Below are 90774 nucleotides of genomic sequence, written 5' to 3' on the forward strand. Positions count from 1 at the left end.
CGCCCGTTGCTGCGGTAGCTCAGTGGTAGAGCACTCCCTTGGTAAGGGCGCGCTCTTTTTATATATCATCCTGTTTTCATTAGCAATTCTGACGCAGACTCTTGCTGCTGGTGCAGCAGTGGGCCAGTAAGGCGATTTGTGACCGTCCGGTCCTTCATCGCATGCCCATAGGTATCGACCACGAGCTGCGCGCTTTCCCAGCCTCCAAGCCATGCCACCGTCACTGGATCGACGCCGGCCCTCAGAAGGCCCGTAGCGAAGCCGTGACGCAGCGCATGCGGCGTCAATTCGCGAATCTTCGCGCGCTTGATCGAGGCATTCCACGCCGACTTGATGCTGTGCCTGCTGGCGTAGCCGAACACCTTTCCCTTGCGATCCGTTTCCAGGTTCGCGAGTGCGACAATAAGAGCCGGCGGCAGGTGGACGACATGATCGTCCCCGTTCTTCGTCTGCCATAGAACGGCCTCGCGGCGTTCGAAGTCCACCGCGCTCCATTCCAGGTCGGTCATATTGCTGATGCGTGATCCGGTCAGCAGACCGAACTTGGCGAGCGCGGCGAGATTCTTTGGCGCCTCGGCAGCGAAAGCTTCGACCCATTTCCAGTCGGCTTCGTCCCGGCGCTTCTTTGGCACGGAGAAGCGATCGACCTTCGTCAGCGCGGTGCATAGATCCAAGGTCGCCGCATGGTTGATAACGGCGACCGTGGGTGTGATGAACTGCCTGTTTCGCGTCGCCGGCCCAGCTTGCGCGTAAACCTTGATCGCTGCCAGTTTGATCGCTCCAGGCGTGATGTCCTTGACCAGTGTGTTCTTCCAGTGGTTCAACACAGGCTCAAGAAAGCGATCAGATCGGCCGGCATCGAGATAGAGTGCCGCAGCTGCACCGAACGTCAGGATCGACGCCGGGCCATCAAGGTCACGTTTGAACTCCCTTGCCTCTGCCCGGTTGGCGATGCGCTCTGCCGTCTTTTTGTCAGCCGTTCGAGTGCTTTCGTGTAGCCGTCGTCCGGCAACCGTACCCCTGTACCACCAGATGCCGTTGCGATCGTAGAGTTTGAGCGGCATGGTTCCTCCAGAAGAATTTCCAGATGCTCAGGCAGAAGGATCATTGCCTTCCCGAACACGCGGCAGGCGCCAAGGTCGCGCGCCTTCTTGCGCAGCGCCCGTTCTGAGATATGCAAGCCGAGATCGGCTAGACGCGCAACTGCCATTTCCGGCGACATGGCGCGGTCCAGAATATTGTGCGCCGTTTCCACAGGGCTCATCCCGCCATCTCCCGTTGCTGACGAAGGCAGAACCGATCAAGATAGGCGGAAAGTGCACCGTCTAGGGTGAACCATTCTCCATGTGCCCGGAGGCTGGCAAACTTCCTGTGGAAGTCTCGTTCCAGAGATGCTTTGCCCTCGATCGCCATGAGCAGTTCCAGTTTGACTGGGGAGCCAGTCTGGAGTCGGGGAAGGCGATCGGCCACTTCCTTGGCAAACCCGATCTTCACGAATTCGCCAGCGCGAACGAAATAGATCCAGCCGTCCACCTCCGCGCCGTCACGATGGTGGACCATGAACTCTGTCGGCAGCCGGCTGACAGTTATCTCTCCCGTTCCTGCCGCAAGAGTAATCTTGTGGACCTTGCCCGGCCCGCGATCCTTCAGGATCTTCGTCAGCCTGGCAACATCGTCATCGGTGATCTCGCGCCGGCTCACGTCTCTCTCCCCTCTACTGTGGCGAGGGCGCGGCGGAGATCGCCCATGGTGATGGCTAGGTCAGGCCCGTATCCCCTGATGGTCTCTTTGTCGTGAAGCTCGTGCCTGTTCCTGCCAAGCACATCCAGCGCCTTTCCAAACGGCTCCAGCGCCTCCCTAAGCCGCTTCTCTGCCTCTCTGCTGCGGGAGAGTTCGGCCTTGAGTCGCTTGGCCTCAGCTTCAGATCTCTGCGCGCGCTTCTGCTGTTCTATGGCCGCGTCTCGCCAGGCTTCTTCCTCTATGCGGTTAGCGGCCATCCCCGCCTCCATCGGTCTGTGCGGAGGGGGATGCGGCGAGGGCGCCATTCCAGCCTTCCTTACATGGATAGCCCATGTAGCTGTCTCCCACGTATGGACAATGCAGGCCATGAGGGCACGGGCCGTCACGCATGGCACAGATGCGAATGGCGCCTGCCTCATGCGTCTGCGGCTCATCCCATTTGACATGCGGTTCAATGAGCGCTTCGACCTTGGCAGACTGCTCGTCGGCGAAGGCAAGATCGGCCTCAAGCTTCGCGATGCGCCTGTCTGCCTCCTCCAGCTTCCTGCGCAGATCTGAGGCTTCGGCTTCGGAGTGCTCGTAGCATTCTCGTTCGCGGCGCAAACACGCGGCGAGAAGGGTGAGCGCGGCGGCGGCTTCGTCGAGCAGTCCAGACGGTATGGTCAGAAATCGGCTCGATCGGTAGCCGGAAGCGCGATCCCGTAGCCGCTGGATCAGCACCGCGATATCCTCTGCCGGTACCGCCTGCGGGGCTGCAGCGTTGGCACGCTCGACTGTCGCTCGACGTTCGAGCTCAACGAACGCGGCGCGGCGACGCATAGGACCATCTCCCCAAGCGCCATCGGCAACCTCTTGCAGTTCTTGGTCGGCGGTAGGCTCCGCTCCTGATGGTGCTGTGACGGATGCGAGATCAGCACGGACATACTCGGCGTAGAGGCCGCCTTGCATACCGGCGACGCAATGCCCGAAGCCGCTTTCGTCAAAGTCGCCGGCCCAAATACGCTCGGGCATGTTGTCTTCATCACAGGCGATAGCGCGAGGCGTGTCCACCGCCTTTCCCGGTGCGGAACGGGCGGCGAGAAGGCCAGCTTGGTACAACGCCTCCGCGCCTTCCCGCGCGTTGCAGTTCGGCGCAGGCCATCCGCATAATGTTCCCGCTTCACAAAGGACAGCCGCTGCTCTTGCCTTTATCTCCGCCTCCAGATCGCGTGTGGGCTGTACCGGATCGCTTGAGACTTGTTCGGGGGTCATGGCTTGGTCCTCGCGTTTCGAATGATGATCTCTGCCATGGTGTTGTCGCCCTTCACGCCGTAGAGCGCCAAGGCAACCTGAAGCGGGTCTATGCCTACCGATGCCCAATAGGCGCGCTCGTCCATGGAGTGCTGCCGGCGATGCTCTGAGGGGCAAAGAGGCACAGCCCAACGATCGTCGGCCTTCTCGGCTTTGCCCCGTTCGCGTTTCCCGTAGCGAGGATCGGCATAGGAGACATGGCAGGCTTCGACGGGCCGCGTTCCAGTCACCAGGCACGGCAACTCATGCAGCCACTTCAGATAGCTCGCGTCCTTCTTTGCCGGTCGCTTCTTGTCGGTCGGTGACAGGCTGAAAGCGGTTTCGGGTCGGCGAACGGCCCATCCCATCACCCATCCCCCTTCACATATCCGCCTTCCATCCGTTCGAAGTCGGCAGCGAGCGCTAGAGCCTCGCCATCTGAGACGGGCATGATCCGCAGATTCCGTTCGGCGTATTCCTGACCGCGCTCGTGGAAGTCGATCCAGAATTGCCAGTAGCTGATATCTTGTGGCAGGCAATTGCGGCTTCGCTTTTCCGCCTCCAGGCGCTGGCGGCATTCGTCAGCCGTCATGTTTATTGCCGACCTCAACCCCTTCGCCGCCTTGATCATACGCTTGCCGGCGGCGGTCATGGTCCAGTCCTATCGGCCCGCGCGATAGCTTCGATGGCTTCGATAGCCAATCGCGCCCTCTCTCTCGCTTGATACTTGGCCGCCTCGTTGTCGCTCTTGTCCACGATGCCCGACGGTTCCCACGCCCAAATCGAAGGGAACATGGCTTTGGCCACGAACTCGACCTTCTCTGCTAGATCATCTTGTGTCATTGCCGTGCCCTATGGATCTTGATTGCCGCATCTTCGGCATCGGCGCAGATCGCCTGAATGCCTTCGCGTATTTGCTTCTCTCTTCCGCCAAGCCCGGCCATGAACACGCCGACAAGCACGCCGAGCGCTGCGCCAGCATCCTCGCTCCTCTCACCCTCAAGGAGCGAACTCATCCGCCCTGCGAGGTCGTACACACGGTTGCGGTTCACGCTGCTTTCTCCTCCTGGTGGCTATCGTCGCTGAGTGCGACATTGTGGCTGGCGCAAAAAGCCACGGCGTATTCGATGAGTGAGGATGCTCTCGAAACATTCATGCGAGACGTGCTTTCGCGAACGTTGACGAACTCGCCCTCTAGGCCGGGAACGATCTCAACTTGGCCTTTCGTCGCTACCGTGTGGCCGCTAACCAGCAGGACTTTCCACTCCTCGGCATTCCGGCGTTTGCCGGCCCACGCGAAACTCGACCGTGCAAGATCGGAGCAGATCGCGTGAAACTTCGCGTTCTGGTCAACGTTGCGCGTCATCTCGCGGATGGTGATGATGGCATTAACCGGCGCGCGGTCGATAAGCTGCTTTGCCAAGGCGCGCTGCGAGGAGCCTCGAAGAATGCAAGTCTGTGCCATGGTTATCCTTTCCGGGCGACAGAGCCGAAGCCCCGCCGCCCTTCTCTTGTTCATCCTGCTTGCAAGGTGGGAATGTGCTGGCCGTTTGAGGGCCGATCGCCGGGGAATACGTCTTCGTCTGATGCGCCATTCAGGATGGCAGCTCGGCGCTTCTGAATTTCCTCGCGGGCGACTTCCTTCCAGCTCTCGGGCCACTTGTCTGCCTCGATCTTGGCTGCCCAGTCGAAAGTGAATTTCGACAGGACCGGGATCGTCTCGCACTCGCGAAGCTCCACCTGGAACTCGTCCCAGACCTTTTCCTTTTTCAGCGAATGAGCTGTGCGCGCGGTGCCGGCGGCGTTCCAGCCGACTTGCCGCTTTGCCGCGACTTCGTGTGTGGTCGAGTCCGCGTCGTTGTCGCCCTCGGTCGGGATGCAGAACAGCATCATCGCGGCGTATTTGTAGGCTGCCGACATGGCTTTGTTGGTGGCCTTGTCGCCGCTGTCCATTGCCTCGCCAAGTGTGCGGACGGTATGCTTCGAGCCGTCCTTGGCGCTGATCAGATCGAACTCGGCTTCCACCGTGACATAGAACAGCGCGCCGCCCTTCTGTGTCTGGCGCTCCGCCACGTCGCGGGTTAGAATGCGCGGGACGATGACAAGGCTGTGCTTCGAAAGCAGCGAGTTCAGTTCGTTGTAGACATCATCGATGCCGCGGAAGTTGTAACCCTGCTGCTGGTTCTTGCGGCTCTTGGTGATGCCGGTCTGACCGATGTCGGCCATGACATCGCGGATCGCCGCGTAGACTTCTGGAACGTTAGCCATCGATCGTGATCCTCTTGCGGGGTTCGGCGTCCATGATCTCGGTCACGGTCGCCCTTGCGTTTTCGGTGCCGATGATGCGGCAAAGATCGCGGTAGCTGCTTCTGATGCTGTGCTCGATGAACCCGGCCCCATAGCCATCCTGGGGCACGTCCATGACTTCCACTTGCTGATCACGCTGCATGGCGGAACTCCTCTTCGGCTCGATCTGCTTCGACATCATCGATGATGCGTTGCGCTTCCTCGGCGTCGATGCCAGCGGTGAGCAGCGTCTCGTAATAGTGCCAGCGCCTTTCCCATTCGGTCTGGAACCGGAGCAGGCGGGCTGTTTCGAGGATGTCCATGTCAGTCCTCCTCACCAAAATTTTCGAGCAAGTCCTCGATCGCCTCTTCCTCGGTGCGGCCATAGCCATAGGGGCTGCAGTCGGCGCCGAGATCATCGAACCAGGCGCACCAGTCGAAGCACCTGACAGGGATGGGCGGAAAGATGTGCGACGTGATAACCTTGCGTTCCATCACGCAGCCTCCAGCTCGCCAGCAAACCGCTCGCGCGCATCCTGGCTGGCGTAGAGTGCCGCCTCGATCTTGCGGAACAGACGGGCCTTGAAGGAGGTGTTGTCCTTCGCCGGCCACGGCAGCAGCAGCGCCGCGTCAGTGCGCTTCATGACGGACAAGCTGTAGCCCTTGAGCGTCTGGCGCTCTCGCTTTTGTCCGTCGATGGCGATATGCTTGACGTAGAAGTCGCCGTCGCGCGGGTCGTTCAAGGCAAGCTCGGCTGTTCCCCAGAACGATCCGAAGTAAACGCCGTCTTCCTCGATCTCGATGTCTTCAAAATCATATTCTACGGAAAAGTCGTTCATCGTGTTCTCTCTGGTGAAGCCGCCGACTGTGCGACTGCGAGTGGTGTTGATGGGTGGGCTAGGACGGCAACGCTTCGAAACACTCGTCGCAAACGATGTGCAGCGTGGGCTTGAAGATGTCGCAGAAGTGGCGTGTCTCATTAGGCTTCGTCGGGGGCAGATTGCATCCGCACCGAGCGCATCGCGTAAGCTGCTGTAGGCTTCCCAAAAAGCCTGGTTCGCGGATTGCCCACTTCGCGGTGCTTTCGCCGTCAGGGCCGATCTCGTGTATCTGCTTCGCCTCGGTCACGGTGTTCTCCATCTATCGCGGTATCGGGCTTGCGGTTGGGGAGGGGATCGCTGTGCCAGTGTTTGCCGTATCTTTGGCGACGGTTCCCTGTACTGCGATAGTTCCCTGTCCATCCCAGCAAGCGGGAACAAAACCTTCGCAGTTGCAGTAGCGATCAGGGTGCTTCGTGCATGGCTTAAGCGTGCTCCCGCTCAGGAGCAGACTGGCAATTTCATGAGGTTTCCCTGCCGATTGCTCCTGAGCGGGAGCGCGAACAGGAGATGACAGGCCATCCTTGAAGCCGTCCTTGTAGCCGCGCATGTAGTCGTCTTTCTTCTGGCTCATCTCTATGTTCTCCATCTATCGCGGTATCGGGCTTGCGGTTGGGGAGGGGCTCAGGCTGCTCACAAGAGCAAAATGGGAATGTGCATTGCCGGTAATCCCAGCCATCAAAGCCGCCACCGATCCGCCAATCCGCGTAGATCGGCCTGCGATAGGGTGGCCAACCAAAGGTTCTTAGAAACCAGGGGGTTTGACGCCATGCGCCACGCTCGCGACCATCTGTGATCATGCCGCCCTCTCTCGACGCGAAAACCAATGTGTCTTCTCCAGACCGACGATGCTGTATGAGTGCTGGCTAAGCCTATTCATCAGTTGAACGGCTAGTTTCACGGCATTTTCTAGCAGCGTTGCTTCGTCGCTTGGGAAGCGTGGATAATTGATCAGACCGATGCGAACGCCCGCTTCTTCGCCGCCCGTATAGATGTAGGTGACTGGTTCGATGGTGACGCAGAGACCAACGTCGAAGCAATACTCGCGGCAGACTTGCTTGGCTTGATCAAGATCGCCTGCAATGAAGATGTCAAAGCGAATGGTGGGGCAAGATGTCATGCCGCCCTCGCAATGCAGTCTTTGCACATCGGCTGGAAAAGATCGGCTTGCCAAACATCGCGATGTTTGGTGAAGGGCGCGCCCCAGCCAAAGCCGTGCTTGGAAACTACCTCATATTCGAGATCGGCCAGCCACTTGCCCCATGCCGGGTAGAGTGCAGCGGCTTCGACGCGTTCCTCTTTGCTCTGCATGGTCCCGCACATGCATTCGCCAGAACGGCATAGGGCTTTGGCGACCGGGTTGATCGGGGTGCCGCGACTATCGAGATATTCGTCGCGGTCATCCTGCGACCAATCGTGAATGAGATTGACCCAAATGTTCCCCGGCGAAGCGGGGTCTTGCCGCCATACCTGCAAATGCTTTTGACGATTCTCGCTTTCGTCCTTGCGGGCCCCATTCAGGAGCATGACGCGAATATCGCGCTTGCCTTTCCTGATCGCTGCCGAAACCGCCTTGCGGAATGGTGTCGCCTTCAACACTCGATAGGCATAAGCATGGGCTGATAACCCTTTGCCGAAGAAGCCTTTTCTGATAACGTAGTCCTCATAGGCGGTGCCCGCGTCGGCCTCGACGTACTCGCCTAATTTGCCGTATGTATCGCGGACGAACTGGCTGGTTTCAGCGATGCCGCAGCGCGTGTTGCCATGCATCACGAAGTCGATCTTGACGCCAAGTTCGCGGGCCACTTGATCCGAAGCCGCGCTATCCTTTCCGCCCGACACCATCGACACGAAATGCGTCGGGTTGAAGCGCTCAATGGCCGCTTTCAAAATCTCGGCGCTACTCTGAATGTTCACAGTGTTCTCCATCTATCGCGGTATCGGGCTTGCGGTTGGGGAGGGGCTCAGTCGAATTCGTCGCCGAATGACTGACCTGGAATGGGGCCGCTGTCGCCAAACGTTGCTGAGGGCCGCTTGTATGGTCCAAGGTTCTTCGCAACTGAGGCGCTGCACTCCTTGAACATTGTTCCGATGGAGCCATCGGCTCTTATGACGCGACCACGGATGTTGTCCGACCATCCGCCCAAGCTCGTCACGAGGAAGCGCACAGTCACATTATTCTGGTGCCATCCGCGAATTTCGGTAAACTCTGCCACGCATTCTTTGAAGCCAGTCGCTTGCAGCTTTGCATCTCGGTAACGAGCTACGGCCGCCGAAGCTGCCTCTTGAGCCTCCCTGGACTTGGCCTGCGCCTCTTTCATCTGGCGCTCCAGTTCTCCCAAATCAGTCTCGCTCATCGTTCGTCTCCATAGAGCGCATCTGCTGCGCTTGTTGTGGGGGATGGGGTTAGCGAGCCGCGAGAGCAGCCGCGCCAGCCGCCAGGGCTTCGTCTCGCGATGGAAAGTTGCCGACATGTGTCTGGCGCCCGTTCGCGTAGTAATAGGCTCTCCATCTTCGGGTGCGCTTGTCTTGGTAGGCACACGGCCTGCTCGGCACATTCCATCGGCCGCGTCCCTTACGGGACATGTCGCGCATGTTGTCTGTGTGGGTGCCGAGGAAGAGGTGGTCCGGGTTGACGCAAATCGGCTCGTCGCACCTGTGAAGAACCGAAAGACCTTCCGGGATCGGCCCTTTGTAGGCGGCGTAAGAAACGCGAGCTGCGGTGCGTGAACCCATCTGGGCTCTGCCTTCGGAATTCGCGCTACCAAGCCAAATCCAACATCCCGTGTTCGGCTCGGGCATGCACTTTGCTTCAAGGCGCTCTTTGATTGGTTTTGCGGTAGGGGGCATCGCTTCAAGTTCCGTTTGTTGAGACCGACAGTATACGCAAAAAACGTATGACGCAAGCGAAATCTACGTAAAAAAAGTAGGACGGTGTTGATTTTTGCGTATGACCCGGCTAAAAAAGCAAAACCCCGGCGGTTAGGCCGGGGCTTGAAAAGCGGTCGGGACGTTACGTCCACTGGTTGAAGACGATGGCGACCGCAGCCGTATAAGTCACGGCTTATGCATTACCATCGGGCGCGGCATAATGCAACCCCACTCCGAAAGACCGAAGGGGTGCCGCCGTTCTCTTAGCAGAGAGGACGAAAAAGTGCGGTCAAGCTGTGGCGCTGTTCTACGACCACGGCGGAAGGTGCGACGGGCGGCTCCGGCAGTCAAGATCGTTACCGGCATAGGGGCTAACCCTGGCTCTCTGAGCGCAGGGCTTAGTCCTCCTATGTTCGGAACTCAGGGACTCTCCAACAGTCAAGCCCTCTAAGGAACTAGGAGTTAGCACCACCCATCGTGATGAAGTGAACTGACTTGACCCGCTCGTGAGGAAACTTGAGCTGCTTGGGCGGGTTATATTGCTCAAGCACCAGCTCGACAGCATTGTGCCTGACAAACCGCTTCACAAAAGCCAAGGGCGGGTCATCTTCATTGTTCGCAAGGATCTGAACAATGACAAAATCGCCTTTGACCACCCGTTTATGAGGATTCACATAGACAACCTCGCCATCAAAGTAGCGTGGTTCCATAGACTCCCCAGATACCTGAACTGCATAAGCTCCGGACACGTTATCGAGCACCGGAGGCGCAACAACCTCGTACAAAGCAACCCCATTCATGGCGAATTCGCCATCTATTCCGCCGACCGCGCTACCGTACACGGGAATTTTATTTCCGCTAGTCACATCTCGTGAGATAACCACAGCATTAGACGGCTCTAATGCTCCGAAGTTGAATTCGGGGCCGGCAAGCTCCCAGATTTCCGGCCTTGTGATTGGTGGGTTTCCTTTTCCTAGTAACACTTTCTCAACCTTGGCCACGAAATCCCTCTTTAGGTAGCCGGTTTTCAGTTTGCCTGGATCGAAATAGCGCTGAATGCTTGATGCGCTGGCGTAGCCCATCTCTCGCGCCATCTGATCGATCGACATGCCGGTTCGCTCACGCAACTTGCGCATGCGATTCGCTATTGATTCCGGCGAGTTATCCATCGGGCGCATAAGGCCATTAGTCATGTACGTTTTCCACGTTGACAGATCGTACGCAAAATGCGTATGATGCGAACATGACTGATGCAGCGAACGCCAGAAAACTCCTTTCACCAGCAGCTTATGTGATCGGCAAACTCGGCGGCTTGACCAAGGCCGCCAACAAGCTGGGTCGCCCAGTCACCACCGTTCAAGGGTGGCAAATCCGGGGACGTATTCCGCAAGACCATTGGGCACCGGCCATTGCAGTGGCCGAATCCGAAGGGGTCGAGCTGAAACTAACCGACTTCCTCAATGACCATTCTGTTCCGACAGAGGGCGAGGCCGCATGACAATGTCCACCATCCTCACAGCCTACCTTACCGCTTCCATTCTGTTTGGCGCTCTCTGGGCTGGCATCGGCTGGAACCTACAGGCCCGCATGTCCAGGGTTGAGAAGCACGAAGCATGGCGGGAAAGGGGCATCTGGGAATGAGCGAAATGATCGAGCGCGTGGCGAAGGCGATATCGCGCAGCATCCCGCTGGACGGTTCGCATTGGCATTCGCAACACGGACATGACTTCCCTCGCCAATATTCCGAGAGGGAGCAGAACATCATCCGAGGCATCGCCCGCGCCGCTATCGAGGCCATGCGCGAGCCGACTGAAATGATGTCCCGCGCCGGAATGAAATCGATCCAAGCGTGGGAGGACAATGATCCTAATGGCATTCTCATGGATTTCCGTGAGCTTTCCTGCTGGCGCGCCATGATCGACGCCGCTCTCTCCCAAGACACCCTCCATTCCAGTTCGTCGGCCGAACCCCCTAGCGTGGCCGACGCTCAGGCAGGCGGAGACCACGGCCCCTCCCACGGCGCGTCTCCGTCTGCCGCCCAATTCCCCGAATAGGTGAACACCGATGACGGCCGTTCTAATGCTCTGCTTCAGCGCGAACATGATTTGCACCGGCGTAAACGTGCAGAACGGCCGATATGGTTTAGCTGGCTTCACTGCCAGCGTGGCGGTTTTCTGCCTTGTCGGCATCATCGAGAGATTGCGGTGATCGCATGACCACCTCTCTGCTAATCCTCTCCGCCTTCGCCGCTGGCATCGCGCTCGGCCGTAAACACCGGCCACCGCTGCCCATAGCGGCTTCGCGAATTAAGTTCATCGAGCAATTCGGCAGCGCGCGCGACCATGGCGCTACTGAGTACGAGTTTTTCTGGCGGGAGCGCGAGGAATGAATTGTCATTCGCGACTGCTGCACCCCACCCCGGCGCCGACTTACGCAACACTGTCGGCGCCCCCAATTCACTGCACCACGAAGCTCGTGTTTGGCGACCCTGCTTCCGGTGGTGCATCGCTAGTCCTTTCCGCCGGTTGTTCCGGCTTAGTCACTGCTGTGTACGGACATCACAGTAGTGAAAGGGAAAAGGCATGTCCGACACCAAGCGGGTCAGTTCCGACCCAAAGCAGGGTAGAGTCGACACAATGAGCATCGCTGTTGGGGAGGCGTTCGAGTACCTGAACGCCGGAACACGAAAGCATTATCGCGGGGCAGGGGACACTGCCTCGGCAGCCCGGGACCGCGCGGCGCGGGAAGCGGGCATTTCACCGGCCCAGGCCGAACGGCTCTGGAAGCGCTGGCGAACGATGGCAAGCGTGGATGGCGATGTCTATCGCGCCCTCCGCAACCAGTATGAGCGTTTGTGTGAGCGAGTTGAGAACGCAGCCGAAGCCATGGAGCGAGAGGCGCGAGATATCGAGGCAAACAATGCGACTTTGGGTGGCCATCGGGCGGTGGCTGAGGGCGTGGCGGGCGCGTCGAAGGGCGCGGAAAGGGAAATGAGATGAACTTTGCTGCTTGTCGTCGCCGTTGGGGCGACAATGATCGCTACCTTGGCCCGTTCTGCTACGCGCGAGACGGTAGAGCTTATCGACCGCTCGCTATCGTCCTATCATCTGGCGGCGACGAATATCCCGGCGCCAGTCTTCGTTTCAGCGGTTTCGGACACACGCTAATCATAGCGCTTCCGTCGATCATTAAGCCCTGGAAGCGCTGGGTCGATACCTCTCGTTATGAATGGTCCACTTCGCCCAACGGCGGCTATTGGGACATTCAGTCACGATCGTTCGGTTTCTCCTACTCGGAAGGCTTTCTGCAGGTCTTCCACGGCCCGCAGACGCATGACAGTTGGACAGACAAGACATGGACCAAGTTTCTGCCTTGGACGCAATGGCGGCACGTTCGTAAGAGTTTCTATGGCATCAACGGCGAGCATGTCGCGACGCTGCCGGATACCGGCAAAAGCTACACCCTCGATTCGGGCAGATGGGAACGTGAGCGCGCTATCGAGAAAGCAACGCCGACCGTCTGCTTTGAGTTTGATGACTTCGATGGAGAGCGTCTGACGGCGACGACCAAGATAGAGGAAATGGAATGGAAATTCGGGACCGGCTGGTTCAAGTGGCTTAGTCTTTTTCGCAAGCCGAAAGTGCGGCGCTCACTTGATATCGAGTTCTCCGGCGAGACTGGTGAGCGCAAGGGCTCATGGAAGGGCGGCACGCTCGGAACCGGCATCGATATGACATCGGGCGAACTGCACGAAAGCGCTTTCCGCCGCTACTGCGAAAAAAACAGGATGACATTTGTCGGCTCATCGACGGAGGCCGCTTGATCGCCATCACGCTTCCATGGCCTCCCCGGTCCTTGCATCCAAACGCCAGAACCCACTGGGCTCGCAAGGCCAAGGACGCCAAGCAGGCTCGTATCACAGCTGCTTGGTGCGCCAGGGAAGCAGGAATCCGCAAAGGCGATTGCGACATTCCCCAGGCATTGAAGGTGACTGCGATCTTCTACCCGCCCAACCGGCACAAACATGATCTCGATGGGTGCCTGAGTAGCTGCAAGGCATTTCTAGACGGTATCGCGGACGCCATAGGGGTTGACGACAGCAAGTGGCAACTCGCGTTGCGCAAGGAAGAGCCCGTCAAGGGCGGATTGGTCAGGATCGAACTGGAGGCAGCATGAGCCTTGAACACCGACACGCTATTCTCGACGCGCTGCTCACCGTCCTCGATGAGGATCACGCACTTGCCGTCATGGAGCATAGGCGCATCACTATCCGCAAGCCGCTCACAGCCTATGCAGCTCGGCTCCTGGCAAAGCGCTTCGCTGAATACGGCGACGCCAATGCGGCAGCGGACATCATGATCGAACGCAACTGGCAGGGCTTCAACATCGACTGGCTGCGACGACGGCAGCAATCCGGCAAGCGCAACTATGTCGATGTGGCGAAGGACAGGTGGAATGGATCAGCGGGCATATATGGCAATGACGGCGATGCTCAATGCGTTCCCTCAAGGTTCCGGCAACCCGGATCTGACGATGGCGACCTACGAGAAATTGCTGGCGGGCCTTTCCTCGCAAGCCGTCATTGAAGCAGCGCAGCGCTTCGCTTCAGGCGAGGTGCAGGGCCAGAACATGAGTTTTGCCCCCGCTGTTCCCGAGTTCATAGCGGAGGCCAAGCGTCGGCAGGAACTCATCGACATCAAGGCTCGGCCTCGTCTTGCGGCGCCATCTGGCTATACCGGCACACCCTGGCACATCAGGCAGGAGAAGTACCGCACCAAATTCCGCGACTGCCCGATCATCAAGGAGAACGTCTCCTATGACGAATTCCGCAAGATGAGCGCGGCACGGGAGATTCCAGCGGGCTCGGCATGGGTTGCGGCAGTCGCGACGATCTACGGGCCACCAGCAGGCGAAATTGCAGAAAGGAGTTGAGTATGACGCTCGTCGCATATGCGGGCCAGGATGAGGCCGAAGCGTGGAATCGATATAACCGTCATTCGGTGAGGGCGTCTGCCTTTTCCGCCGAATTCATCGAACAGGCCAGGCAAGCCAGAACGCAAGCCGCCAAGCAGGAAATGAACGGCCGTGGCCTCATGCAATTGCGACGGCAAGGCATGCCGGAATGGGCTCGCCAGATAACCGCCGAATGCGCCGACCGTCACGATGTCTTCGTGGCCGATATCGCGGGCGATAGCCGTCGTCATAAGACTGTCCGCGCCAGAAACGAGGCCATGTATCTCGTCAAGTCGGCGAAACCGATGCTTTCCAGCCCGCAAATGGCCCGCTGGTTCAATCGGGATCATACATCGGTGCTTTATGCGCTCGCAAGCCACAGCAAGGCGAATAACCTTCCTATGCTTGTTGGCTACGATCTGGAGACAGCTAGGGAGCGCAATCGGCAAGGTCACCACAAGCGCAGAACGCGGACTCCCAAGCAATCCTAACGAGGACACTACATGGCAAAGGGCGCGACAAGGAAAAAGCCAGAGTTCGTTTCTCAGCATATCGAGATCGGCATGGCTGAGATCGAGAACCCGAACTGGTCTCGCGCCCACGATGGCGTGAGGACCAATGTCCGCTATGTCCAGCAGCCGATCAACATTCGCGAGAGCGCCATTACCACGCTTGCGGCAAAGGGTGTGATTGATGAGGCGCAGACAGCGGCAGCCGATCGCTTCCGTGCCCTGTGGGAGCGCATGGGCGGCGCCGGAGCTGGCGCTCTCGACTATAGCCGAGAGCCCGTTGACGGCGGTGGCATTGCAGAGCCAATCACGGTTCGCCAACTGGAAGCTGGTTTCGAACTCAGCGAGGCGAGAAAAGCGCTGCTCAAGGCGCATGGCGAATATGCCTATCGCCTGGTGGGCTACATCGCAGGGCAGGGCATGTCGATTCACGAACTGACGGAGACGCGCCGGCAGCGGGACACCATGACCGACAATCTGCGTTCCTACCTCGATGTGCTGGCCGTTCTCTGGAAATTTTCGACGCGATAAATTTCAGGGGCTTGACAGTCGCGCGCGTGAGATGCTAGGTTCATTGTACTGGCGGTAATGTTGCCAGAAATCCCACAAATCACGAGTTTGCCGGTCGCCCCCGTCGCGTCGAAACGCATCGGGTTGGGATAAGCGCTGATCGTTCGTGATCGCCGCCGTCAAAGCCATATAGAGGGACAAGGCGATTGTCTGAGCCATCGCCTCCCATCGGCAGAGTAGCCGAGGTTCATCATCATGTCAGGATGGAACAACGGAGAATACGAGTGAACCTGAACGCACAGGCCATAAACACTCCTTGGTCCGAGGAAATCAAGAAACAGGAGGAATCCTTTCTTGAGGACTGCGCCTGTGCCAAGGTTGTCTCGACCGCCCAAGGTGATGCGCTCCTCATCAACGGCAAGGTCCTCTTCGTGCACGGTCCCGACAACTGGGGGTATGCGAACCTCATTGCGAAAGCGCTCCGCATGGTAGCCGGCAAAGAGTCCGGCGGTGCATCAGCTTAGTCAAACCACCCTTTCGGTTCGTTTCCGACAATGGTCAAGGATCTGATCGGACGCTGATGGACAAGCCAGCCAAAGACGACAAGACTGGCCGCTTTTTAGCGGGCAATAGCGGTAATGGGGGCCGGCCGAAGGGTGCGCGCTCCAAGCTCGGCGAAGCCTTCATCGAGGATATGCTGGCTGATTGGGAGGCAAACGGCCCGGCTGCCATCACTCGCGTTCGCGCGGAGAAGCCAGACGCCTATCTGAAGGTCGTCGCCTCGATCCTGCCGAAGGATCTGAACGTCAATATCAATCAAACGGATACGATGACGGATGAGCAGCTTATCGAGCGCATCCGGTCCCTCGATGCCGCAATCCGGCCTTTCCTCGATGCTGAGGGAGCGAGCGGAACTGGCGTCGGTTCTGGACCGGCGACTGCGCACTAACAAGCTTCGCCTTTATCGCCCGTACGCAAAGCAGAAGATCTTCCACAAGGCCGGCGCAACGCACAGCGAGCGCCTGTTCATGGCGGGCAATCAGCTCGGCAAGACGGTTGCCGGCGGCGCCGAATGGGCAATGCATCTCACAGGAAGATATCCCGACTGGTGGGAGGGTGCATCATTCAACCAAGCTCCCTTGCTCTGGGCTGGTTCGGTTACAGGCGAAAGCACGCGTGATAATCCGCAGCGTATTCTGGTGGGGCCTCCAGCCAAGGAAGAAGAGTGGGGCACGGGATTTATTCCTGCTGACTGTATTCGCGATCGCACTCGTGCTGTGGGCGTTCCCAATCTCCTCGATACGGTCGTGGTTCGCTGGGGCGGTGGCGGCGACGTTCAGGCCGGTGAGAGCATTATCGCCTTCAAGGCTTATGAAAAGGGCCGCGAGAAGTGGCAGGGGCCGACTGTAGACGGCATCTGGTTCGATGAGGAGCCGCCTGAGGATATTTATTCCGAAGGACTGACGCGCACCAACAACGGCCAGCGCGGGCAGTTCGCGCAGACTACTTTCACGCCTCTCTTGGGCATGTCCACTGTCGTCAGCCGCTTCATCATGCCGGCGAAGGATGATCCCGGCCAGGATTCGCGCATCGTCACGTCAATGACGATCGATGACGCGGAGCACTATTCGCCCGAGGAGCGGGCAAGGATCATCGCCAGTTACCCGGCGCATGAACGGGAAGCGAGATCCAAGGGCATTCCGACGCTCGGGTCCGGTCTCATCTTCCCTGTGCTGGAGGAGGAGATCATCTGCAAGCCATTCGCCATTCCGGCGATCTGGCCGCAGATCAATGGGCTTGACTTCGGCTATGACCATCCCTTCGCGGCGGTCAATCTGGCTTGGGATCGAGACGCCGATATCGTCTACGTCTGCAAGAATTATCGCAGCCGGCAGACGACGCCAGTCATTCATGCGGCAGCAATCAAGCCATGGGGAGAATGGGTGCCCTGCTCCTGGCCGCATGACGGTTTTCAGCACGACAAGGGCTCAGGCGATCAATTGGCTGCCCAATACAAGGCTCAGGGCCTCAATATGCTGCCTGAGAATGCCCAGTGGGAAGAGGGCGGCATCGGTGTTGAAGCTGGTCTGGCGGCAATGCTCGATCGCATGCTGACCGGCCGTTGGAAAGTCTTCGATAGTTGCACGGAATGGCTAGAAGAGCGGCGCCTCTATCACCGCAAGGACGGCAAGATCGTCAAGGAGCGCGACGACGTGCTGTCGGCCTCTCGCTACGCCTTGATGATGCTGCGCTATGCCGAGGTTAAGCCATCGGCCTCGATGCTGAAGCGCAAAATGGATTGGGTTGTCTAGATGGCAGCACTGACAGACGAACAGCTCAGCGCGATTGTCTCGACGCAGATTCATCTTGCGAAGAACCATGATCGCAATGAGCGCGAGAAATCCCGCTCCAAGGCGCTGGATTACTATCTCGGCAGTCTGGATGCCTATGTTCCGCCAGAGGTAGGGCGCTCCAAGGTCGTTTCGCGCGATGTGGCCGACACGATCGGCTGGATGCTGCCCGGCATCATGCGCGTGTTCACCGCGTCCGATCGCATGGCCGAGGCTGAGCCCGTTGGTGAGGAGGACCAGGCATTCGCCCGCGAAGCCACGGACGGCATGAATTATGTGTTCTGGAAGGACAACAAGGGCTACGAGATCGTCTATAACGCGACGTGGGATGCACTTCTCGTCGGCAATGGCGTGGTCAAGACCTATTACGACGAATATCCGATCTACACGTCGTCGTTCCATAGTGGTCTGAGCGAAGACCAACTAGCGCTGCTTCTTGAGCCCGATGACGACGGTGAAAAGCCGGAAGTGCTAGCCCAGAGCGAAAAGATGGTTCTCACTGTGGATGAGGCCACGGGGCAGCCGATCGAGGCCAAATCGTTCGATGTCAAGATCAAGCGCAAGAAGGCCGAAGGCAAGTTCTGCATCGAGGTCATCCCTCCAGAGCAATTCCTGATTGATCAGAACGCCATTTCGACAGACGAAGCCGCCTTCACGGCCCATTGGGAGCGCAAGGCCAGGACTGAGCTTGTCGAGATGGGGTATGACAAGGATGTCATCTGGTCCATTCCGCAGTCGGCCAAGAACCAGACGCCGGAAGAGTCATCCCGCAGCCCGATGACATTCGACCAGGAAGCCACCGACAAGTCGATGGACCTGGTGGACTATTACGAATGCTTCATCAGGATCGATGTCGATGACGACGGTGAGGCAGAGCTGGTTCGGGCCTGCTTTGCCGGTTCGGACAGCGGCAAGTTGCTGGATTGGGAGGTCTGGGAGGACGAGCACCCCTTCGATGATATTCCTTGTGAGCCAGTGCCTCACCGCTGGGATGCCCGCTCGATCTCCGACGAGACGATGGACGTGCAGGATGTCAAGACGGTTCTGCTTCGTCAGGCGCTGAACAACGTTTATGCGGCCAACAATCCGCAGCGGTTCGCCAAGGGCACCATCAAGAATATGGACGAGCTTGTCTCGCCCACCTTTGGTGGCGTCGTCATCGGCGAGGCTAATGCCGAAATTGAAGACTTGGCCGTTCCTTTCGTCGCCAACCATGCCTTTGAGGCAATTGCATATCAGGATGAGGTAGTTCAGCGCCGCACGGGTGTCGGACGCGGCACCATGGCGCTCGATCCCCAGGCTTTGCAGAACCAGACGGCGGAAGCAGTGAGGGAAGGCAAGGACGCCGGTTACAGCCAGGTAGAGATGGTCGCCCGCAACATGGCCGAATGGGGCTGGCGCAAGGTCTTCCGCAAGCTGATGCGGCTGATGATCAAGCATCAGGGCGAGCGTGTGATCATGATGGCCGGCAAACCGGTCAAGATCGACCCACGCTTCTGGAATGCCGACATGGATGTAACGATCAATGTCGGTCTTGGCACGGGCTCGCGTGATCGCGACATGTCGATGCTCAATGTCATTATGAGCACGCAGGCGGCGATCGCGGCGCGTCTCAGCGCCATTCCGGGTGGCCAGATGAAGGCGCTGGAGTTCATCCCGAAGATCATGAACGCGGCCATCAAGCTCACGGAATCGTCCGGCTTGAGAAACCCAGAGCACTATTTCCCGACGATCACGGCCGACGACATGAAGGCAATGGCGCAAGCCATGCAGCAGGCGTCACAGCAGCCCGATCCGAAGGTGCAAGCCGAAATCCAGAAGCACCAGGCTCAATTGCAGATCGATGCGCAGAAGGCACAGCAGGACGCGGCTCTTCAGCAGCAAAAAGCCGTTGCCGATATCCAGCTGAAGCGCGAGCAATTGGCAGCAGAGCTGGAACTGAAGCGCGAGCAGCTGACGGCCGAGATCACGCTGAAAGAAGCGCTGGCCACGCGCGAGATGAACCTGAAGGCGGCATCTGGTTACTATAAGCAGCCTAGCGTGAGCACATCACCCGTTGAGATGGGCGGGCAGCCGGGATGACGCTGCTTCGCTCGCCCGCACGACTGCCGCAAGCGACGGTCATTTATCCGCCACATCAGGGCAAGAGGGGCGGTCTCAACTCATTCCAGTACGTGATTGATTTCACCGCTGGAACGGCCATTGGCGGAACGCAGCCATATGGCTCAAACACAAACGATGGCCGGCTCTTCCGCGATGGCACGAACTCGGTAGCCTGTTTCCTGCCGTCCGTTTCGGATGGGACCGGAACGATGGTCTCTGTCGGCAATGCTGGCCTTCGCCGGTCAACTGGCGGGGTTTGGAGTTCTCCGTCCCTAACCAACCGGCTGTTGTGGAATCGCGATCTCACCAACGCCGCATGGGTGATATCGAACACGACGGATCTTACCGCTGCAAAAGCGGCGACCGGAGCGGACGGCACCAACAACGCCGCTTCGCGCATCACCTGCAACGTCGCCAACGGCACGATCAAACAATCCATCACGCTGGCATCCAGCCAGGTGGTGTTTTCGTTCATGATCAAGCGCTCGAACGGCACGGGAACGGTCGAATTCACTGTAGACAACGGTACGACTTGGGCTTCGATCGAATCGGGCCTGAACGGCAACTATCAGTTGAAGTTCATCACGCAGGCTGCTGTGACAAATCCTGTCGTCGGCATTCGCATGGGAACGCCTGGCGATCAGATCTCTGTTGACTTCGGCGAACTGATCTCGGCTGCCAACTCGGTCAATCTTCCGAAGCGCGATCGCGTCGCCACCACGACCGCGACCGTCCTCAACACCCAGTCCAGGCCGACGGCTGACATTGCCGATGCTGCACCGAACACACTCATTACCGCCGCTCGCCAGCCTCATGCCTTCTATTGGCAAGGACGCTCGGAGCGCGGCAACGGCGCCGGCCTGATCACGGGCGCGACATCGATGTTCTGCACGGTGATTGCCAACAACGCCGTTACCTACGCTGAAGGTTCGGGCTCAGTTCAATCTGCGGATTCGGCGTTCAGGGTTGGCCTCGATCAGGTCAACAAGGTCGCAGGCTATTTCACAGCAGGCGGGGTAATCAAGCTCTGCGTCAATGGTGGAGCGGTCGTTTCGGGCACTGGTGCCACGGCTGACGCGACAATGGACCACTTTGACCTTTCGACCAACGGCGCCGGCTCACGCTCGATCTACGGCGTGACGGAAGTGTTCAAGATGGGCTCGGGCGTGACATTCACGGATGCCGAACTCATCGCAATGACGACATAAGGAGCCTGGCATGGCCATTCTCGCAGGAACGATTTCCGGCACGGGCGCCACGGGCGCTATCGCTGGGACGAAATTCTCCATCAAGATGGATTTCTCCGGCACCGCTTCGGTGGATATCGAAGAGCAGATGCCGTCCGGCAACTGGATCAAGGCTGTGACGGCAATTACGGCGGATTATGTTCAGGTCTACGATCGCCCGACGCTGACCACGCTTCGCCTTAACTGCACGGCATTCACCAATTCCGTCGAATACATCGTAGAAACGAACTGATGGCGACGGCCGAAGCGCTGGCGCAGCTTTCTCAGGCGCTCGCAGACAATGAGGCATTCCAGGGGGCGCTCAATGCGATCCGCTCCAGCGCGCTCGAAAGCCTTGTTCAGGTAGAGGCAACCAATCTCGACGCCATCCTCGCCCTTCAGGCAAGGGTCAAGGTCGTGGACGAACTTCGAGGCAACCTTGAGGGTTTCATCCGTCAGGGAAAGCCGAAAAAGAAGCCGGGCATCGTCTGATCCCCGGAAACCGGCCAGTCAACCCTTAGCGGAACTGGCAATCCAAGGAAACAACATGGAAGACGACGACACCGAGATCGGTGGCGGCGCATCGCTGTCTATTGAACAGGCAGCAAGCGCCTTTGTGAAAGCCACCTCGCAGGGAGCCGACAAGGGCCAACCCGTGCAGGACAAGCCTATCGAAGGCGAAGAGGCCGACGACGAATTGCAGGCATCCGATCAGGATGAAGGCGAGGACGACGGCGAGACCGACGACGAAAGTCAGGCTGCGGAAGAGACCGAAGACGAGCCGGACGACAAAGGCAGATTCGTTGCCGCAAATGGCAAGGTGAAGCTGCCCGATGGGTCCGTGCTAACCGTTTCCGATCTCATCCAAGGCAACTTGCGCGATCGGGATTATCGGCAGAAGACAATGGGCCTCTCCGACGAGCGGCGAGCCTTCGAGGCACAATCTTCCGCCCTACAAGCATCCATGCAGCAGGTGAATGAGCAGCGGGCTTTCATGTCCAGTCTGCTCCAGCAGATCATGCCGCCGGCTCCCGACGCGCGCCTTCTCGAAGCTGGCACCCCCGATTACGACCCGATCACGTATATCGCGGCCAAGGCCAACTACGACAATTGGATGGCCAGCCTCAACCATCTCCACCAGCAATCCGAAGCCGCCCGGCAACAGACCGAGCAGAAGATTGCCAAGGAGCGGAACGAGCGGGCCAATTCGGAGGGCGAGAAGCTTCTGGGGAAAATCCCGTCGCTTCGAGACTCGGCCAAGCTGAATGCCTTCGCCTCCGGCCTGCAATCCGCAGGACTGGCGGCCGGCTTCAGCAAGGAAGAGATCGCGGAAGCCGTTCCTTATGATCACCGCATGGCCCTGGTGCTGCACAAGGCAGCGCTCTGGGACAAGCTGCAAGCGAACAAGCCCAAGGCCGTTCAGCAGGTCGAAGGCCGCCCCCCGGTGCAGAAATCGGGCAAGCGGCTGACACCGGACGCTCAGAAGGCCAGGCGCGCCACGGATGCAATCACCCGTCTGAAGCAAACCGGCACCGTCGCCGATGCGGCGGCAGCCTATCTCGCATCCAGAAAAGGATAATTCCCATGGCTACCGTAGCCAATACCGTCCTGACCACCCAGGCGGTCGGCAACAGGGAAGAACTTGACGATTTCGTCTCGATGATCACCCCGACCGACACGCCCATCTATACCATGGCCGGCAAGTCCAAGGCCGCGTCGAAGCATCCCGAATGGGAGTATGAAAGCCTCGATACGACCGGCGACAATGCGCAGCCGGAAGGCAACGAGTACACCTTCGATGCCGTGTCGCCGCCCACTCGCGTCGGCAACTACACGCAGATCTTCACCAAGACGTTCCGGTTTTCCGGCACCCAGCAGGCGGTTGACAACGCCGGCAATGCCGAAAAGCGCGCGCACGAACTGATGAAGAAGGGCAAGGCGATCCGTAAGGACATGGAGTATTCCATCGTCGTCAATACGGCATCGACGAACTCGGACCCGCGTCGTTCCGGCGGCCTGCCGACCTGGCTGACCTCGAACGTCTCGCGCGGCGCTGGCGGCTCGTCCGGCGGCTTCTCGTCCGGCGTCACGACCGTCGAGACCACCGGCACGCTGCGTGCGTGGACCAAGGCCCTGACCGACAGTGTGTTGCAGTCGATCTATCAGAACGGCGGCGATGTCACCACGGTCGTTGTCTCGCCCTACAACAAGGGCGTGTTTGCGACCTTCATGTCGGACAGCAACGTGGCCTCCTTCCGCTATGCGGCCGGCAAGGGCACGAACACCATCATCGGCACGGCTGACATCTACGAAAGCCCGTGGGGTCCGGTGAAGGTGATGCCGAACCGCGTCATGAGCACGGCTGCCGCGACTGCCCGTCGCGTCTTTGCGCTCGATCCTGACATGGTGAAGTGGATGACCCTCCGCGCCATCCAGGAAGACACGGTTGCCAAGACCGGCGATGCCGAGAATGGCGTCCTGATCGCGGAAGGCTGCCTCAAAGTCGTCAACCAGGCTGGCATCGGCGTCGTTGCCGACGTCTTCGGCCTGACGGCTTCGACCTGATAGGAGAAACGACAATGGCACAGCCCATGAAGCCCATCTCTGTAACGGCTTCGACCGTTACGCTCGACCGGCATATTCACCGCGACACGGTGACCGTGCTCAACCGCGCGGCCGGCGTCACCGTGACGCTCCCGGCCGCCTCCGGCACTGGCGATGTCTACTACGTCATGGTCGGCACGACCGTCACGTCGAACAACGACATCGTTCAGGTGGCGAACTCCAGCGACACGATGGTCGGCGTTCTCACGACCGCTACCACGACCACGGGTGCCGGCACGCATGAAGCGGCCGGCGGCACGGATGACACGATCACCATGAACGGCACGACAACCGGCGGTATCGTCGGCTCGTACCTCGAATTGCGTGACGTGGCTACCAACGTCTGGATGGTCCTTGGCCATCTGGTCGGCTCCGGCACGCTGGCCACGCCGCTTTCGGCTGCCGTGTAACATCAACTGGGCGGCTCTCCGGGGCCGCCCTTTCCCTTCGGAGAGATACAATTGGCAGACGAAAACAATCTGGAAGCCAGGAAGGTTCTTCTTGGCCAAGCAAAAGCGCTCGGCATGGAAGTCGATGGCCGTTGGTCGGTCGATACCCTGGCCGAAAAGGTGCAAGAGGCACAGGAGTCCAAGAGGGACGCCGACATTGCGGCGATCAAGGCCGCTTCCGACACTTGGGTCTATCTGCTGCGTGATGCATTCCCGGTCGAAGACGAAAAGCATCTTGCCGGCGAGACGATCAAGGTGCCTGCCGACATGGCCGATCGCTGGTATGAAGCAGGCGTGGCGCGCCCCGGCAAGGAGCCGGCCGAATAATGGCCGACCACCGCGTCTTCTTTGATCATGACCCGGAGATCGGCCGAACTGTCTGGCTGATCTTCGATGATCAGGGCAATCTCAAGGGCGCTCATGTCGAGCAGGAGATAGACGCAATCCTCGATGCCAATGCGGAAGCCGAAAAGGCGTCGCACGGCGTCAGGTTCGGGGATTACCAGCGTGTTGCCTCCGTGCCGTTGACCTTCTTCGAGAAGACCGGGCTTGGCGATGCCATCGATGGCGGCGACAAGCGCTATCTGTCGAAAGTCCTCAACGATAGCGACAATTCGCGGTTCCGCACTTCGCGAGGGCGCGTCTGATGGCCATTACCGACTATGCCAGCCTAAAATCGACAGTTCTTGATTGGTCGGCGCGCGGTGATGTGGCGGCCATCGTGGACGATACTATCCGGTTCACGACTGACTACCTTAACTTCGGCGGTCAAGATCCTCAGGATGAACCGCTACGCTGCCGGGAAATGGAAGTGGTGACGAGTCTGACGCCCGCAAGCGGCGTCTGCACTCTCCCAACCGACTATTTGCAATATCGGCGTGTTGTCGAAGATGCATCGACCCGTCGCGAACTGACCTATATCACGCCGGACCAGGCAGAGGTGCTTTGGCCTAGCCGTTTCGGTGGATTGGGGTCGAATTTCACCATTATCGGATCGAGCCTCTACACCTTCCCGTTGGTCTCGAACGATGTCGAACTCACCTATTACCAGAAGCTAGCCAATCTCGACGGCACGACGACCACCAATTGGCTGATCACCAAGGCGCCGCAAGTCTATTTTCGCGGCTGCCTGATGTTCATCTCGGACTATGTGCGCGACAATGACGAAGCAGCCAAGCATGGCGCAGCTTTGCGGACGCTGGTGGCTGGGCTGAACGGTGCCAATGTGATGGCGAATTATGCCCGCGCCGGAATGCGCATTAGGTCTCAAACGCCATGACCCGTGTTTATGTTTCCATCAAGCGTGTCCCGCGCACGGCGAATATCGATGAGAACGTGGACGGTGAGGATTATTTGGCCCGCACCGTCTACGAGGATTTCGAACTTATCGATACTGGTGTTTTGGATTCCGACGGTAACCCGATTAAGGCCCATGAGAAGATGGACCCGGTTGGTTTTATCAGGTGGGGCAACCGGTGACGACAGTGCCGTTTTCGGCCTGGGAGCCGGACAAGGCAGAACTGAATGGACAGACCACGGGCGACATCTCAAACGTCCTGTGTTCGGTCAATTCGTATATTCCATTCCCTGACTTTGCCGCGCTGACATCGGCACTCTCTGCCAAGCCACTCGGCTATTTCCAGGCTCGCAGCCTGAGCGGACAAGTAAGCACCTTTGCCGGCACGGCGACCAAGCTGTGGAAGCTCGACAACACCACATTGACTTGGGAGGACGTTTCCAAGTCCGCCACGACCTATGCCGCCAACGATGACGCGCAGTGGTGCTTTGAGCAGTTCGGCGAATATGTCGTCGCGGTCAACATCAACGACAACCCACAGGTCTATCACCTCGGCGTCTCGACCGATTTCGACAATCTTGCAGGGTCACCTCCGAAAGCAGCGTTTGTCAAGGCGTGGGGCGATTTTCTCTGCCTGATGCAGCTCGCCACGGATGCGAGTGCGGTGCATTGGTCAGCCTTGAACGATATCACCGGCTGGACAATCGGCACGGACAATTCCGACACACAGAGTTTCCCTGAAGGCGGCGCGGTCCAGGGCTCATCGAGGGCAACAAACCCGCTGATTTTCATGGAACGGGCCATTTATCTGGGCACCTTCGTCCCCGGTTCGTCCATCATCTTCTCCTTCGTGAAGATCCACGACAAGAGGGGTGCAAAATCACCTTATTCCATCGCGTCAAGAGGCGAAAACACCTTCTTTGCCGACGAAGGTTCGTTTTTCCAGATCGCGGCGGATGGTTCGATTGCCGATATCGGCTTTGAGAAGGTGTCAAGGACGATTTTCGGGCAATTGGCGTCGTCGGATATCGGTTCGATGGTCGGGGCGATCGATCCGTTCTATTCCCGCGCCTATTGGACCATGGACATCGGCGGAACGGGCTCCTTCAACACCATCTTGACCTATGACTGGTTGCTTCAGCGCTGGTCCAAGGCCAGCCAAGTCAATTACGGCATCTTCCCGGCCGCGACGGCTGGCTACACACTCGAAGGATTGGATGCGGTTTCGTCCAGTCTCGATGCATTGCCCTATTCGCTAGATTCCAAGGTCTGGCAGGGCGGGGCGCCGGTCCTTGCGGCTTTCAACAGCAGCTTTCAAATGGGCTTTTTCAACGGCCAGCCGAAAGAGGCCGTCATCACCACACAGGAACAGGGCGACATCACGGGCGGCGTGACGCTGATCACCTCCGTTTATCCGGTGGTGGACAACGACAACTGCACGATTGCCATTGGCTCCAGGTTCAAGCGTGGCGAGGCGGTTTCCTACACTGGAGAGATCACCGGAACATCGGCAACGGGACGCTTCGACAAGCTGAACTCCGCCCGGTTCCAGCGGGTGAGGGTGACAATCCCGGCCGGTGAAGACTGGACACAGGCCCAGGGCGTGGACATCGCAGCGCAGCCAGCGGGGCGCCGTTGAGCAAATACACAGTCTACAACGCCAGCGAATGGAATCTCGACCGCTTAGGCCCGTACCTGTCCGATGTGGTCCATGAGATGAGCCGGCTCGCCGATCGCTTCCCCGGCGATGTGACCACGGCAGCACTGTTTCAGGAGTTCTTGAGCGGGAAGAAAACGCTCTGGCTCATTCTTGAAGGCGACAAGTTCGTCTCGATTGGCATGTCCACGATCAGGACCGTCGATGCGACAGGCCAGCGAATATTCACTCTCTGTGATTTAGCCGGCCGCGACGTTCAGAAATACAAGCGAGAGCTTTGCGAAGCGGTTGAAGCGTTCGCCGCTCAAAACGGATGCCATGTGACAGCAGTCGAAGGCCGGGAAGGGTGGAAACCTCTCCTGGCCGAGTTCGGATACAAGCCATACGCGGTGCTTTACAGGAAGATTGCGGCAAAGGATTGAATCTGCTATAAAATTCGGGCCTCAAAACGGTGTTTGCACCACCGCGAGGCCCTAACCAAGCCAACCTGTTACGGAGGTCGAAATGGCTATCAAATCTCTACGCCCAATTGGGGGCTCAAACAAGCAGAAGAAGGCGGCAAGAGGGGAAGCGCTCCGCTTCTATCGCGAGGTTGTGCTTTCCTACGATGGGGACGAATGTCTGATTTGGCCGTTCGCCAAAGTCAACACCGGCTACGGAGTCATTGGTGTTGGTCGCGCCGTCAAATTGGTGTCTCGCCTTCTGTGCGAGGAGGCACATGGAGCGCCTCCAACTCCGCGACACGAAGCTGCTCATTCATGTGGCCGGGGCGGTGATGCCTGTGTGACCAAGCGCCATCTTTCGTGGAAGACCCATTCTGAAAATGACGAAGACAAAATTGGACACGGGACGCGCACCAACGGCCAGCGAAATGGGCAGGCAAAATTGACAGAGGATCTCGTTCGCGAAATCCGGTCTCTCAAGGGCACTCTTTCACTAAGCAAAACGGCGGCCAAGTTTAGCCTTTCCCGCTCCCACATCAAAGATATCCATAGCCGTAAAACCTGGGCTTGGTTGGAATAAAAAGGGCCTTCGCCATGGGATCGTCAACGTCGTCGTCGCAAACTTCTAGTCCCCCTAAGTGGGCCCAACCTCTATTTGAAAAGAGCGCGACAGAAGCGCAGAACATCTACAACTCCGGCGCTGGCGGCAACACGTTCTCCGGCCCGACTGTTGCCGACCTGTCGGGCACGACCGTTTCCGGCATCAACCAACTTGCCACGGCTGGCGCGAATACGAATACCGCCGGCACGCGGCCGATGTTCGAGGGGATCGGCGCGGCTTCGGTGTCGCCGTCCTATTCGGAGCAGAACCTTCAGAACATGGCGAATGGCTCCTATCTCACCAGCGGCAACCCGTATTTCAACGATGCGTTGAAAGGGCAGCTTGATCAGACGGCGGCACAGGTCCAGAGCCAGTTTTCCGGCGCGGGCCGCTATGGCTCGGGCGCGAATACCGGCGTTCTCACCAGCCAGCTCGGCAACATCCGCTCCAATGCCCTGATGAACCAGTTCAATCAGGACACCCAGAACATGTTGGCGGCCAACAATCAGTTGGATGCCTCAAGGAATGCCGGCCTCGATCGCGCCCTGAGCGCAACCAACGCAATGTCGGGCCAGGATCAGCAACAGTTTAACAACGCCATCACTGGCGCGAACGCAACCTTGCAAGCGGGTGGTCTACTTGACACCCAGGCGCAGAAGCAACTCTCCGATCTCGTCAGCCAGTGGTATGCGCAGGACAATCAAGACTGGACACGGCTTGGCCTTCTCCAGGCTGCGGCTTCGGGTGCTGCCGGCGATTATGGCACGCAGACCGGGCATTCCTCATCCTCAAATCCGCTTGGCGCTCTCGGTGCCGTGGGCGGTCTGTTCGGAGGCAAATAAATGGGCGGTTCCACTCAATCCACCCCGCAGATTGGCCCGTCTCCCATGGGCGCAGTCACGCCCGGGACGAATGCGCCGTTCCATGGCTACATGCAGACGCCTATCGCTCCCATTTCGGCGCCTCAATATCCGGGTGCCCTGTCGCCAAGCCTTGCGGAGACGCAGGCCGCGACCGTTGCAAGGATGCTGGCGCGCACGCCCGTGATGGCAGCGCCGACAGCAGCACCGAAAAAGCCCGTCGAAGAGAGGCACGGAGGCAGCGGCAACGGGCGCGGCGGCCTCGGCGGCGCGATGGCCGGGTAAAGGAGTTTCGCGGTGGACCTTCAGTCGCTCCTTGCTGCGATCCTGAACCCGAACGGCACCCAGCAGGCCGTTCCGCCCATGGCTGCGGCTCAGGTCGGGGATCACAACAACCCGAACGCGCTTCAGGCAGCATTCGCGCGCCCGCAGTCGGCTCCCGTCCAGCAGGCTCCACAGCAGCCGCTTGCCTTCCAGGCCCCGCAAGCCCAGCCGATGCCGCAAAACGCTCCACAGGCCGCGCCTATGTCAAACGGAGGCGGTTTGGGCGGCATCCTTGGCGAAGTCTTCGCGCCCAAGACCACGGCGAGGAATCGGACGACGAGTTGGCTTCAGTCTCAGGGGCTCGATCCCGGCACGGCGACGGTCCTTGCTTCGGACAAGGGTGCATTGCGCTCCTATATCCTCCAGCGCTCGCGCGGGGGTGGCCTGACCGAGTTCGACCAGCGCGCGCAGGCAGCACAGCAGTATGGGCTTGATCCGCAGTCGGAAGAGGGGCGCAGCTTCATTCTCACTGGCAACCTTGGCGCCAAGGGCGACACCGCGACCTCCGACATGAAGGAATATGATGCTGCCGTGAAGCAGGGCTTCAAGGGCACGCTCATGGACTTCATGGTCAAGATGAAGGAGGCGGGCCGCAATCAGGTCAACATCGATACCGGAACCAAACTGCCGTCCGGGTATATGTGGAAAGACCCAGCCAATCAGGCCGAAGGCGTCGTTCCGATCCCCGGCGGTCCAGCGACACAGATCCCGAGCGAGGCAGCCGGCCGCATTGGCTTGGCTGATACTTTCCTGAACAACTTCGACACCATTAGGCAGAAGGTCGCCAATGGCGAAGTCACCGGCCTCTATGATGCGTTCCGCTCGCGCAACGACTCCGCTTATCCTGGTGCAGAGACCTACCGCCAGATTCAGACCGGCGTGGATTCCCTTCAGCGCATGCTGACTGGTGCGGGCATGCCATCAACGGAAGCCGCCGCTTATGCCTTCCGCTATCTGCCGACCTACACGGATGATGCCAGCTCGATGTCAACCAAGCTGGACCGGCTCAAGAGCGAACTGGAAAGCGTGAAGAGCCGCGTCTTGCAGGGCAGGGGCGGCAATCCGGACAATGCTCCCCAGGCAAATCAGCCAAAGGCCGCTCCAGTGGTCGGCGAAACCCGCTACGGCTACCGCTTCAAGGGCGGCGATCCCTCCGAGCCTTCGAACTGGGAAAAGGCGAAATAAATGCCGCTTCCGTGGGAAGAGTATCAATCGCAAAAGCGGGTTGCGGCAAGCCCGATCGGCCCGTTCCCTGGCATGAAGGCGCAGGGCAATATTGACCTTGCTGCGCGTCCGATTGTGCGCAATTCAGATGGCAGCATCAGCACTGTACGCTCTATGTCGTTCGGGACGGACGGAGGCGAAATCCTAGTTCCAACCGTCTCGCCAGACGGGCGCATTATGTCCGACGATGAGGCGGTGCAGCAGTACGGCAAGACGGGCCAGCAACTCGGCGTTTTCGACACGCCGGAACATGCTGACATGTACGCTCAGGCGCTCCATAAGGCTCAGGACAGGTTTTACCAAGCACAAGAGCAGCGCAAGCCCTGGGAGGATTTCAAATCGGATGGGACAGCCGATGCTGCAGCGCGCGCTCAGGCCGGCGTTGCCCGCGCGAAAGCCATCCGCAACGGCGCCTCACGGGAAACGCCGATCGATCCGAACACCGGTCAGCCTGTAGGCGTTCCCGCATTCTCGCCGCAGAATTATGGCATGGGCGGCTCGGCCGCCATGGGTGCCGCGAACTCGACCACATTCGGCTTCGGCGATGAACTGGCCTCGGTTCTCGGCTCGGCTCTCACCGGCGTTCCGCGCAAGCAAGTCTTGCAGGAAATGCGCGCCGACGATGCAAAGGCTCAGGCTGACAATCCTGGCTCATATTTGGCTGGTCAGATCGGCGGCGGTCTCGCTCAAGGTGTAGCCACAGGCGGCGCTGGCTTTGGCGCGAACGCTGCCAAGGCTGGCGGCGGGCTCGGCAAGGTTGCTCTGGGCACGGCTCTGGACAGCGGCATTTACGGCGGTCTTCTTGGCGCGGGTAACGCCAACGGCGACCTGAAAGACCGCGCCATTGGTGGCGGCACGGGTGCGCTTATTGGCGGCGCTGTAGGCTTCGGAGCGCCCTATCTAGCTGCGGGCATCACCAAGGGCGCCCAGAAACTCGTCAGCCCATTTGCCTCATCTCCCGAGCGTGAAGCAGCGGTCAACGTTTTGGCTCAGGAAGGCGTGCCCGTCACTGCGGGCCAGCGCACCGGCTCCAACGCGCTGCGCTATGCCGAGAGCGAGCTTGGCGGCAACAAGGCCGCCAACATGATGGAAAACCAGGCCGAAGCCTTCACCAATGCCGCCATGCAGAAGGCCGGCGGCTCGGGCCGCGCGACTCCCGATAATCTCGCGGCGCTCAAGGGCAATCTCGGCCAGCAGTTTGACGATCTCGCCAGCCGCAATACGATGGTAGCCGATCGGCAGCTTGCACAGGACATGGGCAAGACGCTCAATCGCTACGGCAAGCTTCTTGAGACCCAGCAGAAGCCCATCATCAACAATCTGGTTGACGACATCGTGCAGCGAGTGCGCGCCAACAACGGCACGCTTTCTGGCCCGGAATACCAGACCATCCGTTCCGATCTCTCACAAGCCGCTCAGTCCACCACCAACCAGACGCTTAAATCAGCGTTTAAGGGTCTTCGCGATTCCCTTGACGACGCCATGGAACGCTCGATCAATCCGGCTGATCTCGGGGCTTGGAAGGTGCTGCGCAAGCAGTACGGCAATTACAAGGTTGTCGAGCGTGCATCTACCGGCGGAACGGCGGATGCCGGCCTCGGTCTTATCAATCCCGCTCAGTTGCGCGTTGCTGCCTCCACGGGCAATCGCGGCGGCTTCGCAACGGGCGGCAGTGATTTCACCGATCTTGCCAAGGCAGGGCAAGCGGTTCTCACGCCGCTTCCCAACTCGGGCACGGCATCCCGCATATCAGCGCGCAGCCTTGGTGCATTTGCTCCTACAGTCATCGGCGCGGGCTATGGCGGGGCATCGGGTGGCGATCTGAAAAGCGCGGCAGCAGGCGCGGCAGCGGGCTATGCGCTTCAGAAGGGTGCGGGCGCGGCGCTGATGAACCCGCTCATCCAGCGCTACCTCGGGAACCAGGCCGCTGCTACCGGGGCCTCTCCTGCCACGCAAGCCTATATCGCGGCTCTATTGCGCTCGGCGGGTTTGCCGGCGATCGAAGGGCGTTAACCGCGCATCCATGGCGGGACTTTGTTGCCTGTGACCTCGGTCATGATGGCAACGAAGACCCCGCCCGTTAACCCACCAAGCAGAGCGGAACGCCAGTCAACGCCCACCAGGGTTAGAAAGACCAGCCAGATTAGCGCCACCATGCCGGCGCTCCCCCATAGAACGCCGCTGCCGGTCCTGTCTCGCGGCGGTTCCTTCGGGTCATGCTCAATTTGCATCCCAAACACATAATGCATCTTTCGAGGCAATGCCATGGCCTACGTCGGAACCCCGAATTATCTGGGGAATGATCTCGAAACCCTTGCCTCCATCCTCCAAGGCGAGGCAGGGGGCGAGGGCCTTCTCGGCATGCAGGCGGTGGCCGATGTCATCCGCAATCGCGCCAACCAGAATTTCTCGGGCTACGGCTCGTCCCCCGTTGCTCAGGCGCTTGCCCGCAACCAGTTTCAGGGCCAGTCAACGAAGATCGGCCCGGATGCCCGTAATGTCGCCTCGCAGCTCATAAGCGGGCAACTCCCCGATGTCGCGGGAAATGCGCTCTACTATGCTAATCCGGGTGCATCCACTGCTTCATGGGCCCGGAATCTCAATTCCAGCAACGCCATGAAGATCGGCAACCACTATTTCACCGACAATGCTAAGGGCGTGCCGTTCGCGGCTCCGAGCCCGTATGCGGCGCTTCCTGACGGCCCGAAGGGGCAGGAAAGCTATCCAGCGCCCGGTCTTGCTCCCGCCACTCAATCACCCGGTGGGCTCCTCGCCAATCATGACACGTCGGTTCCCGCCGATGTCGCGGCCTACGCATCGTCCGGTGACACGAAATCGCCGCTTCAAGGCTTCTTCTCGGCACTTGCGCAGACGCCAGACGCCCCTCCCGTTCGCTTCAAGCCAATGGGCGATGCCCGCCAGACCGGCAACAGCCTGCTGAAGCAGCTTCAGGCCACGCCGATCTCCGACATTCTTTTGAAACAGCGGCTTCTCGGATAATAGGAGGCTACCATCTCAAGTATCTATGACTGGAGCACGACCGCCGCCAATAATGCCACGGCGGACGGCAGCATCAATTGGGCTGAGGGCCAAGCCCCGTCCACGGTGAACAATTCCGGGCGCCAGATGATGGGCCGGAATGCCGAACTCGTCAAAGACATCGGCGGCTCGCTGACAGCCGGCGGCACCGCAGATGCCCTCACGGTAACGGCCAACTCCGCGTTCTCAGCCTATGCCAACGGCATTATCCTGGCCTTCACGGCGGCTTCGGACAATACGACGGCGGCTACGCTCAATGTGAACAGCATCGGCGCCAAAGCCATCCGCAAGATGACGACAAGCGGCGATTCCGCTCTTACCGGAGCGGAGATCCAAGCTGGCGGCATCTATATCGTCCAGTACTCCACGGCTGCCAATGCGGCAGCCGGCGGCTGGATATTGGTCAACCCGACAGGTATTCCGGCTGCCACCACGACATCATCGGGCGGTGTCGAGCTGGCAACGGATGCGGAGGCAATCGCTCGGTCTGACACGTCGCGCGCCATCACCCCCTCCAATCTTGCTGCCGCGATCGGGCCGGCATCTTCCACGGACAATGCTATCGCGCGCTTTGACAGCACGTCGGGCAAGCTTCAGGATTCTGGCGTCACGATTGATGACAGCAACAATATTTCTGGCGTCGGCTCTTTCTCTACCAGCGGAAACATCACCACAAGCGGGTCCGTAACGGCCGTCAATTATATTTCTACCAACAACAATTTCGCCAATTCCAGCGCCGGGACCATGACCCTGCGGCCCGGTGGCGTTGCCGTTACCACAGGTCAGGTCACCATTGCATCTAGTGGCGCGGTCACCATCAACGGCACGCTGACGGTGACGGGATGACGCTCCCTTCCTCTGGTGGGCTCACGGTCGCTCAAATCCTCGCCGAGATCGGCGATAGCTATCCAGTGACGATCCCGAATGCGAATTGGCGCACGCTAGCAGGAAAGCCGTCTGGCTCGTTGGTCATCCCCACCGATTTCTATGGGAAAACCTGGAGGAGCGTTTCGCTGGTCCATACCAGCAGCTCAGCTAGCGAGGTTGCCAACTATGGGGCGGAAGTAACCGGCGGCGGCCGGTGGATTGCTGTAATCGCACTCGGCGGCAACGATGCGAGCGCTTACAACCTCTCAGCAACAATCAGCGGCGTAGCCGGGACCGTGATCAAGCGCCATTCCTCTGGTACTGGTGGGGGGCCAGCGACGGGAACGGCAATCATTGTCGGGCAGCCGTCTGGAACATCGGGAACCGTGACCGTCACCGGCACGACGACGATGCGTTTTTACGTTCTGAGGGTGACGGGATATGACCTCAGCTCTGCTGTCTTCACGGGCGATTCCAACGGTGCCGGGGTGCCGCCATGGAGCGCAAATGTGCCCGCGAATGGACTGACGCTTTCGGTGTGCCAGAGCGGCCCGTCCGGGCCATCCCCGATAAGCTGGACCAACCTGACGGAACAGATTGCCGACGCCTCTCTGGTCGCAAGCCATGTCTCCAGCGTTGCTTGGGATATCAATATGGCAGCGAATGCCGCACTGTCGGTTGATGTCACGGCTTCGGACACGAACGGCGCAACGTCGGCCGTGATTGCTACATTCAACCCGCTTTAATCCGGGTGGTCTGCCGGCCATCCTACGCAATGCCCGTTCTCATGCCGCAATACTGCCTCAGGCGTAGTTCCCATGTAAGGCTTGTCAATTGTGACGACCAGGCATGAATGGCTGGATGTTAGAATCGCACAGCCGCGCTGGTTTGGATACGAAGAAGCCGGGACGTTATAGAGGCTGAACAGAACTCGACAGGCTTCGTAAACCTTATCCTGCGGCAACTTCCTGACTAACAACTCACCTTTGTAAGGGTGATCAAAACGGGCCGGCGGATTCCACTCGGCATCGTTCTTTCCAGCTTGTGCTACATTAGCCAAAGCTAAACAAATCATTGTAGGAAGAAGAAAAGCCCTCGCTCGCATAATAAAAATATGCGGCCTGTCTTCGGAACGCGCAAGATTCCCTGGTAGAAATATTTGTGGTTAATTGATGGTTCAAACACCCATCCCGATAGAGAGTATTAGCGACCAGACAAAGGTTCGCGTGAAACTCCTCGCTTCCGGGCAGGAGGTCCATGCGCCCCTTAGCGCGCTTGGGTCGCTCTACCAGCCTCTCGATGCCGATCTGACCTCATGGGCGGCCATCTCTCGCGCGGCCGGCTTCGACACATTCGCGACGACGCCATCGAGCGCAAATCTGCGAGCGTTGCTGACTGATGAAACTGGGACTGGTGCGGCTGTTTTTGCCACATCCCCAGTTTTGGTCACGCCCAATCTGGGGACGCCCTCAGCGCTTACCCTGACTAATGCGACGGGTTCGCCTGCGTCTATCGGGCTGGCTAACGGAACAGGTTTGCCAGTCTCAACCGGCATCTCTGGCTTCGCCACGGGCATGGCGACGTTCCTAGCGGGCGGTACCAGTGCACAGCTCGCCGCTGCCGTAACCGACGAAACGGGCTCCGGTGCCCTCGTCTTTGCAACGTCGCCGACCCTCGTTACCCCGAACATTGGCGCTGCAACTGGCACTTCGGCGGCGTTGTCAGTGGCACCACAAACCGGCCCTGCTTTGAACGTTGCGGGCAACAGTCAGAACATCACAAGCGGGTCAGAGATCAGCCTTTCGAACAATTCTGGGCTGCTTCTTCTCAATGAGAACGGAGCAACCGGGGTAGTGGGGCTCTTCCTTTGCGGCGGCGGCGTCGTGACCAAGATCGGCGGTGATGCCTCCTACGTTGTCAGTAGCACGCCGACCACATCGCAGATCGGCGTCTATTATGACGGCGCGGCGACTCGGTACAAGGTGAAGAACGGCTTCGCCTCCACGAAAAATCTCGGCATCCTCTGGATTGCCACCCGCAACTCCGTCTGATGTTGCGTCCCATGCGCAAGGAAACTCTCGCCCGCCGGGTTCGCTTCCACGCCGCCTACCTGGCAATCCTCATGATGCTCTGTGAGGCGCTGGCGAGTGTATGGCCCCTGTTCGAAGGAACGCTCCCGATCCCGCCGCTTGTCTATGCCTGCCTTGGCCTGTTCTTCGCCATCGCCTCTGGGATTGGGCATCTCTACCGGAACAAGTAGGAGCTCTCATGTCCCGCCTGAAGAAAGGCTCGGCAGCCGCTGCCGTGGCCGTGACGCTTATTGGGGGCTTCGAGGGGCTTCGACAGAACGCCTACCCCGATCCGGCGACGGGCGGTCCTCCATGGACCGTGTGTTACGGCGAAACCCACAACGTCCACAAAGGCGATTACCACAGCATTGCCGAATGCAAGGCGATGCTCATCAACAGCCTTCAGAAGTACGCCAACGGCATCGAGGCATGCACAACTGCCCAGATACCCGACGGTCGCTTCGTTGCGCTCGTTTCCTTCGCCTACAACGTTGGCGTGGGCGCTGCCTGCAAGTCGAGCGTTGTGCGGCTCATCAATGAAGGCCGCACCCGCGAAGGCTGCGATGCCCTGATGAAGTGGAACAAGGCCGCCGGCATCACTTTCCCCGGCCTGACCAAGCGCCGCGCCAAAGAGCGCGAGTTGTGTCTTCGGGGTCTCTAATGTTCTGGCTCCTCTACGGCCTTCTGCTCATCGGCGGTGCTTGGGGACTCTGCATCACCGTCAAGGTTCTGTCGCCGTTCGTCAGATGGATGAAATCGCAATGATGGCTCTCATCGAACTCGCCATCGGCACCAAGCTTGGCCGCATCGTCACAGGCGCGCTTGCCGTCGTCCTTGCCGTCATCGGCTTTCGGGTCTGGCTCGCTGCGCATGATGCCAGCACCCGCCATGAAGCGCTCGCCGGCTATGTCAAGCAAGTCGAACTGGATGCCGCCAAGGCCAAGCTTGCCGAGACCGAGCGCCAGTTAGATGTCGGACGCAAAGCCCTTTCCCAATATGCCGAACTGCTCGCCGCAGAGCAAGAAAAGAACCGTGCAGCCGATGAGGCTTTGGAACAGGAGATCAAATTCCATGAGGCTGAACTGGCTGCTAAGGGTCGTTCTTGTCACATCAGCGATGACGACCGTCGCTGGCTGCTCAAGCCTTGAGAAGATGCTCCACAACGCAGCGTCTCAAAAGGGTCAAGCGGCGGCTGGCGTGCATCTTCCGTCATTGCCGAGCGACTGCCGCGCGATCGAGCCACATGCGCCGATTCCGGTAGGCGCGGAAGCGCTCTCAGTCCTGAAGCGCGAGAGACGCGCCACCGATCGCGCCAATGCCCGCGTCCAAAGGTGCGCGCGCCACTATGACAACACCGCCGCTGCACTTGAAGGGAATGCGCCGTGACCGAGCATGAGATCAGGCGCATTGTCGCTGAGACCGTAGACCAGACATTGACGCGGCTTGGCGTCGATACCGAAGACCCGTTGGAGTTCCAGAAGGATCTCCAACACCTCCGGGCATGGCGCGAATCCGTCGCCACCGTAAAGCAGCAGTCCCTCGTTACCGCAGTCGGCATCCTCATAGCTGGCGCCCTTGGCCTGATGTGGCTGGCGCTGCGCGGTTCTCCGTAAGCATACCCTCCCTCCTTCGAAAGGAATACCGCCGTGGGCGAAAATCCGCGCTTCTGGGTTGCGTTCTCGATTCTGCTGGCAACGTTGGCGCTCGCCACGTTCATGACTGTATTCCTCACCATCCAGGCACATGCCGAGATTGAGCCGCAGCGTCCCCTCCAAGTCATCGACATTCAGAACGATGGAGGCGGAAGCGTGATGACCTATTACAAGAACTACAAGCGCCTGTCCGATGAGGGCGCAATCATTCGCTATCGAGGCATGTGTGCCAGCTCCTGCACGCTGGTTCTCCTGAAGGAATTCACCGGAATCAAGGCGTGCGCCGCAGACGCGGGGGCCTTCTTCGCCTTCCACAAGCCATTCATTTTGCAGGACGGCAAGGTTGTTCGCACGAAGTCGGCGGCGAGGGGCGCGCGCAAGCTGTGGTCCATGTGGCTCAAGAGCCTGCCGGATGGCCTCCACAGATATCTTCAAAAGGCCAAGGTTCCGTCTGCGGCTGAGGGCGATGAGCCGAACACCATGCTTTTCCTGCCGGCCAATCTTCTTCTCCCTAAATGCCCGACGGTGGCGGCACAATGATCAAACTCTTCATAGCAAATTTTGCCGGCACTTGCTTCCTGGCTTGGGCATGGTGGTGTGGTTACGTGGCCCGTGTTGTCGAGGCCGATGGCGCGCATATGGCCTATATCATCGCTGCCGTGTTCGTGGCTGGCGTTGTGTCCACATTCTGGCAGGCCAGCCGGGTCGGCAAAATCTCAGCCGACGCAGCCCGCATTGGCAGCGCTCACCTCTATGACCTTTTCGCGGCGCTTTTCATCCTCGGCATTATCGGGAACGCCATCGGCTTCCTGAACGCCTTCGGTGGCGTGAATATCGATGACCTGGGGACGCCGGAAGGCGTGCGCAAGGCAGGCGCGCAACTGCTCTCCGGGGCCGGTACGGCGTTCGGTTCGACGCTTGTCGGTCTCTCTCTGGCGCTATGGACATCAGTCAATCTTCGCATCCTCGCGACCGCACAGGACAAAGCTGATGGCTAGACGCCACTCGGACCATGTTTGGCTCTGGGCTTTCGTTGATGTCTTGCTTGTCCTCACATTCGTCCAGTCGGCCTTCAACTTCCTCGCCCTGCCGCAGATCAATCCAAAGGCTAAGGACCAGGAAACACTTCCGCCGCCGGGAACGATTGCTGTCCTTGCGTGCTGGCCCCCCGGCCCAACTGACGTTGACGTGTGGGTCTCCGATCCCAAGGACACAAAGCCGGTCGGCTACAGCCGCAAATCCGGTCTGGTGTGGTCACTGCTTCGCGACGACATGGGCATCGTCAATGACGACAGTCCCATCAACTGCGAAAGCGCCTTTGCCCGCTCTACGCCGGCCGGTGAGTACGTGGTGAACATCCACGGCTACAGCCTCCAGGCGCCGCTCACGGTTCATGTTGAGGTGGCGCTGAACGGCGCCTTCCTGACAAAGGCTGACATGGAACTGCGGGCAAAGCAGGAACGGACCGTGATCCGGTTTAAGCTCGATGGGCAGGGCAATCTGGTTCCCGGCTCTGAGAACAAGGTGTTCAAGGCGGTGAGGGCGGCAACATGATTACGCTTGCGTCCGATTGGCTCGGCCTCGCGCTCCTGCTTTGCATCTTCGCCTGGTATGCCGGCCGCTGGCTGGCCTTAGCGCTCCCTCTGGCCGTCACCGTCGCCGCGCTGGCTGTCTATATCCCCACTGGCTCGGCTCGCATCACAGAGCCGCCTCCGGGGCGGTATGTCGTCGTTGGGGCAGACATCGAAATTGACGTAGCCATATGGGCGCTCCTGAAGCCTGATGGCGGGCCGGCGGTCTACTACCGCCTGCCATACACTCCGGGGCAAGCGGGAGCCCTCCAAGAGGCCAAGGACGGCGCCGGAGAGGGCGGCCAAGTCACCGCCACCATCGGTGATGAAGGCGGCGTCCAATATGATGGCCCACCTCCATCAGCCGTGGGCGAGCAGCCCAAGGTGCCAGAGCGGCCCGCCGTCTCTATTCCCTGATCCGCAACAGCACAGGAATTCATCCGCATGGGGACACCTCCCACCTCGGAAGCAGAATTGCGTCATGCGCTCGAAATCCTCGCGAAGCATGACGGCAATCTGACCCATGCCGCATCAGCAGCCGGCATGTCACGCGCCGGCTTTGCGGCCCGCGTCAATAGGGCAAAGGATTCGCGCCTGAAGGCCGAGAAGGACGAATCGATAGAACTCCCCGACTTCGTTCATGGCGACGAAGAAGAGCCGATAGACGAGCTGCTGGCCCGTTTCCGCAAGGCTCATGAGCGGAAACAGAAGGCGATCGATGCGCGGACATGGTTCCCGCTGAAGGTCAAGGAGGACAAGCCCTACGGCATCCTCTGGTTTGGAGATCCTCACCTCGGCCCGCATTGTAATTGGGCGCTCCTCGAAAGCCATATCGCCATTGCAAGGCAACCGGGCGTCTATGGCGGCAACATAGGCGACACAACCGACAACTGGCCGTGGACCGGTCGGCTTGCCCGTCTCTGGGCAGAGAACGACATCTCCCACAAGACAGAGAAGCGTCTCGGCACATGGTTCATGATGGAAGCCGGCATCAAGTGGCTTCTGTGGCTTGGCGGGAACCACGATGAGTGGAACGGCGGCACCGAGTTCTATAAAATGCTCGGAGCCTCACAGGTTCCAGTGATCGACTGGCGGGCACAGTTCACGCTCTGCCACAAGAACGGCTCACAGACGCGCATAGACGCGGCGCACGGGCGCAAGGGCTCCTCGATCTACAATCCCGCCCACGGCACGCTGAGAGACGCCAAATTCGGCGAGGAAGCGGCCTTGTTTGTCACGGGCCATATCCATAGCTTCGGCTTGTTCGATATTGAGTTCCCCGAGAAGAAGACGCAAACCTGGCTGGCGCAAATCTCCGGCTACAAGATGGGCGATCGGCACGCGCTGGTGAATGGCTATGCGCAAGCCAATCGGGGTGCTGCGGTGCTGTCTGTGGTCGATCCGGCAAACGGCAAGGTCCAGTGTTTCGCGGATGTAGAGGAGGGCGCCGACTTTCTGGCGTTCAAGCGTCGATGAGCAACGACAGAGCCCGCGTCCGCGTTTCCACTGACGGCAAGCAGCCTCAATGGGAACTGTTGATCGACAACCTCAAGGTCTGCGACCTGACCTATATCGAGACCCTGGAACTTGGCCTGCAAATCATGAGTTCGCTTAGATGGATCACGGAAGCTCTTCCGAAGAAGTAGACGACTTGGCTCGGGCTTTGTTCCATCGCGCCGACTCCACGAATGTGTGGAGTGATGTCGATGAATGCATCCGGCTTTTCTTCCGCAGAGAGGCCGCGCGGCGCCTCCAGCAACAGCGTTATACGAAATCCGCAGAGCGCTTATAACTCACGTCGGCTTATCCACCAGCGGCTTACTCCGCTTCGGCGGGATATAGCTCTGCACCAGCCTTACCTTGTCCACCGGAACCGTCACCAAAGGCCCTAGAGCCACCGTAACGGAATCCTCGTCTATCCTGGTCACTTCTCCCTTAAGCTCGATCTGCTGGCCTCGCTTGACGGTTGAGGATTTATCCTTGATCGAGTGAGGATGATGATATCCTGGGATGGAGACGCTTACCCTATCCTCGGTGACGCGCCTGCGAACTGTCGCGGTGAGGGCGACTGTATCGCCTATCTTGATCCTCGGCATTCATGGAGGATGGCGCGGGGCAGGGCGGCGTCAAGGGGATGGCGAGGATGAGGCGGCACGTATGATCGCTGCCAGACTGTCAACGATCTCCATCCTCACGTCCTGGTCAATTTGTTCAAAGCCGCGCTTGATGTCTCTCCGATCTTTCAGGTCGGCAATGATCGCGCGCGCTGCGCGATGCGCCCAGTCTCGCGCCTTTGGTGGCTGTTTGGCGCGAGACCGCCACCACTGGTCTGTGGCGTCGTAAGGAAACTCATCTCCCTGCTCCAAGCGAATGCGGGTGATGTCCGTCATCTATCGTCTCCTTCTACCGGCTGGGAAGGGTGAGAACAGCGCGGACGCGTTTGTCGAAGTCTGCTTGCGCCGCTGCTTTGGCGGAATCTAAGTCGCCGTCGAACTCATCCCACCCGCCGTTCTCGGGCCAGCGAACTCGCGTCGTGCCGCGATCAGTCAACCGAACTTCATAGACGAGCCCATAGATCGGTGTGGCTCCCCACCACCGTTCATCTGTCTCGTCCCATTCCAGCGGCTTTACAACTATGTTTTCCATCTCGCCATCCTTGCATAAAGTCATTGAAAAGTCACGGCTTTTTGCTATTATTCGCAGAGTTCCACTCATCCTCCACGGCTATCATCGCTTCCCGTCTACTCTGCGCCTTGCCAGATACACCATCAGCCGCGAACCAAAGCCAGTGCGATCCCGCATTACTGTACTCAAGCCAGTACACCCTCCCGACATACGTTCCATCTTCCGTGTAGGCTGAGTAGTCGTTTTCCTTATCCTCCCAGGTGGATCGCCAGCCGATATTCATGCAAACAGCAGAGCTGCCCTGTCGTCTATGCCGCGAAGGTCTGGCATCTCGACTTCAATAACGTCCGTCCGATCGATTGGACCTGATGGCCTATATTGCGGTGGTATGCGCTCCAACTCTTCGGCTGTCATTTCCCGGCGCACTTTGACGCGCTTGATCAATGTCCCTCGCCGGAAGAATGCCGGGAAGTCATCGAAGTCAACGCCTATCTCGCGCAGCATCGCCACCTGATCGTCGCCATTCTTCCTGTGCAGTGCCGTGGGCGAGAAATGTTTGGCAGCGGCCATCTGGATGGCATTCTTGCGAGCATCGATCTCCCTCCAGTAGATCGCTTTAGCCGCATCCTCCCGGCTCACTGCGAAAGCTCTGGAGTCAAACTCGGGGAATTGCCGCTCGACAAAGACCTCAAGTCCCCACGACAACGCCGCCTTATAGAAAAGGTGCGTTGCCTTGGATGCTGTTCGGCTGGCGAGCTTCTGAAACTTTCCGCCATGTGCAACTTCGCTCGTCGGCCCCGGCTCCCAAAGAACTAGCGATATTTCATCCGATTGCGTATAACCAAGGGCGGCCCCGAACTCCGTCACCAGACCCTTCGCGGTATCGATCATGGCGGCAGACATGCGCCGGTCGAATGGCCGCTCCATGCCCTTGGTGAACTTGGAGAAGCGGTTGCCATCGATGCGGATATAGACTGCCTGACCCGACAAGCCGCGCCGGCCGGTCTCTGCGCCCTCAAGGCTTTTCAGGTAGTCGCCTAGCGTGTCCATCCTCATCTCCATTTCACCACCAGAACCAACCCTATCACCACAACCCCGACAAGCAGGCGCGGGAGCAGGAACCGGGCTGGCATCTCTATTCTCCTCGATCCTGGCGGATGGCGGAAGCGAGGGACTCGCCGGCATAGACTAGTTCGGTCAGACCCCAACTCTCCTTGGCGAACTTCTCCGCGATCTGCGCACACCGCTCACGTTCGGCCATCAGGGCTTGGGCTATGATGTCGATCTGCTGATCCAGAATGCTCAAAAGTCGCGCACGCTGAAGGGCATTTTTGGCAGCAACTCTGATGTCTTCCGGTATCTCACTCTCTGCCATGGTCCATTCCTCTCTTCACGTGGGGCTGATCCGATGGGGCGGTCATGCTGGCAGGACGCCAAATAACTGCCCGTCAAGCCTCAGGCTCTCGCGCATAGCTGCAACCTTCGCCTCGGCGTCCGTCCTGTCGTATGCCCACAACTCGGTGCCGTATTGCTTATCGCCCATGTCGAAGCTCAGGACGAAGCAGTAGAGCGGCCTGCCATATTCATCCTTGCGAACGAACTCGGCATCGGGCTGCTCGGCGGCATTGCGGCGCTCGTTCAGATCAATGATCTCGCTCATTTCCTAGCTCCTTGGCACGGTGAGAGGGGAACAGGCGCGGAACAGACTGGTGCAGCCGTGGGCCACTTCTCCCGACGTGTTCCGGTAAGGTTCTGCGACCATCTGCATCAAACTGCAATTTGCCCTGTTGACGAAACCTCAGAAATCAAGGAAACAGCGCCCGTTGCTGCGGTAGCTCAGTGGTAGAGCACTCCCTTGGTAAGGGCGCGCTCTTTTTATATATCATCCTGTTTTCATTAGCAATTCTGACGCAGACTCTTGCTGCTGGTGCAGCAGTGGGCCAGTAAGGCGATTTGTGACCGTCCGGTCCTTCATCGCATGCCCATAGGTATCGACCACGAGCTGCGCGCTTTCCCAGCCTCCAAGCCATGCCACCGTCACTGGATCGACGCCGGCCCTCAGAAGGCCCGTAGCGAAGCCGTGACGCAGCGCATGCGGCGTCAATTCGCGAATCTTCGCGCGCTTGATCGAGGCATTCCACGCCGACTTGATGCTGTGCCTGCTGGCGTAGCCGAACACCTTTCCCTTGCGATCCGTTTCCAGGTTCGCGAGTGCGACAATAAGAGCCGGCGGCAGGTGGACGACATGATCGTCCCCGTTCTTCGTCTGCCATAGAACGGCCTCGCGGCGTTCGAAGTCCACCGCGCTCCATTCCAGGTCGGTCATATTGCTGATGCGTGATCCGGTCAGCAGACCGAACTTGGCGAGCGCGGCGAGATTCTTTGGCGCCTCGGCAGCGAAAGCTTCGACCCATTTCCAGTCGGCTTCGTCCCGGCGCTTCTTTGGCACGGAGAAGCGATCGACCTTCGTCAGCGCGGTGCATAGATCCAAGGTCGCCGCATGGTTGATAACGGCGACCGTGGGTGTGATGAACTGCCTGTTTCGCGTCGCCGGCCCAGCTTGCGCGTAAACCTTGATCGCTGCCAGTTTGATCGCTCCAGGCGTGATGTCCTTGACCAGTGTGTTCTTCCAGTGGTTCAACACAGGCTCAAGAAAGCGATCAGATCGGCCGGCATCGAGATAGAGTGCCGCAGCTGCACCGAACGTCAGGATCGACGCCGGGCCATCAAGGTCACGTTTGAACTCCCTTGCCTCTGCCCGGTTGGCGATGCGCTCTGCCGTCTTTTTGTCAGCCGTTCGAGTGCTTTCGTGTAGCCGTCGTCCGGCAACCGTACCCCTGTACCACCAGATGCCGTTGCGATCGTAGAGTTTGAGCGGCATGGTTCCTCCAGAAGAATTTCCAGATGCTCAGGCAGAAGGATCATTGCCTTCCCGAACACGCGGCAGGCGCCAAGGTCGCGCGCCTTCTTGCGCAGCGCCCGTTCTGAGATATGCAAGCCGAGATCGGCTAGACGCGCAACTGCCATTTCCGGCGACATGGCGCGGTCCAGAATATTGTGCGCCGTTTCCACAGGGCTCATCCCGCCATCTCCCGTTGCTGACGAAGGCAGAACCGATCAAGATAGGCGGAAAGTGCACCGTCTAGGGTGAACCATTCTCCATGTGCCCGGAGGCTGGCAAACTTCCTGTGGAAGTCTCGTTCCAGAGATGCTTTGCCCTCGATCGCCATGAGCAGTTCCAGTTTGACTGGGGAGCCAGTCTGGAGTCGGGGAAGGCGATCGGCCACTTCCTTGGCAAACCCGATCTTCACGAATTCGCCAGCGCGAACGAAATAGATCCAGCCGTCCACCTCCGCGCCGTCACGATGGTGGACCATGAACTCTGTCGGCAGCCGGCTGACAGTTATCTCTCCCGTTCCTGCCGCAAGAGTAATCTTGTGGACCTTGCCCGGCCCGCGATCCTTCAGGATCTTCGTCAGCCTGGCAACATCGTCATCGGTGATCTCGCGCCGGCTCACGTCTCTCTCCCCTCTACTGTGGCGAGGGCGCGGCGGAGATCGCCCATGGTGATGGCTAGGTCAGGCCCGTATCCCCTGATGGTCTCTTTGTCGTGAAGCTCGTGCCTGTTCCTGCCAAGCACATCCAGCGCCTTTCCAAACGGCTCCAGCGCCTCCCTAAGCCGCTTCTCTGCCTCTCTGCTGCGGGAGAGTTCGGCCTTGAGTCGCTTGGCCTCAGCTTCAGATCTCTGCGCGCGCTTCTGCTGTTCTATGGCCGCGTCTCGCCAGGCTTCTTCCTCTATGCGGTTAGCGGCCATCCCCGCCTCCATCGGTCTGTGCGGAGGGGGATGCGGCGAGGGCGCCATTCCAGCCTTCCTTACATGGATAGCCCATGTAGCTGTCTCCCACGTATGGACAATGCAGGCCATGAGGGCACGGGCCGTCACGCATGGCACAGATGCGAATGGCGCCTGCCTCATGCGTCTGCGGCTCATCCCATTTGACATGCGGTTCAATGAGCGCTTCGACCTTGGCAGACTGCTCGTCGGCGAAGGCAAGATCGGCCTCAAGCTTCGCGATGCGCCTGTCTGCCTCCTCCAGCTTCCTGCGCAGATCTGAGGCTTCGGCTTCGGAGTGCTCGTAGCATTCTCGTTCGCGGCGCAAACACGCGGCGAGAAGGGTGAGCGCGGCGGCGGCTTCGTCGAGCAGTCCAGACGGTATGGTCAGAAATCGGCTCGATCGGTAGCCGGAAGCGCGATCCCGTAGCCGCTGGATCAGCACCGCGATATCCTCTGCCGGTACCGCCTGCGGGGCTGCAGCGTTGGCACGCTCGACTGTCGCTCGACGTTCGAGCTCAACGAACGCGGCGCGGCGACGCATAGGACCATCTCCCCAAGCGCCATCGGCAACCTCTTGCAGTTCTTGGTCGGCGGTAGGCTCCGCTCCTGATGGTGCTGTGACGGATGCGAGATCAGCACGGACATACTCGGCGTAGAGGCCGCCTTGCATACCGGCGACGCAATGCCCGAAGCCGCTTTCGTCAAAGTCGCCGGCCCAAATACGCTCGGGCATGTTGTCTTCATCACAGGCGATAGCGCGAGGCGTGTCCACCGCCTTTCCCGGTGCGGAACGGGCGGCGAGAAGGCCAGCTTGGTACAACGCCTCCGCGCCTTCCCGCGCGTTGCAGTTCGGCGCAGGCCATCCGCATAATGTTCCCGCTTCACAAAGGACAGCCGCTGCTCTTGCCTTTATCTCCGCCTCCAGATCGCGTGTGGGCTGTACCGGATCGCTTGAGACTTGTTCGGGGGTCATGGCTTGGTCCTCGCGTTTCGAATGATGATCTCTGCCATGGTGTTGTCGCCCTTCACGCCGTAGAGCGCCAAGGCAACCTGAAGCGGGTCTATGCCTACCGATGCCCAATAGGCGCGCTCGTCCATGGAGTGCTGCCGGCGATGCTCTGAGGGGCAAAGAGGCACAGCCCAACGATCGTCGGCCTTCTCGGCTTTGCCCCGTTCGCGTTTCCCGTAGCGAGGATCGGCATAGGAGACATGGCAGGCTTCGACGGGCCGCGTTCCAGTCACCAGGCACGGCAACTCATGCAGCCACTTCAGATAGCTCGCGTCCTTCTTTGCCGGTCGCTTCTTGTCGGTCGGTGACAGGCTGAAAGCGGTTTCGGGTCGGCGAACGGCCCATCCCATCACCCATCCCCCTTCACATATCCGCCTTCCATCCGTTCGAAGTCGGCAGCGAGCGCTAGAGCCTCGCCATCTGAGACGGGCATGATCCGCAGATTCCGTTCGGCGTATTCCTGACCGCGCTCGTGGAAGTCGATCCAGAATTGCCAGTAGCTGATATCTTGTGGCAGGCAATTGCGGCTTCGCTTTTCCGCCTCCAGGCGCTGGCGGCATTCGTCAGCCGTCATGTTTATTGCCGACCTCAACCCCTTCGCCGCCTTGATCATACGCTTGCCGGCGGCGGTCATGGTCCAGTCCTATCGGCCCGCGCGATAGCTTCGATGGCTTCGATAGCCAATCGCGCCCTCTCTCTCGCTTGATACTTGGCCGCCTCGTTGTCGCTCTTGTCCACGATGCCCGACGGTTCCCACGCCCAAATCGAAGGGAACATGGCTTTGGCCACGAACTCGACCTTCTCTGCTAGATCATCTTGTGTCATTGCCGTGCCCTATGGATCTTGATTGCCGCATCTTCGGCATCGGCGCAGATCGCCTGAATGCCTTCGCGTATTTGCTTCTCTCTTCCGCCAAGCCCGGCCATGAACACGCCGACAAGCACGCCGAGCGCTGCGCCAGCATCCTCGCTCCTCTCACCCTCAAGGAGCGAACTCATCCGCCCTGCGAGGTCGTACACACGGTTGCGGTTCACGCTGCTTTCTCCTCCTGGTGGCTATCGTCGCTGAGTGCGACATTGTGGCTGGCGCAAAAAGCCACGGCGTATTCGATGAGTGAGGATGCTCTCGAAACATTCATGCGAGACGTGCTTTCGCGAACGTTGACGAACTCGCCCTCTAGGCCGGGAACGATCTCAACTTGGCCTTTCGTCGCTACCGTGTGGCCGCTAACCAGCAGGACTTTCCACTCCTCGGCATTCCGGCGTTTGCCGGCCCACGCGAAACTCGACCGTGCAAGATCGGAGCAGATCGCGTGAAACTTCGCGTTCTGGTCAACGTTGCGCGTCATCTCGCGGATGGTGATGATGGCATTAACCGGCGCGCGGTCGATAAGCTGCTTTGCCAAGGCGCGCTGCGAGGAGCCTCGAAGAATGCAAGTCTGTGCCATGGTTATCCTTTCCGGGCGACAGAGCCGAAGCCCCGCCGCCCTTCTCTTGTTCATCCTGCTTGCAAGGTGGGAATGTGCTGGCCGTTTGAGGGCCGATCGCCGGGGAATACGTCTTCGTCTGATGCGCCATTCAGGATGGCAGCTCGGCGCTTCTGAATTTCCTCGCGGGCGACTTCCTTCCAGCTCTCGGGCCACTTGTCTGCCTCGATCTTGGCTGCCCAGTCGAAAGTGAATTTCGACAGGACCGGGATCGTCTCGCACTCGCGAAGCTCCACCTGGAACTCGTCCCAGACCTTTTCCTTTTTCAGCGAATGAGCTGTGCGCGCGGTGCCGGCGGCGTTCCAGCCGACTTGCCGCTTTGCCGCGACTTCGTGTGTGGTCGAGTCCGCGTCGTTGTCGCCCTCGGTCGGGATGCAGAACAGCATCATCGCGGCGTATTTGTAGGCTGCCGACATGGCTTTGTTGGTGGCCTTGTCGCCGCTGTCCATTGCCTCGCCAAGTGTGCGGACGGTATGCTTCGAGCCGTCCTTGGCGCTGATCAGATCGAACTCGGCTTCCACCGTGACATAGAACAGCGCGCCGCCCTTCTGTGTCTGGCGCTCCGCCACGTCGCGGGTTAGAATGCGCGGGACGATGACAAGGCTGTGCTTCGAAAGCAGCGAGTTCAGTTCGTTGTAGACATCATCGATGCCGCGGAAGTTGTAACCCTGCTGCTGGTTCTTGCGGCTCTTGGTGATGCCGGTCTGACCGATGTCGGCCATGACATCGCGGATCGCCGCGTAGACTTCTGGAACGTTAGCCATCGATCGTGATCCTCTTGCGGGGTTCGGCGTCCATGATCTCGGTCACGGTCGCCCTTGCGTTTTCGGTGCCGATGATGCGGCAAAGATCGCGGTAGCTGCTTCTGATGCTGTGCTCGATGAACCCGGCCCCATAGCCATCCTGGGGCACGTCCATGACTTCCACTTGCTGATCACGCTGCATGGCGGAACTCCTCTTCGGCTCGATCTGCTTCGACATCATCGATGATGCGTTGCGCTTCCTCGGCGTCGATGCCAGCGGTGAGCAGCGTCTCGTAATAGTGCCAGCGCCTTTCCCATTCGGTCTGGAACCGGAGCAGGCGGGCTGTTTCGAGGATGTCCATGTCAGTCCTCCTCACCAAAATTTTCGAGCAAGTCCTCGATCGCCTCTTCCTCGGTGCGGCCATAGCCATAGGGGCTGCAGTCGGCGCCGAGATCATCGAACCAGGCGCACCAGTCGAAGCACCTGACAGGGATGGGCGGAAAGATGTGCGACGTGATAACCTTGCGTTCCATCACGCAGCCTCCAGCTCGCCAGCAAACCGCTCGCGCGCATCCTGGCTGGCGTAGAGTGCCGCCTCGATCTTGCGGAACAGACGGGCCTTGAAGGAGGTGTTGTCCTTCGCCGGCCACGGCAGCAGCAGCGCCGCGTCAGTGCGCTTCATGACGGACAAGCTGTAGCCCTTGAGCGTCTGGCGCTCTCGCTTTTGTCCGTCGATGGCGATATGCTTGACGTAGAAGTCGCCGTCGCGCGGGTCGTTCAAGGCAAGCTCGGCTGTTCCCCAGAACGATCCGAAGTAAACGCCGTCTTCCTCGATCTCGATGTCTTCAAAATCATATTCTACGGAAAAGTCGTTCATCGTGTTCTCTCTGGTGAAGCCGCCGACTGTGCGACTGCGAGTGGTGTTGATGGGTGGGCTAGGACGGCAACGCTTCGAAACACTCGTCGCAAACGATGTGCAGCGTGGGCTTGAAGATGTCGCAGAAGTGGCGTGTCTCATTAGGCTTCGTCGGGGGCAGATTGCATCCGCACCGAGCGCATCGCGTAAGCTGCTGTAGGCTTCCCAAAAAGCCTGGTTCGCGGATTGCCCACTTCGCGGTGCTTTCGCCGTCAGGGCCGATCTCGTGTATCTGCTTCGCCTCGGTCACGGTGTTCTCCATCTATCGCGGTATCGGGCTTGCGGTTGGGGAGGGGATCGCTGTGCCAGTGTTTGCCGTATCTTTGGCGACGGTTCCCTGTACTGCGATAGTTCCCTGTCCATCCCAGCAAGCGGGAACAAAACCTTCGCAGTTGCAGTAGCGATCAGGGTGCTTCGTGCATGGCTTAAGCGTGCTCCCGCTCAGGAGCAGACTGGCAATTTCATGAGGTTTCCCTGCCGATTGCTCCTGAGCGGGAGCGCGAACAGGAGATGACAGGCCATCCTTGAAGCCGTCCTTGTAGCCGCGCATGTAGTCGTCTTTCTTCTGGCTCATCTCTATGTTCTCCATCTATCGCGGTATCGGGCTTGCGGTTGGGGAGGGGCTCAGGCTGCTCACAAGAGCAAAATGGGAATGTGCATTGCCGGTAATCCCAGCCATCAAAGCCGCCACCGATCCGCCAATCCGCGTAGATCGGCCTGCGATAGGGTGGCCAACCAAAGGTTCTTAGAAACCAGGGGGTTTGACGCCATGCGCCACGCTCGCGACCATCTGTGATCATGCCGCCCTCTCTCGACGCGAAAACCAATGTGTCTTCTCCAGACCGACGATGCTGTATGAGTGCTGGCTAAGCCTATTCATCAGTTGAACGGCTAGTTTCACGGCATTTTCTAGCAGCGTTGCTTCGTCGCTTGGGAAGCGTGGATAATTGATCAGACCGATGCGAACGCCCGCTTCTTCGCCGCCCGTATAGATGTAGGTGACTGGTTCGATGGTGACGCAGAGACCAACGTCGAAGCAATACTCGCGGCAGACTTGCTTGGCTTGATCAAGATCGCCTGCAATGAAGATGTCAAAGCGAATGGTGGGGCAAGATGTCATGCCGCCCTCGCAATGCAGTCTTTGCACATCGGCTGGAAAAGATCGGCTTGCCAAACATCGCGATGTTTGGTGAAGGGCGCGCCCCAGCCAAAGCCGTGCTTGGAAACTACCTCATATTCGAGATCGGCCAGCCACTTGCCCCATGCCGGGTAGAGTGCAGCGGCTTCGACGCGTTCCTCTTTGCTCTGCATGGTCCCGCACATGCATTCGCCAGAACGGCATAGGGCTTTGGCGACCGGGTTGATCGGGGTGCCGCGACTATCGAGATATTCGTCGCGGTCATCCTGCGACCAATCGTGAATGAGATTGACCCAAATGTTCCCCGGCGAAGCGGGGTCTTGCCGCCATACCTGCAAATGCTTTTGACGATTCTCGCTTTCGTCCTTGCGGGCCCCATTCAGGAGCATGACGCGAATATCGCGCTTGCCTTTCCTGATCGCTGCCGAAACCGCCTTGCGGAATGGTGTCGCCTTCAACACTCGATAGGCATAAGCATGGGCTGATAACCCTTTGCCGAAGAAGCCTTTTCTGATAACGTAGTCCTCATAGGCGGTGCCCGCGTCGGCCTCGACGTACTCGCCTAATTTGCCGTATGTATCGCGGACGAACTGGCTGGTTTCAGCGATGCCGCAGCGCGTGTTGCCATGCATCACGAAGTCGATCTTGACGCCAAGTTCGCGGGCCACTTGATCCGAAGCCGCGCTATCCTTTCCGCCCGACACCATCGACACGAAATGCGTCGGGTTGAAGCGCTCAATGGCCGCTTTCAAAATCTCGGCGCTACTCTGAATGTTCACAGTGTTCTCCATCTATCGCGGTATCGGGCTTGCGGTTGGGGAGGGGCTCAGTCGAATTCGTCGCCGAATGACTGACCTGGAATGGGGCCGCTGTCGCCAAACGTTGCTGAGGGCCGCTTGTATGGTCCAAGGTTCTTCGCAACTGAGGCGCTGCACTCCTTGAACATTGTTCCGATGGAGCCATCGGCTCTTATGACGCGACCACGGATGTTGTCCGACCATCCGCCCAAGCTCGTCACGAGGAAGCGCACAGTCACATTATTCTGGTGCCATCCGCGAATTTCGGTAAACTCTGCCACGCATTCTTTGAAGCCAGTCGCTTGCAGCTTTGCATCTCGGTAACGAGCTACGGCCGCCGAAGCTGCCTCTTGAGCCTCCCTGGACTTGGCCTGCGCCTCTTTCATCTGGCGCTCCAGTTCTCCCAAATCAGTCTCGCTCATCGTTCGTCTCCATAGAGCGCATCTGCTGCGCTTGTTGTGGGGGATGGGGTTAGCGAGCCGCGAGAGCAGCCGCGCCAGCCGCCAGGGCTTCGTCTCGCGATGGAAAGTTGCCGACATGTGTCTGGCGCCCGTTCGCGTAGTAATAGGCTCTCCATCTTCGGGTGCGCTTGTCTTGGTAGGCACACGGCCTGCTCGGCACATTCCATCGGCCGCGTCCCTTACGGGACATGTCGCGCATGTTGTCTGTGTGGGTGCCGAGGAAGAGGTGGTCCGGGTTGACGCAAATCGGCTCGTCGCACCTGTGAAGAACCGAAAGACCTTCCGGGATCGGCCCTTTGTAGGCGGCGTAAGAAACGCGAGCTGCGGTGCGTGAACCCATCTGGGCTCTGCCTTCGGAATTCGCGCTACCAAGCCAAATCCAACATCCCGTGTTCGGCTCGGGCATGCACTTTGCTTCAAGGCGCTCTTTGATTGGTTTTGCGGTAGGGGGCATCGCTTCAAGTTCCGTTTGTTGAGACCGACAGTATACGCAAAAAACGTATGACGCAAGCGAAATCTACGTAAAAAAAGTAGGACGGTGTTGATTTTTGCGTATGACCCGGCTAAAAAAGCAAAACCCCGGCGGTTAGGCCGGGGCTTGAAAAGCGGTCGGGACGTTACGTCCACTGGTTGAAGACGATGGCGACCGCAGCCGTATAAGTCACGGCTTATGCATTACCATCGGGCGCGGCATAATGCAACCCCACTCCGAAAGACCGAAGGGGTGCCGCCGTTCTCTTAGCAGAGAGGACGAAAAAGTGCGGTCAAGCTGTGGCGCTGTTCTACGACCACGGCGGAAGGTGCGACGGGCGGCTCCGGCAGTCAAGATCGTTACCGGCATAGGGGCTAACCCTGGCTCTCTGAGCGCAGGGCTTAGTCCTCCTATGTTCGGAACTCAGGGACTCTCCAACAGTCAAGCCCTCTAAGGAACTAGGAGTTAGCACCACCCATCGTGATGAAGTGAACTGACTTGACCCGCTCGTGAGGAAACTTGAGCTGCTTGGGCGGGTTATATTGCTCAAGCACCAGCTCGACAGCATTGTGCCTGACAAACCGCTTCACAAAAGCCAAGGGCGGGTCATCTTCATTGTTCGCAAGGATCTGAACAATGACAAAATCGCCTTTGACCACCCGTTTATGAGGATTCACATAGACAACCTCGCCATCAAAGTAGCGTGGTTCCATAGACTCCCCAGATACCTGAACTGCATAAGCTCCGGACACGTTATCGAGCACCGGAGGCGCAACAACCTCGTACAAAGCAACCCCATTCATGGCGAATTCGCCATCTATTCCGCCGACCGCGCTACCGTACACGGGAATTTTATTTCCGCTAGTCACATCTCGTGAGATAACCACAGCATTAGACGGCTCTAATGCTCCGAAGTTGAATTCGGGGCCGGCAAGCTCCCAGATTTCCGGCCTTGTGATTGGTGGGTTTCCTTTTCCTAGTAACACTTTCTCAACCTTGGCCACGAAATCCCTCTTTAGGTAGCCGGTTTTCAGTTTGCCTGGATCGAAATAGCGCTGAATGCTTGATGCGCTGGCGTAGCCCATCTCTCGCGCCATCTGATCGATCGACATGCCGGTTCGCTCACGCAACTTGCGCATGCGATTCGCTATTGATTCCGGCGAGTTATCCATCGGGCGCATAAGGCCATTAGTCATGTACGTTTTCCACGTTGACAGATCGTACGCAAAATGCGTATGATGCGAACATGACTGATGCAGCGAACGCCAGAAAACTCCTTTCACCAGCAGCTTATGTGATCGGCAAACTCGGCGGCTTGACCAAGGCCGCCAACAAGCTGGGTCGCCCAGTCACCACCGTTCAAGGGTGGCAAATCCGGGGACGTATTCCGCAAGACCATTGGGCACCGGCCATTGCAGTGGCCGAATCCGAAGGGGTCGAGCTGAAACTAACCGACTTCCTCAATGACCATTCTGTTCCGACAGAGGGCGAGGCCGCATGACAATGTCCACCATCCTCACAGCCTACCTTACCGCTTCCATTCTGTTTGGCGCTCTCTGGGCTGGCATCGGCTGGAACCTACAGGCCCGCATGTCCAGGGTTGAGAAGCACGAAGCATGGCGGGAAAGGGGCATCTGGGAATGAGCGAAATGATCGAGCGCGTGGCGAAGGCGATATCGCGCAGCATCCCGCTGGACGGTTCGCATTGGCATTCGCAACACGGACATGACTTCCCTCGCCAATATTCCGAGAGGGAGCAGAACATCATCCGAGGCATCGCCCGCGCCGCTATCGAGGCCATGCGCGAGCCGACTGAAATGATGTCCCGCGCCGGAATGAAATCGATCCAAGCGTGGGAGGACAATGATCCTAATGGCATTCTCATGGATTTCCGTGAGCTTTCCTGCTGGCGCGCCATGATCGACGCCGCTCTCTCCCAAGACACCCTCCATTCCAGTTCGTCGGCCGAACCCCCTAGCGTGGCCGACGCTCAGGCAGGCGGAGACCACGGCCCCTCCCACGGCGCGTCTCCGTCTGCCGCCCAATTCCCCGAATAGGTGAACACCGATGACGGCCGTTCTAATGCTCTGCTTCAGCGCGAACATGATTTGCACCGGCGTAAACGTGCAGAACGGCCGATATGGTTTAGCTGGCTTCACTGCCAGCGTGGCGGTTTTCTGCCTTGTCGGCATCATCGAGAGATTGCGGTGATCGCATGACCACCTCTCTGCTAATCCTCTCCGCCTTCGCCGCTGGCATCGCGCTCGGCCGTAAACACCGGCCACCGCTGCCCATAGCGGCTTCGCGAATTAAGTTCATCGAGCAATTCGGCAGCGCGCGCGACCATGGCGCTACTGAGTACGAGTTTTTCTGGCGGGAGCGCGAGGAATGAATTGTCATTCGCGACTGCTGCACCCCACCCCGGCGCCGACTTACGCAACACTGTCGGCGCCCCCAATTCACTGCACCACGAAGCTCGTGTTTGGCGACCCTGCTTCCGGTGGTGCATCGCTAGTCCTTTCCGCCGGTTGTTCCGGCTTAGTCACTGCTGTGTACGGACATCACAGTAGTGAAAGGGAAAAGGCATGTCCGACACCAAGCGGGTCAGTTCCGACCCAAAGCAGGGTAGAGTCGACACAATGAGCATCGCTGTTGGGGAGGCGTTCGAGTACCTGAACGCCGGAACACGAAAGCATTATCGCGGGGCAGGGGACACTGCCTCGGCAGCCCGGGACCGCGCGGCGCGGGAAGCGGGCATTTCACCGGCCCAGGCCGAACGGCTCTGGAAGCGCTGGCGAACGATGGCAAGCGTGGATGGCGATGTCTATCGCGCCCTCCGCAACCAGTATGAGCGTTTGTGTGAGCGAGTTGAGAACGCAGCCGAAGCCATGGAGCGAGAGGCGCGAGATATCGAGGCAAACAATGCGACTTTGGGTGGCCATCGGGCGGTGGCTGAGGGCGTGGCGGGCGCGTCGAAGGGCGCGGAAAGGGAAATGAGATGAACTTTGCTGCTTGTCGTCGCCGTTGGGGCGACAATGATCGCTACCTTGGCCCGTTCTGCTACGCGCGAGACGGTAGAGCTTATCGACCGCTCGCTATCGTCCTATCATCTGGCGGCGACGAATATCCCGGCGCCAGTCTTCGTTTCAGCGGTTTCGGACACACGCTAATCATAGCGCTTCCGTCGATCATTAAGCCCTGGAAGCGCTGGGTCGATACCTCTCGTTATGAATGGTCCACTTCGCCCAACGGCGGCTATTGGGACATTCAGTCACGATCGTTCGGTTTCTCCTACTCGGAAGGCTTTCTGCAGGTCTTCCACGGCCCGCAGACGCATGACAGTTGGACAGACAAGACATGGACCAAGTTTCTGCCTTGGACGCAATGGCGGCACGTTCGTAAGAGTTTCTATGGCATCAACGGCGAGCATGTCGCGACGCTGCCGGATACCGGCAAAAGCTACACCCTCGATTCGGGCAGATGGGAACGTGAGCGCGCTATCGAGAAAGCAACGCCGACCGTCTGCTTTGAGTTTGATGACTTCGATGGAGAGCGTCTGACGGCGACGACCAAGATAGAGGAAATGGAATGGAAATTCGGGACCGGCTGGTTCAAGTGGCTTAGTCTTTTTCGCAAGCCGAAAGTGCGGCGCTCACTTGATATCGAGTTCTCCGGCGAGACTGGTGAGCGCAAGGGCTCATGGAAGGGCGGCACGCTCGGAACCGGCATCGATATGACATCGGGCGAACTGCACGAAAGCGCTTTCCGCCGCTACTGCGAAAAAAACAGGATGACATTTGTCGGCTCATCGACGGAGGCCGCTTGATCGCCATCACGCTTCCATGGCCTCCCCGGTCCTTGCATCCAAACGCCAGAACCCACTGGGCTCGCAAGGCCAAGGACGCCAAGCAGGCTCGTATCACAGCTGCTTGGTGCGCCAGGGAAGCAGGAATCCGCAAAGGCGATTGCGACATTCCCCAGGCATTGAAGGTGACTGCGATCTTCTACCCGCCCAACCGGCACAAACATGATCTCGATGGGTGCCTGAGTAGCTGCAAGGCATTTCTAGACGGTATCGCGGACGCCATAGGGGTTGACGACAGCAAGTGGCAACTCGCGTTGCGCAAGGAAGAGCCCGTCAAGGGCGGATTGGTCAGGATCGAACTGGAGGCAGCATGAGCCTTGAACACCGACACGCTATTCTCGACGCGCTGCTCACCGTCCTCGATGAGGATCACGCACTTGCCGTCATGGAGCATAGGCGCATCACTATCCGCAAGCCGCTCACAGCCTATGCAGCTCGGCTCCTGGCAAAGCGCTTCGCTGAATACGGCGACGCCAATGCGGCAGCGGACATCATGATCGAACGCAACTGGCAGGGCTTCAACATCGACTGGCTGCGACGACGGCAGCAATCCGGCAAGCGCAACTATGTCGATGTGGCGAAGGACAGGTGGAATGGATCAGCGGGCATATATGGCAATGACGGCGATGCTCAATGCGTTCCCTCAAGGTTCCGGCAACCCGGATCTGACGATGGCGACCTACGAGAAATTGCTGGCGGGCCTTTCCTCGCAAGCCGTCATTGAAGCAGCGCAGCGCTTCGCTTCAGGCGAGGTGCAGGGCCAGAACATGAGTTTTGCCCCCGCTGTTCCCGAGTTCATAGCGGAGGCCAAGCGTCGGCAGGAACTCATCGACATCAAGGCTCGGCCTCGTCTTGCGGCGCCATCTGGCTATACCGGCACACCCTGGCACATCAGGCAGGAGAAGTACCGCACCAAATTCCGCGACTGCCCGATCATCAAGGAGAACGTCTCCTATGACGAATTCCGCAAGATGAGCGCGGCACGGGAGATTCCAGCGGGCTCGGCATGGGTTGCGGCAGTCGCGACGATCTACGGGCCACCAGCAGGCGAAATTGCAGAAAGGAGTTGAGTATGACGCTCGTCGCATATGCGGGCCAGGATGAGGCCGAAGCGTGGAATCGATATAACCGTCATTCGGTGAGGGCGTCTGCCTTTTCCGCCGAATTCATCGAACAGGCCAGGCAAGCCAGAACGCAAGCCGCCAAGCAGGAAATGAACGGCCGTGGCCTCATGCAATTGCGACGGCAAGGCATGCCGGAATGGGCTCGCCAGATAACCGCCGAATGCGCCGACCGTCACGATGTCTTCGTGGCCGATATCGCGGGCGATAGCCGTCGTCATAAGACTGTCCGCGCCAGAAACGAGGCCATGTATCTCGTCAAGTCGGCGAAACCGATGCTTTCCAGCCCGCAAATGGCCCGCTGGTTCAATCGGGATCATACATCGGTGCTTTATGCGCTCGCAAGCCACAGCAAGGCGAATAACCTTCCTATGCTTGTTGGCTACGATCTGGAGACAGCTAGGGAGCGCAATCGGCAAGGTCACCACAAGCGCAGAACGCGGACTCCCAAGCAATCCTAACGAGGACACTACATGGCAAAGGGCGCGACAAGGAAAAAGCCAGAGTTCGTTTCTCAGCATATCGAGATCGGCATGGCTGAGATCGAGAACCCGAACTGGTCTCGCGCCCACGATGGCGTGAGGACCAATGTCCGCTATGTCCAGCAGCCGATCAACATTCGCGAGAGCGCCATTACCACGCTTGCGGCAAAGGGTGTGATTGATGAGGCGCAGACAGCGGCAGCCGATCGCTTCCGTGCCCTGTGGGAGCGCATGGGCGGCGCCGGAGCTGGCGCTCTCGACTATAGCCGAGAGCCCGTTGACGGCGGTGGCATTGCAGAGCCAATCACGGTTCGCCAACTGGAAGCTGGTTTCGAACTCAGCGAGGCGAGAAAAGCGCTGCTCAAGGCGCATGGCGAATATGCCTATCGCCTGGTGGGCTACATCGCAGGGCAGGGCATGTCGATTCACGAACTGACGGAGACGCGCCGGCAGCGGGACACCATGACCGACAATCTGCGTTCCTACCTCGATGTGCTGGCCGTTCTCTGGAAATTTTCGACGCGATAAATTTCAGGGGCTTGACAGTCGCGCGCGTGAGATGCTAGGTTCATTGTACTGGCGGTAATGTTGCCAGAAATCCCACAAATCACGAGTTTGCCGGTCGCCCCCGTCGCGTCGAAACGCATCGGGTTGGGATAAGCGCTGATCGTTCGTGATCGCCGCCGTCAAAGCCATATAGAGGGACAAGGCGATTGTCTGAGCCATCGCCTCCCATCGGCAGAGTAGCCGAGGTTCATCATCATGTCAGGATGGAACAACGGAGAATACGAGTGAACCTGAACGCACAGGCCATAAACACTCCTTGGTCCGAGGAAATCAAGAAACAGGAGGAATCCTTTCTTGAGGACTGCGCCTGTGCCAAGGTTGTCTCGACCGCCCAAGGTGATGCGCTCCTCATCAACGGCAAGGTCCTCTTCGTGCACGGTCCCGACAACTGGGGGTATGCGAACCTCATTGCGAAAGCGCTCCGCATGGTAGCCGGCAAAGAGTCCGGCGGTGCATCAGCTTAGTCAAACCACCCTTTCGGTTCGTTTCCGACAATGGTCAAGGATCTGATCGGACGCTGATGGACAAGCCAGCCAAAGACGACAAGACTGGCCGCTTTTTAGCGGGCAATAGCGGTAATGGGGGCCGGCCGAAGGGTGCGCGCTCCAAGCTCGGCGAAGCCTTCATCGAGGATATGCTGGCTGATTGGGAGGCAAACGGCCCGGCTGCCATCACTCGCGTTCGCGCGGAGAAGCCAGACGCCTATCTGAAGGTCGTCGCCTCGATCCTGCCGAAGGATCTGAACGTCAATATCAATCAAACGGATACGATGACGGATGAGCAGCTTATCGAGCGCATCCGGTCCCTCGATGCCGCAATCCGGCCTTTCCTCGATGCTGAGGGAGCGAGCGGAACTGGCGTCGGTTCTGGACCGGCGACTGCGCACTAACAAGCTTCGCCTTTATCGCCCGTACGCAAAGCAGAAGATCTTCCACAAGGCCGGCGCAACGCACAGCGAGCGCCTGTTCATGGCGGGCAATCAGCTCGGCAAGACGGTTGCCGGCGGCGCCGAATGGGCAATGCATCTCACAGGAAGATATCCCGACTGGTGGGAGGGTGCATCATTCAACCAAGCTCCCTTGCTCTGGGCTGGTTCGGTTACAGGCGAAAGCACGCGTGATAATCCGCAGCGTATTCTGGTGGGGCCTCCAGCCAAGGAAGAAGAGTGGGGCACGGGATTTATTCCTGCTGACTGTATTCGCGATCGCACTCGTGCTGTGGGCGTTCCCAATCTCCTCGATACGGTCGTGGTTCGCTGGGGCGGTGGCGGCGACGTTCAGGCCGGTGAGAGCATTATCGCCTTCAAGGCTTATGAAAAGGGCCGCGAGAAGTGGCAGGGGCCGACTGTAGACGGCATCTGGTTCGATGAGGAGCCGCCTGAGGATATTTATTCCGAAGGACTGACGCGCACCAACAACGGCCAGCGCGGGCAGTTCGCGCAGACTACTTTCACGCCTCTCTTGGGCATGTCCACTGTCGTCAGCCGCTTCATCATGCCGGCGAAGGATGATCCCGGCCAGGATTCGCGCATCGTCACGTCAATGACGATCGATGACGCGGAGCACTATTCGCCCGAGGAGCGGGCAAGGATCATCGCCAGTTACCCGGCGCATGAACGGGAAGCGAGATCCAAGGGCATTCCGACGCTCGGGTCCGGTCTCATCTTCCCTGTGCTGGAGGAGGAGATCATCTGCAAGCCATTCGCCATTCCGGCGATCTGGCCGCAGATCAATGGGCTTGACTTCGGCTATGACCATCCCTTCGCGGCGGTCAATCTGGCTTGGGATCGAGACGCCGATATCGTCTACGTCTGCAAGAATTATCGCAGCCGGCAGACGACGCCAGTCATTCATGCGGCAGCAATCAAGCCATGGGGAGAATGGGTGCCCTGCTCCTGGCCGCATGACGGTTTTCAGCACGACAAGGGCTCAGGCGATCAATTGGCTGCCCAATACAAGGCTCAGGGCCTCAATATGCTGCCTGAGAATGCCCAGTGGGAAGAGGGCGGCATCGGTGTTGAAGCTGGTCTGGCGGCAATGCTCGATCGCATGCTGACCGGCCGTTGGAAAGTCTTCGATAGTTGCACGGAATGGCTAGAAGAGCGGCGCCTCTATCACCGCAAGGACGGCAAGATCGTCAAGGAGCGCGACGACGTGCTGTCGGCCTCTCGCTACGCCTTGATGATGCTGCGCTATGCCGAGGTTAAGCCATCGGCCTCGATGCTGAAGCGCAAAATGGATTGGGTTGTCTAGATGGCAGCACTGACAGACGAACAGCTCAGCGCGATTGTCTCGACGCAGATTCATCTTGCGAAGAACCATGATCGCAATGAGCGCGAGAAATCCCGCTCCAAGGCGCTGGATTACTATCTCGGCAGTCTGGATGCCTATGTTCCGCCAGAGGTAGGGCGCTCCAAGGTCGTTTCGCGCGATGTGGCCGACACGATCGGCTGGATGCTGCCCGGCATCATGCGCGTGTTCACCGCGTCCGATCGCATGGCCGAGGCTGAGCCCGTTGGTGAGGAGGACCAGGCATTCGCCCGCGAAGCCACGGACGGCATGAATTATGTGTTCTGGAAGGACAACAAGGGCTACGAGATCGTCTATAACGCGACGTGGGATGCACTTCTCGTCGGCAATGGCGTGGTCAAGACCTATTACGACGAATATCCGATCTACACGTCGTCGTTCCATAGTGGTCTGAGCGAAGACCAACTAGCGCTGCTTCTTGAGCCCGATGACGACGGTGAAAAGCCGGAAGTGCTAGCCCAGAGCGAAAAGATGGTTCTCACTGTGGATGAGGCCACGGGGCAGCCGATCGAGGCCAAATCGTTCGATGTCAAGATCAAGCGCAAGAAGGCCGAAGGCAAGTTCTGCATCGAGGTCATCCCTCCAGAGCAATTCCTGATTGATCAGAACGCCATTTCGACAGACGAAGCCGCCTTCACGGCCCATTGGGAGCGCAAGGCCAGGACTGAGCTTGTCGAGATGGGGTATGACAAGGATGTCATCTGGTCCATTCCGCAGTCGGCCAAGAACCAGACGCCGGAAGAGTCATCCCGCAGCCCGATGACATTCGACCAGGAAGCCACCGACAAGTCGATGGACCTGGTGGACTATTACGAATGCTTCATCAGGATCGATGTCGATGACGACGGTGAGGCAGAGCTGGTTCGGGCCTGCTTTGCCGGTTCGGACAGCGGCAAGTTGCTGGATTGGGAGGTCTGGGAGGACGAGCACCCCTTCGATGATATTCCTTGTGAGCCAGTGCCTCACCGCTGGGATGCCCGCTCGATCTCCGACGAGACGATGGACGTGCAGGATGTCAAGACGGTTCTGCTTCGTCAGGCGCTGAACAACGTTTATGCGGCCAACAATCCGCAGCGGTTCGCCAAGGGCACCATCAAGAATATGGACGAGCTTGTCTCGCCCACCTTTGGTGGCGTCGTCATCGGCGAGGCTAATGCCGAAATTGAAGACTTGGCCGTTCCTTTCGTCGCCAACCATGCCTTTGAGGCAATTGCATATCAGGATGAGGTAGTTCAGCGCCGCACGGGTGTCGGACGCGGCACCATGGCGCTCGATCCCCAGGCTTTGCAGAACCAGACGGCGGAAGCAGTGAGGGAAGGCAAGGACGCCGGTTACAGCCAGGTAGAGATGGTCGCCCGCAACATGGCCGAATGGGGCTGGCGCAAGGTCTTCCGCAAGCTGATGCGGCTGATGATCAAGCATCAGGGCGAGCGTGTGATCATGATGGCCGGCAAACCGGTCAAGATCGACCCACGCTTCTGGAATGCCGACATGGATGTAACGATCAATGTCGGTCTTGGCACGGGCTCGCGTGATCGCGACATGTCGATGCTCAATGTCATTATGAGCACGCAGGCGGCGATCGCGGCGCGTCTCAGCGCCATTCCGGGTGGCCAGATGAAGGCGCTGGAGTTCATCCCGAAGATCATGAACGCGGCCATCAAGCTCACGGAATCGTCCGGCTTGAGAAACCCAGAGCACTATTTCCCGACGATCACGGCCGACGACATGAAGGCAATGGCGCAAGCCATGCAGCAGGCGTCACAGCAGCCCGATCCGAAGGTGCAAGCCGAAATCCAGAAGCACCAGGCTCAATTGCAGATCGATGCGCAGAAGGCACAGCAGGACGCGGCTCTTCAGCAGCAAAAAGCCGTTGCCGATATCCAGCTGAAGCGCGAGCAATTGGCAGCAGAGCTGGAACTGAAGCGCGAGCAGCTGACGGCCGAGATCACGCTGAAAGAAGCGCTGGCCACGCGCGAGATGAACCTGAAGGCGGCATCTGGTTACTATAAGCAGCCTAGCGTGAGCACATCACCCGTTGAGATGGGCGGGCAGCCGGGATGACGCTGCTTCGCTCGCCCGCACGACTGCCGCAAGCGACGGTCATTTATCCGCCACATCAGGGCAAGAGGGGCGGTCTCAACTCATTCCAGTACGTGATTGATTTCACCGCTGGAACGGCCATTGGCGGAACGCAGCCATATGGCTCAAACACAAACGATGGCCGGCTCTTCCGCGATGGCACGAACTCGGTAGCCTGTTTCCTGCCGTCCGTTTCGGATGGGACCGGAACGATGGTCTCTGTCGGCAATGCTGGCCTTCGCCGGTCAACTGGCGGGGTTTGGAGTTCTCCGTCCCTAACCAACCGGCTGTTGTGGAATCGCGATCTCACCAACGCCGCATGGGTGATATCGAACACGACGGATCTTACCGCTGCAAAAGCGGCGACCGGAGCGGACGGCACCAACAACGCCGCTTCGCGCATCACCTGCAACGTCGCCAACGGCACGATCAAACAATCCATCACGCTGGCATCCAGCCAGGTGGTGTTTTCGTTCATGATCAAGCGCTCGAACGGCACGGGAACGGTCGAATTCACTGTAGACAACGGTACGACTTGGGCTTCGATCGAATCGGGCCTGAACGGCAACTATCAGTTGAAGTTCATCACGCAGGCTGCTGTGACAAATCCTGTCGTCGGCATTCGCATGGGAACGCCTGGCGATCAGATCTCTGTTGACTTCGGCGAACTGATCTCGGCTGCCAACTCGGTCAATCTTCCGAAGCGCGATCGCGTCGCCACCACGACCGCGACCGTCCTCAACACCCAGTCCAGGCCGACGGCTGACATTGCCGATGCTGCACCGAACACACTCATTACCGCCGCTCGCCAGCCTCATGCCTTCTATTGGCAAGGACGCTCGGAGCGCGGCAACGGCGCCGGCCTGATCACGGGCGCGACATCGATGTTCTGCACGGTGATTGCCAACAACGCCGTTACCTACGCTGAAGGTTCGGGCTCAGTTCAATCTGCGGATTCGGCGTTCAGGGTTGGCCTCGATCAGGTCAACAAGGTCGCAGGCTATTTCACAGCAGGCGGGGTAATCAAGCTCTGCGTCAATGGTGGAGCGGTCGTTTCGGGCACTGGTGCCACGGCTGACGCGACAATGGACCACTTTGACCTTTCGACCAACGGCGCCGGCTCACGCTCGATCTACGGCGTGACGGAAGTGTTCAAGATGGGCTCGGGCGTGACATTCACGGATGCCGAACTCATCGCAATGACGACATAAGGAGCCTGGCATGGCCATTCTCGCAGGAACGATTTCCGGCACGGGCGCCACGGGCGCTATCGCTGGGACGAAATTCTCCATCAAGATGGATTTCTCCGGCACCGCTTCGGTGGATATCGAAGAGCAGATGCCGTCCGGCAACTGGATCAAGGCTGTGACGGCAATTACGGCGGATTATGTTCAGGTCTACGATCGCCCGACGCTGACCACGCTTCGCCTTAACTGCACGGCATTCACCAATTCCGTCGAATACATCGTAGAAACGAACTGATGGCGACGGCCGAAGCGCTGGCGCAGCTTTCTCAGGCGCTCGCAGACAATGAGGCATTCCAGGGGGCGCTCAATGCGATCCGCTCCAGCGCGCTCGAAAGCCTTGTTCAGGTAGAGGCAACCAATCTCGACGCCATCCTCGCCCTTCAGGCAAGGGTCAAGGTCGTGGACGAACTTCGAGGCAACCTTGAGGGTTTCATCCGTCAGGGAAAGCCGAAAAAGAAGCCGGGCATCGTCTGATCCCCGGAAACCGGCCAGTCAACCCTTAGCGGAACTGGCAATCCAAGGAAACAACATGGAAGACGACGACACCGAGATCGGTGGCGGCGCATCGCTGTCTATTGAACAGGCAGCAAGCGCCTTTGTGAAAGCCACCTCGCAGGGAGCCGACAAGGGCCAACCCGTGCAGGACAAGCCTATCGAAGGCGAAGAGGCCGACGACGAATTGCAGGCATCCGATCAGGATGAAGGCGAGGACGACGGCGAGACCGACGACGAAAGTCAGGCTGCGGAAGAGACCGAAGACGAGCCGGACGACAAAGGCAGATTCGTTGCCGCAAATGGCAAGGTGAAGCTGCCCGATGGGTCCGTGCTAACCGTTTCCGATCTCATCCAAGGCAACTTGCGCGATCGGGATTATCGGCAGAAGACAATGGGCCTCTCCGACGAGCGGCGAGCCTTCGAGGCACAATCTTCCGCCCTACAAGCATCCATGCAGCAGGTGAATGAGCAGCGGGCTTTCATGTCCAGTCTGCTCCAGCAGATCATGCCGCCGGCTCCCGACGCGCGCCTTCTCGAAGCTGGCACCCCCGATTACGACCCGATCACGTATATCGCGGCCAAGGCCAACTACGACAATTGGATGGCCAGCCTCAACCATCTCCACCAGCAATCCGAAGCCGCCCGGCAACAGACCGAGCAGAAGATTGCCAAGGAGCGGAACGAGCGGGCCAATTCGGAGGGCGAGAAGCTTCTGGGGAAAATCCCGTCGCTTCGAGACTCGGCCAAGCTGAATGCCTTCGCCTCCGGCCTGCAATCCGCAGGACTGGCGGCCGGCTTCAGCAAGGAAGAGATCGCGGAAGCCGTTCCTTATGATCACCGCATGGCCCTGGTGCTGCACAAGGCAGCGCTCTGGGACAAGCTGCAAGCGAACAAGCCCAAGGCCGTTCAGCAGGTCGAAGGCCGCCCCCCGGTGCAGAAATCGGGCAAGCGGCTGACACCGGACGCTCAGAAGGCCAGGCGCGCCACGGATGCAATCACCCGTCTGAAGCAAACCGGCACCGTCGCCGATGCGGCGGCAGCCTATCTCGCATCCAGAAAAGGATAATTCCCATGGCTACCGTAGCCAATACCGTCCTGACCACCCAGGCGGTCGGCAACAGGGAAGAACTTGACGATTTCGTCTCGATGATCACCCCGACCGACACGCCCATCTATACCATGGCCGGCAAGTCCAAGGCCGCGTCGAAGCATCCCGAATGGGAGTATGAAAGCCTCGATACGACCGGCGACAATGCGCAGCCGGAAGGCAACGAGTACACCTTCGATGCCGTGTCGCCGCCCACTCGCGTCGGCAACTACACGCAGATCTTCACCAAGACGTTCCGGTTTTCCGGCACCCAGCAGGCGGTTGACAACGCCGGCAATGCCGAAAAGCGCGCGCACGAACTGATGAAGAAGGGCAAGGCGATCCGTAAGGACATGGAGTATTCCATCGTCGTCAATACGGCATCGACGAACTCGGACCCGCGTCGTTCCGGCGGCCTGCCGACCTGGCTGACCTCGAACGTCTCGCGCGGCGCTGGCGGCTCGTCCGGCGGCTTCTCGTCCGGCGTCACGACCGTCGAGACCACCGGCACGCTGCGTGCGTGGACCAAGGCCCTGACCGACAGTGTGTTGCAGTCGATCTATCAGAACGGCGGCGATGTCACCACGGTCGTTGTCTCGCCCTACAACAAGGGCGTGTTTGCGACCTTCATGTCGGACAGCAACGTGGCCTCCTTCCGCTATGCGGCCGGCAAGGGCACGAACACCATCATCGGCACGGCTGACATCTACGAAAGCCCGTGGGGTCCGGTGAAGGTGATGCCGAACCGCGTCATGAGCACGGCTGCCGCGACTGCCCGTCGCGTCTTTGCGCTCGATCCTGACATGGTGAAGTGGATGACCCTCCGCGCCATCCAGGAAGACACGGTTGCCAAGACCGGCGATGCCGAGAATGGCGTCCTGATCGCGGAAGGCTGCCTCAAAGTCGTCAACCAGGCTGGCATCGGCGTCGTTGCCGACGTCTTCGGCCTGACGGCTTCGACCTGATAGGAGAAACGACAATGGCACAGCCCATGAAGCCCATCTCTGTAACGGCTTCGACCGTTACGCTCGACCGGCATATTCACCGCGACACGGTGACCGTGCTCAACCGCGCGGCCGGCGTCACCGTGACGCTCCCGGCCGCCTCCGGCACTGGCGATGTCTACTACGTCATGGTCGGCACGACCGTCACGTCGAACAACGACATCGTTCAGGTGGCGAACTCCAGCGACACGATGGTCGGCGTTCTCACGACCGCTACCACGACCACGGGTGCCGGCACGCATGAAGCGGCCGGCGGCACGGATGACACGATCACCATGAACGGCACGACAACCGGCGGTATCGTCGGCTCGTACCTCGAATTGCGTGACGTGGCTACCAACGTCTGGATGGTCCTTGGCCATCTGGTCGGCTCCGGCACGCTGGCCACGCCGCTTTCGGCTGCCGTGTAACATCAACTGGGCGGCTCTCCGGGGCCGCCCTTTCCCTTCGGAGAGATACAATTGGCAGACGAAAACAATCTGGAAGCCAGGAAGGTTCTTCTTGGCCAAGCAAAAGCGCTCGGCATGGAAGTCGATGGCCGTTGGTCGGTCGATACCCTGGCCGAAAAGGTGCAAGAGGCACAGGAGTCCAAGAGGGACGCCGACATTGCGGCGATCAAGGCCGCTTCCGACACTTGGGTCTATCTGCTGCGTGATGCATTCCCGGTCGAAGACGAAAAGCATCTTGCCGGCGAGACGATCAAGGTGCCTGCCGACATGGCCGATCGCTGGTATGAAGCAGGCGTGGCGCGCCCCGGCAAGGAGCCGGCCGAATAATGGCCGACCACCGCGTCTTCTTTGATCATGACCCGGAGATCGGCCGAACTGTCTGGCTGATCTTCGATGATCAGGGCAATCTCAAGGGCGCTCATGTCGAGCAGGAGATAGACGCAATCCTCGATGCCAATGCGGAAGCCGAAAAGGCGTCGCACGGCGTCAGGTTCGGGGATTACCAGCGTGTTGCCTCCGTGCCGTTGACCTTCTTCGAGAAGACCGGGCTTGGCGATGCCATCGATGGCGGCGACAAGCGCTATCTGTCGAAAGTCCTCAACGATAGCGACAATTCGCGGTTCCGCACTTCGCGAGGGCGCGTCTGATGGCCATTACCGACTATGCCAGCCTAAAATCGACAGTTCTTGATTGGTCGGCGCGCGGTGATGTGGCGGCCATCGTGGACGATACTATCCGGTTCACGACTGACTACCTTAACTTCGGCGGTCAAGATCCTCAGGATGAACCGCTACGCTGCCGGGAAATGGAAGTGGTGACGAGTCTGACGCCCGCAAGCGGCGTCTGCACTCTCCCAACCGACTATTTGCAATATCGGCGTGTTGTCGAAGATGCATCGACCCGTCGCGAACTGACCTATATCACGCCGGACCAGGCAGAGGTGCTTTGGCCTAGCCGTTTCGGTGGATTGGGGTCGAATTTCACCATTATCGGATCGAGCCTCTACACCTTCCCGTTGGTCTCGAACGATGTCGAACTCACCTATTACCAGAAGCTAGCCAATCTCGACGGCACGACGACCACCAATTGGCTGATCACCAAGGCGCCGCAAGTCTATTTTCGCGGCTGCCTGATGTTCATCTCGGACTATGTGCGCGACAATGACGAAGCAGCCAAGCATGGCGCAGCTTTGCGGACGCTGGTGGCTGGGCTGAACGGTGCCAATGTGATGGCGAATTATGCCCGCGCCGGAATGCGCATTAGGTCTCAAACGCCATGACCCGTGTTTATGTTTCCATCAAGCGTGTCCCGCGCACGGCGAATATCGATGAGAACGTGGACGGTGAGGATTATTTGGCCCGCACCGTCTACGAGGATTTCGAACTTATCGATACTGGTGTTTTGGATTCCGACGGTAACCCGATTAAGGCCCATGAGAAGATGGACCCGGTTGGTTTTATCAGGTGGGGCAACCGGTGACGACAGTGCCGTTTTCGGCCTGGGAGCCGGACAAGGCAGAACTGAATGGACAGACCACGGGCGACATCTCAAACGTCCTGTGTTCGGTCAATTCGTATATTCCATTCCCTGACTTTGCCGCGCTGACATCGGCACTCTCTGCCAAGCCACTCGGCTATTTCCAGGCTCGCAGCCTGAGCGGACAAGTAAGCACCTTTGCCGGCACGGCGACCAAGCTGTGGAAGCTCGACAACACCACATTGACTTGGGAGGACGTTTCCAAGTCCGCCACGACCTATGCCGCCAACGATGACGCGCAGTGGTGCTTTGAGCAGTTCGGCGAATATGTCGTCGCGGTCAACATCAACGACAACCCACAGGTCTATCACCTCGGCGTCTCGACCGATTTCGACAATCTTGCAGGGTCACCTCCGAAAGCAGCGTTTGTCAAGGCGTGGGGCGATTTTCTCTGCCTGATGCAGCTCGCCACGGATGCGAGTGCGGTGCATTGGTCAGCCTTGAACGATATCACCGGCTGGACAATCGGCACGGACAATTCCGACACACAGAGTTTCCCTGAAGGCGGCGCGGTCCAGGGCTCATCGAGGGCAACAAACCCGCTGATTTTCATGGAACGGGCCATTTATCTGGGCACCTTCGTCCCCGGTTCGTCCATCATCTTCTCCTTCGTGAAGATCCACGACAAGAGGGGTGCAAAATCACCTTATTCCATCGCGTCAAGAGGCGAAAACACCTTCTTTGCCGACGAAGGTTCGTTTTTCCAGATCGCGGCGGATGGTTCGATTGCCGATATCGGCTTTGAGAAGGTGTCAAGGACGATTTTCGGGCAATTGGCGTCGTCGGATATCGGTTCGATGGTCGGGGCGATCGATCCGTTCTATTCCCGCGCCTATTGGACCATGGACATCGGCGGAACGGGCTCCTTCAACACCATCTTGACCTATGACTGGTTGCTTCAGCGCTGGTCCAAGGCCAGCCAAGTCAATTACGGCATCTTCCCGGCCGCGACGGCTGGCTACACACTCGAAGGATTGGATGCGGTTTCGTCCAGTCTCGATGCATTGCCCTATTCGCTAGATTCCAAGGTCTGGCAGGGCGGGGCGCCGGTCCTTGCGGCTTTCAACAGCAGCTTTCAAATGGGCTTTTTCAACGGCCAGCCGAAAGAGGCCGTCATCACCACACAGGAACAGGGCGACATCACGGGCGGCGTGACGCTGATCACCTCCGTTTATCCGGTGGTGGACAACGACAACTGCACGATTGCCATTGGCTCCAGGTTCAAGCGTGGCGAGGCGGTTTCCTACACTGGAGAGATCACCGGAACATCGGCAACGGGACGCTTCGACAAGCTGAACTCCGCCCGGTTCCAGCGGGTGAGGGTGACAATCCCGGCCGGTGAAGACTGGACACAGGCCCAGGGCGTGGACATCGCAGCGCAGCCAGCGGGGCGCCGTTGAGCAAATACACAGTCTACAACGCCAGCGAATGGAATCTCGACCGCTTAGGCCCGTACCTGTCCGATGTGGTCCATGAGATGAGCCGGCTCGCCGATCGCTTCCCCGGCGATGTGACCACGGCAGCACTGTTTCAGGAGTTCTTGAGCGGGAAGAAAACGCTCTGGCTCATTCTTGAAGGCGACAAGTTCGTCTCGATTGGCATGTCCACGATCAGGACCGTCGATGCGACAGGCCAGCGAATATTCACTCTCTGTGATTTAGCCGGCCGCGACGTTCAGAAATACAAGCGAGAGCTTTGCGAAGCGGTTGAAGCGTTCGCCGCTCAAAACGGATGCCATGTGACAGCAGTCGAAGGCCGGGAAGGGTGGAAACCTCTCCTGGCCGAGTTCGGATACAAGCCATACGCGGTGCTTTACAGGAAGATTGCGGCAAAGGATTGAATCTGCTATAAAATTCGGGCCTCAAAACGGTGTTTGCACCACCGCGAGGCCCTAACCAAGCCAACCTGTTACGGAGGTCGAAATGGCTATCAAATCTCTACGCCCAATTGGGGGCTCAAACAAGCAGAAGAAGGCGGCAAGAGGGGAAGCGCTCCGCTTCTATCGCGAGGTTGTGCTTTCCTACGATGGGGACGAATGTCTGATTTGGCCGTTCGCCAAAGTCAACACCGGCTACGGAGTCATTGGTGTTGGTCGCGCCGTCAAATTGGTGTCTCGCCTTCTGTGCGAGGAGGCACATGGAGCGCCTCCAACTCCGCGACACGAAGCTGCTCATTCATGTGGCCGGGGCGGTGATGCCTGTGTGACCAAGCGCCATCTTTCGTGGAAGACCCATTCTGAAAATGACGAAGACAAAATTGGACACGGGACGCGCACCAACGGCCAGCGAAATGGGCAGGCAAAATTGACAGAGGATCTCGTTCGCGAAATCCGGTCTCTCAAGGGCACTCTTTCACTAAGCAAAACGGCGGCCAAGTTTAGCCTTTCCCGCTCCCACATCAAAGATATCCATAGCCGTAAAACCTGGGCTTGGTTGGAATAAAAAGGGCCTTCGCCATGGGATCGTCAACGTCGTCGTCGCAAACTTCTAGTCCCCCTAAGTGGGCCCAACCTCTATTTGAAAAGAGCGCGACAGAAGCGCAGAACATCTACAACTCCGGCGCTGGCGGCAACACGTTCTCCGGCCCGACTGTTGCCGACCTGTCGGGCACGACCGTTTCCGGCATCAACCAACTTGCCACGGCTGGCGCGAATACGAATACCGCCGGCACGCGGCCGATGTTCGAGGGGATCGGCGCGGCTTCGGTGTCGCCGTCCTATTCGGAGCAGAACCTTCAGAACATGGCGAATGGCTCCTATCTCACCAGCGGCAACCCGTATTTCAACGATGCGTTGAAAGGGCAGCTTGATCAGACGGCGGCACAGGTCCAGAGCCAGTTTTCCGGCGCGGGCCGCTATGGCTCGGGCGCGAATACCGGCGTTCTCACCAGCCAGCTCGGCAACATCCGCTCCAATGCCCTGATGAACCAGTTCAATCAGGACACCCAGAACATGTTGGCGGCCAACAATCAGTTGGATGCCTCAAGGAATGCCGGCCTCGATCGCGCCCTGAGCGCAACCAACGCAATGTCGGGCCAGGATCAGCAACAGTTTAACAACGCCATCACTGGCGCGAACGCAACCTTGCAAGCGGGTGGTCTACTTGACACCCAGGCGCAGAAGCAACTCTCCGATCTCGTCAGCCAGTGGTATGCGCAGGACAATCAAGACTGGACACGGCTTGGCCTTCTCCAGGCTGCGGCTTCGGGTGCTGCCGGCGATTATGGCACGCAGACCGGGCATTCCTCATCCTCAAATCCGCTTGGCGCTCTCGGTGCCGTGGGCGGTCTGTTCGGAGGCAAATAAATGGGCGGTTCCACTCAATCCACCCCGCAGATTGGCCCGTCTCCCATGGGCGCAGTCACGCCCGGGACGAATGCGCCGTTCCATGGCTACATGCAGACGCCTATCGCTCCCATTTCGGCGCCTCAATATCCGGGTGCCCTGTCGCCAAGCCTTGCGGAGACGCAGGCCGCGACCGTTGCAAGGATGCTGGCGCGCACGCCCGTGATGGCAGCGCCGACAGCAGCACCGAAAAAGCCCGTCGAAGAGAGGCACGGAGGCAGCGGCAACGGGCGCGGCGGCCTCGGCGGCGCGATGGCCGGGTAAAGGAGTTTCGCGGTGGACCTTCAGTCGCTCCTTGCTGCGATCCTGAACCCGAACGGCACCCAGCAGGCCGTTCCGCCCATGGCTGCGGCTCAGGTCGGGGATCACAACAACCCGAACGCGCTTCAGGCAGCATTCGCGCGCCCGCAGTCGGCTCCCGTCCAGCAGGCTCCACAGCAGCCGCTTGCCTTCCAGGCCCCGCAAGCCCAGCCGATGCCGCAAAACGCTCCACAGGCCGCGCCTATGTCAAACGGAGGCGGTTTGGGCGGCATCCTTGGCGAAGTCTTCGCGCCCAAGACCACGGCGAGGAATCGGACGACGAGTTGGCTTCAGTCTCAGGGGCTCGATCCCGGCACGGCGACGGTCCTTGCTTCGGACAAGGGTGCATTGCGCTCCTATATCCTCCAGCGCTCGCGCGGGGGTGGCCTGACCGAGTTCGACCAGCGCGCGCAGGCAGCACAGCAGTATGGGCTTGATCCGCAGTCGGAAGAGGGGCGCAGCTTCATTCTCACTGGCAACCTTGGCGCCAAGGGCGACACCGCGACCTCCGACATGAAGGAATATGATGCTGCCGTGAAGCAGGGCTTCAAGGGCACGCTCATGGACTTCATGGTCAAGATGAAGGAGGCGGGCCGCAATCAGGTCAACATCGATACCGGAACCAAACTGCCGTCCGGGTATATGTGGAAAGACCCAGCCAATCAGGCCGAAGGCGTCGTTCCGATCCCCGGCGGTCCAGCGACACAGATCCCGAGCGAGGCAGCCGGCCGCATTGGCTTGGCTGATACTTTCCTGAACAACTTCGACACCATTAGGCAGAAGGTCGCCAATGGCGAAGTCACCGGCCTCTATGATGCGTTCCGCTCGCGCAACGACTCCGCTTATCCTGGTGCAGAGACCTACCGCCAGATTCAGACCGGCGTGGATTCCCTTCAGCGCATGCTGACTGGTGCGGGCATGCCATCAACGGAAGCCGCCGCTTATGCCTTCCGCTATCTGCCGACCTACACGGATGATGCCAGCTCGATGTCAACCAAGCTGGACCGGCTCAAGAGCGAACTGGAAAGCGTGAAGAGCCGCGTCTTGCAGGGCAGGGGCGGCAATCCGGACAATGCTCCCCAGGCAAATCAGCCAAAGGCCGCTCCAGTGGTCGGCGAAACCCGCTACGGCTACCGCTTCAAGGGCGGCGATCCCTCCGAGCCTTCGAACTGGGAAAAGGCGAAATAAATGCCGCTTCCGTGGGAAGAGTATCAATCGCAAAAGCGGGTTGCGGCAAGCCCGATCGGCCCGTTCCCTGGCATGAAGGCGCAGGGCAATATTGACCTTGCTGCGCGTCCGATTGTGCGCAATTCAGATGGCAGCATCAGCACTGTACGCTCTATGTCGTTCGGGACGGACGGAGGCGAAATCCTAGTTCCAACCGTCTCGCCAGACGGGCGCATTATGTCCGACGATGAGGCGGTGCAGCAGTACGGCAAGACGGGCCAGCAACTCGGCGTTTTCGACACGCCGGAACATGCTGACATGTACGCTCAGGCGCTCCATAAGGCTCAGGACAGGTTTTACCAAGCACAAGAGCAGCGCAAGCCCTGGGAGGATTTCAAATCGGATGGGACAGCCGATGCTGCAGCGCGCGCTCAGGCCGGCGTTGCCCGCGCGAAAGCCATCCGCAACGGCGCCTCACGGGAAACGCCGATCGATCCGAACACCGGTCAGCCTGTAGGCGTTCCCGCATTCTCGCCGCAGAATTATGGCATGGGCGGCTCGGCCGCCATGGGTGCCGCGAACTCGACCACATTCGGCTTCGGCGATGAACTGGCCTCGGTTCTCGGCTCGGCTCTCACCGGCGTTCCGCGCAAGCAAGTCTTGCAGGAAATGCGCGCCGACGATGCAAAGGCTCAGGCTGACAATCCTGGCTCATATTTGGCTGGTCAGATCGGCGGCGGTCTCGCTCAAGGTGTAGCCACAGGCGGCGCTGGCTTTGGCGCGAACGCTGCCAAGGCTGGCGGCGGGCTCGGCAAGGTTGCTCTGGGCACGGCTCTGGACAGCGGCATTTACGGCGGTCTTCTTGGCGCGGGTAACGCCAACGGCGACCTGAAAGACCGCGCCATTGGTGGCGGCACGGGTGCGCTTATTGGCGGCGCTGTAGGCTTCGGAGCGCCCTATCTAGCTGCGGGCATCACCAAGGGCGCCCAGAAACTCGTCAGCCCATTTGCCTCATCTCCCGAGCGTGAAGCAGCGGTCAACGTTTTGGCTCAGGAAGGCGTGCCCGTCACTGCGGGCCAGCGCACCGGCTCCAACGCGCTGCGCTATGCCGAGAGCGAGCTTGGCGGCAACAAGGCCGCCAACATGATGGAAAACCAGGCCGAAGCCTTCACCAATGCCGCCATGCAGAAGGCCGGCGGCTCGGGCCGCGCGACTCCCGATAATCTCGCGGCGCTCAAGGGCAATCTCGGCCAGCAGTTTGACGATCTCGCCAGCCGCAATACGATGGTAGCCGATCGGCAGCTTGCACAGGACATGGGCAAGACGCTCAATCGCTACGGCAAGCTTCTTGAGACCCAGCAGAAGCCCATCATCAACAATCTGGTTGACGACATCGTGCAGCGAGTGCGCGCCAACAACGGCACGCTTTCTGGCCCGGAATACCAGACCATCCGTTCCGATCTCTCACAAGCCGCTCAGTCCACCACCAACCAGACGCTTAAATCAGCGTTTAAGGGTCTTCGCGATTCCCTTGACGACGCCATGGAACGCTCGATCAATCCGGCTGATCTCGGGGCTTGGAAGGTGCTGCGCAAGCAGTACGGCAATTACAAGGTTGTCGAGCGTGCATCTACCGGCGGAACGGCGGATGCCGGCCTCGGTCTTATCAATCCCGCTCAGTTGCGCGTTGCTGCCTCCACGGGCAATCGCGGCGGCTTCGCAACGGGCGGCAGTGATTTCACCGATCTTGCCAAGGCAGGGCAAGCGGTTCTCACGCCGCTTCCCAACTCGGGCACGGCATCCCGCATATCAGCGCGCAGCCTTGGTGCATTTGCTCCTACAGTCATCGGCGCGGGCTATGGCGGGGCATCGGGTGGCGATCTGAAAAGCGCGGCAGCAGGCGCGGCAGCGGGCTATGCGCTTCAGAAGGGTGCGGGCGCGGCGCTGATGAACCCGCTCATCCAGCGCTACCTCGGGAACCAGGCCGCTGCTACCGGGGCCTCTCCTGCCACGCAAGCCTATATCGCGGCTCTATTGCGCTCGGCGGGTTTGCCGGCGATCGAAGGGCGTTAACCGCGCATCCATGGCGGGACTTTGTTGCCTGTGACCTCGGTCATGATGGCAACGAAGACCCCGCCCGTTAACCCACCAAGCAGAGCGGAACGCCAGTCAACGCCCACCAGGGTTAGAAAGACCAGCCAGATTAGCGCCACCATGCCGGCGCTCCCCCATAGAACGCCGCTGCCGGTCCTGTCTCGCGGCGGTTCCTTCGGGTCATGCTCAATTTGCATCCCAAACACATAATGCATCTTTCGAGGCAATGCCATGGCCTACGTCGGAACCCCGAATTATCTGGGGAATGATCTCGAAACCCTTGCCTCCATCCTCCAAGGCGAGGCAGGGGGCGAGGGCCTTCTCGGCATGCAGGCGGTGGCCGATGTCATCCGCAATCGCGCCAACCAGAATTTCTCGGGCTACGGCTCGTCCCCCGTTGCTCAGGCGCTTGCCCGCAACCAGTTTCAGGGCCAGTCAACGAAGATCGGCCCGGATGCCCGTAATGTCGCCTCGCAGCTCATAAGCGGGCAACTCCCCGATGTCGCGGGAAATGCGCTCTACTATGCTAATCCGGGTGCATCCACTGCTTCATGGGCCCGGAATCTCAATTCCAGCAACGCCATGAAGATCGGCAACCACTATTTCACCGACAATGCTAAGGGCGTGCCGTTCGCGGCTCCGAGCCCGTATGCGGCGCTTCCTGACGGCCCGAAGGGGCAGGAAAGCTATCCAGCGCCCGGTCTTGCTCCCGCCACTCAATCACCCGGTGGGCTCCTCGCCAATCATGACACGTCGGTTCCCGCCGATGTCGCGGCCTACGCATCGTCCGGTGACACGAAATCGCCGCTTCAAGGCTTCTTCTCGGCACTTGCGCAGACGCCAGACGCCCCTCCCGTTCGCTTCAAGCCAATGGGCGATGCCCGCCAGACCGGCAACAGCCTGCTGAAGCAGCTTCAGGCCACGCCGATCTCCGACATTCTTTTGAAACAGCGGCTTCTCGGATAATAGGAGGCTACCATCTCAAGTATCTATGACTGGAGCACGACCGCCGCCAATAATGCCACGGCGGACGGCAGCATCAATTGGGCTGAGGGCCAAGCCCCGTCCACGGTGAACAATTCCGGGCGCCAGATGATGGGCCGGAATGCCGAACTCGTCAAAGACATCGGCGGCTCGCTGACAGCCGGCGGCACCGCAGATGCCCTCACGGTAACGGCCAACTCCGCGTTCTCAGCCTATGCCAACGGCATTATCCTGGCCTTCACGGCGGCTTCGGACAATACGACGGCGGCTACGCTCAATGTGAACAGCATCGGCGCCAAAGCCATCCGCAAGATGACGACAAGCGGCGATTCCGCTCTTACCGGAGCGGAGATCCAAGCTGGCGGCATCTATATCGTCCAGTACTCCACGGCTGCCAATGCGGCAGCCGGCGGCTGGATATTGGTCAACCCGACAGGTATTCCGGCTGCCACCACGACATCATCGGGCGGTGTCGAGCTGGCAACGGATGCGGAGGCAATCGCTCGGTCTGACACGTCGCGCGCCATCACCCCCTCCAATCTTGCTGCCGCGATCGGGCCGGCATCTTCCACGGACAATGCTATCGCGCGCTTTGACAGCACGTCGGGCAAGCTTCAGGATTCTGGCGTCACGATTGATGACAGCAACAATATTTCTGGCGTCGGCTCTTTCTCTACCAGCGGAAACATCACCACAAGCGGGTCCGTAACGGCCGTCAATTATATTTCTACCAACAACAATTTCGCCAATTCCAGCGCCGGGACCATGACCCTGCGGCCCGGTGGCGTTGCCGTTACCACAGGTCAGGTCACCATTGCATCTAGTGGCGCGGTCACCATCAACGGCACGCTGACGGTGACGGGATGACGCTCCCTTCCTCTGGTGGGCTCACGGTCGCTCAAATCCTCGCCGAGATCGGCGATAGCTATCCAGTGACGATCCCGAATGCGAATTGGCGCACGCTAGCAGGAAAGCCGTCTGGCTCGTTGGTCATCCCCACCGATTTCTATGGGAAAACCTGGAGGAGCGTTTCGCTGGTCCATACCAGCAGCTCAGCTAGCGAGGTTGCCAACTATGGGGCGGAAGTAACCGGCGGCGGCCGGTGGATTGCTGTAATCGCACTCGGCGGCAACGATGCGAGCGCTTACAACCTCTCAGCAACAATCAGCGGCGTAGCCGGGACCGTGATCAAGCGCCATTCCTCTGGTACTGGTGGGGGGCCAGCGACGGGAACGGCAATCATTGTCGGGCAGCCGTCTGGAACATCGGGAACCGTGACCGTCACCGGCACGACGACGATGCGTTTTTACGTTCTGAGGGTGACGGGATATGACCTCAGCTCTGCTGTCTTCACGGGCGATTCCAACGGTGCCGGGGTGCCGCCATGGAGCGCAAATGTGCCCGCGAATGGACTGACGCTTTCGGTGTGCCAGAGCGGCCCGTCCGGGCCATCCCCGATAAGCTGGACCAACCTGACGGAACAGATTGCCGACGCCTCTCTGGTCGCAAGCCATGTCTCCAGCGTTGCTTGGGATATCAATATGGCAGCGAATGCCGCACTGTCGGTTGATGTCACGGCTTCGGACACGAACGGCGCAACGTCGGCCGTGATTGCTACATTCAACCCGCTTTAATCCGGGTGGTCTGCCGGCCATCCTACGCAATGCCCGTTCTCATGCCGCAATACTGCCTCAGGCGTAGTTCCCATGTAAGGCTTGTCAATTGTGACGACCAGGCATGAATGGCTGGATGTTAGAATCGCACAGCCGCGCTGGTTTGGATACGAAGAAGCCGGGACGTTATAGAGGCTGAACAGAACTCGACAGGCTTCGTAAACCTTATCCTGCGGCAACTTCCTGACTAACAACTCACCTTTGTAAGGGTGATCAAAACGGGCCGGCGGATTCCACTCGGCATCGTTCTTTCCAGCTTGTGCTACATTAGCCAAAGCTAAACAAATCATTGTAGGAAGAAGAAAAGCCCTCGCTCGCATAATAAAAATATGCGGCCTGTCTTCGGAACGCGCAAGATTCCCTGGTAGAAATATTTGTGGTTAATTGATGGTTCAAACACCCATCCCGATAGAGAGTATTAGCGACCAGACAAAGGTTCGCGTGAAACTCCTCGCTTCCGGGCAGGAGGTCCATGCGCCCCTTAGCGCGCTTGGGTCGCTCTACCAGCCTCTCGATGCCGATCTGACCTCATGGGCGGCCATCTCTCGCGCGGCCGGCTTCGACACATTCGCGACGACGCCATCGAGCGCAAATCTGCGAGCGTTGCTGACTGATGAAACTGGGACTGGTGCGGCTGTTTTTGCCACATCCCCAGTTTTGGTCACGCCCAATCTGGGGACGCCCTCAGCGCTTACCCTGACTAATGCGACGGGTTCGCCTGCGTCTATCGGGCTGGCTAACGGAACAGGTTTGCCAGTCTCAACCGGCATCTCTGGCTTCGCCACGGGCATGGCGACGTTCCTAGCGGGCGGTACCAGTGCACAGCTCGCCGCTGCCGTAACCGACGAAACGGGCTCCGGTGCCCTCGTCTTTGCAACGTCGCCGACCCTCGTTACCCCGAACATTGGCGCTGCAACTGGCACTTCGGCGGCGTTGTCAGTGGCACCACAAACCGGCCCTGCTTTGAACGTTGCGGGCAACAGTCAGAACATCACAAGCGGGTCAGAGATCAGCCTTTCGAACAATTCTGGGCTGCTTCTTCTCAATGAGAACGGAGCAACCGGGGTAGTGGGGCTCTTCCTTTGCGGCGGCGGCGTCGTGACCAAGATCGGCGGTGATGCCTCCTACGTTGTCAGTAGCACGCCGACCACATCGCAGATCGGCGTCTATTATGACGGCGCGGCGACTCGGTACAAGGTGAAGAACGGCTTCGCCTCCACGAAAAATCTCGGCATCCTCTGGATTGCCACCCGCAACTCCGTCTGATGTTGCGTCCCATGCGCAAGGAAACTCTCGCCCGCCGGGTTCGCTTCCACGCCGCCTACCTGGCAATCCTCATGATGCTCTGTGAGGCGCTGGCGAGTGTATGGCCCCTGTTCGAAGGAACGCTCCCGATCCCGCCGCTTGTCTATGCCTGCCTTGGCCTGTTCTTCGCCATCGCCTCTGGGATTGGGCATCTCTACCGGAACAAGTAGGAGCTCTCATGTCCCGCCTGAAGAAAGGCTCGGCAGCCGCTGCCGTGGCCGTGACGCTTATTGGGGGCTTCGAGGGGCTTCGACAGAACGCCTACCCCGATCCGGCGACGGGCGGTCCTCCATGGACCGTGTGTTACGGCGAAACCCACAACGTCCACAAAGGCGATTACCACAGCATTGCCGAATGCAAGGCGATGCTCATCAACAGCCTTCAGAAGTACGCCAACGGCATCGAGGCATGCACAACTGCCCAGATACCCGACGGTCGCTTCGTTGCGCTCGTTTCCTTCGCCTACAACGTTGGCGTGGGCGCTGCCTGCAAGTCGAGCGTTGTGCGGCTCATCAATGAAGGCCGCACCCGCGAAGGCTGCGATGCCCTGATGAAGTGGAACAAGGCCGCCGGCATCACTTTCCCCGGCCTGACCAAGCGCCGCGCCAAAGAGCGCGAGTTGTGTCTTCGGGGTCTCTAATGTTCTGGCTCCTCTACGGCCTTCTGCTCATCGGCGGTGCTTGGGGACTCTGCATCACCGTCAAGGTTCTGTCGCCGTTCGTCAGATGGATGAAATCGCAATGATGGCTCTCATCGAACTCGCCATCGGCACCAAGCTTGGCCGCATCGTCACAGGCGCGCTTGCCGTCGTCCTTGCCGTCATCGGCTTTCGGGTCTGGCTCGCTGCGCATGATGCCAGCACCCGCCATGAAGCGCTCGCCGGCTATGTCAAGCAAGTCGAACTGGATGCCGCCAAGGCCAAGCTTGCCGAGACCGAGCGCCAGTTAGATGTCGGACGCAAAGCCCTTTCCCAATATGCCGAACTGCTCGCCGCAGAGCAAGAAAAGAACCGTGCAGCCGATGAGGCTTTGGAACAGGAGATCAAATTCCATGAGGCTGAACTGGCTGCTAAGGGTCGTTCTTGTCACATCAGCGATGACGACCGTCGCTGGCTGCTCAAGCCTTGAGAAGATGCTCCACAACGCAGCGTCTCAAAAGGGTCAAGCGGCGGCTGGCGTGCATCTTCCGTCATTGCCGAGCGACTGCCGCGCGATCGAGCCACATGCGCCGATTCCGGTAGGCGCGGAAGCGCTCTCAGTCCTGAAGCGCGAGAGACGCGCCACCGATCGCGCCAATGCCCGCGTCCAAAGGTGCGCGCGCCACTATGACAACACCGCCGCTGCACTTGAAGGGAATGCGCCGTGACCGAGCATGAGATCAGGCGCATTGTCGCTGAGACCGTAGACCAGACATTGACGCGGCTTGGCGTCGATACCGAAGACCCGTTGGAGTTCCAGAAGGATCTCCAACACCTCCGGGCATGGCGCGAATCCGTCGCCACCGTAAAGCAGCAGTCCCTCGTTACCGCAGTCGGCATCCTCATAGCTGGCGCCCTTGGCCTGATGTGGCTGGCGCTGCGCGGTTCTCCGTAAGCATACCCTCCCTCCTTCGAAAGGAATACCGCCGTGGGCGAAAATCCGCGCTTCTGGGTTGCGTTCTCGATTCTGCTGGCAACGTTGGCGCTCGCCACGTTCATGACTGTATTCCTCACCATCCAGGCACATGCCGAGATTGAGCCGCAGCGTCCCCTCCAAGTCATCGACATTCAGAACGATGGAGGCGGAAGCGTGATGACCTATTACAAGAACTACAAGCGCCTGTCCGATGAGGGCGCAATCATTCGCTATCGAGGCATGTGTGCCAGCTCCTGCACGCTGGTTCTCCTGAAGGAATTCACCGGAATCAAGGCGTGCGCCGCAGACGCGGGGGCCTTCTTCGCCTTCCACAAGCCATTCATTTTGCAGGACGGCAAGGTTGTTCGCACGAAGTCGGCGGCGAGGGGCGCGCGCAAGCTGTGGTCCATGTGGCTCAAGAGCCTGCCGGATGGCCTCCACAGATATCTTCAAAAGGCCAAGGTTCCGTCTGCGGCTGAGGGCGATGAGCCGAACACCATGCTTTTCCTGCCGGCCAATCTTCTTCTCCCTAAATGCCCGACGGTGGCGGCACAATGATCAAACTCTTCATAGCAAATTTTGCCGGCACTTGCTTCCTGGCTTGGGCATGGTGGTGTGGTTACGTGGCCCGTGTTGTCGAGGCCGATGGCGCGCATATGGCCTATATCATCGCTGCCGTGTTCGTGGCTGGCGTTGTGTCCACATTCTGGCAGGCCAGCCGGGTCGGCAAAATCTCAGCCGACGCAGCCCGCATTGGCAGCGCTCACCTCTATGACCTTTTCGCGGCGCTTTTCATCCTCGGCATTATCGGGAACGCCATCGGCTTCCTGAACGCCTTCGGTGGCGTGAATATCGATGACCTGGGGACGCCGGAAGGCGTGCGCAAGGCAGGCGCGCAACTGCTCTCCGGGGCCGGTACGGCGTTCGGTTCGACGCTTGTCGGTCTCTCTCTGGCGCTATGGACATCAGTCAATCTTCGCATCCTCGCGACCGCACAGGACAAAGCTGATGGCTAGACGCCACTCGGACCATGTTTGGCTCTGGGCTTTCGTTGATGTCTTGCTTGTCCTCACATTCGTCCAGTCGGCCTTCAACTTCCTCGCCCTGCCGCAGATCAATCCAAAGGCTAAGGACCAGGAAACACTTCCGCCGCCGGGAACGATTGCTGTCCTTGCGTGCTGGCCCCCCGGCCCAACTGACGTTGACGTGTGGGTCTCCGATCCCAAGGACACAAAGCCGGTCGGCTACAGCCGCAAATCCGGTCTGGTGTGGTCACTGCTTCGCGACGACATGGGCATCGTCAATGACGACAGTCCCATCAACTGCGAAAGCGCCTTTGCCCGCTCTACGCCGGCCGGTGAGTACGTGGTGAACATCCACGGCTACAGCCTCCAGGCGCCGCTCACGGTTCATGTTGAGGTGGCGCTGAACGGCGCCTTCCTGACAAAGGCTGACATGGAACTGCGGGCAAAGCAGGAACGGACCGTGATCCGGTTTAAGCTCGATGGGCAGGGCAATCTGGTTCCCGGCTCTGAGAACAAGGTGTTCAAGGCGGTGAGGGCGGCAACATGATTACGCTTGCGTCCGATTGGCTCGGCCTCGCGCTCCTGCTTTGCATCTTCGCCTGGTATGCCGGCCGCTGGCTGGCCTTAGCGCTCCCTCTGGCCGTCACCGTCGCCGCGCTGGCTGTCTATATCCCCACTGGCTCGGCTCGCATCACAGAGCCGCCTCCGGGGCGGTATGTCGTCGTTGGGGCAGACATCGAAATTGACGTAGCCATATGGGCGCTCCTGAAGCCTGATGGCGGGCCGGCGGTCTACTACCGCCTGCCATACACTCCGGGGCAAGCGGGAGCCCTCCAAGAGGCCAAGGACGGCGCCGGAGAGGGCGGCCAAGTCACCGCCACCATCGGTGATGAAGGCGGCGTCCAATATGATGGCCCACCTCCATCAGCCGTGGGCGAGCAGCCCAAGGTGCCAGAGCGGCCCGCCGTCTCTATTCCCTGATCCGCAACAGCACAGGAATTCATCCGCATGGGGACACCTCCCACCTCGGAAGCAGAATTGCGTCATGCGCTCGAAATCCTCGCGAAGCATGACGGCAATCTGACCCATGCCGCATCAGCAGCCGGCATGTCACGCGCCGGCTTTGCGGCCCGCGTCAATAGGGCAAAGGATTCGCGCCTGAAGGCCGAGAAGGACGAATCGATAGAACTCCCCGACTTCGTTCATGGCGACGAAGAAGAGCCGATAGACGAGCTGCTGGCCCGTTTCCGCAAGGCTCATGAGCGGAAACAGAAGGCGATCGATGCGCGGACATGGTTCCCGCTGAAGGTCAAGGAGGACAAGCCCTACGGCATCCTCTGGTTTGGAGATCCTCACCTCGGCCCGCATTGTAATTGGGCGCTCCTCGAAAGCCATATCGCCATTGCAAGGCAACCGGGCGTCTATGGCGGCAACATAGGCGACACAACCGACAACTGGCCGTGGACCGGTCGGCTTGCCCGTCTCTGGGCAGAGAACGACATCTCCCACAAGACAGAGAAGCGTCTCGGCACATGGTTCATGATGGAAGCCGGCATCAAGTGGCTTCTGTGGCTTGGCGGGAACCACGATGAGTGGAACGGCGGCACCGAGTTCTATAAAATGCTCGGAGCCTCACAGGTTCCAGTGATCGACTGGCGGGCACAGTTCACGCTCTGCCACAAGAACGGCTCACAGACGCGCATAGACGCGGCGCACGGGCGCAAGGGCTCCTCGATCTACAATCCCGCCCACGGCACGCTGAGAGACGCCAAATTCGGCGAGGAAGCGGCCTTGTTTGTCACGGGCCATATCCATAGCTTCGGCTTGTTCGATATTGAGTTCCCCGAGAAGAAGACGCAAACCTGGCTGGCGCAAATCTCCGGCTACAAGATGGGCGATCGGCACGCGCTGGTGAATGGCTATGCGCAAGCCAATCGGGGTGCTGCGGTGCTGTCTGTGGTCGATCCGGCAAACGGCAAGGTCCAGTGTTTCGCGGATGTAGAGGAGGGCGCCGACTTTCTGGCGTTCAAGCGTCGATGAGCAACGACAGAGCCCGCGTCCGCGTTTCCACTGACGGCAAGCAGCCTCAATGGGAACTGTTGATCGACAACCTCAAGGTCTGCGACCTGACCTATATCGAGACCCTGGAACTTGGCCTGCAAATCATGAGTTCGCTTAGATGGATCACGGAAGCTCTTCCGAAGAAGTAGACGACTTGGCTCGGGCTTTGTTCCATCGCGCCGACTCCACGAATGTGTGGAGTGATGTCGATGAATGCATCCGGCTTTTCTTCCGCAGAGAGGCCGCGCGGCGCCTCCAGCAACAGCGTTATACGAAATCCGCAGAGCGCTTATAACTCACGTCGGCTTATCCACCAGCGGCTTACTCCGCTTCGGCGGGATATAGCTCTGCACCAGCCTTACCTTGTCCACCGGAACCGTCACCAAAGGCCCTAGAGCCACCGTAACGGAATCCTCGTCTATCCTGGTCACTTCTCCCTTAAGCTCGATCTGCTGGCCTCGCTTGACGGTTGAGGATTTATCCTTGATCGAGTGAGGATGATGATATCCTGGGATGGAGACGCTTACCCTATCCTCGGTGACGCGCCTGCGAACTGTCGCGGTGAGGGCGACTGTATCGCCTATCTTGATCCTCGGCATTCATGGAGGATGGCGCGGGGCAGGGCGGCGTCAAGGGGATGGCGAGGATGAGGCGGCACGTATGATCGCTGCCAGACTGTCAACGATCTCCATCCTCACGTCCTGGTCAATTTGTTCAAAGCCGCGCTTGATGTCTCTCCGATCTTTCAGGTCGGCAATGATCGCGCGCGCTGCGCGATGCGCCCAGTCTCGCGCCTTTGGTGGCTGTTTGGCGCGAGACCGCCACCACTGGTCTGTGGCGTCGTAAGGAAACTCATCTCCCTGCTCCAAGCGAATGCGGGTGATGTCCGTCATCTATCGTCTCCTTCTACCGGCTGGGAAGGGTGAGAACAGCGCGGACGCGTTTGTCGAAGTCTGCTTGCGCCGCTGCTTTGGCGGAATCTAAGTCGCCGTCGAACTCATCCCACCCGCCGTTCTCGGGCCAGCGAACTCGCGTCGTGCCGCGATCAGTCAACCGAACTTCATAGACGAGCCCATAGATCGGTGTGGCTCCCCACCACCGTTCATCTGTCTCGTCCCATTCCAGCGGCTTTACAACTATGTTTTCCATCTCGCCATCCTTGCATAAAGTCATTGAAAAGTCACGGCTTTTTGCTATTATTCGCAGAGTTCCACTCATCCTCCACGGCTATCATCGCTTCCCGTCTACTCTGCGCCTTGCCAGATACACCATCAGCCGCGAACCAAAGCCAGTGCGATCCCGCATTACTGTACTCAAGCCAGTACACCCTCCCGACATACGTTCCATCTTCCGTGTAGGCTGAGTAGTCGTTTTCCTTATCCTCCCAGGTGGATCGCCAGCCGATATTCATGCAAACAGCAGAGCTGCCCTGTCGTCTATGCCGCGAAGGTCTGGCATCTCGACTTCAATAACGTCCGTCCGATCGATTGGACCTGATGGCCTATATTGCGGTGGTATGCGCTCCAACTCTTCGGCTGTCATTTCCCGGCGCACTTTGACGCGCTTGATCAATGTCCCTCGCCGGAAGAATGCCGGGAAGTCATCGAAGTCAACGCCTATCTCGCGCAGCATCGCCACCTGATCGTCGCCATTCTTCCTGTGCAGTGCCGTGGGCGAGAAATGTTTGGCAGCGGCCATCTGGATGGCATTCTTGCGAGCATCGATCTCCCTCCAGTAGATCGCTTTAGCCGCATCCTCCCGGCTCACTGCGAAAGCTCTGGAGTCAAACTCGGGGAATTGCCGCTCGACAAAGACCTCAAGTCCCCACGACAACGCCGCCTTATAGAAAAGGTGCGTTGCCTTGGATGCTGTTCGGCTGGCGAGCTTCTGAAACTTTCCGCCATGTGCAACTTCGCTCGTCGGCCCCGGCTCCCAAAGAACTAGCGATATTTCATCCGATTGCGTATAACCAAGGGCGGCCCCGAACTCCGTCACCAGACCCTTCGCGGTATCGATCATGGCGGCAGACATGCGCCGGTCGAATGGCCGCTCCATGCCCTTGGTGAACTTGGAGAAGCGGTTGCCATCGATGCGGATATAGACTGCCTGACCCGACAAGCCGCGCCGGCCGGTCTCTGCGCCCTCAAGGCTTTTCAGGTAGTCGCCTAGCGTGTCCATCCTCATCTCCATTTCACCACCAGAACCAACCCTATCACCACAACCCCGACAAGCAGGCGCGGGAGCAGGAACCGGGCTGGCATCTCTATTCTCCTCGATCCTGGCGGATGGCGGAAGCGAGGGACTCGCCGGCATAGACTAGTTCGGTCAGACCCCAACTCTCCTTGGCGAACTTCTCCGCGATCTGCGCACACCGCTCACGTTCGGCCATCAGGGCTTGGGCTATGATGTCGATCTGCTGATCCAGAATGCTCAAAAGTCGCGCACGCTGAAGGGCATTTTTGGCAGCAACTCTGATGTCTTCCGGTATCTCACTCTCTGCCATGGTCCATTCCTCTCTTCACGTGGGGCTGATCCGATGGGGCGGTCATGCTGGCAGGACGCCAAATAACTGCCCGTCAAGCCTCAGGCTCTCGCGCATAGCTGCAACCTTCGCCTCGGCGTCCGTCATGTCGTATGCCCACAACTCGGTGCCGTATTGCTTATCGCCCATGTCGAAGCTCAGGACGAAGCAGTAGAGCGGCCGGCCATATTCATCCTTGCGAACGAACTCGGCATCGGGCTGCTCGGCGGCATTGCGGCGCTCGTTCAGATCAATGATCTCGCTCATTTCCTAGCTCCTTGGCACGGTGAGAGGGGAACAGGCGCGGAACAGACTGGTGCAGCCGTGGGCCACTTCTCCCGACGTGTTCCGGTAAGGTTCTGCGACCATCTGCATCAAACTGCAATTTGCCCTGTTGACGAAACCTCAGAAATCAAGGAAACAGCGCCCGTTGCTGCGGTAGCTCAGTGGTAGAGCACTCCCTTGGTAAGGGAGAGGTCGAGAGTTCAATCCTCTCTCGCAGCACCAGCCCGCTTTCGGGGCACCTCCTCTCCCTTTCGTCGAGCTCTCATTCGGTGGTGGTTCGAGGAGGCCAGCTGCCCGAGGTGGGTCTACCGCCGTCCTTCCCAGGCCCTATGACAGGCGCAGACGTGCGGAATACATCTCGGCCTTCTCAAACGTCAGCTCGTTGAAGGAGGAGACCGGTATTGCCCCTATGCCTGCCGATCATGCGCCACCTGAAATCCCCTGACCTGTTCGGCGCAATCGACCGGGTGCCGGCGCTTGGCACGCCGGTTGGCGGGAGCACGTTCGAGGTCTTCAATCCATCGACGGGCGAATTGCTGGCGGAACTTCCCGACATGGGGATTGCGGAGACGCGCGCGGCGATCGACAGGGCCTATGCCGCACAGGCCGAATGGGCGGGGCTGACGGCCCGGGAGCGCAGCGAAATGCTGTGGCAGTGGCATCAACTGATCGTCACCCACACCGACGATCTCGCGGCGATCCTCACCGCGGAGATGGGCAAGCCGCTCGCCGAAGCCAGATCGGAAGTCTCGCATGCGGCGGCGTATCTGCAGTGGTATGCCGAGGAGGCCAATCGCATCTATGGCGAGACGATCTCGGCCCCGTCGACCGACCGCCGCATGCTGGTGATCAAGCAGCCGATCGGCGTCGTCGGCACGATCACACCATGGAACTTTCCAGCATCGATGGTGGCGCGCAAGATCTCGCCGGCGCTGGCGGCAGGCTGCGCCATTGTGCTTAAGCCTGCCGAACAGACGCCGCTTGTCGCAGGCGCCATGTTCGCGCTCGCCGCCGAGGCCGGCTTTCCCGATGGTGTCGTAAATCTCATCTATGCTTCGAAGGGTGCCGCGGTGGGGCGCGAGCTCTGCCACAATCCGAAAGTGCGCAAGATCAGTTTTACCGGCTCGACCGAGGTCGGACGCCTGCTCATGCGCCAGTGCTCGGACCAGATCAAGAAGGTCAGTCTCGAGCTGGGCGGCAATGCGCCTTTCATCGTCTTCGACGACGCCGACATCGATGCCGCCGTGGACGGGGCGGTCCAGGCGAAGTTCCGCAATGCCGGCCAGACTTGCGTTTCGGCGAACCGACTTTACGTCCAGTCGGACGTTCACGATGAGTTCGTCGACAAATTCGTCCGGCGGGTCGGCGAGCTTCAGGTCGGTGACGGTTTCGATCCCGGCGTCGCCATCGGCCCGCTGATCGACAGGCGGGCGCTCGCCAAGATCGAATCCCACATCGCCGATGCCGTGGCAAAGGGCGGCGCGATCCGGTGCGGCGGGGGCCGGATCGCCAGAGACGGCACGTTTTTCCAGCCGACGGTCCTTACCGACGTCTCCAGCGCGATGACGGTGGCGCAGGAGGAGACATTCGGGCCGTTGGCCCCCGTCATCCGTTTCGAGGATGCCGATCAGGTCGTGTGTGAGGCCAACGACACGATCTACGGACTAGCCGCCTATTTCTATGCGTCCAACCTGAAGCGCGTCTGGCGCGTGGCGGAGGCCCTGGAATACGGCATGGTGGGCATCAACACCGGGCGCATGTCCTCGGAAGCGGCACCCTTCGGTGGCGTCAAGCAGTCCGGCATCGGACGGGAGGGGTCCCGCCACGGCCTCGAGGACTACCTTGAGATGAAATATCTCTGCATGGGCGGCATCTGAGACGCAGGGATTTGAACCGCAGCTCCCGCCAGGTTGTCGGCGGGGTTGGCCGCTGGTCGCGCCGCTCAGTTGTTGAAATGGGACAGGTGAAAGCCGGTCTCGTCCTGCAACTCGGACAATCCTTCCTCGGCCGAGCGGAACATGTCTTCGAAAGCCAATTCATGTTCGAAGACGACGCCGCCGACGCGGATGGCGAGCACGTCCTTGTCGCCTTTCGGCGCGAAATAGATCTGCCCGACCGCTTCCCGGACGCGCTTGCCGACCTCTTTGGCGTCCTCCTCGGTCGCGCCCGCGAGGAAAACACCGAACATCGCCGTTCCGATGCGGCCGATCAGATCCTCCTTGCGCACCGAGGACCTGATGGCGGTGGCGATCAGCCGCAAGGCTTCGTCGCCCCATTCGAGGCCGAAGCGCAAATTGATCGCCGAAAGATGCTCCGGATGGATGACGAGAAAAGCGCCGGAGCGCGGCCCGGCCGGTCTGGCGGCTCGCCTGTCGACCATCGACGTGAACACGGCCCCGTTGAGGCAGCCGGTCAGATGGTCGTAGGTGCCGGATCTGGTGAGCTCCTGCCGGTAACGGCGGATCTCGACCTCTCTCCAGCCGAGTAAGGCAAAAAGCGGCAGACCGATGATAATGGGCAGAAGGGCGGCCGTGATGACGCTGCGGCCGAACGGCGTCAACGCGTCGCTGAGCAGCAGCAGATAGTTGAGGCCGAGCGACAGGCCGACGCAGCCGGCGGTGCCCAGCAGGGTCAGCCAGACGACATGCTTCCAGGCCTCTGCCGGCGCGGTCTCGGTTTTCATACTCACTGGCCAATCTCCTGTTGGACGCATTGGCATAAAGGCGGTGTGTTACGATTTCCGTTTCAGCCTGGCCTACAATTTGAAGGAAATCAGTGTCTTTCTCCCTGGATGGCGCCGGCGGCTGCGGCCCGGTTCTCGCTTCGATCTGATTCGTCGCTGAAACGGGTCAGCGTTTGGTAGGATCGCCGAGCTGCTTTAGCCATTCCGTTTTTACGCAATGCCGCAGGCAAGGCCGTTGCGCGCCTTTCCGGGTATGCCCTATTGCGGCGGGCCGAAGACGCCCATCTCGGCAGCCCTGGCGACGGATTCGGCTTTGCCGTAGATGCCCGAGGGGGACGCCATCGCCCAGCCATTGGCAACCAGCCAGGCGCCGACATCCTGTTTGCCGAGCATGCACGGCGCGGCGATGGCAAAACGGTCGGCATCGGGCGGCAGGACGCATTTGAGCGCCCGGCCGCGCAGCCAGGCATTGAAGGCGGCGCGGGCGCGCTGCCCGCAGGGCCAGATGACGTCGCCGAACGCGCAGGTTTTGGCGGAATCGACCTCGATGGTCCCGCTGACGATCACCCTGCGCCCCATGGACTCGAAGATCGCCGACGAGGTGGCGACCGGGCGATAGAGCAGCGTCTCACGCCAGTCC

Annotated in this window: 141 protein-coding genes and 1 tRNA gene; 90 read left to right on the plus strand and 52 right to left on the minus strand. The window is 59.4% G+C overall.

Translation table 11 applies throughout. The features are described from left to right. Nucleotides 1-65 precede the first annotated feature (65 nt). The 18 genes from EOA49_RS00335 to EOA49_RS00415 form a co-directional block, all read right to left on the minus strand. On the minus strand, nt 66-1064 hold the full coding sequence (locus tag EOA49_RS00335) for a site-specific integrase (RefSeq protein WP_127242860.1): 999 nt from the start codon (nt 1062-1064) through the stop codon (nt 66-68). Nucleotides 1065-1260: 196 nt separating this feature from the next. Next, nucleotides 1261-1701: a GIY-YIG nuclease family protein gene (locus EOA49_RS00340; protein WP_127242862.1), complete on the minus strand. Its 441-nt coding sequence runs from the start codon at nt 1699-1701 to the stop codon at nt 1261-1263. After that, nucleotides 1698-1997 (minus strand): hypothetical protein, encoded by a 300-nt coding sequence (locus EOA49_RS00345; protein WP_127242864.1) that lies wholly within the window; start codon nt 1995-1997, stop codon nt 1698-1700. The genes EOA49_RS00340 and EOA49_RS00345 overlap by 4 nt, the downstream gene beginning before the upstream one ends. Continuing rightward, entirely contained in the window at nt 1987-2991 is a 1005-nt protein-coding gene (locus tag EOA49_RS00350) for a hypothetical protein (RefSeq protein WP_127242866.1), read from the minus strand. Before EOA49_RS00350 ends, EOA49_RS00345 begins: the two co-directional genes overlap by 11 nt. Then, nucleotides 2988-3377, minus strand: a complete 390-nt coding sequence (locus EOA49_RS00355; RefSeq protein WP_245460456.1) for a hypothetical protein — start codon at nt 3375-3377, stop codon at nt 2988-2990. The genes EOA49_RS00350 and EOA49_RS00355 overlap by 4 nt, the downstream gene beginning before the upstream one ends. Further along, nucleotides 3377-3661 carry a hypothetical protein gene (locus EOA49_RS00360; RefSeq protein ID WP_127242869.1) on the minus strand — a complete coding sequence of 95 codons (285 nt, stop codon included), beginning with the start codon at nt 3659-3661 and terminating at the stop codon, nt 3377-3379. Before EOA49_RS00360 ends, EOA49_RS00355 begins: the two co-directional genes overlap by 1 nt. Nucleotides 3662-3848: 187 nt before the next feature. Then, nucleotides 3849-4061 (minus strand): hypothetical protein, encoded by a 213-nt coding sequence (locus EOA49_RS00365; protein WP_127242871.1) that lies wholly within the window; start codon nt 4059-4061, stop codon nt 3849-3851. Further along, nucleotides 4058-4528: a recombination protein NinB gene (locus EOA49_RS00370; RefSeq protein ID WP_348626852.1), complete on the minus strand. Its 471-nt coding sequence runs from the start codon at nt 4526-4528 to the stop codon at nt 4058-4060. The genes EOA49_RS00365 and EOA49_RS00370 overlap by 4 nt, the downstream gene beginning before the upstream one ends. Further along, a complete protein-coding gene (locus tag EOA49_RS00375) occupies nt 4525-5277 on the minus strand; it encodes an ERF family protein (RefSeq protein WP_127242875.1) in 753 nt (250 codons plus the stop codon). The genes EOA49_RS00370 and EOA49_RS00375 overlap by 4 nt, the downstream gene beginning before the upstream one ends. Beyond that, complete coding sequence (locus EOA49_RS00380) at nt 5270-5458, minus strand: hypothetical protein (protein ID WP_127242877.1); 189 nt, start codon at nt 5456-5458, stop codon at nt 5270-5272. Before EOA49_RS00380 ends, EOA49_RS00375 begins: the two co-directional genes overlap by 8 nt. Further along, a complete protein-coding gene (locus EOA49_RS32455; RefSeq protein ID WP_164749176.1) occupies nt 5448-5618 on the minus strand; it encodes a hypothetical protein in 171 nt (56 codons plus the stop codon). The genes EOA49_RS00380 and EOA49_RS32455 overlap by 11 nt, the downstream gene beginning before the upstream one ends. A gap of 1 nt (nt 5619) precedes the next feature. After that, nucleotides 5620-5790 carry a hypothetical protein gene (locus EOA49_RS32460; protein ID WP_164749177.1) on the minus strand — a complete coding sequence of 57 codons (171 nt, stop codon included), beginning with the start codon at nt 5788-5790 and terminating at the stop codon, nt 5620-5622. Then, complete coding sequence (locus tag EOA49_RS00385; protein WP_127242879.1) at nt 5790-6134, minus strand: hypothetical protein; 345 nt, start codon at nt 6132-6134, stop codon at nt 5790-5792. Before EOA49_RS00385 ends, EOA49_RS32460 begins: the two co-directional genes overlap by 1 nt. 301 nt (nt 6135-6435) lie before the next feature. Next, complete coding sequence (locus tag EOA49_RS00390) at nt 6436-6747, minus strand: hypothetical protein (RefSeq protein ID WP_127242881.1); 312 nt, start codon at nt 6745-6747, stop codon at nt 6436-6438. Nucleotides 6748-6969: 222 nt separating this feature from the next. After that, entirely contained in the window at nt 6970-7293 is a 324-nt protein-coding gene (locus tag EOA49_RS00395) for a hypothetical protein (protein WP_127242883.1), read from the minus strand. Beyond that, on the minus strand, nt 7290-8090 hold the full coding sequence (locus EOA49_RS00400; protein ID WP_164749178.1) for a phosphoadenosine phosphosulfate reductase family protein: 801 nt from the start codon (nt 8088-8090) through the stop codon (nt 7290-7292). Before EOA49_RS00400 ends, EOA49_RS00395 begins: the two co-directional genes overlap by 4 nt. A gap of 47 nt (nt 8091-8137) precedes the next feature. Then, a complete protein-coding gene (locus EOA49_RS00405; RefSeq protein WP_127242887.1) occupies nt 8138-8530 on the minus strand; it encodes a hypothetical protein in 393 nt (130 codons plus the stop codon). Between the two features lie 969 nt (nt 8531-9499). Next, a complete protein-coding gene (locus tag EOA49_RS00415; protein ID WP_127242891.1) occupies nt 9500-10237 on the minus strand; it encodes a S24 family peptidase in 738 nt (245 codons plus the stop codon). A gap of 50 nt (nt 10238-10287) precedes the next feature. Here EOA49_RS00415 and EOA49_RS00420 point away from each other — a divergent pair, with 50 nt between their 5' ends. The 8 genes from EOA49_RS00420 to EOA49_RS00450 all read left to right on the plus strand — a co-directional run bounded on the left by EOA49_RS00420 (nt 10288) and on the right by EOA49_RS00450 (nt 13976). Continuing rightward, nucleotides 10288-10542: a hypothetical protein gene (locus tag EOA49_RS00420; protein ID WP_127242893.1), complete on the plus strand. Its 255-nt coding sequence runs from the start codon at nt 10288-10290 to the stop codon at nt 10540-10542. Between the two features lie 139 nt (nt 10543-10681). After that, entirely contained in the window at nt 10682-11098 is a 417-nt protein-coding gene (locus EOA49_RS00425) for a hypothetical protein (protein ID WP_127242895.1), read from the plus strand. Nucleotides 11099-11256: 158 nt separating this feature from the next. After that, a complete protein-coding gene (locus EOA49_RS32465) occupies nt 11257-11433 on the plus strand; it encodes a hypothetical protein (RefSeq protein ID WP_164749179.1) in 177 nt (58 codons plus the stop codon). Between the two features lie 193 nt (nt 11434-11626). After that, complete coding sequence (locus tag EOA49_RS00430; protein ID WP_245460458.1) at nt 11627-12043, plus strand: hypothetical protein; 417 nt, start codon at nt 11627-11629, stop codon at nt 12041-12043. Beyond that, nucleotides 12040-12867 carry a hypothetical protein gene (locus tag EOA49_RS00435; protein WP_127242897.1) on the plus strand — a complete coding sequence of 276 codons (828 nt, stop codon included), beginning with the start codon at nt 12040-12042 and terminating at the stop codon, nt 12865-12867. Before EOA49_RS00430 ends, EOA49_RS00435 begins: the two co-directional genes overlap by 4 nt. Continuing rightward, entirely contained in the window at nt 12864-13220 is a 357-nt protein-coding gene (locus EOA49_RS00440) for a hypothetical protein (RefSeq protein ID WP_127242899.1), read from the plus strand. The genes EOA49_RS00435 and EOA49_RS00440 overlap by 4 nt, the downstream gene beginning before the upstream one ends. Continuing rightward, a complete protein-coding gene (locus tag EOA49_RS00445; protein ID WP_127242901.1) occupies nt 13217-13630 on the plus strand; it encodes a hypothetical protein in 414 nt (137 codons plus the stop codon). The genes EOA49_RS00440 and EOA49_RS00445 overlap by 4 nt, the downstream gene beginning before the upstream one ends. Next, nucleotides 13578-13976, plus strand: a complete 399-nt coding sequence (locus tag EOA49_RS00450; protein ID WP_127242903.1) for a hypothetical protein — start codon at nt 13578-13580, stop codon at nt 13974-13976. The genes EOA49_RS00445 and EOA49_RS00450 overlap by 53 nt, the downstream gene beginning before the upstream one ends. Here the strand turns inward: EOA49_RS00450 and EOA49_RS33240 are convergent. Continuing rightward, complete coding sequence (locus tag EOA49_RS33240; RefSeq protein WP_245460459.1) at nt 13937-14248, minus strand: hypothetical protein; 312 nt, start codon at nt 14246-14248, stop codon at nt 13937-13939. The genes EOA49_RS00450 and EOA49_RS33240 overlap by 40 nt on opposite strands. 252 nt (nt 14249-14500) lie before the next feature. On the opposite strand from EOA49_RS33240, the gene EOA49_RS00460 reads away from it, so the two are divergent. The 36 genes from EOA49_RS00460 (at nt 14501) to EOA49_RS32470 (ending at nt 40999) form a co-directional block, all read left to right on the plus strand. Further along, nucleotides 14501-15037 carry a hypothetical protein gene (locus EOA49_RS00460; RefSeq protein ID WP_245460460.1) on the plus strand — a complete coding sequence of 179 codons (537 nt, stop codon included), beginning with the start codon at nt 14501-14503 and terminating at the stop codon, nt 15035-15037. Between the two features lie 263 nt (nt 15038-15300). Then, nucleotides 15301-15540: a hypothetical protein gene (locus tag EOA49_RS00465; RefSeq protein WP_127242906.1), complete on the plus strand. Its 240-nt coding sequence runs from the start codon at nt 15301-15303 to the stop codon at nt 15538-15540. A 56-nt stretch (nt 15541-15596) separates the two neighbouring features. After that, entirely contained in the window at nt 15597-15965 is a 369-nt protein-coding gene (locus tag EOA49_RS00470; RefSeq protein ID WP_127242908.1) for a hypothetical protein, read from the plus strand. Continuing rightward, the gene (locus EOA49_RS00475; RefSeq protein ID WP_127242910.1) at nt 15853-17328 is read left to right on the plus strand and encodes a terminase family protein; all 1476 of its coding nucleotides are present in this window, start codon (nt 15853-15855) and stop codon (nt 17326-17328) included. The genes EOA49_RS00470 and EOA49_RS00475 overlap by 113 nt, the downstream gene beginning before the upstream one ends. Next, nucleotides 17329-19449 (plus strand): hypothetical protein, encoded by a 2121-nt coding sequence (locus tag EOA49_RS00480; RefSeq protein ID WP_127242912.1) that lies wholly within the window; start codon nt 17329-17331, stop codon nt 19447-19449. It begins immediately after the preceding gene. Then, complete coding sequence (locus EOA49_RS00485; RefSeq protein WP_127242914.1) at nt 19446-20678, plus strand: hypothetical protein; 1233 nt, start codon at nt 19446-19448, stop codon at nt 20676-20678. The genes EOA49_RS00480 and EOA49_RS00485 overlap by 4 nt, the downstream gene beginning before the upstream one ends. 10 nt (nt 20679-20688) lie before the next feature. Next, a complete protein-coding gene (locus tag EOA49_RS00490; RefSeq protein WP_127242916.1) occupies nt 20689-20949 on the plus strand; it encodes a hypothetical protein in 261 nt (86 codons plus the stop codon). Continuing rightward, nucleotides 20949-21188, plus strand: a complete 240-nt coding sequence (locus EOA49_RS00495; RefSeq protein ID WP_127242918.1) for a hypothetical protein — start codon at nt 20949-20951, stop codon at nt 21186-21188. The genes EOA49_RS00490 and EOA49_RS00495 overlap by 1 nt, the downstream gene beginning before the upstream one ends. After that, nucleotides 21136-22275 (plus strand): hypothetical protein, encoded by a 1140-nt coding sequence (locus EOA49_RS00500; protein WP_127242919.1) that lies wholly within the window; start codon nt 21136-21138, stop codon nt 22273-22275. Before EOA49_RS00495 ends, EOA49_RS00500 begins: the two co-directional genes overlap by 53 nt. Nucleotides 22276-22280: 5 nt before the next feature. Next, nucleotides 22281-23261 carry a DUF5309 domain-containing protein gene (locus EOA49_RS00505; protein ID WP_127242921.1) on the plus strand — a complete coding sequence of 327 codons (981 nt, stop codon included), beginning with the start codon at nt 22281-22283 and terminating at the stop codon, nt 23259-23261. 14 nt (nt 23262-23275) lie between these two features. Continuing rightward, nucleotides 23276-23710 carry a hypothetical protein gene (locus tag EOA49_RS00510; RefSeq protein WP_245460462.1) on the plus strand — a complete coding sequence of 145 codons (435 nt, stop codon included), beginning with the start codon at nt 23276-23278 and terminating at the stop codon, nt 23708-23710. A 51-nt stretch (nt 23711-23761) separates the two neighbouring features. Next, nucleotides 23762-24076 carry a hypothetical protein gene (locus tag EOA49_RS00515; protein ID WP_127242923.1) on the plus strand — a complete coding sequence of 105 codons (315 nt, stop codon included), beginning with the start codon at nt 23762-23764 and terminating at the stop codon, nt 24074-24076. Next, nucleotides 24076-24396: a hypothetical protein gene (locus EOA49_RS00520; protein WP_127242925.1), complete on the plus strand. Its 321-nt coding sequence runs from the start codon at nt 24076-24078 to the stop codon at nt 24394-24396. Before EOA49_RS00515 ends, EOA49_RS00520 begins: the two co-directional genes overlap by 1 nt. Then, complete coding sequence (locus tag EOA49_RS00525; RefSeq protein WP_127242927.1) at nt 24396-25028, plus strand: hypothetical protein; 633 nt, start codon at nt 24396-24398, stop codon at nt 25026-25028. Before EOA49_RS00520 ends, EOA49_RS00525 begins: the two co-directional genes overlap by 1 nt. Next, complete coding sequence (locus tag EOA49_RS00530; protein ID WP_127242929.1) at nt 25025-25228, plus strand: hypothetical protein; 204 nt, start codon at nt 25025-25027, stop codon at nt 25226-25228. The genes EOA49_RS00525 and EOA49_RS00530 overlap by 4 nt, the downstream gene beginning before the upstream one ends. Beyond that, nucleotides 25225-26685, plus strand: a complete 1461-nt coding sequence (locus EOA49_RS00535; RefSeq protein ID WP_245460463.1) for a hypothetical protein — start codon at nt 25225-25227, stop codon at nt 26683-26685. The genes EOA49_RS00530 and EOA49_RS00535 overlap by 4 nt, the downstream gene beginning before the upstream one ends. Further along, nucleotides 26682-27125 (plus strand): hypothetical protein, encoded by a 444-nt coding sequence (locus EOA49_RS00540; RefSeq protein ID WP_127242931.1) that lies wholly within the window; start codon nt 26682-26684, stop codon nt 27123-27125. Before EOA49_RS00535 ends, EOA49_RS00540 begins: the two co-directional genes overlap by 4 nt. A gap of 82 nt (nt 27126-27207) precedes the next feature. After that, nucleotides 27208-27726: a hypothetical protein gene (locus EOA49_RS00545; RefSeq protein ID WP_127242932.1), complete on the plus strand. Its 519-nt coding sequence runs from the start codon at nt 27208-27210 to the stop codon at nt 27724-27726. A 14-nt stretch (nt 27727-27740) separates the two neighbouring features. After that, nucleotides 27741-28589 (plus strand): tail fiber domain-containing protein, encoded by an 849-nt coding sequence (locus EOA49_RS00550; RefSeq protein ID WP_127242934.1) that lies wholly within the window; start codon nt 27741-27743, stop codon nt 28587-28589. Next, nucleotides 28590-28892 (plus strand): hypothetical protein, encoded by a 303-nt coding sequence (locus EOA49_RS00555; protein ID WP_127242936.1) that lies wholly within the window; start codon nt 28590-28592, stop codon nt 28890-28892. A 258-nt stretch (nt 28893-29150) separates the two neighbouring features. Further along, nucleotides 29151-30116 (plus strand): hypothetical protein, encoded by a 966-nt coding sequence (locus EOA49_RS00560; protein ID WP_164749181.1) that lies wholly within the window; start codon nt 29151-29153, stop codon nt 30114-30116. Beyond that, on the plus strand, nt 30117-32168 hold the full coding sequence (locus tag EOA49_RS00565; RefSeq protein WP_127242940.1) for a hypothetical protein: 2052 nt from the start codon (nt 30117-30119) through the stop codon (nt 32166-32168). A gap of 252 nt (nt 32169-32420) precedes the next feature. Continuing rightward, nucleotides 32421-33155: a cell wall hydrolase gene (locus EOA49_RS00570; RefSeq protein ID WP_127242942.1), complete on the plus strand. Its 735-nt coding sequence runs from the start codon at nt 32421-32423 to the stop codon at nt 33153-33155. Between the two features lie 129 nt (nt 33156-33284). Next, nucleotides 33285-34040, plus strand: a complete 756-nt coding sequence (locus EOA49_RS00575; RefSeq protein WP_127242944.1) for a hypothetical protein — start codon at nt 33285-33287, stop codon at nt 34038-34040. Further along, complete coding sequence (locus tag EOA49_RS00580) at nt 34037-34807, plus strand: hypothetical protein (RefSeq protein ID WP_127242946.1); 771 nt, start codon at nt 34037-34039, stop codon at nt 34805-34807. The genes EOA49_RS00575 and EOA49_RS00580 overlap by 4 nt, the downstream gene beginning before the upstream one ends. A 480-nt stretch (nt 34808-35287) precedes the next feature. Then, on the plus strand, nt 35288-36112 hold the full coding sequence (locus EOA49_RS00585) for a hypothetical protein (protein ID WP_164749183.1): 825 nt from the start codon (nt 35288-35290) through the stop codon (nt 36110-36112). A gap of 11 nt (nt 36113-36123) precedes the next feature. Further along, on the plus strand, nt 36124-36321 hold the full coding sequence (locus EOA49_RS00590; RefSeq protein ID WP_127242950.1) for a hypothetical protein: 198 nt from the start codon (nt 36124-36126) through the stop codon (nt 36319-36321). Between the two features lie 8 nt (nt 36322-36329). Further along, nucleotides 36330-36791, plus strand: coding sequence for a lysozyme (locus EOA49_RS00595; protein ID WP_127242952.1), 462 nt, complete (start codon nt 36330-36332; stop codon nt 36789-36791). A gap of 100 nt (nt 36792-36891) precedes the next feature. After that, on the plus strand, nt 36892-37278 hold the full coding sequence (locus EOA49_RS00600; protein ID WP_127242954.1) for a hypothetical protein: 387 nt from the start codon (nt 36892-36894) through the stop codon (nt 37276-37278). Nucleotides 37279-37512: 234 nt separating this feature from the next. Continuing rightward, nucleotides 37513-37743: a hypothetical protein gene (locus EOA49_RS00610; protein WP_127242958.1), complete on the plus strand. Its 231-nt coding sequence runs from the start codon at nt 37513-37515 to the stop codon at nt 37741-37743. A 33-nt stretch (nt 37744-37776) separates the two neighbouring features. Beyond that, nucleotides 37777-38322: a hypothetical protein gene (locus tag EOA49_RS00615; RefSeq protein WP_127242960.1), complete on the plus strand. Its 546-nt coding sequence runs from the start codon at nt 37777-37779 to the stop codon at nt 38320-38322. Beyond that, a complete protein-coding gene (locus tag EOA49_RS00620) occupies nt 38319-38780 on the plus strand; it encodes a hypothetical protein (protein ID WP_127242962.1) in 462 nt (153 codons plus the stop codon). Before EOA49_RS00615 ends, EOA49_RS00620 begins: the two co-directional genes overlap by 4 nt. After that, nucleotides 38773-39336: a hypothetical protein gene (locus tag EOA49_RS00625; protein ID WP_127242964.1), complete on the plus strand. Its 564-nt coding sequence runs from the start codon at nt 38773-38775 to the stop codon at nt 39334-39336. The genes EOA49_RS00620 and EOA49_RS00625 overlap by 8 nt, the downstream gene beginning before the upstream one ends. Then, nucleotides 39333-39770: a hypothetical protein gene (locus EOA49_RS00630; protein ID WP_127242966.1), complete on the plus strand. Its 438-nt coding sequence runs from the start codon at nt 39333-39335 to the stop codon at nt 39768-39770. Before EOA49_RS00625 ends, EOA49_RS00630 begins: the two co-directional genes overlap by 4 nt. 27 nt (nt 39771-39797) lie before the next feature. Then, nucleotides 39798-40829, plus strand: a complete 1032-nt coding sequence (locus EOA49_RS00635; RefSeq protein WP_127242968.1) for a hypothetical protein — start codon at nt 39798-39800, stop codon at nt 40827-40829. Then, on the plus strand, nt 40826-40999 hold the full coding sequence (locus tag EOA49_RS32470; protein WP_164749184.1) for a hypothetical protein: 174 nt from the start codon (nt 40826-40828) through the stop codon (nt 40997-40999). Before EOA49_RS00635 ends, EOA49_RS32470 begins: the two co-directional genes overlap by 4 nt. 147 nt (nt 41000-41146) lie before the next feature. Here EOA49_RS32470 and EOA49_RS00640 read toward each other — a convergent pair whose 3' ends face one another. The 24 genes from EOA49_RS00640 to EOA49_RS00750 all read right to left on the minus strand — a co-directional run bounded on the left by EOA49_RS00640 (nt 41147) and on the right by EOA49_RS00750 (nt 54032). After that, on the minus strand, nt 41147-41449 hold the full coding sequence (locus tag EOA49_RS00640) for a hypothetical protein (protein WP_127242970.1): 303 nt from the start codon (nt 41447-41449) through the stop codon (nt 41147-41149). A 30-nt stretch (nt 41450-41479) separates the two neighbouring features. Continuing rightward, entirely contained in the window at nt 41480-41743 is a 264-nt protein-coding gene (locus EOA49_RS00645; RefSeq protein ID WP_127242972.1) for a hypothetical protein, read from the minus strand. A gap of 13 nt (nt 41744-41756) precedes the next feature. After that, nucleotides 41757-41999, minus strand: a complete 243-nt coding sequence (locus EOA49_RS00650; RefSeq protein WP_127242974.1) for a hypothetical protein — start codon at nt 41997-41999, stop codon at nt 41757-41759. 258 nt (nt 42000-42257) lie between these two features. Then, entirely contained in the window at nt 42258-43028 is a 771-nt protein-coding gene (locus EOA49_RS00655) for a tRNA(His) guanylyltransferase Thg1 family protein (protein WP_164749185.1), read from the minus strand. 85 nt (nt 43029-43113) lie between these two features. After that, entirely contained in the window at nt 43114-43353 is a 240-nt protein-coding gene (locus EOA49_RS00660) for a hypothetical protein (RefSeq protein WP_127242978.1), read from the minus strand. 42 nt (nt 43354-43395) lie between these two features. After that, on the minus strand, nt 43396-43638 hold the full coding sequence (locus tag EOA49_RS00665) for a hypothetical protein (protein ID WP_127242980.1): 243 nt from the start codon (nt 43636-43638) through the stop codon (nt 43396-43398). Between the two features lie 222 nt (nt 43639-43860). Next, entirely contained in the window at nt 43861-44859 is a 999-nt protein-coding gene (locus EOA49_RS00670) for a site-specific integrase (RefSeq protein WP_127242860.1), read from the minus strand. Nucleotides 44860-45055: 196 nt separating this feature from the next. Continuing rightward, entirely contained in the window at nt 45056-45496 is a 441-nt protein-coding gene (locus tag EOA49_RS00675) for a GIY-YIG nuclease family protein (RefSeq protein ID WP_127242862.1), read from the minus strand. Beyond that, nucleotides 45493-45792 (minus strand): hypothetical protein, encoded by a 300-nt coding sequence (locus tag EOA49_RS00680; RefSeq protein ID WP_127242864.1) that lies wholly within the window; start codon nt 45790-45792, stop codon nt 45493-45495. Before EOA49_RS00680 ends, EOA49_RS00675 begins: the two co-directional genes overlap by 4 nt. Continuing rightward, nucleotides 45782-46786, minus strand: a complete 1005-nt coding sequence (locus EOA49_RS00685) for a hypothetical protein (RefSeq protein ID WP_127242866.1) — start codon at nt 46784-46786, stop codon at nt 45782-45784. Before EOA49_RS00685 ends, EOA49_RS00680 begins: the two co-directional genes overlap by 11 nt. Next, the gene (locus EOA49_RS00690) at nt 46783-47172 is read right to left on the minus strand and encodes a hypothetical protein (protein WP_245460456.1); all 390 of its coding nucleotides are present in this window, start codon (nt 47170-47172) and stop codon (nt 46783-46785) included. Before EOA49_RS00690 ends, EOA49_RS00685 begins: the two co-directional genes overlap by 4 nt. After that, nucleotides 47172-47456 carry a hypothetical protein gene (locus tag EOA49_RS00695; protein ID WP_127242869.1) on the minus strand — a complete coding sequence of 95 codons (285 nt, stop codon included), beginning with the start codon at nt 47454-47456 and terminating at the stop codon, nt 47172-47174. Before EOA49_RS00695 ends, EOA49_RS00690 begins: the two co-directional genes overlap by 1 nt. 187 nt (nt 47457-47643) lie before the next feature. After that, the gene (locus tag EOA49_RS00700) at nt 47644-47856 is read right to left on the minus strand and encodes a hypothetical protein (RefSeq protein WP_127242871.1); all 213 of its coding nucleotides are present in this window, start codon (nt 47854-47856) and stop codon (nt 47644-47646) included. Beyond that, on the minus strand, nt 47853-48323 hold the full coding sequence (locus EOA49_RS00705) for a recombination protein NinB (protein WP_348626852.1): 471 nt from the start codon (nt 48321-48323) through the stop codon (nt 47853-47855). Before EOA49_RS00705 ends, EOA49_RS00700 begins: the two co-directional genes overlap by 4 nt. Beyond that, nucleotides 48320-49072: an ERF family protein gene (locus tag EOA49_RS00710; RefSeq protein WP_127242875.1), complete on the minus strand. Its 753-nt coding sequence runs from the start codon at nt 49070-49072 to the stop codon at nt 48320-48322. The genes EOA49_RS00705 and EOA49_RS00710 overlap by 4 nt, the downstream gene beginning before the upstream one ends. Further along, complete coding sequence (locus EOA49_RS00715) at nt 49065-49253, minus strand: hypothetical protein (protein ID WP_127242877.1); 189 nt, start codon at nt 49251-49253, stop codon at nt 49065-49067. Before EOA49_RS00715 ends, EOA49_RS00710 begins: the two co-directional genes overlap by 8 nt. Then, complete coding sequence (locus tag EOA49_RS32475) at nt 49243-49413, minus strand: hypothetical protein (RefSeq protein WP_164749176.1); 171 nt, start codon at nt 49411-49413, stop codon at nt 49243-49245. The genes EOA49_RS00715 and EOA49_RS32475 overlap by 11 nt, the downstream gene beginning before the upstream one ends. 1 nt (nt 49414) lies before the next feature. Beyond that, on the minus strand, nt 49415-49585 hold the full coding sequence (locus EOA49_RS32480) for a hypothetical protein (RefSeq protein WP_164749177.1): 171 nt from the start codon (nt 49583-49585) through the stop codon (nt 49415-49417). Next, on the minus strand, nt 49585-49929 hold the full coding sequence (locus tag EOA49_RS00720; RefSeq protein WP_127242879.1) for a hypothetical protein: 345 nt from the start codon (nt 49927-49929) through the stop codon (nt 49585-49587). Before EOA49_RS00720 ends, EOA49_RS32480 begins: the two co-directional genes overlap by 1 nt. A gap of 301 nt (nt 49930-50230) precedes the next feature. Then, on the minus strand, nt 50231-50542 hold the full coding sequence (locus tag EOA49_RS00725; RefSeq protein ID WP_127242881.1) for a hypothetical protein: 312 nt from the start codon (nt 50540-50542) through the stop codon (nt 50231-50233). Nucleotides 50543-50764: 222 nt separating this feature from the next. Continuing rightward, on the minus strand, nt 50765-51088 hold the full coding sequence (locus EOA49_RS00730; RefSeq protein ID WP_127242883.1) for a hypothetical protein: 324 nt from the start codon (nt 51086-51088) through the stop codon (nt 50765-50767). After that, on the minus strand, nt 51085-51885 hold the full coding sequence (locus tag EOA49_RS00735; protein WP_164749178.1) for a phosphoadenosine phosphosulfate reductase family protein: 801 nt from the start codon (nt 51883-51885) through the stop codon (nt 51085-51087). The genes EOA49_RS00730 and EOA49_RS00735 overlap by 4 nt, the downstream gene beginning before the upstream one ends. 47 nt (nt 51886-51932) lie before the next feature. Next, nucleotides 51933-52325 (minus strand): hypothetical protein, encoded by a 393-nt coding sequence (locus EOA49_RS00740; protein WP_127242887.1) that lies wholly within the window; start codon nt 52323-52325, stop codon nt 51933-51935. Nucleotides 52326-53294: 969 nt separating this feature from the next. Further along, entirely contained in the window at nt 53295-54032 is a 738-nt protein-coding gene (locus tag EOA49_RS00750; protein WP_127242891.1) for a S24 family peptidase, read from the minus strand. A 50-nt stretch (nt 54033-54082) separates the two neighbouring features. Between EOA49_RS00750 and EOA49_RS00755 the strand changes: the two genes are divergently transcribed. The 8 genes from EOA49_RS00755 (at nt 54083) to EOA49_RS00785 (ending at nt 57771) form a co-directional block, all read left to right on the plus strand. Continuing rightward, nucleotides 54083-54337, plus strand: coding sequence for a hypothetical protein (locus EOA49_RS00755; protein ID WP_127242893.1), 255 nt, complete (start codon nt 54083-54085; stop codon nt 54335-54337). Between the two features lie 139 nt (nt 54338-54476). Beyond that, the gene (locus EOA49_RS00760) at nt 54477-54893 is read left to right on the plus strand and encodes a hypothetical protein (RefSeq protein WP_127242895.1); all 417 of its coding nucleotides are present in this window, start codon (nt 54477-54479) and stop codon (nt 54891-54893) included. Nucleotides 54894-55051: 158 nt separating this feature from the next. Continuing rightward, the gene (locus tag EOA49_RS32485; protein ID WP_164749179.1) at nt 55052-55228 is read left to right on the plus strand and encodes a hypothetical protein; all 177 of its coding nucleotides are present in this window, start codon (nt 55052-55054) and stop codon (nt 55226-55228) included. Nucleotides 55229-55421: 193 nt separating this feature from the next. Then, nucleotides 55422-55838, plus strand: coding sequence for a hypothetical protein (locus tag EOA49_RS00765; RefSeq protein ID WP_245460458.1), 417 nt, complete (start codon nt 55422-55424; stop codon nt 55836-55838). After that, on the plus strand, nt 55835-56662 hold the full coding sequence (locus EOA49_RS00770; protein WP_127242897.1) for a hypothetical protein: 828 nt from the start codon (nt 55835-55837) through the stop codon (nt 56660-56662). The genes EOA49_RS00765 and EOA49_RS00770 overlap by 4 nt, the downstream gene beginning before the upstream one ends. After that, nucleotides 56659-57015: a hypothetical protein gene (locus EOA49_RS00775; RefSeq protein WP_127242899.1), complete on the plus strand. Its 357-nt coding sequence runs from the start codon at nt 56659-56661 to the stop codon at nt 57013-57015. The genes EOA49_RS00770 and EOA49_RS00775 overlap by 4 nt, the downstream gene beginning before the upstream one ends. Beyond that, on the plus strand, nt 57012-57425 hold the full coding sequence (locus EOA49_RS00780; protein ID WP_127242901.1) for a hypothetical protein: 414 nt from the start codon (nt 57012-57014) through the stop codon (nt 57423-57425). The genes EOA49_RS00775 and EOA49_RS00780 overlap by 4 nt, the downstream gene beginning before the upstream one ends. After that, complete coding sequence (locus tag EOA49_RS00785; protein WP_127242903.1) at nt 57373-57771, plus strand: hypothetical protein; 399 nt, start codon at nt 57373-57375, stop codon at nt 57769-57771. The genes EOA49_RS00780 and EOA49_RS00785 overlap by 53 nt, the downstream gene beginning before the upstream one ends. Here EOA49_RS00785 and EOA49_RS33250 read toward each other — a convergent pair. Further along, entirely contained in the window at nt 57732-58043 is a 312-nt protein-coding gene (locus tag EOA49_RS33250) for a hypothetical protein (RefSeq protein ID WP_245460459.1), read from the minus strand. The two genes, EOA49_RS00785 and EOA49_RS33250, sit on opposite strands and share 40 nt — an antisense overlap. Nucleotides 58044-58295: 252 nt before the next feature. Between EOA49_RS33250 and EOA49_RS00795 the strand changes: the two genes are divergently transcribed. The 36 genes from EOA49_RS00795 to EOA49_RS32490 all read left to right on the plus strand — a co-directional run bounded on the left by EOA49_RS00795 (nt 58296) and on the right by EOA49_RS32490 (nt 84794). Further along, nucleotides 58296-58832, plus strand: a complete 537-nt coding sequence (locus EOA49_RS00795; protein WP_245460460.1) for a hypothetical protein — start codon at nt 58296-58298, stop codon at nt 58830-58832. Between the two features lie 263 nt (nt 58833-59095). Further along, entirely contained in the window at nt 59096-59335 is a 240-nt protein-coding gene (locus EOA49_RS00800) for a hypothetical protein (protein WP_127242906.1), read from the plus strand. Between the two features lie 56 nt (nt 59336-59391). Then, nucleotides 59392-59760, plus strand: coding sequence for a hypothetical protein (locus tag EOA49_RS00805; protein WP_127242908.1), 369 nt, complete (start codon nt 59392-59394; stop codon nt 59758-59760). Further along, entirely contained in the window at nt 59648-61123 is a 1476-nt protein-coding gene (locus tag EOA49_RS00810; RefSeq protein WP_127242910.1) for a terminase family protein, read from the plus strand. The genes EOA49_RS00805 and EOA49_RS00810 overlap by 113 nt, the downstream gene beginning before the upstream one ends. After that, a complete protein-coding gene (locus EOA49_RS00815) occupies nt 61124-63244 on the plus strand; it encodes a hypothetical protein (protein ID WP_127242912.1) in 2121 nt (706 codons plus the stop codon). Next, nucleotides 63241-64473 (plus strand): hypothetical protein, encoded by a 1233-nt coding sequence (locus tag EOA49_RS00820; RefSeq protein ID WP_127242914.1) that lies wholly within the window; start codon nt 63241-63243, stop codon nt 64471-64473. The genes EOA49_RS00815 and EOA49_RS00820 overlap by 4 nt, the downstream gene beginning before the upstream one ends. 10 nt (nt 64474-64483) lie before the next feature. Then, complete coding sequence (locus tag EOA49_RS00825; protein WP_127242916.1) at nt 64484-64744, plus strand: hypothetical protein; 261 nt, start codon at nt 64484-64486, stop codon at nt 64742-64744. Further along, the gene (locus EOA49_RS00830) at nt 64744-64983 is read left to right on the plus strand and encodes a hypothetical protein (RefSeq protein WP_127242918.1); all 240 of its coding nucleotides are present in this window, start codon (nt 64744-64746) and stop codon (nt 64981-64983) included. Before EOA49_RS00825 ends, EOA49_RS00830 begins: the two co-directional genes overlap by 1 nt. Next, nucleotides 64931-66070 carry a hypothetical protein gene (locus EOA49_RS00835; RefSeq protein ID WP_127242919.1) on the plus strand — a complete coding sequence of 380 codons (1140 nt, stop codon included), beginning with the start codon at nt 64931-64933 and terminating at the stop codon, nt 66068-66070. Before EOA49_RS00830 ends, EOA49_RS00835 begins: the two co-directional genes overlap by 53 nt. Before the next feature lie 5 nt (nt 66071-66075). Next, nucleotides 66076-67056, plus strand: a complete 981-nt coding sequence (locus tag EOA49_RS00840; protein ID WP_127242921.1) for a DUF5309 domain-containing protein — start codon at nt 66076-66078, stop codon at nt 67054-67056. A gap of 14 nt (nt 67057-67070) precedes the next feature. Continuing rightward, on the plus strand, nt 67071-67505 hold the full coding sequence (locus EOA49_RS00845) for a hypothetical protein (RefSeq protein WP_245460462.1): 435 nt from the start codon (nt 67071-67073) through the stop codon (nt 67503-67505). A gap of 51 nt (nt 67506-67556) precedes the next feature. After that, on the plus strand, nt 67557-67871 hold the full coding sequence (locus tag EOA49_RS00850) for a hypothetical protein (RefSeq protein ID WP_127242923.1): 315 nt from the start codon (nt 67557-67559) through the stop codon (nt 67869-67871). Continuing rightward, entirely contained in the window at nt 67871-68191 is a 321-nt protein-coding gene (locus EOA49_RS00855; protein ID WP_127242925.1) for a hypothetical protein, read from the plus strand. Before EOA49_RS00850 ends, EOA49_RS00855 begins: the two co-directional genes overlap by 1 nt. Beyond that, nucleotides 68191-68823 carry a hypothetical protein gene (locus EOA49_RS00860; RefSeq protein ID WP_127242927.1) on the plus strand — a complete coding sequence of 211 codons (633 nt, stop codon included), beginning with the start codon at nt 68191-68193 and terminating at the stop codon, nt 68821-68823. The genes EOA49_RS00855 and EOA49_RS00860 overlap by 1 nt, the downstream gene beginning before the upstream one ends. Continuing rightward, nucleotides 68820-69023 (plus strand): hypothetical protein, encoded by a 204-nt coding sequence (locus EOA49_RS00865; RefSeq protein WP_127242929.1) that lies wholly within the window; start codon nt 68820-68822, stop codon nt 69021-69023. The genes EOA49_RS00860 and EOA49_RS00865 overlap by 4 nt, the downstream gene beginning before the upstream one ends. Beyond that, nucleotides 69020-70480, plus strand: a complete 1461-nt coding sequence (locus EOA49_RS00870; protein ID WP_245460463.1) for a hypothetical protein — start codon at nt 69020-69022, stop codon at nt 70478-70480. Before EOA49_RS00865 ends, EOA49_RS00870 begins: the two co-directional genes overlap by 4 nt. Further along, complete coding sequence (locus EOA49_RS00875; protein ID WP_127242931.1) at nt 70477-70920, plus strand: hypothetical protein; 444 nt, start codon at nt 70477-70479, stop codon at nt 70918-70920. The genes EOA49_RS00870 and EOA49_RS00875 overlap by 4 nt, the downstream gene beginning before the upstream one ends. A gap of 82 nt (nt 70921-71002) precedes the next feature. Continuing rightward, nucleotides 71003-71521 carry a hypothetical protein gene (locus EOA49_RS00880; protein ID WP_127242932.1) on the plus strand — a complete coding sequence of 173 codons (519 nt, stop codon included), beginning with the start codon at nt 71003-71005 and terminating at the stop codon, nt 71519-71521. Nucleotides 71522-71535: 14 nt separating this feature from the next. After that, the gene (locus tag EOA49_RS00885) at nt 71536-72384 is read left to right on the plus strand and encodes a tail fiber domain-containing protein (protein ID WP_127242934.1); all 849 of its coding nucleotides are present in this window, start codon (nt 71536-71538) and stop codon (nt 72382-72384) included. Then, complete coding sequence (locus tag EOA49_RS00890) at nt 72385-72687, plus strand: hypothetical protein (protein ID WP_127242936.1); 303 nt, start codon at nt 72385-72387, stop codon at nt 72685-72687. Between the two features lie 258 nt (nt 72688-72945). Continuing rightward, a complete protein-coding gene (locus EOA49_RS00895; protein ID WP_164749181.1) occupies nt 72946-73911 on the plus strand; it encodes a hypothetical protein in 966 nt (321 codons plus the stop codon). Further along, a complete protein-coding gene (locus EOA49_RS00900; protein ID WP_127242940.1) occupies nt 73912-75963 on the plus strand; it encodes a hypothetical protein in 2052 nt (683 codons plus the stop codon). It begins immediately after the preceding gene. A 252-nt stretch (nt 75964-76215) separates the two neighbouring features. Further along, entirely contained in the window at nt 76216-76950 is a 735-nt protein-coding gene (locus EOA49_RS00905; protein ID WP_127242942.1) for a cell wall hydrolase, read from the plus strand. Nucleotides 76951-77079: 129 nt separating this feature from the next. After that, nucleotides 77080-77835, plus strand: a complete 756-nt coding sequence (locus EOA49_RS00910; RefSeq protein WP_127242944.1) for a hypothetical protein — start codon at nt 77080-77082, stop codon at nt 77833-77835. Beyond that, a complete protein-coding gene (locus tag EOA49_RS00915; RefSeq protein WP_127242946.1) occupies nt 77832-78602 on the plus strand; it encodes a hypothetical protein in 771 nt (256 codons plus the stop codon). Before EOA49_RS00910 ends, EOA49_RS00915 begins: the two co-directional genes overlap by 4 nt. A gap of 480 nt (nt 78603-79082) precedes the next feature. Further along, complete coding sequence (locus EOA49_RS00920) at nt 79083-79907, plus strand: hypothetical protein (protein ID WP_164749183.1); 825 nt, start codon at nt 79083-79085, stop codon at nt 79905-79907. Nucleotides 79908-79918: 11 nt separating this feature from the next. After that, nucleotides 79919-80116: a hypothetical protein gene (locus tag EOA49_RS00925; RefSeq protein ID WP_127242950.1), complete on the plus strand. Its 198-nt coding sequence runs from the start codon at nt 79919-79921 to the stop codon at nt 80114-80116. 8 nt (nt 80117-80124) lie between these two features. Next, complete coding sequence (locus EOA49_RS00930; RefSeq protein ID WP_127242952.1) at nt 80125-80586, plus strand: lysozyme; 462 nt, start codon at nt 80125-80127, stop codon at nt 80584-80586. Nucleotides 80587-80686: 100 nt separating this feature from the next. Further along, entirely contained in the window at nt 80687-81073 is a 387-nt protein-coding gene (locus EOA49_RS00935; RefSeq protein WP_127242954.1) for a hypothetical protein, read from the plus strand. Nucleotides 81074-81307: 234 nt separating this feature from the next. After that, the gene (locus EOA49_RS00945) at nt 81308-81538 is read left to right on the plus strand and encodes a hypothetical protein (RefSeq protein WP_127242958.1); all 231 of its coding nucleotides are present in this window, start codon (nt 81308-81310) and stop codon (nt 81536-81538) included. A gap of 33 nt (nt 81539-81571) precedes the next feature. Further along, on the plus strand, nt 81572-82117 hold the full coding sequence (locus EOA49_RS00950) for a hypothetical protein (protein WP_127242960.1): 546 nt from the start codon (nt 81572-81574) through the stop codon (nt 82115-82117). Then, complete coding sequence (locus tag EOA49_RS00955; RefSeq protein ID WP_127242962.1) at nt 82114-82575, plus strand: hypothetical protein; 462 nt, start codon at nt 82114-82116, stop codon at nt 82573-82575. Before EOA49_RS00950 ends, EOA49_RS00955 begins: the two co-directional genes overlap by 4 nt. After that, nucleotides 82568-83131, plus strand: a complete 564-nt coding sequence (locus tag EOA49_RS00960) for a hypothetical protein (RefSeq protein ID WP_127242964.1) — start codon at nt 82568-82570, stop codon at nt 83129-83131. Before EOA49_RS00955 ends, EOA49_RS00960 begins: the two co-directional genes overlap by 8 nt. Next, on the plus strand, nt 83128-83565 hold the full coding sequence (locus EOA49_RS00965; RefSeq protein ID WP_127242966.1) for a hypothetical protein: 438 nt from the start codon (nt 83128-83130) through the stop codon (nt 83563-83565). Before EOA49_RS00960 ends, EOA49_RS00965 begins: the two co-directional genes overlap by 4 nt. A gap of 27 nt (nt 83566-83592) precedes the next feature. Continuing rightward, a complete protein-coding gene (locus tag EOA49_RS00970) occupies nt 83593-84624 on the plus strand; it encodes a hypothetical protein (RefSeq protein ID WP_127242968.1) in 1032 nt (343 codons plus the stop codon). Then, nucleotides 84621-84794: a hypothetical protein gene (locus tag EOA49_RS32490; RefSeq protein ID WP_164749184.1), complete on the plus strand. Its 174-nt coding sequence runs from the start codon at nt 84621-84623 to the stop codon at nt 84792-84794. Before EOA49_RS00970 ends, EOA49_RS32490 begins: the two co-directional genes overlap by 4 nt. 147 nt (nt 84795-84941) lie before the next feature. Here EOA49_RS32490 and EOA49_RS00975 read toward each other — a convergent pair whose 3' ends face one another. The 6 genes from EOA49_RS00975 to EOA49_RS01000 form a co-directional block, all read right to left on the minus strand. Beyond that, nucleotides 84942-85244 carry a hypothetical protein gene (locus tag EOA49_RS00975; RefSeq protein ID WP_127242970.1) on the minus strand — a complete coding sequence of 101 codons (303 nt, stop codon included), beginning with the start codon at nt 85242-85244 and terminating at the stop codon, nt 84942-84944. 30 nt (nt 85245-85274) lie between these two features. Continuing rightward, the gene (locus EOA49_RS00980; RefSeq protein WP_127242972.1) at nt 85275-85538 is read right to left on the minus strand and encodes a hypothetical protein; all 264 of its coding nucleotides are present in this window, start codon (nt 85536-85538) and stop codon (nt 85275-85277) included. Nucleotides 85539-85551: 13 nt separating this feature from the next. Beyond that, nucleotides 85552-85794: a hypothetical protein gene (locus EOA49_RS00985; RefSeq protein WP_127242974.1), complete on the minus strand. Its 243-nt coding sequence runs from the start codon at nt 85792-85794 to the stop codon at nt 85552-85554. A 258-nt stretch (nt 85795-86052) separates the two neighbouring features. Then, on the minus strand, nt 86053-86823 hold the full coding sequence (locus EOA49_RS00990) for a tRNA(His) guanylyltransferase Thg1 family protein (protein WP_164749185.1): 771 nt from the start codon (nt 86821-86823) through the stop codon (nt 86053-86055). Nucleotides 86824-86908: 85 nt separating this feature from the next. Next, nucleotides 86909-87148: a hypothetical protein gene (locus EOA49_RS00995; protein ID WP_127242978.1), complete on the minus strand. Its 240-nt coding sequence runs from the start codon at nt 87146-87148 to the stop codon at nt 86909-86911. 42 nt (nt 87149-87190) lie between these two features. Then, nucleotides 87191-87433 (minus strand): hypothetical protein, encoded by a 243-nt coding sequence (locus EOA49_RS01000; protein ID WP_127242982.1) that lies wholly within the window; start codon nt 87431-87433, stop codon nt 87191-87193. A 165-nt stretch (nt 87434-87598) separates the two neighbouring features. On the opposite strand from EOA49_RS01000, the gene EOA49_RS01005 reads away from it, so the two are divergent. Continuing rightward, a tRNA-Thr gene (locus EOA49_RS01005) sits at nt 87599-87673 on the plus strand. A gap of 179 nt (nt 87674-87852) precedes the next feature. After that, nucleotides 87853-89328 (plus strand): NAD-dependent succinate-semialdehyde dehydrogenase, encoded by a 1476-nt coding sequence (locus tag EOA49_RS01010; protein WP_164746858.1) that lies wholly within the window; start codon nt 87853-87855, stop codon nt 89326-89328. Nucleotides 89329-89393: 65 nt separating this feature from the next. Here EOA49_RS01010 and EOA49_RS01015 read toward each other — a convergent pair whose 3' ends face one another. Together EOA49_RS01015 and EOA49_RS01020 are read right to left on the minus strand one after the other, a co-directional pair. Next, nucleotides 89394-90134 (minus strand): GGDEF domain-containing protein, encoded by a 741-nt coding sequence (locus tag EOA49_RS01015; protein WP_095832583.1) that lies wholly within the window; start codon nt 90132-90134, stop codon nt 89394-89396. A 258-nt stretch (nt 90135-90392) separates the two neighbouring features. After that, on the minus strand, nt 90393-90774 hold a 382-nt coding region (locus EOA49_RS01020; protein ID WP_164749186.1), incomplete at its 5' end, for a thermonuclease family protein.

The organism is Mesorhizobium sp. M1A.F.Ca.IN.020.04.1.1, from assembly GCF_003997315.1.
GTDB lineage: Bacteria > Pseudomonadota > Alphaproteobacteria > Rhizobiales > Rhizobiaceae > Mesorhizobium.

Excerpts from the sequence above, each read along its gene's own strand:
- EOA49_RS00335 (WP_127242860.1), bottom strand. The coding sequence starts at position 1,064 with ATGCCGCTCAAACTCTACGATCGCAACGGCATCTGGTGGTACAGGGGT.
- EOA49_RS00345 (WP_127242864.1), bottom strand. The coding sequence starts at position 1,997 with ATGGCCGCTAACCGCATAGAGGAAGAAGCCTGGCGAGACGCGGCCATA.
- EOA49_RS00350 (WP_127242866.1), bottom strand. The coding sequence starts at position 2,991 with ATGACCCCCGAACAAGTCTCAAGCGATCCGGTACAGCCCACACGCGAT.
- EOA49_RS00355 (WP_245460456.1), bottom strand. The coding sequence starts at position 3,377 with ATGGGATGGGCCGTTCGCCGACCCGAAACCGCTTTCAGCCTGTCACCG.
- EOA49_RS00360 (WP_127242869.1), bottom strand. The coding sequence starts at position 3,661 with ATGACCGCCGCCGGCAAGCGTATGATCAAGGCGGCGAAGGGGTTGAGG.
- EOA49_RS00370 (WP_348626852.1), bottom strand. The coding sequence starts at position 4,528 with ATGAACAAGAGAAGGGCGGCGGGGCTTCGGCTCTGTCGCCCGGAAAGG.
- EOA49_RS00375 (WP_127242875.1), bottom strand. The coding sequence starts at position 5,277 with ATGGCTAACGTTCCAGAAGTCTACGCGGCGATCCGCGATGTCATGGCC.
- EOA49_RS00380 (WP_127242877.1), bottom strand. The coding sequence starts at position 5,458 with ATGCAGCGTGATCAGCAAGTGGAAGTCATGGACGTGCCCCAGGATGGC.
- EOA49_RS32455 (WP_164749176.1), bottom strand. The coding sequence starts at position 5,618 with ATGGACATCCTCGAAACAGCCCGCCTGCTCCGGTTCCAGACCGAATGG.
- EOA49_RS32460 (WP_164749177.1), bottom strand. The coding sequence starts at position 5,790 with ATGGAACGCAAGGTTATCACGTCGCACATCTTTCCGCCCATCCCTGTC.
- EOA49_RS00385 (WP_127242879.1), bottom strand. The coding sequence starts at position 6,134 with ATGAACGACTTTTCCGTAGAATATGATTTTGAAGACATCGAGATCGAG.
- EOA49_RS00390 (WP_127242881.1), bottom strand. The coding sequence starts at position 6,747 with ATGAGCCAGAAGAAAGACGACTACATGCGCGGCTACAAGGACGGCTTC.
- EOA49_RS00395 (WP_127242883.1), bottom strand. The coding sequence starts at position 7,293 with ATGACATCTTGCCCCACCATTCGCTTTGACATCTTCATTGCAGGCGAT.
- EOA49_RS00405 (WP_127242887.1), bottom strand. The coding sequence starts at position 8,530 with ATGAGCGAGACTGATTTGGGAGAACTGGAGCGCCAGATGAAAGAGGCG.
- EOA49_RS00415 (WP_127242891.1), bottom strand. The coding sequence starts at position 10,237 with ATGACTAATGGCCTTATGCGCCCGATGGATAACTCGCCGGAATCAATA.
- EOA49_RS00420 (WP_127242893.1), top strand. The coding sequence starts at position 10,288 with ATGACTGATGCAGCGAACGCCAGAAAACTCCTTTCACCAGCAGCTTAT.
- EOA49_RS00425 (WP_127242895.1), top strand. The coding sequence starts at position 10,682 with ATGAGCGAAATGATCGAGCGCGTGGCGAAGGCGATATCGCGCAGCATC.
- EOA49_RS32465 (WP_164749179.1), top strand. The coding sequence starts at position 11,257 with ATGACCACCTCTCTGCTAATCCTCTCCGCCTTCGCCGCTGGCATCGCG.
- EOA49_RS00430 (WP_245460458.1), top strand. The coding sequence starts at position 11,627 with ATGTCCGACACCAAGCGGGTCAGTTCCGACCCAAAGCAGGGTAGAGTC.
- EOA49_RS00435 (WP_127242897.1), top strand. The coding sequence starts at position 12,040 with ATGAACTTTGCTGCTTGTCGTCGCCGTTGGGGCGACAATGATCGCTAC.
- EOA49_RS00445 (WP_127242901.1), top strand. The coding sequence starts at position 13,217 with ATGAGCCTTGAACACCGACACGCTATTCTCGACGCGCTGCTCACCGTC.
- EOA49_RS00450 (WP_127242903.1), top strand. The coding sequence starts at position 13,578 with ATGGCGACCTACGAGAAATTGCTGGCGGGCCTTTCCTCGCAAGCCGTC.
- EOA49_RS33240 (WP_245460459.1), bottom strand. The coding sequence starts at position 14,248 with ATGACGACGGCTATCGCCCGCGATATCGGCCACGAAGACATCGTGACG.
- EOA49_RS00460 (WP_245460460.1), top strand. The coding sequence starts at position 14,501 with ATGGCAAAGGGCGCGACAAGGAAAAAGCCAGAGTTCGTTTCTCAGCAT.
- EOA49_RS00470 (WP_127242908.1), top strand. The coding sequence starts at position 15,597 with ATGGACAAGCCAGCCAAAGACGACAAGACTGGCCGCTTTTTAGCGGGC.
- EOA49_RS00475 (WP_127242910.1), top strand. The coding sequence starts at position 15,853 with ATGAGCAGCTTATCGAGCGCATCCGGTCCCTCGATGCCGCAATCCGGC.
- EOA49_RS00480 (WP_127242912.1), top strand. The coding sequence starts at position 17,329 with ATGGCAGCACTGACAGACGAACAGCTCAGCGCGATTGTCTCGACGCAG.
- EOA49_RS00485 (WP_127242914.1), top strand. The coding sequence starts at position 19,446 with ATGACGCTGCTTCGCTCGCCCGCACGACTGCCGCAAGCGACGGTCATT.
- EOA49_RS00490 (WP_127242916.1), top strand. The coding sequence starts at position 20,689 with ATGGCCATTCTCGCAGGAACGATTTCCGGCACGGGCGCCACGGGCGCT.
- EOA49_RS00495 (WP_127242918.1), top strand. The coding sequence starts at position 20,949 with ATGGCGACGGCCGAAGCGCTGGCGCAGCTTTCTCAGGCGCTCGCAGAC.
- EOA49_RS00505 (WP_127242921.1), top strand. The coding sequence starts at position 22,281 with ATGGCTACCGTAGCCAATACCGTCCTGACCACCCAGGCGGTCGGCAAC.
- EOA49_RS00510 (WP_245460462.1), top strand. The coding sequence starts at position 23,276 with ATGGCACAGCCCATGAAGCCCATCTCTGTAACGGCTTCGACCGTTACG.
- EOA49_RS00520 (WP_127242925.1), top strand. The coding sequence starts at position 24,076 with ATGGCCGACCACCGCGTCTTCTTTGATCATGACCCGGAGATCGGCCGA.
- EOA49_RS00525 (WP_127242927.1), top strand. The coding sequence starts at position 24,396 with ATGGCCATTACCGACTATGCCAGCCTAAAATCGACAGTTCTTGATTGG.
- EOA49_RS00530 (WP_127242929.1), top strand. The coding sequence starts at position 25,025 with ATGACCCGTGTTTATGTTTCCATCAAGCGTGTCCCGCGCACGGCGAAT.
- EOA49_RS00545 (WP_127242932.1), top strand. The coding sequence starts at position 27,208 with ATGGCTATCAAATCTCTACGCCCAATTGGGGGCTCAAACAAGCAGAAG.
- EOA49_RS00550 (WP_127242934.1), top strand. The coding sequence starts at position 27,741 with ATGGGATCGTCAACGTCGTCGTCGCAAACTTCTAGTCCCCCTAAGTGG.
- EOA49_RS00555 (WP_127242936.1), top strand. The coding sequence starts at position 28,590 with ATGGGCGGTTCCACTCAATCCACCCCGCAGATTGGCCCGTCTCCCATG.
- EOA49_RS00565 (WP_127242940.1), top strand. The coding sequence starts at position 30,117 with ATGCCGCTTCCGTGGGAAGAGTATCAATCGCAAAAGCGGGTTGCGGCA.
- EOA49_RS00570 (WP_127242942.1), top strand. The coding sequence starts at position 32,421 with ATGGCCTACGTCGGAACCCCGAATTATCTGGGGAATGATCTCGAAACC.
- EOA49_RS00575 (WP_127242944.1), top strand. The coding sequence starts at position 33,285 with ATGGGCCGGAATGCCGAACTCGTCAAAGACATCGGCGGCTCGCTGACA.
- EOA49_RS00580 (WP_127242946.1), top strand. The coding sequence starts at position 34,037 with ATGACGCTCCCTTCCTCTGGTGGGCTCACGGTCGCTCAAATCCTCGCC.
- EOA49_RS00590 (WP_127242950.1), top strand. The coding sequence starts at position 36,124 with ATGCGCAAGGAAACTCTCGCCCGCCGGGTTCGCTTCCACGCCGCCTAC.
- EOA49_RS00595 (WP_127242952.1), top strand. The coding sequence starts at position 36,330 with ATGTCCCGCCTGAAGAAAGGCTCGGCAGCCGCTGCCGTGGCCGTGACG.
- EOA49_RS00600 (WP_127242954.1), top strand. The coding sequence starts at position 36,892 with ATGATGGCTCTCATCGAACTCGCCATCGGCACCAAGCTTGGCCGCATC.
- EOA49_RS00620 (WP_127242962.1), top strand. The coding sequence starts at position 38,319 with ATGATCAAACTCTTCATAGCAAATTTTGCCGGCACTTGCTTCCTGGCT.
- EOA49_RS00625 (WP_127242964.1), top strand. The coding sequence starts at position 38,773 with ATGGCTAGACGCCACTCGGACCATGTTTGGCTCTGGGCTTTCGTTGAT.
- EOA49_RS00630 (WP_127242966.1), top strand. The coding sequence starts at position 39,333 with ATGATTACGCTTGCGTCCGATTGGCTCGGCCTCGCGCTCCTGCTTTGC.
- EOA49_RS00635 (WP_127242968.1), top strand. The coding sequence starts at position 39,798 with ATGGGGACACCTCCCACCTCGGAAGCAGAATTGCGTCATGCGCTCGAA.
- EOA49_RS32470 (WP_164749184.1), top strand. The coding sequence starts at position 40,826 with ATGAGCAACGACAGAGCCCGCGTCCGCGTTTCCACTGACGGCAAGCAG.
- EOA49_RS00640 (WP_127242970.1), bottom strand. The coding sequence starts at position 41,449 with ATGCCGAGGATCAAGATAGGCGATACAGTCGCCCTCACCGCGACAGTT.
- EOA49_RS00645 (WP_127242972.1), bottom strand. The coding sequence starts at position 41,743 with ATGACGGACATCACCCGCATTCGCTTGGAGCAGGGAGATGAGTTTCCT.
- EOA49_RS00650 (WP_127242974.1), bottom strand. The coding sequence starts at position 41,999 with ATGGAAAACATAGTTGTAAAGCCGCTGGAATGGGACGAGACAGATGAA.
- EOA49_RS00655 (WP_164749185.1), bottom strand. The coding sequence starts at position 43,028 with ATGGACACGCTAGGCGACTACCTGAAAAGCCTTGAGGGCGCAGAGACC.
- EOA49_RS00660 (WP_127242978.1), bottom strand. The coding sequence starts at position 43,353 with ATGGCAGAGAGTGAGATACCGGAAGACATCAGAGTTGCTGCCAAAAAT.
- EOA49_RS00665 (WP_127242980.1), bottom strand. The coding sequence starts at position 43,638 with ATGAGCGAGATCATTGATCTGAACGAGCGCCGCAATGCCGCCGAGCAG.
- EOA49_RS00670 (WP_127242860.1), bottom strand. The coding sequence starts at position 44,859 with ATGCCGCTCAAACTCTACGATCGCAACGGCATCTGGTGGTACAGGGGT.
- EOA49_RS00680 (WP_127242864.1), bottom strand. The coding sequence starts at position 45,792 with ATGGCCGCTAACCGCATAGAGGAAGAAGCCTGGCGAGACGCGGCCATA.
- EOA49_RS00685 (WP_127242866.1), bottom strand. The coding sequence starts at position 46,786 with ATGACCCCCGAACAAGTCTCAAGCGATCCGGTACAGCCCACACGCGAT.
- EOA49_RS00690 (WP_245460456.1), bottom strand. The coding sequence starts at position 47,172 with ATGGGATGGGCCGTTCGCCGACCCGAAACCGCTTTCAGCCTGTCACCG.
- EOA49_RS00695 (WP_127242869.1), bottom strand. The coding sequence starts at position 47,456 with ATGACCGCCGCCGGCAAGCGTATGATCAAGGCGGCGAAGGGGTTGAGG.
- EOA49_RS00705 (WP_348626852.1), bottom strand. The coding sequence starts at position 48,323 with ATGAACAAGAGAAGGGCGGCGGGGCTTCGGCTCTGTCGCCCGGAAAGG.
- EOA49_RS00710 (WP_127242875.1), bottom strand. The coding sequence starts at position 49,072 with ATGGCTAACGTTCCAGAAGTCTACGCGGCGATCCGCGATGTCATGGCC.
- EOA49_RS00715 (WP_127242877.1), bottom strand. The coding sequence starts at position 49,253 with ATGCAGCGTGATCAGCAAGTGGAAGTCATGGACGTGCCCCAGGATGGC.
- EOA49_RS32475 (WP_164749176.1), bottom strand. The coding sequence starts at position 49,413 with ATGGACATCCTCGAAACAGCCCGCCTGCTCCGGTTCCAGACCGAATGG.
- EOA49_RS32480 (WP_164749177.1), bottom strand. The coding sequence starts at position 49,585 with ATGGAACGCAAGGTTATCACGTCGCACATCTTTCCGCCCATCCCTGTC.
- EOA49_RS00720 (WP_127242879.1), bottom strand. The coding sequence starts at position 49,929 with ATGAACGACTTTTCCGTAGAATATGATTTTGAAGACATCGAGATCGAG.
- EOA49_RS00725 (WP_127242881.1), bottom strand. The coding sequence starts at position 50,542 with ATGAGCCAGAAGAAAGACGACTACATGCGCGGCTACAAGGACGGCTTC.
- EOA49_RS00730 (WP_127242883.1), bottom strand. The coding sequence starts at position 51,088 with ATGACATCTTGCCCCACCATTCGCTTTGACATCTTCATTGCAGGCGAT.
- EOA49_RS00740 (WP_127242887.1), bottom strand. The coding sequence starts at position 52,325 with ATGAGCGAGACTGATTTGGGAGAACTGGAGCGCCAGATGAAAGAGGCG.
- EOA49_RS00750 (WP_127242891.1), bottom strand. The coding sequence starts at position 54,032 with ATGACTAATGGCCTTATGCGCCCGATGGATAACTCGCCGGAATCAATA.
- EOA49_RS00755 (WP_127242893.1), top strand. The coding sequence starts at position 54,083 with ATGACTGATGCAGCGAACGCCAGAAAACTCCTTTCACCAGCAGCTTAT.
- EOA49_RS00760 (WP_127242895.1), top strand. The coding sequence starts at position 54,477 with ATGAGCGAAATGATCGAGCGCGTGGCGAAGGCGATATCGCGCAGCATC.
- EOA49_RS32485 (WP_164749179.1), top strand. The coding sequence starts at position 55,052 with ATGACCACCTCTCTGCTAATCCTCTCCGCCTTCGCCGCTGGCATCGCG.
- EOA49_RS00765 (WP_245460458.1), top strand. The coding sequence starts at position 55,422 with ATGTCCGACACCAAGCGGGTCAGTTCCGACCCAAAGCAGGGTAGAGTC.
- EOA49_RS00770 (WP_127242897.1), top strand. The coding sequence starts at position 55,835 with ATGAACTTTGCTGCTTGTCGTCGCCGTTGGGGCGACAATGATCGCTAC.
- EOA49_RS00780 (WP_127242901.1), top strand. The coding sequence starts at position 57,012 with ATGAGCCTTGAACACCGACACGCTATTCTCGACGCGCTGCTCACCGTC.
- EOA49_RS00785 (WP_127242903.1), top strand. The coding sequence starts at position 57,373 with ATGGCGACCTACGAGAAATTGCTGGCGGGCCTTTCCTCGCAAGCCGTC.
- EOA49_RS33250 (WP_245460459.1), bottom strand. The coding sequence starts at position 58,043 with ATGACGACGGCTATCGCCCGCGATATCGGCCACGAAGACATCGTGACG.
- EOA49_RS00795 (WP_245460460.1), top strand. The coding sequence starts at position 58,296 with ATGGCAAAGGGCGCGACAAGGAAAAAGCCAGAGTTCGTTTCTCAGCAT.
- EOA49_RS00805 (WP_127242908.1), top strand. The coding sequence starts at position 59,392 with ATGGACAAGCCAGCCAAAGACGACAAGACTGGCCGCTTTTTAGCGGGC.
- EOA49_RS00810 (WP_127242910.1), top strand. The coding sequence starts at position 59,648 with ATGAGCAGCTTATCGAGCGCATCCGGTCCCTCGATGCCGCAATCCGGC.
- EOA49_RS00815 (WP_127242912.1), top strand. The coding sequence starts at position 61,124 with ATGGCAGCACTGACAGACGAACAGCTCAGCGCGATTGTCTCGACGCAG.
- EOA49_RS00820 (WP_127242914.1), top strand. The coding sequence starts at position 63,241 with ATGACGCTGCTTCGCTCGCCCGCACGACTGCCGCAAGCGACGGTCATT.
- EOA49_RS00825 (WP_127242916.1), top strand. The coding sequence starts at position 64,484 with ATGGCCATTCTCGCAGGAACGATTTCCGGCACGGGCGCCACGGGCGCT.
- EOA49_RS00830 (WP_127242918.1), top strand. The coding sequence starts at position 64,744 with ATGGCGACGGCCGAAGCGCTGGCGCAGCTTTCTCAGGCGCTCGCAGAC.
- EOA49_RS00840 (WP_127242921.1), top strand. The coding sequence starts at position 66,076 with ATGGCTACCGTAGCCAATACCGTCCTGACCACCCAGGCGGTCGGCAAC.
- EOA49_RS00845 (WP_245460462.1), top strand. The coding sequence starts at position 67,071 with ATGGCACAGCCCATGAAGCCCATCTCTGTAACGGCTTCGACCGTTACG.
- EOA49_RS00855 (WP_127242925.1), top strand. The coding sequence starts at position 67,871 with ATGGCCGACCACCGCGTCTTCTTTGATCATGACCCGGAGATCGGCCGA.
- EOA49_RS00860 (WP_127242927.1), top strand. The coding sequence starts at position 68,191 with ATGGCCATTACCGACTATGCCAGCCTAAAATCGACAGTTCTTGATTGG.
- EOA49_RS00865 (WP_127242929.1), top strand. The coding sequence starts at position 68,820 with ATGACCCGTGTTTATGTTTCCATCAAGCGTGTCCCGCGCACGGCGAAT.
- EOA49_RS00880 (WP_127242932.1), top strand. The coding sequence starts at position 71,003 with ATGGCTATCAAATCTCTACGCCCAATTGGGGGCTCAAACAAGCAGAAG.
- EOA49_RS00885 (WP_127242934.1), top strand. The coding sequence starts at position 71,536 with ATGGGATCGTCAACGTCGTCGTCGCAAACTTCTAGTCCCCCTAAGTGG.
- EOA49_RS00890 (WP_127242936.1), top strand. The coding sequence starts at position 72,385 with ATGGGCGGTTCCACTCAATCCACCCCGCAGATTGGCCCGTCTCCCATG.
- EOA49_RS00900 (WP_127242940.1), top strand. The coding sequence starts at position 73,912 with ATGCCGCTTCCGTGGGAAGAGTATCAATCGCAAAAGCGGGTTGCGGCA.
- EOA49_RS00905 (WP_127242942.1), top strand. The coding sequence starts at position 76,216 with ATGGCCTACGTCGGAACCCCGAATTATCTGGGGAATGATCTCGAAACC.
- EOA49_RS00910 (WP_127242944.1), top strand. The coding sequence starts at position 77,080 with ATGGGCCGGAATGCCGAACTCGTCAAAGACATCGGCGGCTCGCTGACA.
- EOA49_RS00915 (WP_127242946.1), top strand. The coding sequence starts at position 77,832 with ATGACGCTCCCTTCCTCTGGTGGGCTCACGGTCGCTCAAATCCTCGCC.
- EOA49_RS00925 (WP_127242950.1), top strand. The coding sequence starts at position 79,919 with ATGCGCAAGGAAACTCTCGCCCGCCGGGTTCGCTTCCACGCCGCCTAC.
- EOA49_RS00930 (WP_127242952.1), top strand. The coding sequence starts at position 80,125 with ATGTCCCGCCTGAAGAAAGGCTCGGCAGCCGCTGCCGTGGCCGTGACG.
- EOA49_RS00935 (WP_127242954.1), top strand. The coding sequence starts at position 80,687 with ATGATGGCTCTCATCGAACTCGCCATCGGCACCAAGCTTGGCCGCATC.
- EOA49_RS00955 (WP_127242962.1), top strand. The coding sequence starts at position 82,114 with ATGATCAAACTCTTCATAGCAAATTTTGCCGGCACTTGCTTCCTGGCT.
- EOA49_RS00960 (WP_127242964.1), top strand. The coding sequence starts at position 82,568 with ATGGCTAGACGCCACTCGGACCATGTTTGGCTCTGGGCTTTCGTTGAT.
- EOA49_RS00965 (WP_127242966.1), top strand. The coding sequence starts at position 83,128 with ATGATTACGCTTGCGTCCGATTGGCTCGGCCTCGCGCTCCTGCTTTGC.
- EOA49_RS00970 (WP_127242968.1), top strand. The coding sequence starts at position 83,593 with ATGGGGACACCTCCCACCTCGGAAGCAGAATTGCGTCATGCGCTCGAA.
- EOA49_RS32490 (WP_164749184.1), top strand. The coding sequence starts at position 84,621 with ATGAGCAACGACAGAGCCCGCGTCCGCGTTTCCACTGACGGCAAGCAG.
- EOA49_RS00975 (WP_127242970.1), bottom strand. The coding sequence starts at position 85,244 with ATGCCGAGGATCAAGATAGGCGATACAGTCGCCCTCACCGCGACAGTT.
- EOA49_RS00980 (WP_127242972.1), bottom strand. The coding sequence starts at position 85,538 with ATGACGGACATCACCCGCATTCGCTTGGAGCAGGGAGATGAGTTTCCT.
- EOA49_RS00985 (WP_127242974.1), bottom strand. The coding sequence starts at position 85,794 with ATGGAAAACATAGTTGTAAAGCCGCTGGAATGGGACGAGACAGATGAA.
- EOA49_RS00990 (WP_164749185.1), bottom strand. The coding sequence starts at position 86,823 with ATGGACACGCTAGGCGACTACCTGAAAAGCCTTGAGGGCGCAGAGACC.
- EOA49_RS00995 (WP_127242978.1), bottom strand. The coding sequence starts at position 87,148 with ATGGCAGAGAGTGAGATACCGGAAGACATCAGAGTTGCTGCCAAAAAT.
- EOA49_RS01000 (WP_127242982.1), bottom strand. The coding sequence starts at position 87,433 with ATGAGCGAGATCATTGATCTGAACGAGCGCCGCAATGCCGCCGAGCAG.
- EOA49_RS01015 (WP_095832583.1), bottom strand. The coding sequence starts at position 90,134 with ATGAAAACCGAGACCGCGCCGGCAGAGGCCTGGAAGCATGTCGTCTGG.